The organism is Streptomyces sp. NPDC044704, from assembly GCF_056433525.1.
The window spans coordinates 308,354-419,044 of the sequence record NZ_JBWKGY010000005.1 but is presented as its reverse complement, the minus strand read 5'-3'; the positions used below and the strand labels follow the sequence as shown (position 1 = coordinate 419,044).

The following is a 110,691-nucleotide window of genomic DNA, read 5'->3' as shown; positions in this document are numbered from 1 at the left end:
GGGAGCAGCAGGAAGGGGAAGGCGAGGCCGCCGGCGAGGGCGCCCACGTAGTCGGCGGCGAACAGGTCGGCGACCGCGCCGCCCGCGTCCTGCCGGCGGATCCGCTGGATCAGCACCATCAGCAGCGGGATCTCGGCGCCGATGAGGACCCCGATCCCGAAGGAGAACGCGACGAGCGCGGGCCGGGACTCGCCGAACCAGGCGAAGCTCGCGTACAGGGCCATGGCGGAGAGCCCGCCGAGGAGGGCGAGCGCGGCCTCGATGGCGGCGAAGCCGAAGGCGGGCCGGCCGCGCAGCCGTTTCGCGAGGAGCGATCCGACGCCCATCGCGAAGACCATGACGGACAGCACGACGGAGGCCTGGGTGACGGAGTCGCCGATCAGGTAGGAGCCGAGGGCGAGCAGCTCCAGCTCGTACACGAGCCCGCAGGCGGCGCAGACGAACACGGTGGCCAGGACGAGGAGTCGGCCGGTCCGTGGCTGTACGGGCAGGGCGGCCGGGACGGTCTGCACGCCCCGCGGCTCCGGCGCCGGGAGCACCCCGCGGGGGGCGGAACGGTCGATCATGAAGCGAACCGTACGTCACCGCCCACCGACACCCTGTCACCCACATGGGTGCAAGTACCCCCCGGATCGGGCCAGTTGGCGTAACGGTGCGGCAATGCGGACCCGAACGCCCCCCGCCCCGCCCGCAGACGCGCGGCCTAGGTCGGGACGGCGGCGCCCATGCGTACGCCCACCCGGGTGCGGGTGGCGACGAGCTGGCCCTCCTGGGGGTAGGCGTGCCAGGTCCGCCAGCGGACCTGGCCCTCGTAGCGCTGGGCCAGCATGGCGGTGAAGGCGTGGGGGCTGCCGGGAAAGGTGCCCGCTAGCCCGTTCGGGTGGTCCGCGACGAGGGCGAGGAGCTCCTGGGCGCGGCCGGCGAAGGAGCCGCGCGAGAGGTTCTCGACGCGCGCGGCGAACTCGTACTCCCAGTCCCCGACGCGCTTGGCCACGCCGAGCGGAAGCGGGGTACTGCTTCCGGGCATGCACGCGACGGTCTCGGAACAGAGGACCTCACCCTCCTCCAGGAGCACCTGATGAGAGGCCCCGAGCAGGCGCAGCTCCACCTTCGCGTCCGCGAGCTGGAGGTTCAGTACGGCCAGGGCGGGCAGCCGGTCCCGTCCGAGGGCCCAGGCGAGATCGGCGGCACGCGTGTCGGTATAGGTGGTCTGGAGGGTCGTGAGCATGAGTCGGCTCCGCAAACGCGCGAGGGAGATGGGCCGGGGCCCGCCAGCGGTAGTCAACGGGTGGGGGGACACCGGCACGGGTCCACAGGAAGTCCAGGGAGGTCCGAGGACTGGTCTACTCAACCGAGGGAATCATGAAAGGCACGGCACTCACAGCGTTTTTACCCAACTTGACGGGGTTTACATCCCCCCGGGGGCTACTCGGTTCACGTGTTCAACAACATGCCGCCCGTACGCCGTAGTGCCGGGCCGAACAAGTAGACGCCCGAGGGAAGTTGTCCCCGCCGGGCGCCCTGTTCAACACTCCTCGCCCGGCCTTCCGGGAAGGTCAGCTGGATCCGCAGCCGCCTCCGCCACCGCAGGAGGACGAGGATCCGCCACACGAGGAGGACGAGGACCCGCAGGAGGACGGCGAGGACGGCGAGGACCCGCAGGTGACGGACGACGATCCGCAGGAGGACGTCGTGCCCGCGCCGCCCGCGGCCCACCAGCTCGCGGAGCCCGAGTCACCCGACCGGCCGCGTGAGGAGGACCGGGAGGAGTGCGGCCGGTACCCTGCGGCCCGCTTCTTCCGCGCGAGCGCGCCCCACGCGAAGGCGCAGGCCAGCACCACGAACGACAGCACCAGAACAAAGACCAGGACCATGGCCCCCGCCTCCTCTTCGACACCCCGGTTCCCCGGGGCGCGGGATCCCCTTCGTCCCGCGTGCTGGAGGGATGCCCCCGGGCCGCGCGCCCGAAAGCGCACTTGAGCAACTCCAGAGGTTGCCCGCAGGATGGCGCTCATGACCGGATCCGCGAGCAGCAGCCGCCCCTTCCTCAACCGCCGTCTGGCGGCCTTCGGCACCACGATCTTCGCGGAGATGTCGGCGCTGGCCGCCCGCACCGGGTCGATCAACCTGGGCCAGGGCTTCCCCGACACCGACGGCCCGGCCGAGATCGCCGAGGCGGCGGTGCGTGCGGTCCGCGACGGCCGGGGCAACCAGTACCCGCCCGGGCCGGGCGTCCCGGAGCTCCGTACGGCGATCGCGGAGCACCAGCGGCGCTTCTACGGGCTCGCGTACGACCCGGACACGGAGGTGCTCGTCACGGCGGGTGCGACGGAGGCCATCGCGGCGTCCCTGCTGGCCCTGCTGGAGCCGGGTGACGAGGTCATCGCCCTCGAACCGTTCTACGACTCGTACGCGGCCTGCATCGCGATGGCCGGGGCGGTCCGCGTCCCGCTCACCCTGCGCGCGCCGCTGTTCCGACCCGACCTGGACGCCCTGCGGGACGCGATCACCCCGCGCACCCGGCTGCTCCTGCTGAACACCCCGCACAATCCGACGGGCACGGTCCTCACCCGCGAGGAGCTGGCCGCGATCGCCGAGCTGGCCGTCGAGCGGGACCTCCTCGTCGTCACGGACGAGGTCTACGAGCACCTGGTCTTCGAGGGCGGCCACGTCCCGCTGGCCTCGCTGCCGGGGATGCGCGAGCGGACGGTGACCATCTCCTCGGCGGGGAAGACGTTCTCGTTCACCGGCTGGAAGGTCGGCTGGGTGACGGCGCCGCCGGCGCTGGTCTCGGCGGTGCGGTCGGCGAAGCAGTTCCTGACGTACGTGGCGTCGGGGCCGTTCCAGTACGCCGTCGCGGAGGCCCTGGCCCTGCCGGACGCCTACTACGACGCCTTCCGCACGGACCTCGCGGCCAAGCGCGACCTGCTCGCCGACGGCCTGGAGGCCGCCGGCCTGGAGGTCTTCCGCCCGCAGGGCACGTACTTCATCACCACGGACGTCTCCCCGCTGGGCGAGAAGGACGGCCTGGCCTTCTGCCGCGCCCTCCCGGACCGCTGCGGCGTGGTCGCCATCCCGAACCAGGTCTTCTACGACGACAAGGCCGCGGGCGCCACCCAGGTCCGCTGGGCCTTCTGCAAGCGCACGGAGGTCCTCCAGGACGCCGTGGAACGGCTGCGCCGGCTCTAGTGCCGTGACCGGAAAGGTCCACCGGGTCGCGACGCCCGGCACGGCTCTAGGGACACGGCGAAGGGCCCGGCCCCCGGGAAGCGGGGGCGGGCCCTTCGTCGTGCGCGGCCGCGGGGCGACCGGCGGGGCGACTAGTTGTCGCCCTCGTCCTTCTTGTCGTCGCCCTCGGCGGAGTCGACTTCCTTCTCCAGTCCGAGCTGCTCGATGAGCCACTTGTCGAACTCGATGGACGCGCGGACCCAGCTGACCGTGGAGGACACGAAGTGCTCCAGGCTGACGCCGGTGCCGATCAGCATCTGCGCCTCACCGATCAGACGGACGGAGCCGTCGTCGTGGGTGTGGCTGTAGACCTTCGGCCACAGGGTGCGGCGGTTCCAGTCGTCGATGGACTCCAGCAGCTGCGGCTTGTCCTCGATCGCGTGGGGGCGGTCGTAGAAGGTCCGCACGGAGAAGACCTGCTGCTCGTCCTCGCCGCGGAACATGAAGTACGTGCGGAAGTCCTCCCACGGCGCCGCGAGGTCACCCTCGTCGTCGACGACGTACTTGAGCTCCATCTGCTCCAGGAGCTGCTTGACCAGGTCCTGGTCGGGGACGACGGGGCCCGCCGGTCCTGTGGCCTGCGGATCGGGCTGCTGCCCTCCGAAGTTCGGAATCGAGGCCGGGTCGATGCTCACCGTGTACTTCCCTTCGTGCGGATACCGCCATCCTCCCCCATCGCGCCTACCCCGTGTCCACCCCTGCACGCGCGATCCGCTCCGGGCGGACAGGAGTAGGACCGGGGTAAGCGCCGACGGTCCTTACAGGGCCCGTCCGACCAGCAGGTCTTCCCCGGCCACGTCGACGCGTACGGTGTCCCCGTCCTTGACCTCGCCCGACAGGATCTCCTTGGCGAGCCGGTCACCGATCGCGGTCTGGATCAGGCGCCGCAGCGGCCGGGCCCCGTACGCGGGGTCGTTCCCCTTGTCCGCCAGCCAGGCCAGCGCCGCGGGGGTGATGTCGAGGGTGAGGCGGCGGTCGGCGAGCCGCTTGGCGAGCCGGCCGATCTGGAGCTCGGCGATGTGGGCCAGCTCGTCCCTGCTGAGCGCGGAGAAGACCACCAGGTCGTCGAGCCGGTTGAGGAACTCGGGCTTGAAGGAGGCGCGGACCACGTCCAGGACGCGTGCCTTCTTGTCCTCCGCCGAGGTCGCCGGGTCCGTCAGGAACTGGCTGCCCAGGTTGGAGGTGAGGATCAGGATGGTGTTGCGGAAGTCCACGGTGCGGCCCTGGCCGTCCGTGAGCCGGCCGTCGTCGAGGACCTGGAGCAGGACGTCGAAGACCTCGGGGTGGGCCTTCTCGACCTCGTCCAGCAGGACCACGCTGTAGGGGCGGCGGCGGACGGCCTCGGTGAGCTGACCGCCCTCCTCGTAGCCGACGTAGCCGGGCGGGGCGCCGACGAGGCGGGCCACGCTGTGCTTCTCGCCGTACTCGGACATGTCGATGCGGATCATGGCCCGCTCGTCGTCGAAGAGGAAGTCCGCGAGGGCCTTGGCCAGCTCCGTCTTGCCGACGCCGGTGGGGCCGAGGAAGAGGAACGAGCCGGTCGGGCGGTCCGGGTCGGCGATGCCGGCGCGGGTGCGGCGCACGGCGTCGGAGACGGCCCGCACGGCCTCGCCCTGGCCGATCAGGCGGCGGCCCAGCTCGTCCTCCATGCGGAGCAGCTTCTGGGTCTCGCCCTCCAGCAGGCGGCCGGCGGGGATGCCGGTCCAGGCGCCGACGACGTCGGCGATGTCGTCGGGGCCGACCTCGTCCTTGACCATGCTGTTCTTGGCCGCGCCGGACTTGGACGCCTCGGCCTCGGCCTCGGTGGCCTCCGCGAGCTCGCGCTCCAGCGTCGGGATCTCCCCGTAGAGCAGCTTGGAGGCGGAGTCGAAGTCGCCGTCGCGCTGGGCGCGCTCGGCCTGTCCGCGCAGGTCGTCGAGGCGTTCCTTGAGTTCGCCGACCCGGTTGAGGGACTGCTTCTCCTTCTCCCAGCGGGCGGTGAGGCCCCGCAGGTCCTCCTCCTTGTCCGCGAGGTCCTTGCGCAGGCGCTCCAGGCGTTCGCGGGAGGCGGGGTCGGACTCGTTCTTCAGGGCCAGTTCCTCCATGCGCAGCCGGTCCACGGAGCGCTGGAGCTCGTCGATCTCGACGGGCGAGGAGTCGATCTCCATGCGGAGCCGGGACGCGGCCTCGTCGACGAGGTCGATGGCCTTGTCGGGGAGGAAGCGCGAGGTGATGTACCGGTCGGAGAGGGTCGCGGCGGCGACGAGGGCGCTGTCGTTGATGACGACCTTGTGGTGGGCCTCGTAGCGCCCCTTGAGGCCGCGGAGGATCGCGATGGTGTCCTCGACGGTGGGCTCGGCGACCAGCACCTGCTGGAAGCGGCGCTCCAGCGCGGGGTCCTTCTCGATGCGCTCGCGGTACTCGTCGAGGGTGGTGGCGCCGACCATGCGCAGTTCGCCGCGGGCCAGCATGGGCTTGAGCATGTTGCCCGCGTCCATGGCGGAGTCCCCGCCGGCGCCCGCGCCGACGACCGTGTGCAGTTCGTCGATGAAGGTGATGATCTGGCCGTCGCTCGACTTGATCTCGGCGAGGACGGTCTTGAGGCGCTCCTCGAACTCGCCGCGGTACTTCGCGCCGGCCACCATCGCACCCAGGTCGAGGGAGACGAGGCGCTTGTTCTTCAGGGATTCGGGGACGTCGCCCTTGACGATGCGCTGGGCGAGGCCCTCGACGACGGCGGTCTTGCCGACGCCGGGCTCGCCGATGAGCACCGGGTTGTTCTTCGTGCGGCGCGACAGGACCTGGACGACGCGCCGGATCTCGTGGTCGCGGCCGATGACCGGGTCGAGCTTGCCCTCGCGGGCGGCTGCCGTGAAGTCCGTGCCGAACTTCTCCAGGGCCTTGTACTGACCCTCGGGGTCGGGGGTGGTCACCCGCCGTCCTCCTCGTGCGTTCTCGAAGGCGGACAGCAGCTTCTTCGCGGTCGCGCCCTGGGCGGAAAGGACCTCACCGGCCGGTCCGCCCTTGGCGGCGATGGCGATGAGGAGGTGTTCGGTGGAGAGGTACTCGTCGCCGAGCCGGCCGGCCTGGGCGTCGGCCTCGGCGAGTACGGCGAGCAGGTCGCGGCTGGGCTGCGGGGGCGCGACGGTGGAACCCGTGACGCTGGGCAGGGCGGCGAGGAGCCGTTCGGCGCCCGCTCGGACGGCGGCCTGGTCGGCGTCGGTCGCGGCGAGCAGGTCGGTGACGTTCTCGTTGTCCTCGCCGGCGAGCAGGGCCAGCAGCAGGTGGGCGGGGGTCAGGTCGACGTGGCCGTCCTTCACGGCCCTGCTGGTGGCTGCGTTCAGGGCGTCGCGGCTCTTGTTGGTCAGCTCGGCGTCCACTCTCGGCTTCTCCTCTCCGACGGGGTGCGTAACTCTGACAGCTACAGCGTCTGCAAAGTTGAGTCTATTCCACTCAAGGCAGAGCCGTGCACGCTTCCTGCGTACTCTTCGGCCCATGTCCCATGACGTACTCAACCCGACGCCCGAGTACCTCGCCTTCTGGCGGGAGCGGCACGTCTGCACCCTGACCACCCCGCGCCCCGACGGCACCCCGCACGTGGTGCCGGTGGGCGTGACGTACGACCCGGTGGCGGGGCTGGCCCGGGTGATCAGCAACAGGCACAGCAAGAAGGTCCGCAACATCCTGGCGTCGCCCGACGGCGCGGCGCGGGTGGCGGTGTGCCAGATGGAGGGGCGGCGCTGGGCCACCCTGGAGGGCCGGGCGGTGATCCGCACCGACGCGGCGTCGGTCGCCGAGGCCGTGGAGCGCTACGCGGAGCGCTACGGGCGGACGCCCTCGCCCAACCCCGACCGGGTGGTCATGGAGATCACCCTCGACCGGGCGATGGGCCGGGCCTGAGGTCCGGCACGACGGGGCCAGGGCCGCGGGGACCTGGGCCGGGACCGGAACACGGCCTGTTGATTGTCCGGTTCAACCACTGGACGCGGACATCACAACGGCGCCATCGTGGTCAGGTCCACGATGGCGCCGTTGTGTGGGGGAAGCACCTGAGCGATCTGCAACGACGGGGGGATCGCTTCAGGCACTGCGGGGGGTGGCGGCGGTGATGTCGGGTTCGAAGAGCTGGTGGTCGCGCTGATCGAGGTTGACGAAGACCATGCCGTACCGCACTTCGCAGCGGACCGGCTGCGGTGCGCCCCGGGGGCGGCGCAGGCAGCGGTAGGCGCGGACGTCCTCGTCCTCCTCGCGCACGACGACGATCGGCTGGCCGAACAGGGTGACCATCAACGAATCGCCGGCGTAGGGAATGGCGGTGGCGAGATCGATGAACTGCCACCCGGACCGGTACGCCGAGGCCATCTCGCGTCGGAAGTCTCGGTCGTCGGGGGTCATCAGAGCGCCTTCACGGGTGCGGTGTTCCAGCCGCTGTCGGGCTCTCCGGCCTGCCCGGCGGGCGCGGTGTTCCAACCGCTGTCCACCGGTGCGCTGTTCCAACCGCTGTCCGTCTTGCCCGTCGGACCCGTCGGCACGATGTTCCAGCCGCTGTCACTGGCCAGAGCGCTCCCCGCATCGCCATTGACGGCGCTGACTGCCCCAAAAACCGCAACAGCGGAGAAAACAACGGCAAGCGCCGAGCGAAGCATTCTCTTGTACATGGTCGGCTTCGTCCTCACTTGATGGAATCCTCTCCCCCGCACGTCAGACCATGGCTCATTCAGGCACGTTACGGCCACAGGGACGATGCATCATGTTCTTGCATGTTCAGGACCCTGGGGGGTGGAGATTTGCCCATAAACGACACAAACCCGACACATCCCCACCCCGTCACGTCCATGTGCGACGAGGGGGCACGACTTTACGCGGCGGCGCTCAGCGCCGGCCGGGTACCTCGCAGCGAGGTGGAAAACGTCCCCTGCCTGCTCGAATTCGCTCTGCTGCGACCCGACCCGGATGACGCGAACCAGCTCCGCGCGGTTCCCCCGGCGGTCGCCCTGGCGCAGCGTCTCCATCCTCTCGAACGGGAGATCCAGGACCGTCGGCGCAGTGCCGTGGACCTCACCGATGCATTCGAGCCGTTCCTGACCATCAGTGCGCAAAACCCCGCGAACACCCACGCCATCACGGTGCTGGAGGGGTTCGACCAGATCAACGCCGCACTCGACCTGGCCACCGCCGAGTGTCACACGGAAATGCTGACGGTCCAGCCCGGCGGCGCCCGCCCCTCCTTCGCCCTCAGCGAGGCCCTGGAACGGGACGCCCCGCTCATCGACCGCGGCGTGAGCATCCGGACCCTCTACCAGCACACCGCGCGCCACAGCCAGGGCACCCTCGCCTACGTCGACCGCATCTCCACGGGCAAGGTGGAGATCCGCACCCTCGAAGAACTCATCGAGCGGCTGATCGTGTTCGACCGCACCGTCGCCTTCATCCCCGTCAGCGACGACCGCCGCGTGGCCCTGGAGCTGCGCCACCCCGGGCTCGTCGACTACCTCATCAAGGTCTTCGAGCAGCTGTGGCGGCGCGCCGTACCGCTGAGCCAGGAGGTCACGTACACGCACATGCCCGACGGGATCTCGGGCGTGCAGCGCTCCATCGCCCAACTCCTCGTCGAGGGGCACGTGGACGAGGCGATCGCCCGCCGGCTGGGCATGAACGTACGGACCTGCCGCGCGCACATCGCGAAGCTGGCCACCGCCCTCGGCAGCGGCAGCCGCGCCCAGCTCGGCTTCCTCATCGCCCAGTCGGGCATCCTGCGCGACTCCTCGGGCCCGCCGCCGCTCCCGGAGCCCTGAGGGGCCCGTGAGGGGCCGTCAGGGGCCCTCCGGGCCCGCCGCCGGGGCCGGACACGGGAAGGCCCCGCCCGGAGCGTTCCGGGCGGGGCCTTCCCGCTTGTCGCGTGCCGCGCGGCGCCGTCAGTCGAGCGGGCGCTTGGGGCTGGGCCGCCAGACGACCAGGGCACTGCCCGGCTGCGGCGGCTGGTACGGGACCAGGTCGCGCCGGTACGAGGCGTGCACCTGGGCCTCGCGGGCCTGGAGGGCGGCGGCCGCCCCGTCCACGGCCGAGGACAGTTCGGCGACGCGCTGCTGGAGCGCGGCCACCTGGTTCTCCAGTTCGATGATCCGCTTGATCCCCGCGAGGTTGATGCCCTCGTCCTGGGACAGCGCCTGCACGGTGCGCAGGAGCTCGATGTCCCGGGCCGAATAGCGCCGGCCGCGGCCGGCCGTGCGGTCCGGGGAGACCAGGCCGAGGCGGTCGTACTGGCGGAGGGTCTGCGGATGCAGGCCCGAGAGCTGGGCGGCCACCGAGATCACGTAGACCGGGGTGTCGTCGGTCAGCTGGTAATGATTCCTGCGGCGGCCGTCCATCTCATGCTCCCTTCACGGACTCGAACAGCGCGGCGCGCGGGTCTTCGGCCCCCGTCGCGTCGCGGTACATCTCCAGGGCCTCGCGGGCCTTGTCGGACAGTTCGGCCGGGACCGTGACCTCCACCGTGACGAGCAGGTCGCCGCGGGTGCCGTCCTTGCGGACCGCGCCCTTGCCGCGGGCCCGCATCGTACGGCCGCCCGGGGTGCCCGGGGGGAGCTTCAGGGTGACCGCGGGGCCGTTCAGGGTCGGGACCTTGATCTCGGCGCCCAGCGCGGCCTCGGCGAAGGTCACCGGGACCGTCACCGTCAGGTTGTCGTCCTTGCGGCCGAACACCGGGTGGGTGTCGACGTGGACGACCACGTAGAGGTCGCCCGCCGGGCCGCCGCGCTCGCCCGGAGCTCCCTTGCCGCGCAGCCGGATCCGCTGGCCGTTGGACACGCCCGCCGGGATCCGGACCTGCATGGTCCGCGAGCTGCGGGCACGCCCGCTGCCCTTGCAGACGTCGCAGGGGGTCTCCGCGATCAGGCCGCGGCCCTTGCAGTCCGCGCAGGGGTCGGTCAGCGAGAAGCCGCCGCCGCTGCCCCGCGAGACCTGGCCGGTACCGACGCAGGTCGGGCACACCCGGGGGGTGCCGTTCTTGTCACCGGTACCGGAACAGGCCTTGCAGGGGGCCTGCGAGGACATCCGCAGGGGGACGGTCGCGCCGTCCACGGCCTCCGTGAAGGAGAGCGTGACCTCGGACTCGATGTCCTGGCCGCGGCGCGGCTGGGCGCGGGTTCCCGCGCCGGGGCCGGTGCCGCGGTTGAACAGACCGCCGAAGACGTCGCCCAGACCGCCGCCGAAGCCGCCGCCCGGACCGCCCTGCTGCTGTCCTCCGAAGAGGTCGCCGAGGTCGAAGTTGAACGAGCCGCCGCCCCCGCCCGGACCGGGGCGGAAGCCCCCGTTGCCGAACAGGGCGCGGGCCTCGTCGTACTCCTTGCGCTTCTTGGCGTCGCCGAGGATGTCGTTCGCCTCGGAGATCTCCTTGAAGCGCTCCTCGGCCGAGGCGTCGCCCTTGTTGGCGTCCGGGTGGAACTCGCGCGCGAGCTTCCGGTACGCCTTCTTGATCTCGGCCTCGGTCGCGTCCTTCGGGACACCGAGGACCTTGTAGTAGTCCTTCTCGACGAAGTCCTTCGTGCTCATCCCCGGTGGCCCTCCTCTCGGTTCCCTACATGGTGGACGTCAGCCCTTGTCGGGGGCATCCGTGTCCTTGTCGGACGGCGTGTCGCCGTCTGCGGACTCGGACTTGGCGGCGGGAGCCGCGCCCGGCTGGGGCTCGGCCACCGCGACCCGCGCGGGGCGGATCGTGCGCTCGCCGATCCGGTACCCCGGCTGCAGGATCGCCACGCAGGTCGTCTCGGTGACGTCCGGCGCGTACGAGTGCATCAGGGCCTCGTGGATCGTCGGGTCGAAGGGCTCGCCCTCCTTGCCGAACTGCTGCAGCCCCATCTTGGCGGCGGCGGTCTCCAGCGATTCGGCCACCGACTTGAAGCCGCCGACCAGTTCGCCATGCTCCCGCGCCCGGCCGATGTCGTCCAGGGTCGGGAGGAGTTCCGTCAGCAGGGACGCGACCGCGATCTCCTTGACGGCGATCCGGTCCCGCTCCACGCGGCGACGGTAGTTCTGGTACTCCGCCTGGAGCCGCTGGAGGTCCGCGGTGCGCTCGGAGAGCGCGGTACGGGCCTGGTCCAGCTGCGCCAGCAGAGCCACATCTGCTGCTGCGGAGTCCCCGGCCGGGGCCGCCTCCCCCTCCGGGGAGGAGTCGGCGGCCTTCGGCTCGGCGGCGTCGTCAGGCGTGCCGTCGGCGGGGACTTCGGGCTTCTCGTCGAAGCCCGGGGTCTCCTCCGACATCAGGCAGCGCCACCCTTCGGCTTCTCGTCGTCGACGATCTCCGCGTCGACGACGTCGTCGTCGGCCTTGGCCTGGCCCGCGTCACCCGCGGCGCCACCGGCCGCCTGGGCGGCCTGGGCGTCGGCGTAGATGGCCTGGCCGAGCTTCTGGCTGACCGCGGCGAGCTTCTCGGTCGCGGTGCGGATCTCGGCGGCGTCGTCACCCTTGAGCTTGTCCTTCAGCTCGGTGACGGCCGTCTCGACCTCGGTCTTGACGTCGGCCGGGACCTTCTCCGCGTTGTCCGCGAGGAACTTCTCGGTCTGGTAGACGAGCTGCTCGCCCTGGTTGCGGGACTCGGCCGCCTCCTTGCGGCGCAGGTCCTCGTCCGCGTACTGCTCCGCCTCCTGGCGCATGCGGTCGACCTCGTCCTTGCCGAGCGAAGAGCCGCCGGTGACGGTCATCTTCTGCTCCTTGCCCGTGCCGAGGTCCTTGGCCGTGACGTGCATGATGCCGTTCGCGTCGATGTCGAAGGAGACCTCGATCTGCGGGACGCCACGCGGGGCCGGCGGCAGGCCGGTCAGCTCGAACATGCCGAGCTTCTTGTTGTACGCCGCGATCTCGCGCTCGCCCTGGTAGACCTGGATCTGCACCGACGGCTGGTTGTCCTCGGCCGTCGTGAAGATCTCCGACCGCTTGGTCGGGATGGTCGTGTTGCGCTCGATGAGCTTGGTCATGATGCCGCCCTTGGTTTCGATACCGAGGGACAGCGGGGTCACGTCGAGGAGCAGGACGTCCTTGACCTCACCCTTGAGCACGCCCGCCTGGAGGGTCGCGCCGATGGCGACGACCTCGTCCGGGTTGACGCCCTTGTTGGCGTCCTGACCGCCGGTGAGCTCCTTGACGAGCTCGGCGACGGCCGGCATGCGGGTGGAGCCGCCGACCAGGACCACGTGGTCGATCTCGGACAGCTGGATGCCGGCGTCCTTGATGACGTTGTGGAACGGGGTCTTGCAGCGGTCCAGGAGGTCCGCGGTGAGCTGCTGGAACTGGGCGCGCGTGAGCTTCTCGTCCAGGTGCAGCGGGCCCTCGGCGGAGGCCGTGATGTACGGCAGGTTGATCGAGGTCTCCGTGGAGGAGGACAGCTCGATCTTCGCCTTCTCGGCGGCCTCGCGCAGGCGCTGGAGCGCCATCTTGTCCTTGGAGAGGTCGACGCCGTGACCGTTGGCGAACTGCTTCACCAGGTAGTCGACGACGCGCTGGTCCCAGTCGTCACCACCGAGGTGGTTGTCACCGTTGGTGGCCTTCACCTCGACGACGCCGTCGCCGATCTCAAGGAGCGAGACGTCGAAGGTGCCGCCACCGAGGTCGAAGACGAGGATGGTCTGGTCGTCCTTGTCGAGGCCGTAGGCCAGGGCGGCGGCGGTCGGCTCGTTGACGATGCGCAGGACGTTCAGACCCGCGATCTCACCGGCCTCCTTCGTCGCCTGACGCTCGGAGTCGTTGAAGTAGGCCGGGACGGTGATGACCGCGTCCGTGACCTTCTCACCCAGGTAGGCCTCGGCGTCGCGCTTCAGCTTCTGCAGGATGAAGGCGCTCATCTGCTGCGGGTTGAAGTCCTTGCCATCCAGGTTGATCTTCCAGTCAGTGCCCATGTGGCGCTTGACGGAGCGGATGGTCCGGTCCACGTTCGTGACCGCCTGGCGCTTGGCGACCTCGCCGACGAGGACCTCGCCGTTCTTGGCGAAGGCGACGACGGACGGCGTGGTCCTGGCGCCCTCGGCGTTGGTGATGACGGTGGGCTCGCCGCCTTCGAGAACGCTGACGACGGAGTTAGTGGTGCCCAGGTCGATGCCGACCGCACGTGCCATTTTGATTCCTCCAGCTGACTTGAGTGGAACAGGCTCAAGAATGCCCCACCTTCGCCCGTCCGTCAACAGAGCTGAGTCGAGGGGGCTCAACCTTTAGGCCTTCCTTACGCGCAACCCGCGCGGGGCGGGGGCCGAGCGGGGGAACCGCGCCGCGCGGCGCGCCGGGGGCGCGGGGGCCTTCCGGCACCGTGCTGGCATGCCCCTGCTGCTGACGCTCCCCGCCCGGTGGACCCTGCCCGCCAGGCCGCCCGCCAAGCGGGTGCTCGACCTCGCCGGAGCGCTGGTACTCCTGGGGGTGACGGCCCTCCCGCTGCTGCTGACCGCCGCCCTGCTGTACGCGGCCGGCCGCGCGGGCGTCCTCGTACGGACCCCGGCCGCCGGACTCGGCGGGCGGCCCTTCCGCACCTGGCGGCTGCGCACCGAGGGTGCGGGCCGGGTCGGCGCGGCGGTCCGGCGCTGCGCGCTGGACGGGCTGCCGCAGCTGCTGAACGTGGTGCGGGGGGAGATGTCCCTGGTCGGCCCCCGCCCGGAAGGCGGTACGGACCGCCCGGAGCGGCTTCTCGTGCGCCCCGGTATGACCGGTTTGTGGCAGGTCAGCGCACGCTCCGACCTCCCCTGGGAGGAGATGGCCCTGCTCGACCGGCACTATGTGGAGAGCCATTGGCTGGGGATGGATCTCGCGATCCTCGCTCAGACGCCCCGGGCGGCCTACCGACAGAGGCAAGCCTGAGCGACACAGATCACCGCACGCGCGCCTACATTGCGACGCGGGGAATGGGTAACCTCAAGCCTTGACTCAATAAGTTACCGCTTAGTAAGTCCCGCCCGAGGAGCCCTTCCATGCAACTCGCCGCGATCATCGTTTCGATGGTCATCACGGTGGTAGCCGTCGCGCTGTTCGGCCGAGCCATCGCACAGATCTACCACTTCGTGCGCCTCGGCCAGCCCGTGCCCGCGGGCACGCGCACCGGCGACCCCACGCAGCGCACCGTCACGCTGGTCAAGGAGTTCCTCGGCCACACCCGCATGAACCGCTGGGGCATCGTCGGCGTGGCGCACTGGTTCGTGGCCGTGGGCTTCTTCTCGCTGCTGCTGACCATCGTCAACGCCTTCGGCCAGCTGTTCCAGGCCGACTGGCTGATCCCGATCATCGGCGACTGGCTGCCGTACGAGATCTTCACCGAGTTCCTCGGACTGATGACCGTGCTCGGCATCCTGACCCTGATCGTGATCCGGCAGCTGAACCGGCCGGGCGGGGCGGGCCGCAAGTCCCGCTTCACGGGCTCCAAGACCGGCCAGGCGTACTTCGTCGAGTCCGTCATCCTGATCGTCGGCATCTGCATCATGACGCTGCGCGCGCTGGAGGGGGCCCAGCACGGCGTCGACGGCTGGGAGCCGGGCTTCTTCGCCTCGTACCCGCTGATCGCGGCCCTCGACGGGCTGAGCCTGAGCACGCTTCAGTACCTCACCTACTTCTTCGCGGCGCTCAAGATCGTCACCTCCTTCACGTGGATGATCACGGTCTCGCTGAACACCAACATGGGTGTGGCCTGGCACCGGTTCCTCGGTTTCCCGAACATCTGGTTCAAGCGGAACGCCGACGGCGCGGTCGCGCTGGGCGCGCTGCTCCCGATGACCAGCGGGGGCAAGGAGATCGACTTCGAGGACCCGGGCGAGGACGACTCCTTCGGTGTGTCCCAGGTCGAGCAGTTCTCCTGGAAGGGCATCCTCGACTTCTCCACCTGCACCGAGTGCGGCCGCTGCCAGTCCCAGTGCCCCGCCTGGAACACCGGCAAGCCGCTGTCCCCCAAGCTCCTGATCATGTCGCTGCGCGACCACGCCCACGCCAAGGCCCCCTACCTCCTCGCGGGCGGCGGCAAGGACATGGAAGGCAACGAGAAGGCCACCGCCGAACAGCTCAAGGACGTCCCCGCCGCAGCCCTGGCGGAAGCCGAACGCCCGCTGATCGGCACCGCCGAGGAGAACGGCGTCATCGACCCCGACGTCCTGTGGTCCTGCACCACCTGCGGCGCCTGCGTCGAACAGTGCCCCGTCGACATCGAGCACATCGACCACATCGTCGACATGCGCCGCTACCAGGTCATGATCGAGAGCGCCTTCCCCTCCGAGGCGGGCACCATGCTCAAGAACCTGGAGAAGAAGGGCAACCCCTGGGGCCTGGCCAAGAAGCAGCGCGTCGAGTGGACCAAGGAAGTCGACTTCGACGTCCCGATCATCGGCAAGGACGCGGAAGACCTCTCCGAGTTCGACTACCTGTACTGGGTCGGCTGCGCCGGCGCCCTCGAAGACCGCGCCAAGAAGACCACGAAGGCCTTCGCGGAACTCCTGAACATCGCCGGCGTCAAGTTCGCGATCATGGGCGGCGACGAGAAGTGCACCGGTGACTCCCCACGCCGCCTGGGCAACGAACCGCTGTTCCAGCAGCTCGGCCAGGAAAACGTCGCAATGCTGAACATGGCCTTCGGCGAGGACGACGACGACCCCGCGACGAAGAAGCCCAAGTCCGCCAAGCGGATCGTCTCGACCTGCCCGCACTGCTTCAACACCATCGCCAACGAATACCCCCAGCTGGGCGGCGAGTACGAGGTCATCCACCACACCCAGCTGCTCCAGCACCTCATCGACGAAGGCCGCCTCACCCCGGTCACCCCCGTCGACGGACTCGTCACCTACCACGACCCCTGCTACCTCGGCCGCCACAACAAGGTCTACACACCCCCGCGCGAGATCATGGCCTCGGTACCCGGCCTGCGGCAGCAGGAAATGCACCGCCACAAGGAACGCGGCTTCTGCTGCGGCGCCGGCGGCGCCCGCATGTGGATGGAAGAACGCATCGGCAAGCGCATCAACAACGAACGCGTCGACGAAGCCCTCTCCCTCAACCCGGACATCGTCTCCACCGCCTGCCCCTTCTGCCTCGTCATGCTCACCGACTCCGTCAACGGCAAGAAGAACGACGGCAAGGCCAAGGAAACCGTCCAGGTCGTCGACGTCGCCCAACTCCTCCTCGAATCGGTGAAGGCCCCCGAGCCGACGGAAGAGGAACTGGCGGAGGCGCTGGCCGCGCAGGAGGCGGAAGAGGCGGCTGCGGCTGCGGCCGCGAAGGCGGAGGCGGAGGCCGCCGCGAAGGCGGAGGCCGAGGCGAAGGCCGCTGCGGCTGCCGCTGCCGAGGCGGAAGCCAAGGCCACGGCGGATGCGGAAGCGGAAGCCGAGCCGGCCTCCGCAGCCGAGCCGGCCCGTGCCAAGACCGAGGCCAAGTCCGAAGCCGCCGCCGAGGCGAAGCCCGAAGCCGCCGCCAAGGCCGCGGCCGAGGACGCTGCCGAGACGGAAGCCAAGGACGACGAGGCCGCCCCCGAGGCGAAGCCCGTGGCCGAAGCCGAGGACGAGGACAAGGCCGCGGCCGCGGCGAAGCCCGTGGCTGAAGCCACCGAGGCGAAGCCCGCTGCTGCTGCCGCCCTCGGGTCGGAGACCAAGGACGTACCCGGGGTCGCAGCGAAGGCCAAGGACGAGGCCCCCGCCGAGGCGGAAGCCGAGGACAAGGCCGCCGCCGACGCGAAGCCCGTAGCCGAGGACGCCGCTGAGGCGAAGCCCGTGGCCGAGGCCCCCGCCGAGGCGGAAGCCGAGAGCAAGGCCGCCGCTCAGGCGAAGCCCGTAGCCGAGGACGCCGCTGAGGCGAAGCCCGTGGCCGAAGCCGCCGCCGAGGCGGAGGCCGAGGACAAGGCCGCCGAGGCGGAGACCGAGGGGGCTGCCGACGGCGAGGCTGAGGCCGAGGACGGGGACGAGGGCAGGGCCTCGGACTCGGACGCGGACAAGGACTCGGGCGGCGCGGAGGCCAAGGGCGTCAAGTAGCTTCGCCCCACCGCACGCAGGAACGGCCGGACCCCGTCAGGGGTCCGGCCGTTCCGTTGGTCAGGGGCGGGGCGGGGTCAGCCGCGGCCGCGACGCAGCATCGCGAAGCCCAGTCCGGCCGCGCCCACCGCGGCCATGCCGCCGCCGGCGGCCACCAGCGCCGGGGTGTCGCCGTGCCGCGCGACCCCCTCGGCTCCGGCGTTCACGCCGCCCTTGGGGACGATCCGCTCGTCGGACTCGGACTTCTTCCCGACCGGCTCGACCAGCGCGGCGGGCTTCGCCTTCCCCGTCGCCTTCTCCTTCTCCACCGTGTACTTCTCGATCAGCTTGCCGGTGGCGAAGTCGTAGACCCAGCTGTCGCCGCCGCGCTTCCCGTCGATGACGACGAACTTGACCCGCTTCCCGTCCTGGACGAGCTTGTACGTCCAGCCGTCGTTCATCGCGCTCGGGTGCTTCATGTCGATCGCGCCGAGGAAGTTCCCGTTCGGCATGAAGATCTCCACGCGCTTGCCGCGGTGGCCGTCGACGAGCTTCGCGATCCGCCCGTCCGGCATGGTCAGGCGCACCGAGTTCTCCTTCTTGACCTCGTGCTTCGGCTGCGGCTTCGGCTTCTCGGCCTTGTCGGCCGGCTTCCGTCCGCCCTCGACCCACGAGGTGACGGTGCCGTTGCCGTGCAGGGTGACGTGGAGGCCGTTGTGCGACGCGTTCGTCGACCGGCCGTTCTCGCTGACCAGCGTGCCCACCTTCGTGCCGCCGGCGAAGACGTCGGCCTCGAAGCGGCGGTCGCCGGACTTGTAGACCTTGGCGACGGAACCGTCGGCCAGCTTCACCGTGGTGACGTACACCCGCTCCTTCACCGGCGGGGTGACCGGAGGCGTCACCGGCGGGGTGACCGGAGGCGTCACCGGCGGGGTGACCGGAGGCGTCACCGGCGGCGTCACCGGCGGGGCCGTCGGGTCCACCGCCGGCTGCTCGATCCCGGGCAGCACCTCGGGCTCCGGAGCCGTCGGGGAGTCCGCGAAGGCGGACCCCACGGGCAGCGCCAGGACGGCGGCCGCCCCGGCGGAGACGGCGGCGGTACGAAGGGTGGTGCGGCGGGTGCTGCGCATGGTGCGGGCTCTTTCCTGCTCGTTCGTGACTCCGTGGCGACGACACCGACGAAGCTACGGGCCCGATATGTAGGCATTCCGTCGGCAACGTAACGAACCCCCGCAGACTGCCGCGCAGCCACGTAAACCACCCACCGGCCCCCCGTCCGGGCATCCCCTAGGGGATGTCACAGCTCAGCCGCAAAGGCCGCCTATTCGGGCGCCCCTGCCACCCTCGGCCCGCCGAGCAGGTACTTTCGATCACGTGGCTGGATTCAGGATCGGACGCGGCCGGGACAACAACCGCACCCCGCAACAACCCCCGCAACCCCCGCGGCAGCAGCCGTACGGTCAGCAGCAGCAAGCGCCGCAGGCACCGTACGGTCAGCAGCCCTACCCTCCTGCGGGTCCGCCCCCTCAGCAGCACTGGCCTCAGCAGCCTGCCGCCGGGGGCCACGGGGAGCCCGAGTACTTCGACCCGTACGGCCAGCAGCAGCCGCCGCAGGCCCCTTACGGAGGCCCGCACGAGCCCTCGTACGCGAACAACCCGGGCCACACCCAGGCCTTCTCCTTCGGCGAGGACCCGTACAGCCAGAGCCCGACCTACCAGGCGGGCGCGGCCGCGGCCGGCCCCGTCGGGCCCCGGCTGCACTGGAAGGAGCTCCTGCGCGGCATCGTCATGCGCCCGGGGCCGACCTTCCACCAGATGCGCGACTACGCCGTGTGGGGTCCGGCGCTGATCGTGACGTTCCTCTACGGGATGCTCGCGGTCTTCGGCTTCGACAAGGCCCGCGAGGACGCCATAAAGGCGACCCTCACCCAGGCGATCCCGATCGTCCTCAGCACCGGGCTGGCCTTCGTCATCTGCGGCCTCATCCTGGGCGCGGTCACGCACACGCTGGCCCGGCAGCTGGGCGGCGACGGCGCGTGGCAGCCGACGGTCGGGCTGTCGATGCTGGTCATGACCATCACGGACGCGCCGCGCCTGCTGTTCGCGGTGTTCCTGGGCGGCGACAACATGGTGGTCCAGGTGCTGGGCTGGATCACCTGGCTCGCGGCCGGCGCCCTCTTCACGTCGCTGATCAGCAAGTCGCACGACCTGCCGTGGCAGAAGGCGCTCGGCGCCTCCGCCATCCAGCTGATCGCCTTGCTGTCGATCATCAAGCTCGGCACGCTCTGACGTCACGACGAAGGGGCCCGCGGCGCGGTCGGCGCGGCGGGCCCCTTCGTCATGAACTGCGGCCCGTGAGACTGCGGGCTCGTGGAACGGCGGCTCAGGCGTCGAGGACCTGGCCCTCGCGCTTGACGACGGGCGGCTCGACCGACCACGGGAAGTTGATCCACTCGTCGGTCTTCTTCCACACGTACTCGCACTTCACGAGGGAGTGGGACTTCTCGTAGATGACGGCGGAGCGCACCTCGGCGACGTGGCCGAGGCAGAAGTCGTGGACGAGCTTGAGCGTCTTGCCGGTGTCGGCGACGTCGTCGGCGATCAGCACCTTCTTGTTGGTGAAGTCGATCGCCTCGGGCACGGGCGCCAGCATGACCGGCATCTCCAGCGTGGTGCCGACGCCGGTGTAGAACTCCACGTTCACGAGGTGGATGTTCTTGCAGTCGAGCGCGTACGCCAGCCCGCCGGCGACGAAGACCCCGCCGCGGGCGATGCTCAGGATGATGTCGGGCTCGTAGCCGTCATCGGCGATCGTCTGCGCCAGCTCGCGCACGGCGCGACCGAACCCCTCGTAGTCGAGGTTCTCGCGTACTCCGTCACTCATGCCTCGTGCCTCACCTGGGTGCGGTGGAAATTCTGGAAGGAGCGCGAGGCGGTCGGCCCGCGCTGCCCCTGGTACCTGGAGCCGTACCGCTCGCTGCCGTACGGGAACTCCGCGGGCGAGCTGAGGCGGAACAGGCACAGCTGCCCGATCTTCATCCCCGGCCAGAGCTTGATCGGCAGGGTGGCGAGGTTCGACAGCTCCAGGGTCACGTGACCCGAGAAGCCGGGGTCGATGAACCCGGCGGTCGAATGCGTCACCAGACCCAGGCGGCCCAGGCTGGACTTGCCCTCCAGGCGGGAGGCGATGTCCTCGGGGAGCGTGATGACCTCGTACGTCGAGGCGAGCACGAACTCGCCCGGGTGGAGGATGAACGCCTCGTCACCCTCCGGCTCGACCATGCGCGTCAGGTCGGGCTGCTCGACGGCGGGGTCGATGTGGGCGTAACGGTGGTTCTCGAAGACCCGGAAGAACCGGTCGAGACGCACATCGATGCTGGAGGGCTGCACCATCGACTCGTCGAAGGGGTCAATGCGAACCCGTCCGCTGTCGATCTCGGCCCGGATGTCTTTGTCGGAGAGAAGCACGTCCCGAGGATACGCAGAGCGCCCGGGCCACCCCCAATCGAGAGCCGGCCCGCGCGCCCCGCCCGGACTCCCCGGTCAGCGCTTGACGCCGCCCACGGGCACCGCATGCCTCAGCCGCGCGCACCGCGGGCACCTCAGCAGCCGCCCGGGCCCGATCCGGCCGGCACCGAGGTGCTGGAGCGGAAACGAGGCGGTACTGAAAACGTGCCCTTCGGCACAACGGACGACGGTGTGCTCCATCGAGTCCCTTTCCCCAACGAGCCGTACTGCGATGAATCGCCACATTAGGGGATGTTCGGGACCTGGCTCCAGCCGCCACTCCAGCCGCCGCCCGGTGCCCTACGTTACGCCCCAACTCCCGCCCCCACGCGCCCCCCTGCCCCCGTGACGCGACGCCCCCACGCGGGAGAATTCACCGCGGGTCGATCATGGGGTACAGTGAGCAACGGTACGGATCCAGGCAACTGGACCGCCTGTGCGGATGTAGTTTAATGGTAGAACATGAGCTTCCCAAGCTTATAGCGCGGGTTCGATTCCCGTCATCCGCTCCATAGCAAAGCCCCAGGTCAGCGACCTGGGGCTTTTGTTTTCTGCGGCCCGTCCCGCCCAGGGCCGGGGTACCGGGGTGCTTTGGCTTCGGGGCGCCTAGGATCGCGGGCATGGCCTTGAGCGTGAGTGACGTGGACCGGTTCGAGCGTGCCAGGCCGCGGCTGGAGGCCATTGCCTACCGGCTGCTCGGTTCGGCGAGCGAGGCCGAGGACGCCGTGCAGGAGACGTTCCTGCGCTGGCAGGCGGCCGATGTCGGGCGGATCGAGGTGCCCGAGGCCTGGCTGACGAAGGTCCTCACCAACTGGTGCCTCAACGCGCTCACTTCGGCACGCGCCCGGCGCGAGACCTACGTGGGCCGGTGGCTGCCCGAGCCGCTGCTCGCCGGGGACCCGATGCTCGGCCCGGCCGACACCGCCGAGCAGCGCGAGTCGGTGTCGTACGCCGTCCTCGTCCTGCTGGAGCGGCTGTCGCCGGGCGAGCGGGCGGTGTACGTACTGCGCGAGGCCTTCGACCACACGCACCGGGAGATCGCCGAGATCCTGGAGATCAGCGAGACCGCCAGCCAGCAGACCTACCACCGGGCCAAGAAGCACGTCGCCGACGGCAAGGCGCGCACGGAGATCGACGGGGCCGCCGCCCGGAAGATCGTCGAGGAGTTCCTGGCCGCGGCGACCACCGGCCGCACCGAACCCCTCGTGCGCCTGCTCACCCAGGACGCCGTCTCGGTCGGCGACGGCGGCGGAAAGGTCCTGGCCCGCGCGAAGGCGTTCGAGGGCGCGCTCGCGGTCGCCACCTTCCTGCGCGGCCTGTTCAAGCCGAGCGCGGCCAAGCGGGCCCACGTCGGCGGCGCGCCCGAGATCTACGCCACGACCGCGAACGGCGGGCCCGCCGTCGTGGCGGTCGTGGACGGCCGGGTCGTCGCGATCACCTGCCTGGAGGTCACCGCTGACGGCATCGCCGCGGTCCGCAGCCAGGTCAACCCCGACAAGCTCGTCCGCGCGACCGGGCAGTGGGCCGCCACGGACCACGGGGAGGGCCCGCTCCACACCCTCTGAGAGGGTGTGACGCAGGTCACGTTCCGATCCTGTCAGGGATCGGGGGGCTGTCCGGTTCAAGGGACGTCACCACGCCGGACAGCCTCACCTTCCTGACAGGAGCACGGACATGGAGCACCGCATCGTCGTCCTCGGAGCCGGATACACCGGTGCCGTCGCCGCCGGCCGCCTCGCCAAGCGGCTGCACCACGAGGACGTCACCATCACCCTCGTCAACCCCGAGCCCGACTTCGTCGAGCGCGTCCGGCTGCACCAGATCGCGGCCGGCCAGGACCTCAGGCCCCGCCCGTTCGGCGAGATGTTCGCGGGCACGGGTGTGGAGCTGAAGCTCGGAAAGGTCACCGCCGTGGACGTGGACCGCAAGACGGTGACGGTCACGGCCGCCGCCGCGCACGGCCCCGACCGGGAGCAACTGGAGTACGACACCCTGGTCTACGCCCTCGGCAGCGGCTGGGACGACGGGGGCGTCCCCGGTACCGCCGCCCACGCCCACGAGGTCTCCAGCCGCCCCGGCGCCCTCCGTCTCCGCGACCGCCTCGCCGCCCTGGACGCCGGCCGGCCCGTGGTCGTGGTCGGCGGCGGCCTGACCGGTGTGGAGGCCGCGACCGAGATCGCCGAGGCCCGCCCGGACCTCGACGTCGCCCTGGCCGCCCGCGGCGCCCTCGGCGACTGGCTCTCCGAGAAGGGCCGCGCCCACCTGCGGAAGGTGGTGGACGAGCTCGGCATCACCGTCCACGAACACACCGCGGTCGACGCCGTGGAAGCGGACGGCGTGACGACCGCCGACGGCCGGACCGTCCCCGCCGAGGTCACCGTCTGGACCACCGGCTTCGCCGTCCACCCGATCGCCCGGGCCACCGCCCTGGAGGTCACCGACCGCGGCCGGATCGTGGTCGACACCACGATGCGCTCGGTGTCCCACCCGGACGTGTACGCCGTGGGTGACGCCGCGATGGCGATCGGCCCGGGCGACAAGCCGCTGCGCATGTCCTGCGCCTCGGGCGTCCCCATGGCCTGGCAGGCCGCCGACGCCATCGCCGCCCGCCTCACCGGCGCCAAGGTCCCCCACACCTCCATCGAGTACTCCAAGCAGTGCGTCTCCCTCGGACGCAGGGACGGCCTGATCCAGACCGTCACCGCCGACGACCGGGCGGTCGACAAGGTCATGACGGGCCGTATGGCCGCCCGCTTCAAGGAACTGATCTGCAAGGGCGCGGTCTGGAGCGTCGCCCACCCCACCATGGGCCTGCCGTCCCGGCGCCGCCGTGTCGTACGGACGCAGACCCGCGGCCGCGCACGGACGCAGGCGGCGGCCTGATCTCACTTGCGCACGCGGGCGGACAGCACCAGGCCCAGATCCAGCACGCTCAGGCCGAACATCAGGATGCCCAGGGGCACATGGAGCGACGGCACGTGCGCGATGCCCAGGACCACCTGCACCGAAGCGAGGACGAGGAACCCGGAGGCGTACAGGACCGGGCGGGGCGAGCCGCCGCCCGGCCGCCACGCCAGGACCGCGGCGAGTACGTACAGCATCGACGCGCCGTACATCACTCGGGAGCCGACGTCGTGCAGCGTCGCGCCGACCGACGAGGACAGCAGGAGTCCGGCGGTCGCCGCCTGGAAGAAGATGGCCAAGGTCTGTACGGCTATCGCGCCCTGAAGGAACGTGAGCCGGCCCGGTACTGCCGTCGTCTGCGTGGCCATGGCGCGGCCCCCTCTTCTGCCTCGCGGCGGTGGATCGTCACTGTGTCGACCCTCCAACGACGTGGCCCCGCGAAATGTGAGGCGACGCGCAGGGCTCACAATCCGGTGCGGTGTCTCGTCGTAGTACCGAGAGCCGAAGCGGACCAAGAACCAGGGAGCGGCCGAGACCATGAGCACCCCACCCGAGGCAGGGCACGACCGGTTCGAGCCGGGGCTGAGCGCGGTCGTCGACGAGCGGCGCCAGCTGATCAACCTCGCCTACCGGCTGCTCGGTTCACTGGCCGAGGCCGAGGACGCCGTCCAGGAGACCTACACCCGCTGGTACGCGATGTCACGGCAACAGCAGCAGGCCATCGAATCGCCCGGCGCCTGGCTGACGACGGTGGCCAGCCGCATCTGCCTCGACGTGCTCGGCTCGGCGCGGGCCCGGCGCGAGCGCTACGTCGGCGCCTGGATACCCGAGCCGCTGCCCGACCGCACGGAGTGGATGGGCGGCCGGACGGGCACCGGCGGCGCCGAACCGGCCGACCCCGCCGACCGGATCACCCTGGACGAGTCGGTGAACATGGCCTTCCTCGTCGTACTGGAGTCGATGACGCCGGCCGAACGCGTGGCGTTCATCCTGCACGACGTCTTCCGCTACCCCTTCGCGGAGGTCGCCGAGATCGTCGGCCGGACTCCCGCGGCCTGCCGGCAACTGGCGTCCTCGGCCCGCCGGCGTCTGCACGCCGCGGAGGCCCCGGCGGCCCCGGCGGCCGGACAGGCCGGTGTGGTGCGGGCCTTCAAGGAGGCGTGGGAGGCCAAGGACATCGAGGCCCTCGTCGGTCTCCTCGACCCCGCAGCCACGATGACCGCCGACGGCGGCGGCATGGTCGGCACCGTCCTGCGCCCGGTCGAGGGCAGCGGGCGCATCGCCGAGTACCTGATCCACATCGCGGACAAGGCTCCCGGACTGACCCTCCTGGAACGGACGGTCAACGGCCGGCCGGGCCTGGTCGCCCAGCATTCCGGCGTCACGGTGACCGTGGCGGCGTTCAGCCTCGCCGAGGGCCGCGTCACCCGCATCTGGGCGGTCCGCAATCCGGAGAAGCTCCGGCCGTGGACGGAGAACGGGCGGGACGGACGGGACTGACCCACGCGCATGCGCATGCGCATGCGATTCCTCCACGGGTTCGCCCTGCTCGCCGCCGGCCTCCTCGCCGGGGCGTTCGGCTACGGCGCGGCCAACCCCGTCCCCGCCTTCAGGTCTCGACGCCGAGCTCCCTGACCCTCGCGGTCCTGACGCGCGGCCGGGCCCGGTCAGCAGGTCGAGGCGCCCGGAATGTTCCGGATGGGGCACGTATGGAATAGTTGAATGCTCCTACTTTGGGTGTGATGTCGGCATGAGGAACTCCCCGGGCCGCCGTGTACGCCGTACCGCCCTGCTGGCTCCGTGTGCGGCGCTCCTGGTCGTGGCGGGTGCGCTGCCCGCGGGGGCCGGGGCCGCCGTCGCGCCCGGGGCGGCGGTGAGTGCCCCCGCCTCCGTACGGGCGGCCCCGGAGCCCATCGATCCGGCCGCGCTTCAGGCCGCCGTCGCGGCCACGGCGAAGAAGCTGATGATCCCCGGAGCCGTGGTGCTGGTCCGCACCCCGCAGGGCACCTTCCGCGCGGTCGCCGGCACGAGCGAACTCGACACGAGCACGACGCCGAGCACCCGCGACCACTTCCGGATCGCCTCCAACACCAAGACCATGACCGCGGCGCTGATCAACCTGCTCGCCCAGGACGGCAAGCTCGCGCTGGGCGACCCGGTGTCCTCGTACGTCACCGGAGTGCCGAACGGCGAACACATCACCCTCACCGAGCTGTTGAAGATGCGTAGCGGGCTGTACAACTACACCGACGCGCCCGAGCTCTCGGCGGCCATGGACGCCGACCCCGCGAAGGCCTGGACGCCGCGGCAGATGCTGGACATGGCGTTCCGGCGGCCGCCGAACTTCGCCCCCGGCGCCTCGTACGAGTACAGCAACACCAACTACGCGCTGCTGGGCCTGGTCGCCGAGAAGGCCGGCGGCCGGCCCCTGGCCGAGCAGTTCCGGGACCGGCTGTTCGCCCCGCTCGGGCTGGCGGCGACCTCGCTTCCCGGCATGCACGACACCGCCCTGCCGAGCCCGTACGCGCACGGCTACATGTACGGCGGGACCGCGTACGCGCTGATCGACCAGCCCTACCCGGCCGGGATGCAGGCGGCGGCGCGGTCCGGAAGGCTCCGGCCCGTGGACTACACCCACCAGAACCCCTCCTACGCGCACGCGGCCGGCGGCGCCGTCTCCACCGCGGACGACCTGGCCACCTGGATCCGGGCCCTGGTGACGGGCAAGGTCCTGAACCCCGCCTCCCAGCGGCAGTGGCTGGACAGCCTCCAGGACGAGGACCCGGCCGCGCCGCCCGGCGGGCAGAAGTACGGGTACGGCATCTCGTACCAGCGCTTCGGACCGGACGCGGCGATGTACTACCACGGCGGTGAACTCCCCGGCTTCAACTCGTTCATCGGGCACGACCCGAAGAACGACGTCACCCTCGTGGTCTGGGCGAACCTGACCCTGACCCCCGACGGGCGGACCACGGCCAACGCCCTGCTGCCGACCGTCCTCAACCAGATCTACGGGCTCTCACTCCCCACTGCCGGCGCCACCGCCGAATAGCCGTGGGGCTTCGGGTGCGGCGAGGAGGATCTGGGTCGCCCCGGTGATGTTGTCGGCGCGGACGGCGCGGGCCATCGCCTCGCGGGCGGCGTCCGCCGTGGTGTGCGGGGGAACCACGAGCAGCGCGAAGTGGTCGTTGTCGCCGCGGGTGATGAGGACGGTGTCGTCGCCGACGGGGTCGGAGTCGAGGTGCACGACCCGTCCGTCGACGGTCAGGCGGGTGGGGATGCCCTGCCAGGCGGTGGCGTCCAGGGCGACCCGGGTGACGGGCCCGAGGTACCCGGTAAGTGCGCTGATCAGGGCGGGCAGTTCGGTCTCGACGTGCCTGGAACGCGGCCACCAGGCGCCGTCCAGGACGCCCTGGCGGGCGTGGGTGGTCTCCAGCCGGAGCAGCGCGGCGCCGGGCTCGACCGCGCGGTGGATCGCGTCGGGGAGGAGCCCCGGGGCCGGGGGAGGTACGGGGGCGGGGGAGGAAGCGGGGACGTCGGGTGCGGCCATGGTGTTCGCCCGTCTCGCGGAGCGGCGTGGTGCGGATGCGGTGGGGTGGGGTGCGGTGAAGGGGCGGTGCGGTGCCGTGCGGTGCGGTGCGGTGCGGCGGCAGCCCGTCCGCTGCGTTCCCGGGATGCCCCCGTCGTTTCACCGTACTCCGGCCGCCCCGGCCGCGGGGCCAGGGACCGCCGGAAAATAGCTGGTCAGGACCGGGGTCGCGGGCCGGGAAGCGGAGTACCGTGGAGGGACCGGGAGTATTTCGCACACCCGCTCCCACGCGGACGTCGTTTCCGGCGATCACTGCACCGGGCCGTTCACGGAACGGCCCGGGGACGGGTCCGCGACATGACCGCGATCCTCGACCGCACCGGCTCCCGCCCGGTGTCCCCCCTCGTCCGGGCGCGGCTCGCGCTCACGCCGAAGACCGCCCTCGCGGGGCAGCTGGACGGTGCCTGGTGGCCGTACTCCCGTGACCTCGAAACCGAGCTGCCCGCGTTGACCGCGGCCCTCGACGGGCCCTGGGGGCGCGTCACCCGCGTCACCGTCAACCCCGCCCGGTGGCCCGTCGTCCCGCGCAGGGTCCAGGTGGCGGGGCGCACCGTGCACGTCGGCTGGTTCACCGAGCAGGACCCCGACAAGCTGATCCTGCTCTCCTACACCGTCGGCCGCTGGGACCTGCTCGTCATCCCTCCCGAGACCGGACCGGCCGCCGCGGCACGCCTGCTGGCGGCCGCCTCGATCCCCGGCAGCGCCCTCACCGCCGGCGTGCTGATGGCCAACGAAGCCGTCATCGGGCGCGGCATCCGTGACTCGGGGCGCCGGGAAGCCACCTGGGAGGACGAAGGCGGGGCGTGCATGTCCCCCTTCGGGAACCCGATGGGCCGACGGGCACTCCCGCTGCCCGGGAACACCTGGAGGTGAGCACCGTGGAAACCCTCGTCCTCATCGCACTGATGATCATCGCGACCGGTGTCGGAATGCGCTGGATCCACCTGCTGAACGCCCAGCACGACGCCCGGATCGCGGCGTACCGCTTCAGCGAACCCCTGCCGAGGCCGCCCGGACTGCCCCGCTCCGACGACAGCTGACCCCCGCACACGAGAGGACGCGGCTGACCGGACCCCGCCCCCGGCGGGCGGGGGTGCACCCGATGGGCCCAACCGGAGTCGCGGGGCGCGCGGCGGCGCGTGCCCAATGGCAGGAGGCGGCTTTCCGCCCCTGTCGTTCCCGGGAGTGCCATGACCTTGCCGTCCGAGCCGTCGCCCGAGCCGTCGCCGAAGCCGTCGCCCGTGCCGTCCGGGCCCCCCGCGGCGGGCCCGTCGCGGGCGGGGCGCATCGTGAAGAGCACGCTCTCGGCGGTCCTGATCACCCTCGCGTGCCTGCTGGTCCCCCTGTCCCTGGTCACCGTATGGGTGCACGACATCGTGCTGGACACCCGCCGCTACGTGTCCACCGTCGCCCCCCTCGCCTCGGACCCGGCGGTCCAGGACGCCGCCGTCCACCGCATCACCGAGGCGGCCGACGTACGCGTGGACGGGGCCCAGATCACCGCGGACATCGCGAAGTGGCTGGAGTCCCAGGGTCTGCCCCCGCGGGTCGGTACGGCCGTCAAGGCACTCGGACCGCAGCTGGACTCCGCCGCCGACCAGGCCGTCTCGAAGATCGCGACCCGCTTCGTCGAGGGCGACCGGTTCGAGCGGGTGTGGACCGGGGCCAACCGCGCCGCCCACGGGGCCGTGGTGCACGCGCTCACCGGCCACGGCCGCGGCGCGGTCGAGGTCGAGGGCGGCACCGTCACCCTCGACGTCGGCACGGCCGTGGAGACGGTCAAGAAGGACCTCGTCGACGCCGGGCTCTCCCCCGCCGAGAAGATCCCCGCCGTGGACAAGCAGATGGTGCTCTTCCAGTCCGACAAGCTGGAGAAGATCAGGGGCGCGGTCCACCTCCTCGACGTCGTCGGCAACTGGCTGCCCGTCCTGACGGTCGCCCTCGCCGCCGCCGGGGTCCTGCTCGCCCGGCGCCGCCGCCGGGCCCTGGTGACCACCGCCCTGTGCGCGGCCGCCGCCTGCCTGCTGATCGGCATCGCCCTGGTCGTCGTACGCCGCTACTACCTCGACCACCTCCCCGCCCAGGTGCAGTCCCCGGCCGCGGCAGCGGCGATCTTCGACACGCTCGTCCGGTTCCTGCGGGTCGCCCTGCGGACCGCCCTGGTGCTCGGGGTCGTCGTCGCGCTCGGCGCCTACCTGACCGGACCCGGCCGGCTGGCGCGCGGCGTGCGCGGCCGGGCCGAGCGCACGGCCGACTCCACCGCGCGCTGGGGCGCCGCCCACGGGGTCCACGCCGGGCGGGCCGGGACCTGGGTGGAGGCGAACCGGCGGTGGGTGACCGCCACGGCGGTCGCCGTCCTCGCGGTCGTCTTCGCGCTGTGGAACCACCCGACGGTGCTCACGGTCCTGCTGTTCGTACTGATCCTGCTCGCCGTGCTCGCCGTACTCGCCCTGCTGGCGGCCTCCGGCCGGACCGACGGCCCGGACGGGAGGGCGGCCCGTGCCGGGCCCTGAACGGCGCCGGCCGGGCGCGCTGTTCCAGCGGCCGTCGCGCGGGGTCCGCGGCGACGCCGCCCGGCCGCTCCGCACCGTCCCCGGGGGCTCCGGTCGCGCGGGGCGCTCCGGCGGCTTCTCCTGAAGCCATGGAACGCGAGGCATCCGGGCCGCCCGACCCGTACCGGGACCTGCCCACCACCGCCCGGCAGCTGCGCCGCTCGCTCGTGGGACCCCTGCTGCGCTCCGCGGCCTCGGTCTCCCTGCTCACCTGGCTGTTCTACGTGGCCCCGCTGGACCGCGACACCGACCTCGGCGCCCTGCTGCTGCTGATCGTCGGCCTGAGCCTGTTCGGCGCACTGGTCGTCTGGCAGGTCTTCGCCATCACCCACGCGCGGCATCCGCGGCTGCGCGCCGTGGAGGCGCTGTCGACGGCCGTGCCGCTGTTCCTGCTGCTCTTCGCGGTGGCGTACTTCCTGCTGGCGCGGAACGAGCCGGGCTCCTTCTCGGAGCAGCTGAACCGGACCGACGCCCTGTACTTCACGGTCACCGTGTTCGCGACCGTGGGCTTCGGGGACATCGTGCCCGTCACCCAGACCGGCCGGGTCCTGACCACCGTGCAGATGATCGCCGACCTGATCGTGGTGGGACTGATCGCCAAGGCGCTCTTCGGGGCGGTCAGGATCGGGATGCGGCGCAAGGAGCGCGCCGCGTCGCGGGAGCCCACGGACGAGCCGTGAGCGACGGCTGCGGGCGCTCCGGCGGCGGGCGGCACCACCCGGGTGGACGATCGAGGGAGCGGAAAGGAAGTGATCCATGCCGGAGCCGCGGCCCCCGTCCGGACCCGCCCCTCACGAGCCCCCGCCGACCGGCGGGCAGCCGGAGGAAGCGGAGGTCCTGCGGCACATCCTCCGCAGCCCCGGATACCTGAAGGCGCTGGTCCTGTGCGCCCTCATCGGCATCCCGGTGTCCCTCGCCGCGTTCTGGTTCCTCGTCGCCCTGCACGAGCTGGAGCACACCCTGTGGGCGGACCTGCCCGAGGGTTTCGGCTGGTCCGCGCCGCCCTGGTGGTGGCCGCTGCCGCTGCTGCTCTTCGCCGGAGCCGCCGTCGGCCTGGTCGCCTCGCGCCTGCCCGGTGCGGGCGGGAACGTGCCCGGGGCCGGGCTGCACACGGAAGGCGCCTCCTCGGCCGCACTGCCCGGGATCCTGCTCGCGGCGGCGGCGTGCCTGCCGTTCGGCGCCGTCCTGGGGCCCGAGGCCCCGCTGATCGCCCTGGGCGGCGGCCTGGCCCTGCTGTTCCGGGACCTGTCGAAGGCACCGGCGACCCCGCAGAGCCTGGCCCTGCTGGGCGCGGCCGGGTCCGCGGCCGCCATGTCCGCGATCTTCGGCAACCCGCTGATCGCCGCGGTGCTGCTGATCGAGGTGGCGGGCGTGGGCGGACCGAGGCTGTTCGCGGTCATGCTGCCCGCCCTGCTGTCCAGCGGCGTCGGGTTCCTGGTGTTCACGGGGCTCGGGAGCTGGACGGGACTGGGCACCGGGAACCTGTCCCTGGAGCTGTACGCGCCGGCGCCCCGGCTGGACGTGCCGGACGTGTTCTGGGCGGTGGCCGTCGGGGCGGTCTTCGCCCTCGCCCTGCACCCCGTGGCGGCCGGCGCCCGGGCCGTCGCCGGCTACGTGGCGGGGCGGACCTTCGTACGGACCGTGCTGTGCGCCCTCGGCGCGGCGGCCTGCGCCGCCCTCTACGCCCTGGTCACCGGCCGTTCGCCCGCCGAGGCCGCGCTGTCCGGGCAGGCCGCCCTCGCCTCGCTGGCCGCCGATCCGCACGCCTGGGGCGTCGGCGCGCTGATCGCCGTCCTGGCCTTCAAGGGCGCCGCCTACACGCTCTGCCTCGGCAGTCTGCGCGGCGGCCCCGTCTTCCCCGCGCTGTTCCTCGGCGCCGCGGCGGGGCTGCTGCTGGCACCGCTGCCGGGCCTGGGCATCGCCGCCGGGATGGCGGCGGGGGCGGCTGCGGCCACGGCGACCATGCTGCGGCTGCCGGTGAGCAGTGTGGTGCTCGTGGTACTGCTGCTGGGCAGTCCGGCGATGATGCCCGTCGTGATCCTGGCGGCCGTGGTCGCCTTCGTGGTCACGGAGCTGCTGCCCGCGGGGCGGGAGACGTCCGCCGCGGTGCCCGCGCCGGCCGGAGGGACGTGACGGCGGGGCTGCGGGGGTGACGGCCTGCGGGGATGACGGTGGGGATGACGGTGGGGATGGCGGTGGGGATGCGGTGGGGAAAGGCCCCGCCCGGGGAGCCGGGCGGGGCCTTCACGCGCGGGGGACGGTCAGCACCGGAGCCCCTTCGAGGCGGCGGTCGTGGTCTCGTCGAGGGTCTGGATCTTCGGCTGGAGCTGGGTGAGGGCGTCCTTGCCGGTGGTGTCGCCCGGCATGGCCTCGTAGGACTTCTTGATGTCCTCGGCGGAGGCCTGCACCGCGGCGCGCTCGGCCTCCTTGAGGGCGGCGGTGTTCTCCTTGACGTTCTCCCAGTCCTGCTGGACGGCGTCGACGGCAGACTTGACCTGGTCCTTCGTCGCATTGGCGGGGTCCAGGGCCTTCAGCTTGGCGTTGTCGGCCTTCAGCGCGGCGAGGTTGGTGCAGAGCTCGGCCGCGGTCTGGGTGGCCTTGCTGGCCTCAGCGGCGGGCGAGTCACTGTCGTCCGAGGAGCACGCGCTGAGACCGAGCAGTGCGCTGACGCACAGCGCGGCGATCACCGGGAAACGCTTCATGGAGGGGCCTTCCTCAACGAGACAGGGCAGACGTACGGGACTTGTCAGTACATATGCCAATATCCGTATCGATCGACACGCGCCGCGCCCGGACACCCACCGTTCGGAGTCGCCCCGGATGCCGCGCGCCCCACGGGCGGTCCGCGGCGCCGCGCGAAACACTCACCCCGGGCGGCACCGATATCTGTCGCCGCCGCGTGAGAATTAAACACGACGCCCTGTGAACATTTCTCACGCATACGACCCGCCGGAATTATTCACCCCACCAAGCCGCTCCCACCGTGCTACTGTCGTTACCAGTTGCAGTTGTGGTTCCCAAAAAACTCCAAGTGCCTCCACCCGCTTCGTGCAGGTGGAAGCACTTCTGTATTTCCGGTGCTTTTTTCCGGACGGGGCAATCATCGCGGCGACGCGGAATCCGCACAGTGCGGATTCCGGGCACTGCCCCGAAGGAGATTTGACATGGCATCTGGCACCGTGAAGTGGTTCAACGCCGAAAAGGGTTTCGGTTTCATCGAGCAGGACGGTGGCGGCCCTGACGTGTTCGCCCACTACTCGAACATCGCCTCCCAGGGCTTCCGCGAGCTCCAGGAAGGCCAGAAGGTGAACTTCGACATCGCGCAGGGCCAGAAGGGCCCGACGGCCGAGAACATCGTTTCCGCCTGACGCACGCGCACAGGACGAGCCGGGTCCCGCACCTTGGGGTGCGGGCCCCGGCTCGTCCTTTTTCGGCACGGCACGCGGACCTGCGGCTCCGGATGAGAATTCCGTACGAGCCCCCGCGACCCGCCCGACCGCCGGCCCATTCGGCCCGCCCCCCATTTTCTTTTCCCACACGGCCCGTTCTCGCTATTCTCCGCGCGGTTTTCTCGCTGCGGGAATTCCTTGATACGCGCCACATCAAGGAAGGTTCCGCATGAACCGCACCCGTACGAATGAACGCTCTTCCCGCGCCCGCACCCGCACCGGAAACCCGGGCGGCTCCTGGTCCGCCCCCACCCGTTCGGCGGCCCCCGCCCGCAGCGGTGGTTACGGACGCCCGAGCGGCGGATACGGCCGACGGTCCAACTCCGTGCAGGGGGAGTTCGCCCTGCCCAAGACGATCACCCCCGCGCTGCCCCCCGTCGAGGCGTTCGCGGACCTCGACATGCCCGCCGAGCTGCTCGCGGCGCTCACCGTGCAGGGAATGTCGGTGCCGTTCCCGATCCAGGGCGCGACCCTCCCGAACACCCTCGCGGGCCGCGACGCGCTCGGCCGCGGACGCACCGGCTCCGGCAAGACGCTCGCCTTCGGCCTGGCCCTGCTCGCCCGTACCGCGGGCCGCCGCGCCGAGCCCAGGCAGCCGCTCGCGCTGGTCCTCGTACCCACCCGCGAGCTCGCGCAGCAGGTCACCGACGCGCTCACCCCGTACGCCCGCTCCATCAGGCTGCGGCTCGCGACCGTCGTCGGCGGCATGTCCATCGGCAAGCAGGCCGGGGCGCTGCGCGGCGGCGCCGAGGTCGTCGTCGCGACGCCCGGCCGGCTGAAGGACCTCATCGACCGGGGTGACTGCCGCCTCGACCAGGTGGACATCACCGTCCTCGACGAGGCCGACCAGATGGCCGACATGGGCTTCATGCCGCAGGTCACGGCCCTGCTCGACCAGGTACGCCCCGGCGGTCAGCGGATGCTGTTCTCCGCGACCCTGGACCGCAACGTCGACCTGCTGGTCCGCCGCTACCTGAACGACCCCGTCGTGCACTCCGTCGACCCGTCGGCGGGCGCCGTCACGACGATGGAGCACCACGTGCTGCACGTCCACGGCGCCGACAAGCAGGCCACGACGACCGAGATCGCCGCCCGCGAGGGCCGCGTGATCATGTTCCTGGACACCAAGCACGCGGTGGACCGGCTGACCCAGGACCTGCTGAACAGCGGCGTCCGGGCGGCCGCGCTGCACGGCGGCAAGTCGCAGCCCCAGCGGACCCGCACCCTGGCGCAGTTCAAGACCGGGCACGTCACCGTGCTGGTCGCCACCAACGTCGCCGCGCGCGGCATCCACGTCGACAACCTCGACCTGGTCGTCAACGTGGACCCGCCCACCGACCACAAGGACTACCTCCACCGCGGCGGCCGCACCGCCCGCGCCGGCGAGTCCGGCAGCGTCGTCACCCTCGTCACGCCCCAGCAGCGGCGCGCCATGACCCGCCTGATGTCGGACGCCGGGATCAGCCCCACGGTCACCCAGGTCCGCTCCGGCGAGGCCGAGCTGAACCGCATCACGGGCGCCCGGACCCCCTCCGGCGTCCCGGTGGTCATCACCGCCCCGCCGGCCGAGCGCACCCCGCGCAGCGCCACCTCCCGCGGCGGGCGCGGCCGCCCCTCGCAGGCACGGCGCCGTCCGGCCCGCGCGCAGTCGGGACAGTCCGGGCAGCCCGGGCAGTCCCCGCTGGGCGCCGCGGCCTGAGGCCGCGGAACGCCCCGGTTCCCGTCGTCGAAGTCCCGTCCGGCCCGTCCCCCTTCTCCACCTGTGAGGTCCCATGCGCTGCGTCATCGCCCGCTTCCCCTTCGACCTGACCAAGAGCGGCGTGCTGGAAACGATGAAGGGCGTCAAGCCCGAGCCGGTCACCGGTGAGTCCGTGATCATCGGCCGCCGGCAGTACCCGGTGATGCAGGTGGGTGAGGTCGTCACCCGCCAGGACCGCCGCGACTTCAGCGCCGGAGAGGTCGTACGGGCCATGGCCCAGCTCGGCTTCACCTGCCGCACCCTCCCCCGCGAGCCCGCGCCCGCACCCGCCCTCACCCCCCTCCAGCGGGCCGCGGCGGCGCTCGGAACACCGGTCTCCGTCTGATCCACCGGACCCGCCCGCAGGTGGGGACGCCGACGCCGCCCCGAGGGCGGGGCGACGGCGGAACCTGCGGATGGTGTTGAATTTCCTTCGGGGCCCCGGTGCCGTACGGCGCCGGGGCCCCGACACGTTCCCGGAGGAGGTGCGGATGACGGCGGACAACCCGCTCGGCGACCGACTGGAAGACGACGATTACCCCGCCTACACGATGGGGCGCGCGGCCGAGATGCTCGGGACCACTCCCGGCTTCCTCCGCGCGATCGGCGAGGCCCGGCTGATCACCCCGCTGCGCTCCGAGGGCGGGCACCGCCGCTATTCGCGGTACCAGCTGCGGATCGCGGCCCGCGCCCGGGAACTCGTCGACCAGGGCACTCCGGTCGAGGCCGCCTGCCGCATCGTCATCCTCGAGGACCAGCTCGAAGAGGCACAGCGCATCAACGCCGAGTACCGCCGCGCCGCGGGACGGCCGGACGACGACACCGGCTGAGCCCCCGCACCGTCCCCGCCCCCTGCTTCCGGCGGCCGTACGGGAAATCTCCGCGCCCCGCCCGCGGACCGCCGGTTACCGTCCTCGGGCGGACCGGGGCATCGGTCCGACGGAACGGGCGACGGATCACGACGGGGTGTGACGGATGGACGAGAACGACGCGCTGGCACGGCGTTTCGAGGAGCACCGCCCCCACCTGCGGGCGGTGGGCTACCGGATGCTGGGCTCGCTCGGCGACGCGGAGGACGCCGTCCAGGAGGCGTGGCTGCGGCTCAGCCGCTCCGACGCCGGCGCCGTCGACAACCTCGGCGGCTGGCTGACCACGGTGGTCGGACGGATCTGCCTGGACATGCTGCGCTCCCGCACCACCCGGCGGGAGGAGCCGCTGGAGGTCCGTGACCAGCCGGTTCGGCTGCCCGACCCGGTCGTCAGCGGGCCCGACCGGATCGACCCCGAGCAGGAAGTGCTGCTGGCCGACTCGGTCGGCATCGCCCTGATGGTCGTACTGGAGACCCTGGCCCCGGCCGAGCGGCTCGCCTTCGTCCTGCACGACATGTTCGCGGTGACCTTCGAGGAGATCGCGCCCGTCCTCGGCAGGACCCCCGCCGCGACCCGCCAGCTCGCCAGCCGCGCCCGCCGCCGCGTCCAGGGCGCGGCGCCCGCTCCCGACAGCGACCTGACCCGGCGCCGGGAGGTCGTCGACGCCTTCCTCGCCGCGTCGCGCGGCGGGGACTTCGAGGCCCTGGTCGCCGTACTCGACCCGGGGATCGTGGCCCGGTCCGACGGGGGCGCGCTGCTGCCCAGCCTGCTGCGGCGCGGCGCGGCCGACGTGGCGTCCCAGGCGATCGCCTTCGCCCGGTTCGCCGAATCCGCCTACCCGGCGCTGGTCAACGGCACGCCCGGCGTGGTCTCCATGGCGCAGGGCAAGCCGCTGTCGGTCATGGCGTTCACCATCCAGGGCGGCCGGATCACCGCGCTCGACATCCTCACCGACCCCGAGCGGCTGGCGCGGATCGACCTGGGCGCGGTCCTCCCGGGCTGAACCGGTCGGTGGTCCGGGGTCCGCTGGTCCGGGGTCCGCTGGTCCGTTCGTCCCCTGGTCCGTTGGTTCGTTGGTCCGTTGGTTCGTTGGTCCGTTGGTTCGTTGGTCCGTCCGTCCTTCGGTCAGCGGTCGGTGGTCCCCGGGTCCAGCTGGTCGGCGAACCGCCGCAGCGCCCTGGCGCCGAGGGGTTCCATCAGGGGCGCCAGCGCCCGGCCGGCCAGCCGGACCCCGGCCGTCCGGATCCCGGGCTGCCGGGCTGCCGGCAGGCGGAGGGCGCCGAAGAAGGCGAAGCGGGTTCCGTTGCCGTCCGGTACGGCGGCCATGCCCCCGAGGACGAAGCGGCTCTGCATGAGGCACCAGCCGGGGCGCAGGACGACGTCGAAGCGGGTCCGCAGGCCGAGGGGGCTGCGGGCGAGGGCTTCGAGACGGTCGCCGGCGGTGGCCGTCACGGTGAACTCGCCGATGTCGGTGACCAAGCGGGGCATCTGGTGTTCCAGGTCCCGGGCCAGTTCCCAGACCCGGTCGAAGGGGGCGGCGAGGCGGTCCTCGGCGTAGGCCGCGCCGGGGGTGGTGCGGGCGACCACCCGGAGCCTGCCGACGGCGTCGAGTTCGGCGACGGGCCAGGAGTCCTTCAACGTTCCCACGCCTTCCGGAAGTTGCGCCGGGCCCGGAAGAGGCGGGTCCGCACGGTGGGTTCGGGCACCCCGAGGAGTGCGCTGACGGAGTGTTCGTCCAGCCCTTCGAGGTCGCGCAGGACCAGGACGGCGCGGTGGTCCGGGGACAGCCGCTCCAGTACGTCGCGGACGTCGGCGGCGAGCTGCGGGTCGTCCCGGGCGGGGACCTGGTCGAGCGGGTCGGGGACGGTGCGGGCGCCCGCGCGCGCGATGCGCACGGCCTCCCGTACGGCGATCACCCGGACCCAGCCGAACAGGGCCGCCGGTTCCCGGAGCCGGCCGATGTTCCGGAAGATCACGATCAGGGCTTCCTGGGTGGCGTCCGCGCCGTCCTGGAGGGCGATGGGGCCGCACAGCCGCCCGACGTAGGGGGTGAGCAGGTCCAGCAGCTCCTGGACGGCCATGCGGTCGCCGCGCTGGGCGGAGCGTACGAGCGCGGCCGCATCGGGGCGGGCGGCCGCGCCGGCGCCGCCCGGGGCGGCGGGCGGTGGGCCGGACGGGGGGCCGGCGGGCCCGGTCCGCGGGATCCTCATGGCGGCTTCCTCCTTGACGGTGTGTCGGGGGGAAGAGTGCGCGGACCGGCCGGACATTCCCGTGACCCGCGTCACATCGCGGGAGGGGCCGGGGCGCCGGTCGCGGTCCGCGAGGCAGGGCGCGGTCAACGCGTCCCGGTCATCGGCGGGTTGAGGCGGGCGAAGCCCTCCTGGCGCTCGTACGGGAAGTACGGGTACGGCGCCGGCCGGTGGCTCGCGGCGTCGAGGCGGGCCGCCTGCTCGGGCGTCAGGGACCAGCCGACCGCGCCGATGTTCTGCCGGAGCTGCTCCTCGTTGCGCGCGCCGACGATGACGGAGGAGACGGTGGGGCGTTGCAGCAGCCAGTTGATGGCCACCTGGGGGACGGTCCGGCCGGTCTCCCGGGCCACCTCGTCGAGGACGTCGACGACGTCGTAGAGGTGCTCGTCGTCCACCGGCGGTCCGTAGTCGGCGGTGTCGTGCAGGCGGCTGCCCTCGGGCAGCGGGCGACCCCGGCGCAGTTTTCCGGTGAGGCGGCCCCAGCCCAGCGGGCTCCACACGACGGCGCCGACGCCCTGGTCGTGGCCGAGCGGCATCAGCTCCCACTCGTAGTCGCGGCCGACGAGCGAGTAGTAGACCTGGTGGGCCACGTAGCGGGGGAAGCCGTGCCGGTCGGCGGCGGAGAGGGACTTCATCAGCTGCCAGCCGGCGAAATTGGAGACGCCGACGTACCGGATCTTGCCGGCCCGGACGAGCTGGTCGAGGGCGGACAGCACTTCTTCGACGGGGGTGGCGGCGTCGAAGGCGTGCAGTTGGAAGAGGTCGATGTAGTCGGTGCCGAGGCGGCGCAGGGCGTCCTCGGTCGCCCTGATCAGGCGGGAGCGGGAGGTCCCGGCATCCATGGGACCGTCTCCCGTCGGCAGGCCGGCCTTGGTGGACAGGATCACCTGGTCGCGGCGTCCCCGGACCGCCTGGCCCAGCACTTCCTCGGAGGCCCCCTCCGAGTACACGTCGGCGGTGTCGAACATCGTGATGCCGGCTTCGATGCAGATGTCCACGAGGCGGCGCGCCTCCTGCGCGTCGGTGGTGCCCCAGGCGCCGAACAGCGGGCCGCTGCCACCGAAGGTGCCGGCCCCGAAGCTCAGGGCGGGGACCTTGAGACCGGACGTTCCGAGCTGCCTGTATTCCATGACGGATCCCTCCAGAAAGCAGTAATGGCACCGCAGACCCTTTAAGGTGATCCCAACGTAACAGGAGACCATCGCTAATGGAACCGGAGAACCGTTATGGCTTCGAGTGATGCCGCCGAGCCGGCCGAGTCGAGCGCGCCCGGGGGGAACACCGGGACCGGGGGAGACACCGAACCCGAACCTGCCGAGCCGGGGACCGTGCGACCCGGGGGCCGGACGGCCCGGGTCCGGGCGGCCGTGCTCCGGGCGGCCGGGGACACCCTGGCCGAGCAGGGCTTCCACGCTCTGGACCTGGCAGAGATCGCCCGCCGCGCGGACGTCGGCAAGACCACCGTCTACCGCCGCTGGGGCACGGTCGCCGGACTGGTCGCCGACCTGCTGACGGACATGGCCGAACAGTCGCTGCCCCGCACCGAGACGGGCTCCCTGCTCGACGACCTCACGGCCAACGCGGCCCTCGTCCGGCGCACGCTGACCGACCCCCGCCAGGGGCCCCTGTTCAAGGCGGTGATCGCGGCGGCCGCGAGCGACCCGAGGACGGCCGAGGCCCTGCACCGCTTCTACGAGGTCCGCGTCGCGGAATGGGCGCCCTGCGTACGGGAGGCCGTCGAGCGGGGCGAACTGCCGCCGGGCACCGACCCCTCCGAGGTCATCCGGGCCGTCTCCGCCCCGCTGTACTACCGCTTCCTCACCACCGCCGCCCCCCTCGACGAGGCCGCCGCCGACCGCGCGGCACTGGCGGCACTGGCGGCGGCCCGCGCGGGGGCGTACGCCTGACGGGGGCGGGGTCGGGGCGGGGGGTCCGGGCGGGGGCGGTGTTCCCCGCGCGGACGGGTGTCTCCGCGCGGGTCGGTCAGGTGCGGTCGACGAAGACGCTGGTCGACTTCACCCGGGCGGTGGCGCGCATGCCGACCGCGAGGCCCAGCTCCTCCACGGCCTCCCGGGTCAGCAGGGACACCACCCGGTGCGGGCCGGCCTGAATCTCCACCTGCGCGCTGACCGTCCCCAGCTTGATCCCGGTCACGATCCCCGGGAAGGCGTTGCGAGCCGACGTGTACGGGGCGTCCTCGCCCTCGGCGCCCTCCTGGGCCACCTCGACGCAGAACACCGCCAGGTCCGGCCCGTCGACGATGCGGCGGTTGCCCTCGCGACGGGTGGGGAAGCGGCCCGCGTCCGCCCAGCGGCGTGCGGTGTCGCTGCTCACGCCGAGCAGCCGGGCTGCCTGGCCGATCGTGTAGGACTCCATGGAGCGCAGCCTAGGGTGTCGGCCCGCCGCCACCGCCCCCGGCCGTGAACGCGGTGTCGGAGGCCGGTGTTTCACGTGAAACACCGGCCGTCCACCGCCGCCCGAGTACCGGGTGTTCGGGTGGTACGGAGATCCAGGGGCGGCCGCGCCGCCCCTGCGGGACCGACGAGGAGGCACACCGTGCACACGCCCCTGACCGCCATCGGGGCACCCGCCCCCTCCCAGCCGAAACCGTCCCCCACGGCGATCGCGGTGGTGGTGATCCTCGGCTCGTTCATGATCGTCCTTGACACCACCGTCCTGGGCGTCGCCCTCGGAGGGCTCTCCCGGCACTTCCAGGCCCCGCTCGCCACCCTCCAGTGGACGGCGACCGGTTACACGCTGGCCCTCTCGGCCGTCATCCCGGTCACCGCCTGGGCGTCGGGCCGGTTCGGCACCAAGCGGCTCTACATGCTCTCCATGGCCGTGTTCGGCGTCGGTTCGGCCCTGGCGGGCCTCGCCTGGTCCATCGAGACCCTGATCGCCTTCCGGGTCCTCCAGGGGCTGGGCGGCGGCATGCTGGTGCCGCTGGGGATGGCCATGGTGCTGAACGCCTCCGCCCCGGAGCACAAGGGCCGGATGATGGGCCTGCTGGGCCTTCCCGTACTGGTGGGACCGCTGGTCGGGCCGGTGCTCGGCGGCTGGCTGGTCGACGCGGCCTCGTGGCGCTGGATCTTCTTCATCAACGTGCCGGTCGGCATCCTCGCCCTGGTGCTCGCCGCGCGGACCTTACCCCGCGAGGCGGTCGGTGCGGCCGGCCGCCTCGACGTCCTCGGCCTGGTGCTGCTCTCCACCGGACTCGCGGCGCTGATCTACGGACTGGCCACCGGCGGCGAGCACGGCGACTTCTCCTCGGCCGGGGCGCTGGTGCCGGCCGTGGTGGGGGCGGCCCTGGTGCTGGGCTTCGTCTTACGGGCGCTGACGACCCGTGCCCCGCTGCTGGACCTGCGGCTGCTGAAGGTGCGGGCCTTCGCCAGCGGGATCGGCACCCTGGCCCTGTTCGCCGGCGCCTACTTCGGGGCGATGATGCTGGTGCCGATGTACTACCAGCTGGTCCGGGGCGAAAGCGCGACGGCGTCCGGGCTGCTGGGCGTGCCGCAGGTGATCGCCACGGGGGTCGCCCTCCAGGTCACGAGCCGGCTGACCGACCGGATCCCCGCCGGGCGCGTCGTCCCGGCCGGGATCGTGCTCGCGGTCCTCGGGTACGGGCTCTTCACCCTGCGGCTCGGCGCCGGCACTCCCTACTGGCAACTGGTCGGCGCGCTCACCGTGGCCGGGGCCGGGGCGGGCATGACGATGATGCCGACCGTCACCGGCGCCACCCGGGGCTTCGCCGCCGCCCAGGTACCGGCGGCCTCCACCCTGATCAACATCAACTCGCAGATCGCCGGTTCCGCCGGTACGGCGCTGCTGTCGGTCCTGCTCACCACGTCCGCGGCCGGGGCCGGGGGACTGGTCGAGGCCGGCGCCGCCTCGGCTCCCGCACTGGCCGCGGCCTTCCGGGAGACCTACGTCTGGGTGGTCGCCCTGATGGCGGCCTCCCTGGTTCCGGCCCTCTTCCAGCCCCGCCGCTGAAACGGACCGATCCGACGGCCTACCCACCCCGCCGTTGCTCCAGGAAGTCCCGCTGGTCGGCGAGGAGGCCGGGCGGGAACAGGGCCCGCGGGGCGAACAGGGCCGTCAGGGTCAGCCGCCAGGAGGAGCGCTCGACGGGGGTGCGGACGAGGGCGTGGGTGGCGGCGGGATAGCGGCGGACGGTGAGGGTGCCGGGGGCGAGCAGCTCCCGGTAGACGGCCTCGGTCTCGGCTCCGTCCACGTTGAGGTCGTCGGCGCCGGAGAGCAGCAGCACCGGTACCGGGGGCATCGCGCGCAGGTCCGCGCGGGCGTCGGCGGTGTGGTTGCGGCTGATGAACGTCCAGCGGGCGGCGCTCAGGTCCGGATCCGCGTCCGGGCCGGACCGGTACTCCGCGTACGTCGCCCCGCGCCGCAGCAGCTCCAGGGTGGTCTCCCGGGCGCGCAGGGCGGCCGCGGTGCGTTCGGGGCCGGCGCCCTCGGCACGCAGCTCGGACCGCAGGTGGTACTCGCCCTGGCGGTGCCAGTTGACGGCCGTGCCGACCGCGATGACGAAGGCCACGCCCGGCGCCGGGACCCGGGCCACCACCTTGGGCATCACCCATCCGGCCTGGCTGGCGCCCCACAGGCCGATCCGGTCCCCGTCGATCCCGGGGCGGGTCCGGGCCCAGGCGAGGGCGTCGGCCGTCTCGCGGGCGCGGTCGTCCATGGACTGGGAGAGCCAGTCGGCGGGCTTGTCGAGGGACAGCGAGGCGTACCCGGCACGGGCGAAGGCCTCCCAGTAGGGCCGGTAGAAGCCGTCGTGGGTGGCGTCCGCCTCCCCGTCGCCGTGCACGAACACGACGAGCGGGAAGGGGCCGGAGCCGGTGTCGGGGGTGGCCAGCACCCCCGGCAGCTCCCGGCCGCCGGCCGGGACCGTGACCCGCTGTTCGCGCAGGTCGTAGCTGTTCTGCCAGAGCACGACGCCCGTGAGGGCGGCGGCCACGAGGACGACGGCGGCCAGGGTGACGGTCAAGGCCTTGCGCATGGCCCCTCCTTCTCGGTCGGTCCCGGTCGGCTCACAGTATCTATCATTCAGAAAACGATCGTAGCGTCAATGAACGTATTACGCTTGTGCCCATGACGACGGAGAGCGGCCGCACCCGGGTGCGGCCAGGGGTGCCCGAGGGCGCCGAGGAGCGGGTGGCCGAGCTGTACTGGGAGGCCTTCGGCCGGAAACTGGGCGCCGCGCTGGGCCCGGCCGCGGCGGGGCGCCGGTTCATCGCCGCCCACCTGCACCGGGACCGAGCCCTGACCGCCCTGGCCGAGGACGGCCGCGTGCTCGGGGTGGCCGGCTACCAGCTCGCCGGACGGGGCCTCGTAGGCGGCGACGCGGCCGCCGTCAGGGCCCAGTACGGGCAGGTCAGGGGCCTGTACCGGGTGTTCCTGCTGGCGCTGCTGGAGCGCACCCCGGCCCGTGGCGAGCTCGTCATGGACGGCATCGCCGTGGATCCCGCGGCGCGCGGGCGGGGCATCGGCGGGCTGCTCCTCGACGGGATCGAGGAGGTGGCGGCCGAACGGGGCTGCCGACGGATCCGGCTGGACGTGATCGCCGAGAACCCCCGCGCCCGGGCCCTGTACGAGCGGCGCGGGTTCACGGCCGCGCGGGTGCGGCGCACGCCGTGGCTGCGGGACGTGCTGGGCTTCGGAGCCGTGACGACGATGCACAAGGCGGTGGCGGCCCGATGAGCGCGGGACGACCGGTGGAAACGACCGGGCCAGTGGAGGGGCCCGGTGCCGTGGCGGGGCCCGTGGTTCCGACGCGGCTCGTGGTGCACGCGCTGGTCCGCGAGGACGGTTCCGTGGACGCCGCAGAGCTGTACGAGGTCGCGGCCGCGCTCGGCATGACCGACCAGCAGGTGCGGCTGTGCGTGAAGCGGCTCGCGGCGGAGGGCCGCTTCACGCAGGAGGGCCGCGGCCGGCGGGCCGTACTGCGGCTCACGGGGGCGGCGGACGCGGCGGCGGCCGGTCTGCCACTGGTCCCCGAGGTGGACTTCGTCCGGCACGCCTACCGGCAGGACGGCGGGCTGGAGCCGTGGGACGGGGTCTGGCACCTGTACGCCTTCGCCGTCCCGGAATCGGCCCGGACCGCCCGGGACGCACTGCGGGACACCCTGACCGCGCTCGGCGCCGCCCCCGTGCAGGGCGGGCTGTACGTCACCCCGAACGACATCGGCGCGTACGTACGGGCCCGCGCGGCGGAACTGGGCGTCAGCGACGGGCTGACCTGCCTGAGCAGCCGGGACCTCACGGTGGGCGGAACCACCGATCCGGTGGCCCTGGCGGCCCGGCTGTGGCCGCTGGAGGAGATCGCGGGGCGGTACGCGGCCCTGCACGCCCTCGCCGCGGGCTCCCCGGGCCCCGGTCCCGCCGACGGCCCGGGGGCCCCTCTCGCCCACGCGGTGACCCTGGCGGCCGCCTTCGGGGAGGCCATGCTCCCGGACCCGCTCCTGCCGCCCGAGCTGCTGCCGGACCCGTGGCCGGGCGCTGTGGCGCGCGCGGCGGCGGCTACGGCCTGGGCCCGGCTCCGGTCGGCCGCGGACCCGGACGGCCCGCGCCTGTTCCGGCTCTATGCCGAGGCGGTCACGCCCCCGCCGTAGGTCGTGTCGCTGCTGGTCAGCCCGTTGTTTCACGTGAAACGGCATGCCGTGTCGAAAAAATATGCGGGTATCCAGCGGTTCAGGCGGGTATATCCCCCTGGACAGCGACCGCGCAGGACGACGGCCCCGCCCACGGGACCACACCGTCGGAGGAGAGCGCAGAGCGATGGACCGTACAGACCTCACCGACGTCGGAACGCACGAAGCCCGGGCCCTCTCGGTGGCCCTGTTCCAGCGGCTGGCCGCGCTCGACGAGGGCACGGCGGAGTACTCGTACGTCCGCAACACCCTCGTCGAGCTGAACCTGAGCCTGGTGAAGTACGCCGCCCGGCGCTTCCGGGGCCGGAGCGAGCCGATGGAGGACATCGTCCAGGTCGGCACGATCGGCCTGATCAAGGCCATCAACCGGTTCGACCCCGAGCGCGGGGTCGAGTTCACCACCTTCGCGATGCCGACCATCACCGGCGAGATCAAGAGGTTCTTCCGCGACACGAGCTGGGCCGTGAAGGTCCCCCGCCGGCTCCAGGAGCTGCGGATCGACTCCGCCAAGGTGCACGACGCGCTCGAACAGGACCTCGGGCGCGAGCCCACGGACGCGGAGATGGCCGAGCGGCTGCACGTCACGCCGGAGGAGTTCTCGGAGGGCCAGAAGGCGGCCCGCGCCTACTCCGCCCGCTCGCTGGACGCCCCGGCGCCCGAGGACACCGAACGCGACCCGGTCGCCGAGCGGGCCTCGCTCGGCGAGGAGGAGCCGGCGTACGACACGATCGAGTGCCTGGAGTCCCTCAAGCCGATGTTGGCCGGGCTGCCCGACCGGGAGCGGGCGCTGCTGGCGCTGCGGTTCGGGCAGGAACTGACCCAGTCCGAGATCGGGGACCGGCTGGGCCTGTCCCAGATGCACGTCTCCCGGCTGCTGAACCGCACCCTGACCCGCCTGCGCGGCGGCCTCCTCACGGACGCGTAGCCCGGCTCACATGCGCGTAGCCGGCGGAACGGACGCGTAGCGCGGTAGATGCGTGCCCGGCGCGTCAGCCGCCCGGACCGGGCTCGGGGGCCGGTCCCGGGGCGGTGACCTCCAGCCAGACCGTCTTGCCGGTCCGGCCGTCCGCCGAAGGTTCCCAGCCCCAGCCCTTCGCGAGCCGCGCCAGCAGGATCAGCCCGTGTCCTCCGGGACGCGACCGGACTTCCGCCGGCCGCGCGCGCGGCGGCTCGTCGCTGTCGTCGCTGACCTCGACCCGCAGCCGTCCGGGGCTGTGCCGGAGGACCAGTTCACGCGGCCCGCCCGCGTGCAGGCAGGCGTTCGTGACCGCCTCGGACACCAGCAGGAGGGCATCCTCCGTCTCCTCCGCACCGTCCGGCCACAGCCAGTCGTCGAGGGCCCTGCGAGTGAAGTCCCGGCACCGGGTCACGACCCCGGTCGTGGCGCCGCCCAGGACGAGCCTCCGCGTCTGCTCCGCCACCGGCTCTCCCGTCTCCGCCCTGCCCCTCGGCGCCGCACCTACCCGGCCCCGCCTCGGACAATCCCATGCTTTGCTCCACGAGAACACGCCGGGGCCGCCCGTCGTACCGGCCGAGCGCCGAAAATCAGTCCCGAATGGGCACAAAGAGGGCGTGGAGCAGGAAGATCCGCGGCGAAGGGGGCGCCGAACGGCACGAAGAACCCTTCGCTCCCTGGCGGTGAGCGAAGGGTCCCGTCGTGGACGTTCCACCGGTCTCCCCCGTGGAGCGGCTGCCGTGAAAGTAGGCCGCCGTCCGCCGCCGGGGCGAGGCCCGGGCCCGCGATCCGTCAAGTCAGCGCCCCGCCCCGAAGCTCCGGCCACGCCGGACCGGAGGCACCCCGGGGTCCACATCCTGGACAACTACCCTCGGTACATGAACGCAGAAGCCGCTGCCCTCGCCTCAGTGAAAGACGCCGACCGGAAGCACGTCTTCCATTCCTGGTCGGCGCAGGAGCTCATCGACCCGCTCGCCGTGGCCGGGGCGGAGGGCTCGTACTTCTGGGACTACCAGGGCAACCGTTACCTCGACTTCTCCAGTGCGCTCGTCTACACCAACATCGGCTACCAGCACCCCAAGGTCGCCGCCGCCATCGCGGAGCAGGCCGCCAAGCTCTGTACCGTCGCCCCCGGTCTCGCCGTGGACGTCCGTTCCGAGGCGGCCCGGCTGATCGCCGAGCGCACCCCCGGCGACCTCGACAAGATCTTCTTCACGAACGCGGGCGCCGAGGCCGTGGAGAACGCCGTACGGATGGCCCGGCTGCACACCGGCCGGCCCAAGGTCATGTCCGCCTACCGGTCGTACCACGGCGCCACGTCCACCGCGATCAACCTGACCGGTGACGCGCGCCGCTTCGGCAACGACAGCGCGACCGCCGGTGTCGTCCACTTCTGGGGACCGTTCCTGTACCGCTCGCCGTTCCACGCGGCGAACGAGGCCGAGGAGTCCGCGCGCGCCCTGCGCCACCTGGAGGACACCATCGTCTTCGAGGGCCCGCAGTCCATCGCCGCGATCATCCTGGAGACCGTCGGCGGCGCCCCCGGCGTGCTCGTCCCGCCTCCCGGCTACCTCGCGGGCGTGCGCGAGCTGTGCGACCGCTACGGGATCGTGTTCATCCTGGACGAGATCATGGTCGGTTTCGGGCGCACCGGTAAGTGGTTCGCCGCCGAGCACTGGGACGTCACCCCCGACCTCCTCTGCTTCGCCAAGGGCATCACCAGCGGGTACGTGCCGCTCGGCGGTGTCGCCATCTCCGCCGCCATCGCCGAGACCTTCGCCCGCCGGCCCTACCCGGGCGGTCTGACGTACTCCGGTCACGTCCTGGCCTGCGCCGCCGCCGTCGCGACGGTCAACACGATGGCGGAGGAGGGCATCGTCGAGCAGTCCGCCCGCACCGGCTCGGAACTGCTCGGTCCGGGCCTGCGGGCGCTCGCCGAGCGGCACCCGTCGGTCGGCGAGGTGCGCGGCATGGGCACCTTCTGGGCCCTGGAACTCGTCCGCGACCGGGAGACCCGCGAGCCGCTGGTCCCGTACAACGCCTCCGGCGGCGACAACGCGCCGATGGCGGAGTTCGGGGCGGCCTGCAAGAAGGGCGGCCTGTGGCCGCTGACCGCCGGGAACCGGATCCACGTCGCCCCGCCCTGCAACATCTCCGCCCAGGACGTGGCGAAGGGCCTCGGAATCCTTGACGAGGCCCTCAGCGTCGCCGACGCACACATGGTCTGACCTGCGGGTTTGTGGGGTCGCCCAATCCGTGGGTGCCGGTGTTCGGATGATTCGCGCGGTGGTTAACCCGCCGTACACATGCTGCAATCCGTGCAGGAACCGCAGCGAACGACACCTGCGGGCCCAAGCACCTACGGACCGGGATGCACGTCAGTCCCGGGGCGGCCCCACGGGGCCGAACGGCGGGGAGCGGGACGTCCTTCAACGGGCGGGCGCTGGACGCCGGGCGTACGGGATCCAGACAACCGGACTCCGTGTTCCCGAGACCCGAAGGAAGACAGCATGAGCAAGCACGTCCTGGCGCAGAACCAGTACGGCAAGGCCGAGAACCGCATCGTCAAGGTCACCCGCAAGGGCAACGACGGTTCCTGGCACGAGATCCGCGACCTCAACGTCTCGGTCGCGCTCCGTGGTGAGTTCCGCGACGTCCACCTGACCGGCGACAACGCCAACTGCCTGCCGACCGACACCACCAAGAACACGGTGTACGCCTTCGGCAAGGAGCACGGCATCGCCTCCCCCGAGGCCTTCGGCATCCTGCTCGCCAAGCACTTCGTCTCCTCCCAGCAGCCGATCCGCGAGGCGCAGATCCGCATCGAGGAGTACGTCTGGGACCGCATCCCGGTCCCGACGCGCAAGGAGCAGCACTCCTTCGTCCGCAAGGGCCAGGAGGTGCGCACCGCGCAGATCACCTACAGCGAGACCACGGGTCTCCAGGTCATCTCGGGTCTGAAGGACCTGACGGTGATGAACTCGACGAACTCCGAGTTCCACGGCTACATCAAGGACAAGTACACGACCCTCCAGGAGGCGTACGACCGCATCCTGGCGACCAAGGTCACCTCGCGCTGGGCGCATTCGGCGCTGGCCGCCGACGACCCGCAGTACGACTGGGACCAGTCGTACAAGAAGGTCCGCAAGCACATGCTGGAAGCCTTCGCCGAGACGTACTCCTACTCGCTCCAGCAGACCCTGAACCAGATGGCCGAGCGGGTGCTCGACAACTGCCCGAAGGTCAACGAGGTCCGGCTGAACCTCCCCAACAAGCACCACTTCCTCGTCGACCTGGAGCCCTTCGGCCTCAAGAACGACAACGAGGTCTACTTCGCGGCGGACCGGATGTACGGCCTGATCGAGGGCACCATCCACCGTGACGGCGTGCAGCCGGTGATCGCCACGTCCGACTGGATCGTCGCCTAGGCCCCCTTCGGTCGCCACGGCCCGGACCGCGTCGCGGGGTCCGGGCCGTGGCGCTGCCCGGGCTACTCCGGGTCCCGGTCCCGGCCCACCAGGAGGTTCCAGCGGCCGGCGCGCCCGCTGAGGGTGGTGACGGTGTCCGGCCGGACGTCGAGGCGCCAGAACGCGGCGGCCGGCAGCTCCAGCGCCGCGACCACGGCCGCCCGTACGACGGCCTGCGCGACCACGGCGTGGTGCCGGCCGGGTTCCAGGGCGGCCAGGTGGGCCCCGGTGCGGGCGATCAGGGCGGCCACGGACTCCCCACCGCCCGGAGGCGCGTACTCCGGGTCGGTGAGCCAGCTCCGGACGGCCTGCGGGTCCTCGGCGGCGACCTCCTCCAGGGTCCGCCCGGCCCACGCGCCCGTGGCGGGCCCGGCCAGGCCCTCGTGTCCCGGGCAGGGATCCCCGTGTCCGAACCGGCCCTGACGGGCGTCCGGGCCGAGCGGCGGGGTGGTCAGGTGCACGCGTACGGAGGGCATGGGGGGAGCGTAGGGCGCTCCGACCAGCGCGCGAGAGGGCGCGTGCGCGCCGTGGCGTTCCGGCCACCCGCGCGGTACGTTCTCGACGACATGACGAAGGTATGACGGAAGCACCGGTGAAACTCCGGCACGGTCGCGCCACTGTGAATCCCCTCGCACGATGGAGGGGAGAAGTCAGACCCGCCACCTTCGGTTCGAGCACCACTGACCGGGACGCGTGTTCCCCCTGGAGGTTCTGCCATGGCTCACTCCGCCGTACCCACGACGGCTCCCGCCGCGATCACCCCGATCTCCCTCTCCGCACTGGCCCCCTGGGCCGTCTTCGCGGGCGTGCTGACCCTCGTACTGCTCTACTTCGTCGGCGTCGAGCAGGGCGCCACCGCCCTCTTCGAGGGCGAGACCATCCACGAGTGGCTGCACGACGGCCGCCACCTGCTCGGCTTCCCCTGCCACTGATCACCTCCCGCTGATCAGCCGTCCCCACCCGCGCAAGGGAACCCACGTGAACCCCATCTCCCCCCGCGTCCTGCTCGTCCGGGGCATGCTCGCCGGTCTGCTCGCCGGCGTCGCCGCGTTCCTCGTCGCCTACCTCCTCGGCGAGTCCAAGGTGGACGCGGCGATCGCCATCGAAGAGGCCGGCGCCGCCGTGGGCCACGACCACGGCGACGAACCGCCGGTCAGCCGGGCCCTCCAGGCCACGGCCGGTCTCGGCACCGGCGTCCTGCTGTTCGCCGTCGCGCTCGGCGGCATCGCCGCGCTCGTCTTCTGCTACGCCCTGGGCCGCATCGGGCGCTTCGGCACCCGGGCCACGGCCACCCTCGTCACCGGCGCCCTCTTCGTCGTCGTCACCCTGGTGCCGTTCTTCAAATACCCCGCCAACCCGCCGGCCGTGGGAGACCCCGACACCGCCGCCCGGCGCACCGCCCTCTACCTCCTGATGATCGCCCTGAGCGCGCTGCTGGCGGCGGGCGCGCTGATCCTGGGCCGGCGCCTGGCGCCCGGTCTCGGCAACTGGAACGCCTCGGTCGTCGCCGGGCTCGCGTTCATCGCGGCAGTCGGCCTCTCGTACGCCCTGCTGCCCGGGATCAACGAGATCCCCGAGGGCTTCCCGGCCGCGCTGATCTGGGACTTCAGGCTGGCCTCGCTGGCCATCCAGACCACCCTGTGGGCGACTTTCGGCCTGGCCTTCGCGTTTCTAGCCGAACGCGCTATTGCCCCGACCGCCGCACCCAAGGAGGCTGTACAGCCGACGAGTTGAGCGAGTCACGCGTGACACCCGTGGTGCGGACGATGCGCGCGTGCCGAGGGTGCTGAGGGTGGGAGCCGGGACATGCATACCGCGATCTGGGAATGGCGGGGCTGGACCGGCGCCACCCCGTTCTGGCTGAACTCCTTACTCCTGCTCCTGGCCCCCTTCACCGCCGCCACCCTGCTCGCCCAGATCGGCGTCATCACCGCCCTGGCCGCGCTCGGCGGCCTCGCCCGCCAGCTCTGGTTCGGTGACCACGGCCATCCCGCGATGCACCTCGCCGCCGCGCTCATGGGGGCGGCGGCGGTGGTCTTCGTCGTGGTGTGAGCTATTCGAAGGAGTCGTCACCGCCGCCGAAGCGCTGGTTCAGAAGTCCGGTCCGGCTTCCAGGGCCCGGACCCGGTCCCTACCCGACCTCCCGGGCCGTCCCCGGGAAGGCACCCCTCCCGTCGGGTGAGAATGGGGGTTTCGAGTGAAACGCGGGGGCTGGTGTGACGTCTGGGCAGGACATACCCGAGGAGTATCTGACCGGGTACGTACGGATCCTCGAAGGCGTCACGGGCACCGGCCGCCTCCCGGGGCGGGACGAACTCGACGCCCGCCGGGAGCTCGGCGAGAAGGCGGCCGAAGCAGGCTTCGGCCTGCGGGGCCTGGTCGGCGCCCACCTCGCCGCCACCCGGACGGCGCTCGGCGGCCGGGTCACCCCGGACCACGTGATGGCGGCGGTGGAGCAGAGCGTCGACGCCTTCGCCGAGGGGTACGAGCGGGCCCTCGTCCTGGCGGTCCGCCAGGAGGAAGCCGTCCGCCGGGAGTTCATCGACGACCTGCTGCTCGGACGCGGCGACCCCGGCCGCCTCGGCGAGCGCGCGGCACGCTTCGGACTGCACCCGGCGCACGAGCACGCGGTCGCCGTCGCCCGCGGCCCCGAGGCGTACGAGGACACCGGGCCCGCGATCCGGCAGATGGAACTGGCCCTGACCGAACGGTTCGGGAACACGGCCTTCCTCCTCGCCACCAAGGACGGCCGGCTGATCCTCGTGACACCGGGCGACCGGAACGACGTGCTCGCCCACTTCGCCCAGCAGGCCCGCGCGACCGCCTCCGCGGGCGGCCTCGTCGGCATCGGCCGGCCCCACCCGGGCACGGGCGGGGTCGTGACCTCGTACGAGGAGGCCCTCGGCGCGCTCGACCTCGCGGACCGGCTCGGCCTCGAAGGGCCCGTGCTGCACTCCGCCGACCTGCTGGTCTTCCCCGTACTGGCCCGGGACCGGGCGGCGATGGCCGATCTGGTGGTCAGCGTGCTGGGCCCGCTCCGGGCCGGCCGGGGCGGGGCCGGACCGCTGCTGGACACGCTCACCGCCTACTTCGACTCGGGGTGCGTATCGGCGGAGGCCGCCCGCCGACTGGGCCTGAGCGTAAGGGCCCTGACGTACCGGCTGGAGCGGATCCACCGGCTGACGGGGGCCGACCCCGGGGACCCGGTGGACCGGTACACCCTCCAGACGGCGGCGATCGGGGCACGGCTGCTGGACTGGCCTGCCCGCCCGCTGTAGCGGCCGGTAGCGCCGCTGCCGCCTGTCTGCCGACGGGGGTGTCTTCGTCCCCCGGTCGGGGGCTTCTCGGGCTCCGGCGGGGAGTCCTCCGGTGTGTCGGGGCACAAAGCGGGGCATGAGCGGTGCGCGATTCGCACGAGCGGTGCCGGCGAGGGTCCTGACAGTGGCCTGCGTCGTACTGCTGTGCCTGTTCGGCGCCGGTCCCGCGGCGGCGACGGTGGCCGAGTCCCGCCCCGCCTCCACCGCCCCGGCCGAACCCACCGAGGGGCAGTCGGATCCGGCCTCGGACCCCGAGTCCCGAGCCGCCCTGCGGGCGCAGTCCCGCGCGCTGCCGGCGGTACGGCAGCTGCCCCCCGAGGTGTTTCACGTGAAACACACGGGCGGGAGGTCCCGGGTCACCTCGTACGGGACGACCGGACCGGCCACCTCGCTGAGGGCGGTTCGGAGTGTGGTCCTGCGCTGCTGAGCTGGCCGAGCAGCAGCGCGCACCCCCACACTCCCCTCGAACCACCGTGAGGTTCCGCCATGCCCATCGACCCCTACGCCGCCCTGAACGCCATGCTCCGCGCCGAGGCCGCCCGCTTCACCCCGCCCGCGCGGCAGCCGGAACGGCCCGCACCGCAGGCCGTGAGCGCCGAGGCCCAAGCCCAGGCCAAGTCCGAGAGCGAACACCAGCAGCCCGTGGCGACGCCCGATACGGCCGCGTAACCCCGGCCGGCGCGGCCGGTCCGGCGCCCGCCGGAAGCAACGCGGGCGCCGGACCGACGGACCGGGAGAAGCCTGGCGCCCGGGGGCTCAGGGGCCCGGGCGGAGCGGCCGCCGGATCAGGGCTCGCGCGTGTAGTAGCGGTAGAAGGCGACGAGTCCCACGCCGATGCCGACGAAGAGCCCCACCGCGGTGGCACGCAGCACGGATTCGTTGGTCAGGCTGTGCAGATAGCCCGCGGCGATGCCGAGGAAGGCGCCGTACGCGGCGGCGTGCACCTCCCGCTTGAGCCGGGGGCCCACCCGGGCGAGGGCGAACATGATCGCGGCGAAGATGACGCCGCACAGGATCCCGTAGAAGACGTTGCCCGCGTCGACCGGGCCCATCTGGCGCTTGATGAAGGCCGCCCACACCCCGTACACGAGGCCGGCCAGCAGGGGACGGAGCAGGGCGCTCTTGCTGACGTGGTGGGCGTCGGCCGACCTCGCCGGGCGGTGCCGCCGGGAGACGGTAGGTGCCGCATGTGCCATGGCGGGGCTCCTCTCTTCCATCCTCCAGAGCACACCCGCCACCCCCGACCGGCAAGTGGATCACCCGGCCGGACCAGGGGAAACCCGCGACGGCCGGAGCACGCCACCCACTCGCAGCAACAACGGTGGCGCCGCCCCGCGCCCCGCCTTTCCCTGGTGACGTGCGCACCTTCCTCTCGGCGGCCCTCATCGTCCTCGTGACCCTGCTCGTCCCCGCGAGCGCCGTCGCGTACTGGGCCGACCACGAGCTGAGCGACGCCGGCCGCTACACGGCGGCCATGTCCCCCCTCGCCGAGGACCCCGCCGTCCAGGAGGTCGTCGTCACCCAGGCCGGACGCGCCCTCGCCGGACAGATCGACGCCGGCCCCTTCCAGGGCGGAGTGGACGCCCTGATCGCGGAGGCCCTGCGCTCCTTCGCCGGAACCACCGCCTACCGGACCGCCTGGGACGCCGCGAACCGCGCCGCCCACGCCGCCTTCCTCAACGCCCTCACCACCGGCCACGGCGACGCCCTCACCATCGACCTCGCCCCCGTGATCGCGCAGGTCAAGAGCGAACTGGTCGGGGACGAGGTGCCCTTCGCCGACCGCATCCCCGAGACCCACCTGTCCGTGAAGGTCATGGAGTACGACAACCTCGCCGCGCTCCGGAAGGGCTTCCACATGCTCCAGATCGCCGGTGTCTGGCTCCCCCTGCTGACGCTGGTGCTCGCCGCGGCGGCCATCGCCGTCGCCGTCCGGCGCCGGCACGCCGTCCTCGCCACCGGCATCGGGGTCGCCGTCGGAGCCGTGCTGCTGTGGATCGCGGTGAGCCTCTGCCGCCGCCTCGCCCTCGACGACCTGCCCGCCGACGTCGACCGGCCCGCCGCCGCCGCGGTCTACGACGCCCTCACCGCGTACCTGCGGACCGCCGCCTGGATCCTGCTCGCCGTCGGCCTCGCCGCGGCACTCGGCGCATGGCTGACGGGTCGGCTACGCCGCACCCCATAAGCTCGGAACGTACCCATCCTCCGCAGAACTCCCCAGAAGAACCGATTCGCGAGCGGCGACACGGAAGCGGAATGACCACCGAACGACGCACCGAGCACATACCGTCCGGGCGGCCCCGGCCGAATCCGCTGACACCCCCCGCCTGGCTGCTCGCCGGCCTGCGGCCGACCACCGCCCCCGTCCCCTGGGCCGCCGTCCTGCGCGCCGGGGTCGCCCTCTCCGTCCCGCTGGCCGTCGGCTTCGCCCTGGACGAACCCGAATACGGCGCGCTCGTCTCCATGGGAGCCCTGTCCGGGGTGATCGGCGACACCGCCGACGCCTACCGGATGCGCGTCCTCAACATCGCCGTCCCGCAGCTCTTCGGCGCCGTCGGAGTGGCCCTCGGCACCCTCGTCTTCGGACGCGGCTGGCTGGCCGTCGGCGTCCTCACCCTGATCGCCCTCGTCTCCGGCATGATCTCCTCGATCGGCACGGTCGCCTCCGTGTCCGGACTGCTGCTCCTGCTCAACGCCGTCGTCGGCGCCGGGCTGCCCCTGCCGCAACCCTGGTGGACGGCGCCTCTGCTGCTCGCCGCCGGCGGGCTGTTCGTCCTGGCCCTGACCCTGCTGGGCTGGCCCCTGCGCGGCCGCCGGCCGGAACGGACCGCCGTCGCGTCCGCCTACCGGGCCCTGGCCGACAGCCTGGAGGCCGCGGGCGGATCCGCGTACGAGGACCGCCGCCGAGACCTCACCCTCGCCCTGAACCACGCGTACGACCTGGTGCTGGGCCGCCGCGCGCGCGTCCACGGACGCAGCCCCTCCCTGGTGCGGATGCTCGCGCAGCTGAACGTGCTCATCCCGCTCGTCGAGGCCGCCCCCGCCGCCCACCTGCGCGGGCGGGCGCTGCCGCCCGAGGTCCCGGCGGCCGTACGGGAACTGGCCGCGGCCGTCGAGGAGGGCCGCACCGGAACCCCCGTGCTCGACCTCCCGTCCCCGCACAGCCAGTCCGAACGGGCCATCGACTCCGCGCTGCGGCACGCGGCGGCCATCGTGCACGTCACCGACCCCGACATGCGCAACGTCGACGACCGGCTCGGCCGGCCCGCCGCCCTGCGCGTGCGGGCCCGGCGGGCCGTGCGCGACATGATGCTGTCCTCCGCCTCCTGGCGGTACGGGCTCCGGCTCGCCCTGTGCATCGGCCTCGCCCAGTCGCTGGTGTCCGTCGTCGAGGTCGAACGCTCCTACTGGGTCGCCCTGACCGTCACTTTCGTCCTCAAGCCGGACTTCGGCTCCGTGTTCTCCCGCGCCCTGCTGCGCGCGCTCGGCACCGCGGCCGGGCTGGTGCTCGCCGCCGCGGTGCTCTCCGAGGTGCCGCGGGGGTGGTGGGACGTACCGGTGATGTTCGTGCTCGCCGCGCTGATCCCGTGGTTCTCCGCGAAGGGGTACGCCTTCCAGACCGCCGCGATCACCCCCGTGATCCTGCTGCTGTCCGACCTGCTCAACCACCAGGGCTTCGACCTCATCCGGCCCCGGCTGCTCGACAGCCTGATCGGCTGTGCCATCACTCTGGTCGCCGGCTACCTGCTGTGGCCCGAGAGCTGGCGCACCCGGCTCGGAGACCGGCTCGCGGACTCCGTCGACGACGCGGCGCGGTACCTGGAACGGGCGTTCGCGCCCGTCGCCGACGAGGCGGCCGCGCGGGCCGCCCGGCAGGCCCGGCTCCATGCCCGGCGCCGGATCTACCGGGAGCTGTCCGGGGTGCGGAGCGAGTTCCAGCGGGCGTTGACCGAGCCGCCGCCCACGGGGGCGCGGGCGGCGGCGTGGTGGCCGTTGGTGGTCGCCGTGGAGCGGATCGTCGACGCGACGACGGCCGCTCGGGTCCGGGTCAACCACGGGGCGGAGCCGCCTGCCGCGGAGGACGTCGAGAGCCTGACCCGGGAGCTGCGCTCCCTCTCCGAGGGCGTCCGCGGCAGTGTGACCCCGATCCGCGTGGACGTCCCCCCGGGGCCGCCCCCCTCCAGCGTCCTCTCCCCGGTCCACCACGAAATAGCCGCAGCCCGAGCCATCGCCCACCCGTCCCCGTAACGCCCCGGCCCGCCGGGGCTGCGGGCGGGGCCGTTCCCGTGGTGGGGGGCTGCGGGTGGGGCCGGGGTCGGGGCCGGTGGGGGGCTGCGGTGGGCCGGGGTCGGGGCCGGGGTGGGGGGTCGTCCGGGGCGGGCATGATTTATGGCGCCTGTTCCGGGTCCCTTTTGCCGGGCGGGACAGGGCGCCAACAAATCACGTTTGAGCCCCGGCCGACCCCCCACCCCGTCCCCGCCCCCGGCCCGGGACCGTTCCCTGGCCCGTAGCCTCCTCAGCCCCACTGCCCAGGCCTGGCCGGCCTAACGGGGCCTCGCGGTGCTGATCCTGGCCATATCCAGCCTCGGCGGCGTTTGAGGCGCGGGGGCTGGGGCGGAGCCCCAGGGGCCTGGCCCCGTTCGGTCACTCCGGTTCTGGCTGTGTTTGGCGCGCCGTGTGCAGGGCGGAGCCCCGGCATCCCGGACCGCTTCAGACCCGCCGGCGTTTGAGGCGTGGGGGTTTGGGGCGGAGGCCCCGGGGGCTTTGCTGTCGCGTCGGCGTTGAGGCGGGAACGGGGGAAGGGTGGGTGGGGGAACGCCCCGCGCAGCGGCAGGCCGTGGGGCGGGGGTAGGCAGCCGGTCGGCGTCGCTGTGGTTCCGGGAGCGGGGAGGGGGTCCGCGCGGTGGGAGGGGTCACTCCAACGGGTCACCGCTCGGGCCCGGGGGCGGACGTGGGGGGAGCATCGGGGCATGAGGCCCTCCCCTCCGCGGCGCCGCCCCCACGGCTCCCGCCTCCCGGCCGTCGCCGTGTTCCTCGCGGTCACCGCCGGGTGCGCCGACGTGGAGGGCCTCCAGGACGCGGGCGACCTCGGCACCGTCCACTCCCCCCAGAGCCTGTGGCGGGACATCCGCCCCGAGCCCCCCGCCCCGGGCCAGTCGCCGGGTACGGCCGCGGTCGTGCCGGGCCTGCCCAAGGTCACCACCGGCAGCATGCGCGGCGTGAACGCGGTGGACGTCGTACGCGCCGACGTCACCGCCGCCACCGCCCAGGACGGCGGGACGGGCCGCCTGGTCGACCCGCGGGCGGTACAGCGGGTCGCGCTGTGCACGGAGGCCCCGGACGGCGGCCCGGACTGCCCCGTGCGGCCCCCGGTCCTGCACGACATGACCGGCAACGGCAAGGAGGAGCTGATCACCGCCCTCGACATCGACGGCCGGCTCAGCGAGCTGCGCGTCTACACCGTGGGGGCGGACGGCGACATCACCCGGATCCTGTCCCGCCGCGGGGTCCTGGAGGGGGTGGAGGTGGCCGCCGAGCACCTCGCGGTACGGGAGCCGACTTCGAACCCGGACTACATCTCCGTCTCCGACTACGTGTGGGACCCGGACGCCGGGATCATGAACCTGTCGCAGCTCACCCTCGACGAGTGCGCCGGTCTCACGGACACCCCCCTCGGCGAGGACCGGTCACGATGCGCGCGCTGAGCAGTCTGCGCTGGAAGATCGCGCTGACGACCACCCTGGTGTGCTGCGCGGTCGCCGCCGTGCTGGGGGTGCTGGTGCACAACGTGGTCGCCCGGCAGATCTCCGGGGAGGTCCGCAAGGACGTGTACCGGGACCTCGACCACGCCCTCGGCCACTACGAGTACGGCACCGCGCACGGTGACATCGCGGTCGCCCTCGATCCGCCCGCCCTGCCCGTACCGCTGCGCGATCTCGTCGCGCGCGGGCAGACCGGCAGCATGGTCGGCGAACTGCGGGGCGAGCCGGTCATGTGGGGCGCGGGGCCCGCCGACAAGAAGGCCCTCGCGGTCTGGATCCCGTACGAGGGCACCCGCGACCGGCTCCGCGACATCGACGCCGCGATCCTCGCGTCCTCGGCCCTCGCCGCCGGCGTGGTGGCCCTGGCCGGTCTGTTCCTGGCCGACCGGATCAGCCGCAGGCTGGCGACGGCGGCGGCCGTGGCCCGCCGGATCAGCGCCGGTGACCTGGACGCCCGGGTGGGTCTCCCCGTCCGCGGGGACGACTCCCGCCACCGCGACGAGGTGCGGGACGTGGCCCAGGCCCTGGACCTGATGGCCGGCTCGCTCCAGGACCGGCTGGAGGCCGAGAAGAGGTTCACGGCCGACGTCGCGCACGAACTGCGCACCCCGCTGACCGGTTCGCTGGCCGCCGCCGCCCTGCTCCCGGAGGGCCGCCCGAAGGAGATGATCAACGACCGGCTCAAGGCCCTGCACCTGCTCACGGAGGACCTGCTGGAGATCTCCCGGCTGGACTCCGGGGTGGAGCGGGCGGAACTGTCCCGGGTGGAGCTGGGCCGGGCTGTCGAACGGGCCGTCGCCGGGACCGGTCTGGCCGCCTCGGTCGAGGTGGTGCGGGACTCGGTGGTGCTCACCGACCGGCGACGGCTGGACCGGATCGTGGCCAACCTGCTGGTCAACGCCCACAAGCACGGGCGGCCGCCGGTCGAGGTGACGGTCGAGGGGCCGGTGGTGGTGATCCGCGACCACGGCTCCGGCTACCCGGACGAGCTGATCGAGCAGGGTCCGCAACGCTTCCGCACCGGGGACCCCGGACGGGGCCGGGGCCACGGGCTGGGGCTGACGATCGCCGTCGGCCAGGCAGCGGTGCTGGAGGTCTCGCTGACCTTCTCCAACGCCCCCGACGGAGGTGCCGTGAGCACGCTCCGGCTGCCGGTGGGGCGTCTGGCGGAGGGGAGTTGAACGCGGCGGGGTCGTGTTTCACGTGAAACACGACCCCGCTCACGGATCAACTCGGGCCGTCAGACGCCGATGTTGCGGCCGTCCTTGCGCCACACGGACACCACGGCGGGCCGGACGATCTTGCCCGGTCCGTCGGGCCACACCGACTGCGGCTTCTCGACGGACGCGCCGTCGATCTCGCCCGGGTGCTGGACCGCCACGAGGACCCGCTTGTCCTGGATGAGCGGGCCGCAGGTCTCGGCGCCGCGCGGGACGGTCAGGAACTGCTTCAGCTCACCACGGCGGTCACCGGCGGTCGCGACGCCGAACAGGCCGTCGTGGGAGCCGAGCTGGTTGCCGTCCGTGGAGATCCACAGGTTGCCGTGCGGGTCGAAGGCCACGTTGTCCGGGCAGGAGATCGGGCTGACCTTGTCCTTCGGGAAACCGGCGAAGTAGGTGGCCGGGTCGTTCGGGTCGCCCGCGACCAGGAACAGCCGCCAGGCGAAGCCGTCGCCCGCCGGGTCGTCGAAGTTCTCGGCGAGCTCCAGGATCTGGCCGTGCTTGTTCGCGTTGCGCGGGTTGGGCTCGGTGGCGCCTTCCTTGCCGGGCTTGCCGCGGTCGGTGTTGTTGGTCAGCGCGACGTACACGCGGCCGGTGCGCGGAGACGGCTCGACGTCCTCGGGGCGGTCCATCTTGGTCGCGCCGACCTTGTCCGCGGCCTGGCGCGTGAAGACGTAGACCTCTTCCGCCGTCATGCCCTCGACGTGCGAGACGTTGCCGGTGGCGAGCTTGATCCAGACGCCGGAACCGTCGAACTCGCCGTCGGCGGGCAGCTTGCCCGAGCCGTCGAACTGGTCGGCCGGGGAGTCACCGGTGAGCTTGGCGACGTAGAGGGTGCCCTCGTCGAGCAGCGTGAGGTTGTGCTCCTTGGCCGCGCGCGAGTTGCCCTTCTTCATCTGCTTCGACGAGACGAACTTGTAGAAGTAGTCGAAGCGCTCGTCGTCGCCCATGTAGACGACCGGACGGCCGTCCTCGGTCAGGCGGGGCTGTGCGGCCTCGTGCTTGAAGCGGCCGAGCGCGGTGCGCTTGCGCGGCACGGAGTTGGGGTCGTACGGGTCCAGCTCGACGACCCAGCCGAAGCGGTGGGACTCGTTGGGCTCCTGGGCCACGTCGAAGCGCTTGTCGAACCGCTCCCACTTGCGCTCGGTGGCACCGGCGGTCACGCCGTAGCGCTTCAGGCGGGCGGACTGTGTGGGGTCGGTGACCAGGCCGGCGTTGCCGAAGTACTGGTTGAAGTTCTCCTCGCCGTGGAGGGTGGTGCCCCACGGGGTGGTGCCGCCGGCACAGTTGTTGAGGGTGCCGAGGACCTTCTTGCCGGTCGGGTCGGCGGAGGTCTTGAGCAGGGCGCCGCCGGCGGCCGGGCCGGTCATCCGGAACTCGCTGGTGGCCGTCAGGCGGCGGTTCAGCTGGTGGCGGGAGACCGCGGTCAGCTTGCCGCTGCGGTGGTCCTCCTGGACGACTACCACGGACAGGCCGTGCGCGGCCCAGGCGATCTCGACCTGCTCGCGGGTCGGGTTCGCCGGGTCGTAGCCCTTGAACATGAGGATCTCGTCGGTGTACTCGTGGTTGGCCACGAGGAGCTGCTGGCGCTCGTAGTCGCCGCCGAGCGGGAGCAGGCTCAGGAAGTCGTTGTTGTAGCCGAACTGTCCGGCCTGGGCGGCGGCGGTCTGCCGGTCGGCGTTGAACGCCGGGGCGCCCTTGACGATCGGCTCGCCCCAGCGGATGACGACGTTCTGCTCGTAGCCCGTGGGGACGGTGACCTTGTCGTTGGTGTTCGGCGCGACCGACGCGAACCGCAGGCCGCGGGCGGCCTCGCCGCCGCCGTGCTGGGCCTCGGCCGACGGGGTGGCGTTGGCGGTCTGGCCGCCGCCCGCCCCGAGGGTGACGGCCGTGCCGGCGGCGGTCGCGACCGTGACGACGGCGGCGGAGCGGAGCATCGAGCGACGGGAGTAGGCACGGGCTATGACATCGCCCGCGTACTCGTTGTCACTGGTGTTGGGCACCTCGTGGAAGCAGGCGTAGCCACAGCGGTAGCGGCAGGTGAGAGCGGAACGGCCGCTCCCATGCGGGTTGCCGATGAGCGGCAGGAGCTTGCGCACGAGGTGTCCTCCGGAAGGTGCACGGTGCCGACAGCGTGTCGGAACGAATCCAGCCGTGACGCTAGGCCCGGGTTGCGCCGATGCGGCGGCGCGGGGATGAACGCTGAATGAACCCGGCACGGCGGAGGGGGAGTTCGTCCGGGCGCGCGCTTGCCTGGACAGCCGGGCGCCACGAAAGGCGACCCTGCCGAAGATCCAGCCGAGCGGCCGATAACCTTACGTGTCCACTCTGGGCAGGGATCAACCGCGCAGCACGGACAAATGACGCACGCACTCATGCGAAAGGCCTGGCCCATGGGTATTCGGAGCTTGTTGCGCAAGGTGTTCGGACGGTCTGCGGAACCGGTTCCGGAAACGTCGGACGCCACTTCGGCGGCCGTTCCTAGCCAAACTGAACGCACCCCCCTGGACGTGGCCGCCGAACTGGTGGCGGCGTCCTTCGACAATCCGACCGTTCCGCCGCAGCCCGCGCCGCGGGACCGCGAGCCGGGAACCCTCCTGACCGCCCCCGCGCCCGCCGCGGACCCGACGGTCCCGGAGGCACGCCGTCCCGTCACCCCCCAGGGCGGCGACCACTCCCCCCGCGACCCGGAGGCGCAGCCGCCGGCCGCGGACGGAACCGCGACCCCCGAGCCCGAGCCGCAGGCCGCCACCGTGGCCGCAGCCGAGCCGGAGGCCGTGACCCCGGAGCCCGAAGCCGAGACCGTCGCGGCCGAAGCCGAAGCCGAAACCGCCGTGGCCGAGGTCCAGCCCGAGGCCGTCGTGGCCGAGCCCGAAGCCAAGCCCGACGCCGAAGCCGCCGTGGCCGAGCCTGAGGCCGAAGCCGCCGTGGCCGAGCCTGAGGCCGAGACCGTCGTGGCCGAGCACGTGGCCGAGACCGTCGTGGCCGAGCCCGAGGTCCAGCCCGAGGCCGTTGTCGCGCTCCCGGAGGCCGAGGCCGAAGTGGCCGCTCCGGACCCGGCCGACGAGACCACCGCCCCGGAGGTCGGGGCGCCCGCCGAGGCGGCTCCGGCCGCCGACGCCGAACCGGCCCCGGCGGCAGCCGAAGCGGAGCCGGAGGCCGAGCCCGTACCGGCGGCCGCCGACGCCACCGACGCCGAAGTCGAGGCCGAGCCCGCGCTCGTGGCCGCCGATGCCACCACCGAACCGGAAGCCGAGCCGGCCGCCGAGCCGGTCGCCGCGGAAGCGGAGCCCGTGCTCGTGGCAGCGGCAGCCGCAGCCGCCCAGCCGGTCACCGCAGCACCCGAACCCGAAGCGGAAGCGGAAGCCGCCGCCGGGGACGCGGCTCCGGCCGAGGCCGAAGGCGAGGCCGTCGGGCCGGCCGTCGCGGCGGCAGCCGTACGGCGGCGGGCGCCCGGCGTGAACGCGGCGTACAAGGCCGCCGGCCAGGTGCTGCGCGGCAAGGAGCGGGCCGGGGCGCGGGCCAAGGTGTACCTCGTACTGGACCGCTCCGGTTCGATGCGCGGGTTCTACAAGGACGGCAGTGCCCAGCACCTCGCCGACCACGCCCTCGCGCTGGCCGCGCACCTCGACGAGGAGGCCACCGTCCACACGGTGTTCTTCTCCACGGAGGTGGACGGCACCGCCGAGCTGACCCTGGACGCGCACGACGCGGCCTGGGTCGAGGCCCGGCACTCCGAGCTCGGCCGGATGGGCCGCACCAGCTACCACGTGGCCGTCGAGGCGGTCCTGGAGCGGTACCAGAAGGACGGCGGCTCGGGCCCGGCCCTGGTCGTCTTCCAGACGGACGGCGCGCCCGACAACCGCCAGCCCGCCCGGCAGGCGATCGCCGACGCGGCGACCACCGCCCCGGACGTCCACTGGCAGTTCGTCGCGTTCGGCGACCACGACGCGAAGGCCTTCGACTTCCTGCGCAAGCTGGACGCCGAGAACGCCGGGTTCTTCCACGCCGGTCCCGCACCGGCCGAGCTGTCCTCGGCCGCGCTCCTCAAGGGCGTGCTCGACCGCTTCTGACGGCGGCACCGCGCAAAGGGCGGCGCCCCCTCCACCAGGAGGGGGCGCCGCCTTCGTGCGTGACGGGGTCAGCCGCGCGGGGAGCCCGCGTCCGGCACGACCGCGTCGGAGATCGGCCGCTCCGAGGCCTTGGTCTCGACCGGCTTGCGCAGGGCGATGTTCAGCTCGCGCAGGCGGGACTCCTCCAGCACCGTCGGCGCGCCCATCATCAGGTCCTGGGCGTTGCCGTTCAGCGGGAAGGCGATGGTCTCGCGGATGTTCGGCTCGTCGGCCAGCAGCATGACGATGCGGTCCACGCCCGGGGCGATGCCGCCGTGCGGCGGGGCGCCGAGGCGGAACGCGCGCAGCATGCCCGCGAACTCGCGCTCGACGGTCTCGGCCTCGTAACCGGCGATCTCGAAGGCCTTCAGCATGACCTCGGGCTCGTGGTTGCGGATGGCGCCGGAGGACAGCTCGATGCCGTTGCAGACGATGTCGTACTGCCAGGCCAGGATGTCGAGCGGGTCCTTCTCCTCCAGGTCCTTCATGCCGCCCTGCGGCATGGAGAACGGGTTGTGGGAGAAGTCGATCTTGCCGGTCTCCTCGTCCTTCTCGTACATCGGGAAGTCGACGATCCAGCAGAAGCGGAAGACGTTTTCCTCGAACTGGCCCGCGCGCTTGGCCGCCTCGACACGGACGCCCGACATGATCTTGGAGACCTCGTCGAACTCGCCCGCGCCGAAGAACACCGCGTGGCCGGCCGCGAGGCCCAGACGCTCGGTGAGGACCTTGACGTTCTCCTCGGTGAGGAACTTGGCGATCGGGCCGGTCAGGGCGCCGTCCTCGCCGACGCGGACCCAGGCCAGGCCCTTCGCGCCCAGCGAGATCGCGTACTCGCCGAGCCCGTCGAAGAACTTGCGCGGCTGGGCGGCGGTGTCCGGGACGGCCAGGGCGCGCACGTGCTTGCCGGCGAACGCCTTGAACTCCGAGGCCTCGAACACGTCGGTGATGTCGACGAGCTCCAGCTTGGCGCGCAGGTCGGGCTTGTCGTTGCCGTACTTCAGCATCGACTCGCGGAACGGGATCCGCGGGAACGGCGAGGTGACCTCGCGGCCGTTGCCGAACTCGGTGAAGAGCTCGGTCATCAGGCGCTCGATGGGCTGGAAGACGTCCTCCTGCTCGACGAACGACATCTCGACGTCGAGCTGGTAGAACTCGCCCGGCGAACGGTCGGCGCGGGCGTCCTCGTCGCGGAAGCAGGGCGCGATCTGGAAGTACCGGTCGAAGCCGGAGATCATCAGCAGCTGCTTGAACTGCTGCGGCGCCTGCGGCAGCGCGTAGAACTTGCCCGGGTTCAGGCGGGACGGGACGACGAAGTCACGGGCGCCCTCGGGGGAGGTCGCGGTGAGGATCGGGGTCGCCATCTCGTTGAAGCCGAGGGCCACCATCTTCGAGCGGATCGACGCGATGACGGCCGAGCGCAGCATGATGTTGCGGTGCATGCGCTCGCGGCGCAGGTCGAGGAAGCGGTACTCCAGGCGCCGCTCCTCGTTCACCCCGTCATCGGTGTTGATCGTGAAGGGCAGCGGGGCGGAGGCGCCGAGCACCTCGACCTCGGTGACCTCGACCTCGACCTCACCGGTGGGGAGCTCGGGGTTCACGTTGTCGGCGCCGCGGGAGACGACCTTGCCGTCGATCCGGACGACGGTCTCCTTGGTGACGCTGCTGAGCGCCTCGTTCGCCGCGGTGCCGGGGCGGGCGACGAGCTGCGTGATGCCGTAGTGGTCACGCAGATCGATGAAGAGGATGCCGCCCAGGTCTCGACGATTGTGCAGCCAGCCGCTCAGCCGGACGTCGGAGGCGACGTCGGAAGCACGGAGCTCGCCGCACGTGTGGGACCTGTACCGATGCATCAGTCATCCAGTTCTACGCGATACCAGGGTGGATTCAACCGTCCCAAGGTTACCGTCCGGGCGGGGGACCGCGCGGGCGCGCCCGGAGAGGGTCCGGCCAGGGCGCTGAAGAGGCACGTCCGTGGGATGACCTGTAAAGATGGCCGGGTGCGCACCGAGGACGTCCTGGCAGCCATCGCGACGGGTCTGTGGCGATGGGACAACGCCTCCGGGACGGTCGCCCTGGACGGCGAGGCCGCCCGGCTGCTCGGGCTGCCCGCGGAGCCGGTGGTCCTGCCCGAGGTCGCCGTGCGGTCGCGGTTCCACCCGGTGGACTGGAACGAGGTCAACGGCATCGTCAACCTCGCGGTCGCCGAGGGCACCCTCGCGGAGGCCCGCCTGCGGATCATGGACGAGGACGGGCGGGTTCTGCGCACCGTGCGCAGCCGCTCGAAGCCGATGGAGAACCGCACGCCCGAGGGCCGCATCGACTACGAGCTGATCGGCACCATCCAGGAGATCGCCGAGCCGCAGCCCGGGACCACCGCCGTGCACACCCCGATCACCGGCGACTGGCGGCGTTCCCGGGAGGCCTTCCTGCTGGACGCCGGGCGGGCGCTGGCCGAGGCGCGCTCCACGTCGGAGGTGCTGCGGGTGGCGGCCTCCCTGTCCATGCCGGGCTTCAGCCCGGACGGGCTCGCCGTCTTCGGGCTGGAGGGCGACCGGCTGTCGATCATCGGGCACCACGGGCACGGTCCCGGGGCCGAGGCCCCCTTCTCGGACATGGGGACGGAGACGGACTATCCGGCCGCGGAGGTCGTCCGTACCGGGCGGGCGATCTACCTCCCGACCCCCGAGGACTACAAGCGGCGCTTTCCGGCCACCTGGCCGCTCGCCCAGCGGTTCGGCAGGATCTCCTGGGCCTTCCTGCCGCTGATCGTGGCCGGCCGCACGATGGGGGCCTGGATGGCCGCCTTCAAGCATCCGGTGTCCTTCTCGCCCGACGAGCGGTCCGTGCTGACGACGGTGGCCCGGATGCTGGCCCAGGCCCTCCAGCGGGCCGGCGTGGCCGAATCCGAGCGGGAGCTCACGACCGGGCTCCAGCGGTCGATGATGCCGCAGCTCGGCCCGGAGATCCCCGGGATGGCGATCGCGGCGCGCTACGTCCCGACCGGCGGCGGGCTCCAGGTCGGTGGCGACTGGTACGACATGATCCCGCTGCCGTCGGGCCGGTTCGCGCTGGTCATCGGTGACGTGCAGGGGCACGACGTACGGGCCGCCGGGCTGATGGGCCAGCTCCGGATCGCCGTACGGGCCTACGCCTCCGAGGGCCACCGGCCGGACGCCGTGCTGTCGCGGGCCTCCCGCTTCCTGGTCGGGCTGTGTTCCACGCAGGAGACGGAGGAGGAGTCGGGTCAGGACGCCGGCCCGCGGTTCGCGACCTGCCTGTACGTGGAGTGCGACCCGGAGACCGGGACGCTGGAGGTGGCCCGCGCCGGGCATCCCGATCCGGCGATCCGGATGGCGGACGGCACGGTCCTGATGCGGCCGACGGCGGGCGGGCTGCCGCTCGGGATCGTCCCGGACACCGACTATCCGACGACCCGGTTCACCCTGGAGCCGGGCGAGACGATGATGCTGTGCACCGACGGGCTCATCGAGACCGGCGGGCACGACCTGGACACGGGCTGGGCGCGGCTGCGGGCGGTCCTGGAGACCGAGCCCCCGGAGGACCCGGGCGGCGACTCCGCCGGGGCGGCGCACCTGGAGCGGATGGCGGACCTGCTGGTCCAGGCCGTGCACGGGCCTTCCTCGCACCACACCACGGGGCCGCTGGCCGACCGTCGCGAGGACGACATAGCCGTGGTGCTGCTGTGCCGCGAGGGCCCGGGCCTCGGCTGCGGGACCCCGTCGCCGCATCCGGCGCGGCCGGCCCGGCGCACGATGCTGACCGTGGCCCAGGCGGAGCCGGAGCGGATCGCGGGGGCGCGCCGGCAGGTCCGGGAGCTGCTGCACGACTGGGCGGACGCGGACCAGGTGGACTCGGCGGTGCTGATGGTCTCCGAGATGGTGACGAACGTACTGATGCACACCGACGGGGACGCGCTGCTGGTCGCGGAGGCGGTGGGCGAGCTGGGCGCGCGGCGGCTGCGCGTGGAGGTGGCCGACGGGAGCGACGAGCTGCCCCACAAGCGGCAGCCCGGCGAGATGGCGTCGAGCGGGCGCGGGGTGCTGCTCACGGAGATGCTGGCCGACACCTGGGGCGTCGATCCGCGGGGCGAGGGCAAGTCGATCTGGTTCGAGTTGTACGAACGGTCCAAGCCGGACCGGGACATCACGGCCGAAACCGGGCAGGATCAGCACGACCGGGACGATCAGGATCCCGGCGATCCGGCCGAGGACCCGGCCGAGGACCCGGCAGCCTGACGGCGAGGGGTTCCCCGGATCCCCTTCGGGCCCCCACGGAAAGGCGGACCGGCGATGCCGACCCCCCTGCTGCCCGAACCGGTGCGCCGGCTCGCCGCCTGGTCGGCGGTCGTCCTGCTGGTCACGGGGGTCCTCGCCGTCGGGGTGTGGCTGTGCATGGTCTTCCAGAGCGCCGTCACGCCCGTCCTGCTCGCGCTCCTGGTGACGGCGCTGCTCGGGCCGCTGTACCGGCGGCTGGTCCGGATGAAGGTCAGCCGGTCCCTGGCGGCGGCACTGACCTGCCTGGCCGTGGTCGCGGTGATCGGCGGGACGGCGTACGTCCTGGTCCTCGCGCTCGTCCGGACGGGTGATCAGATCGTCGAGTCGCTGCGGCGGGCGGGCGCGGGTCTCGCGGAGCACTTCGGCACGCTCGGCACCTCCCTCCAGGACCTGGCGGCGAACTCGAAGGAGCTGCTCGCGAAGTTCGGCGGGACCGCCGCCTCCGGACTGGTCACCGGGCTCGGCGTGGTCGTCGAGCTGCTCGCGACCGCGCTGCTCGCCCTGCTGCTGGTCTTCTTCTTCCTCCGCGACTCCCACCGGGCGGCCGGGACCCTGCGCTCGCTCGTACCCGCCGGCGCGGGCGACATGATCGAGGCCATGGGGCGGCGGGCCTTCGAGGCCGTGGAGGGCTTCATGCGCGGGACCACCTTCGTGGCCCTGATCGACGCCGTCGTGATCACCGCGGGGTTGCTGGTGCTGCGCGTCCCGGGGGCGGCCGGCCTGGGCGCGCTGGTGTTCGTGACGGCCTACATCCCCTACCTGGGGGCCTTCCTGTCCGGCGCGGTGGCGGTCCTCGTCGCCTTCGCCGAGCGGGGCTGGGTGATCGCGCTGTGGGTGCTGGGCGTGGTGTTCGCCGTGCAGATGCTGGAGGGCAACGTCCTCCAGCCCGTGATCCAGAGCCGGACCGTGCACGTCCACCCCGTGGTGGTCCTGCTGGCGATCACGGCCGGGGCGAGCGTCGCGGGGATCCTCGGCATGCTCCTCGCCGTCCCGCTGACCGCCGCCGTCTTCGGCGTGGTCTCGGAACTGCGCGAGCACTACGCGGCGGACGGGACCCGCCGGCCGGCCGGCGGCCCCTGACCGTCCACCGGCGACGGGCCTCGCTCGCGCGGGGCCCGTACCGCTCCGGGTACCCGTACGGCTCCGGGTACCCGCACTCCCGTTACTTCGTGCGCTCCGTCGTCGGGATCCGGCCGAGCCGGCCCGCCTGGAAGTCGTCGAAGGCCTGCTGGAGTTCGTGCCTGCTGTTCATGACGAACGGCCCGTAGTGCGCCATCGGCTCCCGGATGGGGCGGCCGCCGAGCAGCACGACCTCCAGGTCGGGGGCGTTGGAGTCCTGGGACTCGTCCGCCCGGACGGTGAGGGAGCCGCCCTCGCCGAAGACGGCCGTCTGGCCCTTCTGGACCGGACGCCGTTCCTGGCCGACCGAGCCGCGCCCGGCCAGGACGTAGACGAGGGCGTTGAAGTCCTCGCGCCACGGAAGGGTGATCTGCGCGCCCGGGGTGACGGTCGCGTGGATCATCGTGATCGGGGTGTGGGTGATGCCCGGGCCCTGGTGTCCGTCCAGTTCACCGGCGATGACGCGGAGCAGGGAGCCGCCGTCCGGGGTGGTCAGCAGCTGGACCTGGCCGCCGCCGATGTCCTGGTAGCGCGGGGGCATCATCTTGTCGGAGGCCGGGAGGTTCACCCACAGCTGGAGGCCGTGGAAGAGGCCGCCCGACACGACGAGGGACTCCGGCGGGGCCTCGATGTGCAGGAGGCCCGATCCGGCGGTCATCCACTGGGTGTCGCCGCCGTTGATGACTCCGCCGCCGCCGTTGCTGTCCTGGTGGACGAAGGTTCCGTCGATCAGGTAGGTGACGGTCTCGAAGCCGCGGTGCGGGTGCCAGGGGGTGCCCTTGGGCTCGCCCGGCGCGTACTCCACCTCGCCCATCTGGTCCATCATGATGAACGGGTCGAGGTACTCGTAGTTGATCCCGGCGAACGCGCGGCGCACCGGGAACCCCTCGCCCTCGAATCCACCCGGGGCCGTGCTCACGGCCAGCACCTTGCGGGGGGCCGCCGTCTGCGGCTCGGCCACGCGCGGAAGGGCCAACGGGTTCTCAACAGTCACTGCGGGCATGGTCAGGACCTCCTTCTGCGTCGAGTTTAGTTGAAACTCGAACTTTCTGCCACACCCGCCCTCAACGGAAAGGACCCCGGGTCAATTCCCCCGGGGCCCCAACCATTGCGTCCGAACGCGCGTCCTACCGGACGTGATGGACTTCTTCAGCTTCGACGACGTCACGGGCGACGAGGAACAGGAAGAGACCCGCAGGCGGGGACCCCTGTGGCGGCACGCCCTGTGGGTGGTGGGCGTCACCGCGCTCGCGCTGGGCTTCGGCTGGGCCGCGGCGTCCTTCCGCCTGGGTCCGGAGGAGTACGGCCTGCCGCCCGCGGGCCCGGGCTCCCCGTGGGGCCTGCTCGCCGTGTGCGCCGCGGCCGGAGTGGTCACCACCGCCGTCCTGCGGACCGCGGCCGCGCTCGTCCCCGTGTACGGGCCCGGCCGGGTCGGCTTCGTCCTCGTGTTCTTCGGAACCCGGCTGGCGCTCGGCTTCCGCCCGGAGCCGCCGGTGCTGGCCGCGGGAGCCGCCGCCGCGGTGGCGGCCGCCCTCGCCTGGTGCGCCGTCGCCGCGGTGACCCACCGCCGCGCCGCCCGCGCGACGGCCTGAGGAGGCGGGGGCCGCCGGGCCCCGCGGGGCGGCCGCCGGGACCCCCGTACCCGGCGCCGCACTCCCGCAGCACCGATGTTCGCCCCCGCACGGGGGCACCGCGAACCTTTCGGGCCTGCCCGAAGGGTCGCCGGGGTCGCCGGAGCCGGGGCCGCCGGGACCGGGAGCCGCGCGGGCTCAGCCGCCGCTGCGCAGGAGGTCCGCGCCGAGCCCGGTGACCGAGTGGAGGACCGCCCTGCCGTCCCGTTCCGTGGTGATCAGCCCGGCAGCCCGCAGGGTGCGGGTGTGCTCGGAGACCGAGGGCAGGCTGATCGCGAGGTCCCGGGCCACTTCGCTCGTCGTACGCCGCTCCACCAGCGACTGCAGCACGGCCGCCCGGGTCCGCCCCAGCAGCGCGTCCAGCGCACCCTCCGCCGGCCCGGGCCCCACCAACGGCAGCGGGGTCATCGCCGGGTACACCAGGACGTACGAGCCGTCCGGCCGGCCGGCGAGCAGCGGCCGGCCCGTCCAGAACGGCGAGGGCATCAGCATCAGCCCGCGCCCGCCGAGGCGCACCTCGTAGTCGGGCGGCAGGTCCACCTCGAAGACCGTTCCGGACCAGCCGGCGCGGGGGTGGGTGCCGGCGAGGCAGGCCTTGATGCCGTGGGTGGCGAGCAGCCGGGTGCGCCAGGCGACGTCGGCGCGGAACGACTGCCGGATCCGGGGCCACTGCGGGGCGATGACCGTCTCGTGCGCGGCCCGGAGGGCCCCGTCGAGCGCGTCCCAGGCCTCACGGTCGCGGTCCCACAGCGCGCGCAGCCAGGAGGCGGGGCCGGGGGCCCGTGCGGCGGCCCGCCCCAGCTGGGCGGCGGTGAGCAGCGGCCCGGCTTCCCGTACGGCCGCCAGGCCCTCGTCCAGGGTCCGCGCGTACGGTTCGACGAACTCCGGGTTGTCCCCGTCGGGGCGCAGCAGGTCCAGCAGGGGCCGCGCCCTCCCGGGCAGCTCCCGGGAGACCCGCAGGCGCCAGCGGCCGAAGACCGCCTGCTCGTCGGTGCGCTGCCAGGCGGCCAGCGCCGACGCCAGCTCCACCAGCGGGAGCGGCTCGGCGGCGAAGGTGACGTTGAACAGGTCCTCGGCCGTGAAGTGCACCCTCAGCATCCGCCCGCCACCGGCCCGGTGCTCAGCCGTACATGCGGCGCATCGCGAAGTCGACCATCTGCTCGACCGCCTTGGCGTCGAACACCATCCGGTGGTCGCCCTCCATGTCGAGGACGAACCCGTAGCCGGTCGGCAGCAGGTCGATCACCTCGGCGCCGGTGATGACGAAGTACTTGGACTCCTTGCCGGCGTACCGGCGGAGCTCCTTGAGCGTGGTGAACATCGGGATCACCGGCTGCTGCGTGTTGTGCAGGGCCAGGAACCCGGGGGTTTCCCCGCGGGGGCAGTAGACCTTCGACGTGGCGAAGATCTGCTGGAAGTCCTCGGCGGACAGCGACCCGGTGGTGAAGGCGCGGACCGCGTCGGCGAGCGACGGCGGCGAGGGCTCGGGGTACAGCGGCGGCTGCTGCGCGTAGCCCTGCTGGGGCGGGGGCTGCTGCGCGTAGCCCTGCTGCTGGGCGCCCGGAGTCTGGTCGTAGCCGTACATGCGGCCCACCCTACCGAGCGCCCGCACCCGTACCGGCCGGTACCGGCCACCGCGCCCCGGCGGCCTCCTGACCGGGGCTCAGCCGGCCGGCGGCACGGCCGGCGGCGGGTCCCGTACCGGTCCTGCGCGTCGAGGGCGCCGTTGGCGTCCCGCTCGGCCCGGCGCCCGCCGCCCGGGGGGTCCGGGCGGCGGGCGGGGCCCGGGCGGGCTCCGGGCGGACGACCTGCCGCGGGCCTGGACTTCCAGCGGCGCTCCGGTTCTCCTGGCTTGATGCTGGTCACAGTCGCCGGTCAAAGGGTTGCTCTTATTACCGACGGGTAGCATCATGTTGTTACCGAGTGGTATGCACGAGGAACCCGTCTCACCGAGCCTTAACGGAGCCGTCGCCATGGGGCACTACAAGTCGAATCTCCGCGACATCGAGTTCAACCTCTTCGAGGTGCTCGGCCGCGACAAGCTGTACGGCACCGGCCCGTTCGGCGAGATGGACACCGACACCGCGCGGACCATCCTCAGCGAGATGACCAAGCTCTCCGAGAACGAGCTGGCCGCCTCCTTCGAGGACGCCGACCGCAACCCGCCGGTCTTCGACCCGACCACGAACACCGCGCCCGTCCCGGCGTCCTTCAAGAAGAGCTACAAGGCCTTCATGGACTCCGAGTACTGGCGCCTGGGCCTGCCCGAGGAGATCGGCGGCACCACCTCGCCCCGCTCCCTCATCTGGGCGTTCGCGGAGACGATCCTCGGCGCGAACCCGGCCGTCTGGATGTACTCCTCCGGCCCGGCGTTCGCCGGCATCCTCTTCGAAGAGGGCAACGAGGCCCAGAAGAAGGTCGCCGAGATCGCGGTCGAGAAGCGCTGGGGCTCCACCATGGTCCTGACCGAGCCGGACGCCGGTTCGGACGTCGGCGCCGGCCGCACCAAGGCCGTCGAGCAGGCCGACGGCTCCTGGCACATCGAGGGCGTGAAGCGCTTCATCACCTCCGGTGAGCACGACATGGAGGAGAACATCCTCCACTACGTCCTCGCCCGCCCCGAGGGCCACGGCCCCGGCACCAAGGGCCTGTCCCTCTTCCTCGTCCCGAAGTTCCACTTCGACTGGGAGACCGGCGAGCTGGGCGAGCGCAACGGCGTCTACGCCACCAACGTCGAGCACAAGATGGGCCTCAAGGCCTCCAACACGTGCGAGATGACCTTCGGCGACCAGCACCCCGCCAAGGGCTGGCTGATCGGCGACAAGCACGACGGCATCCGCCAGATGTTCATGATCATCGAGTTCGCCCGGATGATGGTCGGCACGAAGGCCATCGCCACCCTCTCCACCGGCTACCTCAACGCGCTGGAGTACGCCAAGGAGCGCGTGCAGGGCCCGGACCTGGCCAACTTCATGGACAAGACCGCGCCCAAGGTCACCATCACGCACCACCCCGACGTGCGCCGCTCGCTCATGACGCAGAAGGCCTACGCCGAGGGCATGCGCGCCCTCGTGCTGTACACGGCCTCCGTCCAGGACGAGATCCAGGTCAAGCAGGCCGCCGGCGAGGACGCCTCCGCCGAGATCGGCCTCAACGACCTGCTCCTGCCGATCGTCAAGGGCTACGGCTCCGAGAAGTCCTACGAGCAGCTCGCCCAGTCGCTGCAGACCTTCGGTGGTTCCGGTTACCTCCAGGAATACCCGATCGAGCAGTACATCCGCGACGCCAAGATCGACACCCTCTACGAGGGCACCACGGCCATCCAGGGCCAGGACTTCTTCTTCCGGAAGATCGTCCGCGACCAGGGCGCCTCCCTGAACGTCCTCTCCGAGACGATCAAGAAGTTCCTCGCCGAGGCCGTCGGCGGCGACGACCTGGCCCCCGCCCGCGACGCCCTCGCCAAGGCCGCCGTGGACCTGGAGGCCATCGTCGGCCAGATGATCGTCGACCTCACCGCCACCGGCGAAGACGTCAAGAACATCTACAAGGTCGGCCAGAACACGACCCGCCTGCTGATGGCCTCCGGCGACGTCGTCGTCGGATACCTGCTGCTCAAGGGCGCGGCCGTGGCCTCCGAGAAGCTCGCGACCGCCTCCGCGAAGGACGTCCCCTTCTACCAGGGCAAGATCGCCGCCGCGAAGTTCTTCGCCTCCCAGGTGCTGCCGGGCGTCTCCGTCCAGCGCCAGCTGGCCGAGGTCGTCGACAACTCCCTCATGGACCTCGACGAGGCCGCCTTCTAAGGCACCGCGCCCCGCCGAAACCCTCGTACGCGGTGTACGTACGGACCGTGGCCGGACCCTCCCCAGGGGGGTCCGGCCACTGTTGTCGGCGGTTCGTGGGACGCTCGTAGGCATGAGTCCACAGGAGCAGCACGGCAGCAGGGGGTACTCCGTCCCGACCGGACGGCCGTACGCCCTCAAAGAGCTCCAGGCGAACGTGGGCGCCCTCGGCGACCGGGTCAAGGAGCTCTACGACGGCGCCCACCCCGCGGAGTACGACCCCGTGGCCGACGCCCTCTACGTCGCCTTCCAGACGGCCGCCGGCCTCGCCCCCGCCAAGAGCTACACCGGGTGCGCCGAACACCCCAACGGCGCGCTCGACCCCGAGGCACCCGAAGGCTGGGGCCGCTGCCTCATCTGCAACGACCGGCGCCGCCTCGGCCGCCGCCTCCAGGGCGCCCGCCCCAGCGGACCCGCCGCCGGCGAACAGCGCCGCCTGGGCTACCCCGTGCCCGACCCCCCGTACAGCCTCGACGTCCTGCGCCACTACCTGCGCACCATCGACGAGCAGCGCTTCCACCTCACCCTCGGCTCCGCCGACCAGGACTTCGTGCGCATCGCGGACGACCTCCACCGCGCGTTCATCGTGGCCCGGGAACTGTCCCGGCCGCGCAACGCGTCGGGGTGCTCCGAACACCCCGGCGCGCCGATCGACCCCGATGCTCCTCCCGGCGAGGCCTGTATCTTCTGCGCCGGACGCAAAAGACGCGCGCAGCGCCCCGCGCAGACCCCCGAGATGCTCCCGCGCATCCGCCGGGGCGAGCGCAGGCAGCTGCAGCGCAGATTCGAGCGTCCGCCGGGCTGATCGCGAAGGGACTGCGGGCCACACACGCCGCGCTCCTCGACCTTTCCGCTATCCGCCGCAGTCCGGCCATGGCGAACACGACCGTCGTTAAGGTGAACCACATGACCTCTCCCGCCCGCTTCGACCGCGGACACACCGACGATCTGATGACCTTCCTGACGGCCAGTCCGTCGCCGTACCACGCCGTGGCCAACGCGGCCGAGCGGCTGGAGAAGGCGGGCTTCAGGCAGTTGTCGGAATCGGATGCCTGGGATTCGGGCACGGGAGGCAGGTTCGTACTCCGCGGGGGTGCCCTCATCGCCTGGTACGTCCCCGAGGGCGCGGCGGCGCACACCCCCTTCCGGATCGTCGGCGCGCACACCGACTCCCCCAACCTGCGGGTCAAGCCGGTACCGGACACCGGATCCCAGGGCTGGCGGCAGGTCGCGGTCGAGATCTACGGCGGCACCCTGCTCAACACCTGGCTGGACCGGGACCTCGGCCTGGCGGGCCGGCTGACGCTGCGCGACGGCACCGAACGCCTCGTCAACATCGACCGCGCCCTGCTGCGCGTGCCCCAACTCGCCGTCCACCTCGACCGGTCGGTGAACACCGACGGCCTCAAGCTGGACAAGCAGCGGCACATGCAGCCGATCTGGGGTCTGGGCGACGCCCGCGAGGGCGACCTGATCGCCTTCCTGGAGGAGGAAGAGGGCCTGCCCCAGGGCTCGGTGGCCGGCTGGGACCTGATGGTCCATTCGATCGAGCCGCCCGCCTACCTGGGCCGTGACCGCGAACTCCTCGCCGGGCCGCGGATGGACAACCTGCTGTCGGTGCACGCGGGCGTCGCCGCCCTGGCCGCCGTCTCCTCCGCCGACCGGCTCGACCACATTCCGGTGCTGGCCGCCTTCGACCACGAGGAGAACGGCTCCCAGTCGGACACCGGCGCGGACGGCCCGCTCCTCGGCAACGTGCTGGAACGTTCAGTCTTCGCACGCGGCGGCTCCTACGAGGACCGCGCCCGGTCCTTCGCGGGCACCATCTGCCTGTCCTCGGACACCGGCCACGCCGTCCACCCCAACTACGCGGAGCGGCACGACCCTTCGCACCACCCCCGCGCCAACGGCGGCCCGATCCTCAAGGTCAACGTCAACCAGCGGTACGCGACGGACGGCAGCGGCCGCGCGGTGTTCGCCGGCGCCTGCGAGCGGGCCGGCGTGCCGTGGCAGACGTTCGTCTCCAACAACTCGATGCCGTGCGGCACGACGATCGGCCCGATCACGGCCGCCCGCCACGGCATCCAGACCGTGGACATCGGCGTGGCCATCCTCTCCATGCACAGCGCCCGCGAACTCTGCGGCGCGGACGACCCGTACCTCCTCGCGAACGCCCTCCTGGCCTTCCTGGAGGGCTGACGTACCGGCCGGCCGACAGGAAAGGGCCCCGCACCGGCGTACGGCCGGTGCGGGGCCCTTCCTCGTCTCACGGCACTAGCGGTCGTCCAGGCCCGCGAGGACCAGCGGGAGGCGGGTCGCGCCCTCCGGGGTGAGGCGGACCGGGACCCCCCAGTCCTGCTGGTGGACGTGACAGGCCGGGTACTCGTTGGCCGGGTCGTCGTCGCAGGACGCGGCCATCGCCGAGACGTGCAGGACGCCCTCGGAGACCTCCGGGTTCAGCACCAGGTCCCGGGACAGGTCCGTGCCCTGGCCCTCGCCCTCCGCGAGGAGTTCCGGCGGGGTCGAGGAGACCAGCAGCCGGGTGGAGGGGCCGTAGCGGGTGTCCAGCTTCTGGCCGGCCGGAGCCTGGAACACCACGTCGAGGCGCAGCGTGCCGGCGGCGACCTCGGTGGCGGCCCGCTGGGTGCGGTGGGCGACCGCGTCGACCCGTACGGCCTCCTCGGGGAGCCGCAGCCGGGTCAGCCGGTGCCGGGCGGACTCCACGACCACGATGTCCTCGCCGACGAGCACGGCGTCGCTGGGTTCGCGCAGATCGGTGGCCAGCGTCGAGACCTGCCCGGTGGCGGGGTCGTAGCGGCGCAGCGCGTGGTTGTAGGTGTCGCTGACCGCGACGGAGCCGTCCGGCAGGGCGGTCACGCCGAGCGGGTGCTGGAGCAGGGCCTGGGCGGCGTCGCCGTCCCGGTGGCCGAAGTCGAACAGGCCGCTGCCGACGGCGGAGACGATCGCGTACCCGTCCGGGCCCGCTTCGACGTAGCGCAGGGCGCTGGTCTCGGAGTCGGCGATCCACAGCCGGTCCCCGGCGGCCGCGAGCCCGGACGGCTGGGCGAACCAGGCCTCGGCGGCCGGTCCGTCGACGAGGCCCTCGTTGGTCGTCCCTGCCGCCACCTCGACGGCCCCGGCCTCGGGGTCCCAGGTCCACAGCTGGTGCACGCCGGCCATGGCGATCCACACCTTGCCCTGCCACCAGGCCACGTCCCAGGGGGAGGAGAGGTCGACCTCCAGGGCCGGCCCCGAGGTCGGCGAGCCCTGCCACCACTGGCGGCCGGTGCCGGCGACGGTTTCGACGGACCCGGAGACCGGGTCGAAGACGCGCAGCGCGTGGTTGACGGTGTCGGCGACGACGACCCGGCCGTCGGGCAGCAGCGCCAGCCCCTGCGGCTCGCTGAAGCTCTCGGCGGTGAACCCGCGCGAGCCGCTGCCGACGCGGCGCACCACGCTCTCCCCGTCCGGGGCGAGCTCCACCAGCTGGTGCCGGGTGGAGTCCGACACCAGGAGGTTCCCCGAGGGCAGCAGGAGGGCCTTGCCGGGGAAGCGCAGGTCGGTCGCGACCGGCTCGGGCGCCACGTAGGGCCCGTCACCGCGCCGCAGGGTCCCCTTGGCCTCGTGCTCGGCCTCCAGCTCCGCGACGAGCCGCTCGATGGCGTGCGCGTGGCCCTCGCCGGCGTGCTGGGCGACGATGTAGCCCTCGGGGTCGATGACGACGAGCGTGGGCCAGGCCCGCACGGCGTACTGCTTCCAGGTGGCGAGCTCGGGGTCGTCCAGCACCGGGTGGTGGACCCCGTACCGCTCGACGGCGTCGACGACGGCCGCGTGCTCGGCCTCGTGGACGAACTTCGGCGAGTGCACGCCGACGATCACCACGGTGTCGCGGTGCTTCTCCTCCAGCTCGCGCAGCTCGTCGAGGACGTGCAGGCAGTTGATGCAGCAGAAGGTCCAGAAGTCGAGGATCAGGATGCGTCCCCGGAAGTCGGCGAGGGTGAGTTCCTTGCCCCCGGTGTTCAGCCAGCCGCCCTTGCCGGTGAGCTCGGGGGCACGGACACGGGCACGTCGGGGCGCGGGCGCGGGGGTGGGCGCCGGGGCAGCATCGTTCATGCTTCAAGCTTGCCATCCGGGCGTGAACCGCCCGTCACGGCCGTGCGACGAGGTGCGCGCATCCCGGCCACACGGACGGTGACGGGATGGTTGCGAACGCAATGCGGAAGGAACATGCGTGCTAGGTTGCCGCGCGTGTCGACCACAGATCTCATAGCCGGGCCCGGGGCGCGGGGTACCGAAACGGAAAGCGCGGCGGCCGGGGTGCGGGGCGGGCGGCCGGTGGCGCTGCCCTCGCTGACCGGGCTCCGCTGGACCGCCGCCCTGATGGTGTTCTTCTACCACGTGCACATCGTCGAGTACTTCGGCGGACGCGCGAACGACCTGGTCACCTTCGCCTTCGGCGTCGGCAGCACCGGGGTCTCGTTCTTCTTCGTGCTGTCCGGTTTCGTGCTCGCCTGGTCGACCACGGCGGCGCCCGTGGGCCGCGGGATCGTGCGGTTCTGGCGGCGCCGGTTCGCCCGCGTGTACCCGCTGCACCTGGTCACCGTGGGGCTCGCGCTGGCGCTGGCCGTGTTCCTGGCGCCGGGCACGATGCCGCAGGCGGGGCCGCTCGCGGCGAACCTGCTGCTCGTCCAGTCCTGGGTGCCGGAGGTGCCGTACTTCCAGGGCCTGAACCCCGTCAGCTGGTCCCTGGCCTGCGAGGCGTTCTTCTACTTCCTCTTCCCGCTGCTGATCTGGCCGCTGCGGCGCCTCGGCTGGCGCTCCGCCGCGGCCCTCGCCGCGCTCAGCCTGGCCGTGGTGGTGGCGGTCCCCACGGTGATGGAGCTGACCGACGTCCCCGACGGCACCATCTGGCGGGACTTCTTCTTCCCGCTCCTGCGGCTCCCCGAGTTCCTCCTCGGCATCGCCCTGGCCGAGCTGGTGCGCTCCGGCCGCTGGCGCGGCCCGGGCCTGACGGTGTCCCTCGCGCTGACCATGGGCGGCTACTTCCTCAGCTACCAGGCCGACTACGGCTACCGCACCACCGCCTGCACCATCGTCGGCTTCGCCGCGCTGATCGCGGCCGCCGCGCAGGCCGACCTGCGGGGCGAGCCCTCGCCCTGGCGGGGCCGGATCAGCGTGAAGCTCGGCGAGGTCTCGTTCGCCTTCTACATGGTCCACATCCTGGTGATCAGGGCGGGCGAGTACCTCTTCGGCGGACACCCGAAGCTGCCGATGTGGTCGGGAGGGCTGCTGGTCCTGGGCGCGGCCTTCTCCGTGTCCCTGGCCCTCGCGTGGGCCCTGCACACCTGGATCGAGGTCCCCGGGCGCCGGCTGCTGCTGCGGCCCTGGCGGCGCGGTTCTACGGAGCGTCCGGAGCCGACTCCAGGAACGACCGCAGCGAGCTGACGAGGGCCGTCACGAACGCCTCCCGGACCGGCTCCGGGAGCAGGTCCAGGGACAGGTACGGGTTCAGGTCCTCCAGCTCGACCAGGAGCAGCTCGCCGGAGGGCGCCCGGCAGGCGTCCACGCGCTGGATGCCGTGCGCGAGGGTGTTCCAGGCGATGAAGCGGCGCGCGAAGGCCAGGTCGTCGGCGGTCGGCGCGTAGGGCTCCAGTTCCCAGCGGCGTGCCGGGTCGGGGGCGTACAGGGCGTACTGGAAGGCGTCGTCGACGAAGTAGAAGGACACCTCGTACGCGAAGTCGATCCGCGGCTGGACCAGGACCTCGCCGGCCGGGCCGGCCGGGTCGGCGGTGAAGGTGAGGCCGATGGAGTCGGCGCCCTGCTTGGGCTTGACCGCGTACAGGGGCACCTCGGGCAGCAGGTGCAGGTCGGCCGGGTCGTCGATCGTGGGGATCACGGGGTATCCGGCGGTCGTGAGGTCGATCAGGTACTGCTTGCCGGCCATGTCGCCGCGGCCGTGGAGCGGGTTGTAGACGCGGGTGCCGGTGGCGAGCGCGGCCGTGCGGAAGGCGTCGTAGGCCTGCTGGTAGTGCAGGACCGGGCCGCTGTTGCGGACGACGACGGCGTCGAAGCCGCCCATCAGGGCCGCCGCGTCCAGCGGGTGGCACAGGGCGAGGGGGAAGTGCTCGCGGAGCCGGGAGGTGAGGAATATGTCCTCGTCGCCGTAGCGGCGGCCGCGCGCCGGGTACGCCAGGTCGGTCACGTAGAGGAGAGGCATGACGGCAACCTATCGCGGGCAGCGATCACCGCATGAAATACCTCGTTCGGGACAAACTGCTGGCCATCGGGGACGACTACTGGATCGAGGACGAGGACGGCCGGCACGCCTTCCTCGTCGACGGGAAGGCGCTGCGCCTGCGTGACACGCTAGAGCTCAAGGATCCGGACGGGCGGATCCTGATCACCCTGCGGGAGAAGGCGTTCTCCCTCCGCGACGCGATGACGCTGGAGCGCGACGAGCGGCGGCTCGCGGTCATCCGCCGCAAGCGGCTCTCGCTGCTGCGCGACCACTACCGGGTGACCCTGGTCGAGGGCACGGAACTCGACGTCAGCGGCCGGATCCGGGAGCGCGAGTTCAAGATCGAGTACGCGGGGGAGCTGCTCGCGCTGGTCTCGCGCCAGTGGTACCGGATCCGCGAGACCTACGCCGTCGACGTGATCCGGGAGGACGCGGACGCGGCGCTGCTGATCGCGGTCGCCGTGTGCGTGATCCGGATGTCGGAGAAGGAGTCCGAGAAGGAGGGGGAGGGGGAGGGGGAGGCCGCCGGTGGCGCCGCCTGACGCCGTCGGCGGCCGCGCCTACGGGGCCCCGTCGGCCCCTTCTTCCTCTTCTTCGGGCCCGTCGCCCGCGCCTTCGTCGTGGTGGGCGCGGGCCGCGAGCTGGCCCTGCGCGAAGGGGTCGGCGCCCGGGGCGTACGGGCCGCCGTGGGCCTCCAGGTGCTCGGTGATGCGCTGCCACTCCGCCACGACGGCCGGGTCGGCGCCCGCCCCGCGGGCCGCCTCCAGGGACTCGACGGCCTCGTGGTGCGCCATGCCGGTGGCTTCCGCGCGCACCCGGTCCCGCGCCGTCCGCTCGCCGGGGGCGGGGTCGTGCGGTACGTGCGCCGCCTCGACGGCCTTCTCCTGCGCCCGCTCGTCGGCCGTGCTCACCGCTCGCCCCCCGGGGTCCGGACGCCCAGCGCCCGGTCCTTCAGCGCCGGGAACTGCTCGCGGGTCTCGGCGACCTTCGCCGGGTCGAGGTCCACCGTGAGGACGGCCTCGCCCGGCCCCGCCTCGGCCAGCACCTCGCCCCACGGGTCGACGACCAGGCTGTGCCCGGACTGCTCGACGCCCGCGTGCGTGCCCGCCAGCGCGCAGGCGAGGACGTACGACTGGTCCTCCACGGCCCGCGCCCGGTTCAGCAGGGTCCAGTGGGACCGGCGGCGGGCCGGCCAGCCCGCGGCGACGACCATCGTCGTCGCGCCGGCGTCGACCAGGCCCCGGAACAGCTCCGGGAACCGCAGGTCGTAGCAGGTGGCGATGCCGAGGGTCTGCTCCGGCAGGGTCACCGTGGTCAGGGAGGTGCCAGCCGACATCAGGACGGCCTCGCCCTGGTCGAAGCCGAAGCGGTGGATCTTGCGGTAGGTCGCGGCGAGCTCGCCCGTCGGGGAGAGGGTCAGGGCGGTGTTGTAGAGGGAGCCGTCGCCCGCGCGCTCCACGACCGAACCGGCGTGCAGCCAGACGCCGGCGTCCCGCGCCGCCTTGGACATGGCCTCGTAGGTGGGGCCGTCCAGCGGTTCCGCCTCGGTCTCGAACTGCTCGTAGGCGAAGGCGCCCACGGTCCACAGTTCGGGCAGCACGACGAGATCGGAACCCGCCTGTTCCCGTACGAGTTCGGCCACCCGGGACCGCCGGGAAGCCACCGACTCCCCCTCATTCACCGCGATTTGGATCAGCGAGGCGCGCACAGTACCACCGTCCTGGCTTGTCAGCCGTCGACTCAGGCCTACGATCGTCACACGAAAGCACTGCCGGGGTGCTCACCGGCGGCGTAGTTTTGGGCACAGTCCACAACGCGCCACTGAACGCGCCACTGAACAGCACGCGAGGGGTCCCGTTGACCGTCCATCCCAGCCTTCAGCCCTATGCCGACGCGTGGACGCATTCCATCGAGGCGATATCCGAGCTGGTCCTCCCGCTGCCCGAGGCCGACTGGAACCGGGCGACGCCCTGCCCCGGCTGGTCCGTCCGTGACGTGGTGTCACACATCATCGGGATCGAGTGCGAGCAGCTCGGCGATCCCCGGCCGATCCACACCCTGCCGCGCGATCTGCGGCACGTGGTGGACGAGTTCACCCGGTACATGGAAGTGCAGGTTGACGTCCGCCGGCACCACACCGCTCCCGAGATGACCTCGGAGCTGGAGTACACGGTCATCCGGCGGGCGCGCCAGCTGCGGAACGAGAAGCGGGATCCGGCCACGATGGTGCGCGGGCCGCTGGGCGACCAGGTGACGCTGGAGCACGCGCTGCGGCTGCGCGCCTTCGACGTGTGGATCCACGAGCAGGACCTGCGGGCCGCGCTGGGCGTGCCGGGGAACTGGGACTCCCCGGGCGCGTACGTGGCCCGGGACATCCTGCTGTCCGGGCTGCCGAAGGTGGTCGCGAAGGGGGCGGGCGCGCCCGCGAACTCGGCGGTGGTCGTGGACGTGCACGGGCCCCTGGAGTTCATGCGGACCGTACGGGTGGACGCGGCGGGCCGGGGCACGCTGGACAAGTCCCCCTCGCTCGGCCCGGCGGTGACGCTCACCCTGGACTGGGAGACGTACGTACGCCTCGCCGCGGGCCGGGTGCGGCCTCGCACGGTCGCCGACCGGGTGAAGGCGGAGGGCGACCAGGAGCTGGCGCAGGCCATCCTGGCGGCGTTCTCCGTGACCCCGTAGGGCCCCCGACGCGCGACGGCGTCGGGCCCGCGCGTCGGGCCCCGCGCGTCAGACCCCGGCGGCGGCCGGGGGTGGGGCCGGATCCCCGGCGGGGACCGCGGTCGGTGCGGCCGGTGCGGCCGGTACGGAAGCCGTCGCGCGGGAGCGTTCCCGGGCGAGCGCGCGCCCGCGCAGCCGCAGGATCTGGGTGGTGCCCAGGAGCTGTAGGGCGAAGACCGAGGAGAAGGCGATCCGGTAGTCGTCCCCGGTGGCGTCGAGCAGGACGCCCACCGCGAGCAGGGTGGTCATCGAGGCGAGGAAGCCGCCCATGTTGGTGATGCCGGAGGCGGTGCCCTGCCGTTCGGCGGGGTTGGCGGGCCGCGCGAAGTCGAAGCCGATCATCGAGGCCGGTCCGCAGGTCCCGAGGACCACGCAGAGGGTGACGAGGAGCCACATCGGCGCCCGGTCCCCCGGGTGGACGAGGACGGCGGCCCACAGCACGGCGGTGACGGCGACGGTGGTGAGGGCCAGCGGGATCCGGGCGGCCTGGCGGCGGCCGACGACCTGCCCGTAGACCAGCCCGAAGCCCATGTTCGAGGCCACGATCAGGGTCAGCAGCCCGCCCGCGGCGGTCCGCGTCAGCCCCTGCGCCTCGACGAGGAAGGGCATCCCCCACAGCAGCAGGAACACCATCGCGGGGAACTGGGTGGTGAAGTGCACCCACAGCCCGAGCTTCGTACCGGGTTCCCGCCAGGAGTCGGCGATCTGACGGCGTACGAACCCTCCGGAGGCCCCGCGCGCGACGGGCGCGGTCCCGTACCCCTCGGGGTGGTCCTTCAGGAACAGGACGAGCGGCACCAGCACCACCAGCCCGGCGACGGCGCTGCCCGCGAAGGCCGGCACCCAGCCGACGCCGTGCAGGACGGGTGCCAGGACCAGGGTGGACACGAGGTTGCCGGCCATGCCCACCAGCCCGGCCAGCTGGGCCATCAGCGGCCCGCGCCGGGCCGGGAACCAGCGGGTGCCGAGCCGCAGCACGGAGATGAAGGTCATCGCGTCACCGCAGCCCAGCAGGGCGCGGGCGGCCAGCGCCATGCCGTACGAGGGCGAGAGGGCGAAGCCGATCTGCCCGGCGGTGAAGAGCACGGCGCCCAGCGTGAGCACCTTCTTGGTGCCGAGGCGGTCCACCATCAGGCCGACGGGTATCTGCATGCCCGCGTAGACCAGGAGCTGGAGCAGGGAGAAGGTGGCCAGCGCGGAGGCGTTGACCTGGAAGCGGTCGGCGGCGTCGAGTCCGGCGACGCCCAGGCTGGTCCGGAAGATGACGGCGACGAAGTACACGGCGACGCCGATCGACCAGACGGCGACGGCCCGCCGCCCGCCGGGCGGGTCCAAGGGCGCGGAGCCCGCGGCGGCGCTCATCGGCCCGCCCCCCGCACCAGCGCCTCGACCCGGCCGACGTGCCCGCGCACCGCGGCGGCGGCCGCCTCCACGTCCCCGGCGCGCAGCGCGTCGAGGATCTCGGCGTGCTCGGCGAGGGTGCGCTCCACCCGGTCGGGGTGCGCGTGCAGCAGTGCCACGCCCATCCGCAGCTGCCGGTCGCGGAGCTGGTCGTAGAGGCGGGACAGGATCTGGTTGCCGGCGTGGCGCACGATCTCGGCGTGGAAGCAGCGGTCGGCGGTCATCATCGCGGCGATGTCGCCGTCGGCGGCGTGCCGCCGCTGCTCCGCGAGCAGGGCGGCGAGCCGCTCCAGCAGGGCGGGCGGGGCGGGCACGGCCCTGCGCACGGTGAACTCCTCGACCAGCAGCCGCGTTTCGATGACGTCGGCGATCTCCTGCGCGGAGACCGGCAGCACCAGCGCGCCCTTCTTCGGGTACAGCTTCAGCAGGCCCTCGGTCTCCAGCCGCAGCAGCGCCTCGCGCACCGGGGTGCGGGACACCCCGACGGCCTCGGCGACCTCGCCCTCGGTGAGCAGGACCCCGCCCTCGTAGCGGCGTTCCAGCACCCCCTGCTTGACGTGCCGGTACACGCGGTCGGCGGCGGTCACGGCGGGGAAGAGGGGCGAGGCGGCGGTCGGCATGGGCACAGCTTAGATACAACAGGGGTGCAAGCCGGGCACCGTCCGGGATGTGGACGGCGCCGGCCGCCGTGTGCATCGAAGGATGTACCGCGCGTTCGTCCACCGGCAGGACGTACGCCGCCCCGCACGCCGGGACGCTGGAGCCATGGCCGAAACACTGCTCGCCCCCGCGCCGCCCCGGACCGCCCGGCTGCCCCTCCTCGACGTCCTGCGCGGCGCCGCCATCCTCGGCACGCTCATGACCAACGTCTGGATCTTCTCCTCGCCCGGATCCGAGTGGGGCGTCCTCCAGGGCGGCCTCGGCTCCGGCGACCTGCTCGCGGACCCGTCCCCGGCCCACGTCGCCGCGACCGTGTTCCGGGCCCTCGCCGACGGCAAGTTCCTGTCCTTGCTGACCGTCCTGTTCGGGGTGGGCCTGGCCATCCAGTACGACTCCGCCGCCCGCCGCGGCGACCCCTGGCCCGGCCGCTACTGGCGCCGCGCCGCCTTCCTCTTCGTGGAGGGCACCGTCCACTTCCTGCTGGTCTTCGCCTGGGACGTGCTGATGGGGTACGCGGTCACCGCCCTCCTCGTCGCCTGGCTGCTGGCCCGCTCCGAGAAGGTCCGGCGCCGGGCCATGTGGACGGCCGGCGCCCTGCACCTGGTCCTGCTCTCGCTGCTGACCCTCGCCCTGGCCGCCGAGTCCGGTTCCTCCGGCACCGGGCCCACCGGCCCGGACCCGGACGCCGTCGCCCTGTACGCCGACGGGAGCTACCCCGCCCAGGTCCTCTTCCGGCTGGAGAACGCGGCCGCCCTGCGCATCGAGCCCGTCTTCTCCTTCGGGCTGCTGGTGTTCCTCTTCCTGTTCGGTGTCCGGCTCCACCGCGCCGGCGCCTTCACCGCCACCGCCGCCGGCCGCCGCATCCGGGCCCGGATGGCCGCCTGGGGCCTCGGCCTGGGCCTGCCGCTGACCGCCGCGGCCACCCTCGCCGGCGACGAGCTCTTCGCCCTGAACCGCTACGGCATCGCCCCGCTCGTCGCCGTCGGCTACATCGGCCTCATCGGCATCGCCCTCGACCGGCTGTGGCTGCCGGATCCGCTGGTCACCGCCCTCGGCTCGGTCGGCCGGACCGCCCTGTCCTGCTACGTCGCCCAGAACGCGCTGTGCGTACTGCTCTGCTACGGCTTCGGGCTGGGCCTGGCCACCCGCTTCGCCGGCACCGGGCCCTGGTGGGTGATGGGCCTGTGGGCGGCCGTGAGCCTGGTCCTGGCCGCCGGGTCGTGGCTGTGGCTGCGCCGCTTCGCCCGGGGTCCGCTGGAGACCGTGCAGCACCGGGTGCTCAGCGCCCGCCGGTGACGGTGACCTCCAAGAGGAACTCGTCGTACGGGGCCTCCTCCGGGTACGGGGGCCGGACCTGGGCGAAGCGGATCCGGGCCCGGCCCCCGCGCCCGCCGGCCCGGACCAGGTACGCCCGCTCCACCACCGCGCCGGGCACCGGCTCCGGCCGCGCCGGGCCGTCGGCCTCCGACACGGCGACCGCGTCCTCGTCGCCCGTCACCCGCCAGGTCCACACGTACCCGCGCGCCCCGCGGCCGGTCAGCCGCAGCGTGTACGACTCCCCGGGGCCGAGCACGATCGCGCGCACCTCCACGGCACACTCCTCCCACGGCGCCCGGGCCCGGGGGCGCCGGGACCCCGGGGTGCTCAGGCCGGGCCGATGACCTGCCCCTCGTGCCAGCCCGAACCGTCCCGCCAGTAGTGCTGGAGCAGGCGGTCGGTCCGCAGCACGACGACTTCCAGGTTGAACCCGAAACTGCCCTGGAGCATCCCGGTGACGGCCAGCACGTCGTGCCCGAAGACCGCGCCCCGGGCCCAGCCCGCACCCGACGCGTTGCCCCGCCACCAGTGCTCCACCCGCCCGTCGGCCCGGGCCGCGCACAGCTCGTAGTTCCCGGCGGTGTCCTCGTCCGCGGCCCCGTGCTGGGCCTCGACCAGGCAGGGCGCGGAGGTGATGCCGCCGCCGAAGACCTCGCCCGGACGCCAGGTGAAACCGTTCGGGTCGTCCCGCCACCACAGCTGCATCCGGCCGTCGGCGCGGGCGGCCACGAGGTCCAGGCGGCGGGCGCGGGTCTGGACCAGGGCGGGCCCGTAGTGGGCGATGCCGGAGGCGAAACGGCCGCCGTCGTTCCACGTCCAGGGGGCGCCGTTGATCCGCCACCAGTGGTTCAGCCGGCCGTCGGCGGTCCGGACGACCACCTCGAAGTTCCCCGGCTTGCCGTAGTCGCTCTGGATGAACGCCGGGGTCGAGCCGACGGCCGCGTCGCCCGGGCCGAAGGCACCGCCGTCGCGCCAGACCCGGACGGCCTGCTCGAAGTACCAGTGGCGCAGCCGGCCGCCGGTGGTGACGTGGAGGGACTCCATGTTCCGGTTGTAGGTGGTGCCGGTGAAGGCGGGCTGGCCCGAGGCGTCGTGCGCGTAGGTCTCCGCCCGGGACCAGGCGAAGGGCGCGTCGCCGTCGCGCCACCAGTGCCGCAGCCGGCCCCCGCCCGCGGTGGCGGACATCTCGAAGTTGCGGTGGGCGCGGCCGTTGCCGCTCTCGTAGACGCTGCCCGCGTGCAGACGGCGCTTGCTCCAGGGGTCGATGTTCGTGCCGCGCAGGCCGTACTTGGCCCAGTGGTCGACGTTCGCCTCGCCGTACGCGATCCGGCCGTAGCCGCCGACGTGGTGGCCCGTCCCCCAGGAGTTGCGGAACAGCCAGCAGCCCGCCGCGTCGTCGTAGCCCACGACCAGCACGCAGTGGCCGCCCGCCCGCCGGTCGCTGGTGCGGTGGTAGACCCCGGCGCCGAGCCCGAAGAAGTCGTCGTACACGTCGAAGCAGGCGGTGAGCGGCCCGACCGCGTCCAGCCAGGCCTTCTGCTGCTCGACGTCACCGAGCCGCACGTAGTCGGTGATCCGCACGGTCCGCCCCGACCGGTCCCAGCTCGGCGTGTACTCGGCCCGCCAGGCGTCCCGCCGCTCGGCGGGCAGCCCCGGGGGCGGGGTGCCGTACGGCCAGCAGTCCGGGTCCGCGAGGCCCCCGTTCGTCTTGATCCAGTCCAGGGCGGTCTCCGGGTCGCCGCCCTGTCCGCAGGCCGTCTTCAGCCCGTCGTGGACGTCCCCCTCGGACCGCTCGGCCCACACCCCGTGCTCGATCCGGGCCATCGACTCCACGAGGGCGGTCGCCCCGAACACCCAGGAGGACGCGCACGGGTTCTGGTCCTTGACCCGGGTGAGCCACGGCACGCCCCAGCGGACGCGCCAGTCCACGGCGACGGGCCGCCCGGCGCCCGCGCCCGCCCGCGCCCCCGGCAGCAGTTCGTGCGCGGCCCTGCGCCGGGTGAGGTCCGGATTGCCGCTCGCGTGCCCGACGAGGGCCCGCAGGTCGACGGGGCCCGCCTCGGCCGCGGGCGTCAGCTTCGCCCCCGGCTCCAGACCGAGCGAGGGCCTCGGCACGGGGTCGCCGTCCGCGAGGTGCTCGCTGACGGACCACCTCGCCCCGTACGCCACGAGCTGCGCCCGCAACTCCCCCGCGGTCTGGACGGACTCCTGCGGCATGACGGCCCCCCGGCTGCAACCGTGTCGATGCGAGACCCCTGAACGTCTCCCCGGCGCGGAACCCCGTCAAGGGGGTCCGTACGGTCGCTCGGTGGCACGGGGGTCGTACGGTGCCCCCATGGACACCGCACGGGCACAACGGCAGTTGGCGATGATCGCGGAGGTGCGCGCGCTCGGGGTGGAGGTCTGGCTGCGGGGCGGCTGGGCCATGGACTTCTGGCTCGGCCGGATCACCCGGGACCACGAGGACGTCGACTGGTTCGCCTGGTCCCGCGACGCCGGCCGGCTGACCGGGGCGCTCGTCGCCCGCGGGTACCGGGTCCTGCGCGCGGACGGCCAACAGCTGGACCTCGTGCGCGACGGCGAGGAGCAGAGCTTCGCCCTGCTCGACCGGGACGCCCGGGGCCGGGTGGTGGTGGCCGGCGGCCCGTGGGCGGGGACGCCGTGGCCCGCCGGGATGCTGGCGGAGGCGGAGCCGGGACGGCTGGGCTCCCTGGAGTGCCGGGTCGTCTCCCCGGCCGCGCAGATCGAGATCAAGCGGATGACGCCGGTGTGGATCCCGGGCCGCCCCCGACGGCCGAAGGACGCCGAGGACGTGGCCCGCCTGGAGGCGGCACTGGCCGGCCGGGGGTAGAGGGCCGGGGCAGAGGCCGGGGGTCCAGGTCGTGCGACCGTCCTACGGGGTCATCGCCCGGCCGCCGATCCCGGGGGCACCGGCCAGTTGGGTCTGCCACCAGGCGGCCACCTCGGCGGGGGTCATCGCCGGCCAGGGCGGGGTCCGTTCGACCTGGGCGCGGCCCAGCCGGCGGGCCAGCGCGACCAGTTCCCGCCCGGCCGCGCCCCGGGCCTCGCGGTAGTCGCGCAGCAGCCCGTCCCAGGAGTCGGCCCGCCGCCAGGCCGCGGCGAAGGCGGCGGCGTCCTGGAGGGCCTTGGCGGCGCCGCTCGTGTTGTGCGGGCGGACGACGGTGGCCGCGTCACCGGCCAGCAGCAGCCGCCCGCCGGCGTTCCGCGCGGTCTCCAGGTCGTAGATGGGCTGCACGAACGTGTCGGCCGGGTCGGTCAGGGCGAGCACCCGCCCCCAGTAGGCGGGGAACTCCCGCTCCAGCAACGCGCGCAGGTGGGCGGAGAGTTCCGGGGTCAGCGCGCCCGGCGGGAAGCTCGTCGGGTCGTCGAGGCGCAGCCGCCCGTCCTGGGGCGGCGCGGCGTACAGCACCCAGTTGACCCGGGGTCCGTCCGGGCCGGGGATCCGGTAGATCACGCAGCTCCCGCCGGGGAAGCAGACGGTGGTCACCGCTTCGGGGAAGGGGTCGGCGTCGCCGGCCGCCGCCTGCCGGGCGGCGTCGAGGTTGCCCCGCCAGCACACGTACCCGGCGTAGTGCGGCCGTGCTCCGGGGCAGAGCGCCTCGCGCACCACGGAGCGGTACCCGTCGGCGCCGACGGCCAGGTCGTACCGTTCGACGGCGCCGCCCGCGAGCCGCAGGACGGCTCCGTCGCCGCCCCCGGTCACGCCGGTCACCGTCGCGCCCTGCCGGTACACCACCGATTCCGGGGTCGCCGCGCGCAGCCCGCGCCACAGCAGGCCCCAGTGGTACGAGTGGAAGGGGAAGGGCTGCTCCCAGACGAGCCGCCCGCCGTCCCCGGCCCCGCGCCCGGCCCCGGTCTCGGCCCCGGGGTCCCGGACCACCCACCGGCGCCGCTCCAGCCGGTGCGCGGTGATCCCCGCGGGCAGCGTCCCGGCGGCGGTCAGCTCGGCGGCCCGCTCGTCGTGGACGCACAGCCCGAGGCCCCGGTCGGCGAGCCGGCCGCGCGTGCGTTCCAGTACGACGACCTCGTCCGCGCCCGCGCGGGCCGCCGCCGCCGCGAACGCGCAGCCCGCGATGCTCCCGCCGACGACCGCCACCGTTCCGCCCCGCATGCCCGTCTCCCGCCGCCGCGCCGCCCCGGTGCGTGTCCCCGGGCCGGACACCCTACTGAGCGGACCGCCCCGCCGCAGCGGCCGCGCGGATCTGCCGGAGCGTGGGGTTGACCATGGCCGGACCCGCTCCGACCACGACCGTGGGGACGGTTTCGTTGCCGTCGCCGACGCTGCGGACGAAGGCCGCGGCGTCGGGATCGCGCCAGATGTTGACCGGCCGGTACCGGGTGCCGGTCAGCCTGAGCTTGACCCGGAGCTTGATGCAGAAGACGCATCCGGGGCGCCAGTACACGGTGGGGGGACCATCGGCTGATGTCATGGCCGCACCATGCCACGACCGGGCCCCGGGGTGTCCGGGACGTCCGTATAGGGTCCCGGTATGGATGGCTGGACGGCGCCGAGCGCGATCGAGAGAGAGCTGTACGGGGCGAAGACGCGCGGGGACTGGCCCGGGTACCTCGACGCCCTCGCCCGCGCCGAACTGTTCCTCCCGCAGTCCCGCGCGCAGGTCGACGCCGATCCGCGGACGGCCCGTTTCCACCCCTCCCCCCGGGACGGCAGCCTCGCCGTCTACACCCGGGGCATGCTGCCCGCGCCCGACCCCGGGACCGTCTTCCTGCGCCAGAGCCTCGCCTGGTTCGCGAACGCCTGGGACGAGCGTGACCCGGCGTACCTCGCCGTGAACCCGGGCACGCCCGCCGAGGCGTACCTGAGCACCACGCCGGCCGACCGGGCCCGCTGGCGCGCGCACTGGGACGCCGCGCCCGCCTGGGGCCTGGCCCCCGGCGCCGTACACGCCCTGCACACGGGCGGGCCGCTGCACGGGCCCGTCGCGCACGGCCTGGCCGTCGGGGCCCATCTGGCGGTCTCCAACGGGGAGTTCTGGAACGCCCTCGCCTACCACGGCAAGGGCTACACCCGTGAGCGCGAGCGCCTGCGCAAGGCGTGGGGGATCACGGACGCCGCCGGCTGGTTCGAGGTACTGCGGCGCATGCAGGCCGCCGAAGTCGTCAGCCCCGTCTGGGAGTTCGCCCTTCGGGTGCGCCGGATGCTCGCCTCCGACTTCGCCGGCCCCGTCGACGTGGAGCACTGGCGGCACGCCGCCGAGTACGGCCTGCGCCGCAGCGCCGAGCAGGCCACCGAACCGAAGCTCACCCCGGAGGGGGTGACGGTCGCCGAGCCGCGGCCCGCCGCCGAGCTCGCGGGGGAGATAGCCGGGGTGCGGCGGCTCATCGGCCGGATCACCCGCTACGAGCAGCGTTTCCGCGCCGACGGGCTGCTCCCCGAGGACGGCTGGGTGCGTTCCGTCGAGGGCTGGGACCTCGGCCGGGCCTCGCAGATGGCCCGCTGGGGCCTCGCGGCCCGCTACTGCACCCTGAAGGACACCGAGCGCGCCGTCGTCAGGGCGGGCGAGGCGGCCGTCGGCACGTACCGGTCGTGGGAGGAACTGTCCGCCGGGTACGCGCTCGGGCGGTGCCTGCACTTCGACGAGGAGGAGTTCGGCGAGTGGTACGCGTCCTCCCTCGCCACCCATCTGACGCTCACCACCGAACCCGCCAGCCCGTGGCTCAACATCCCCTGGCGGTAACGGACTTGGCTTAGTCTTCGGGCGCCTGCGCGAAGCCCTCCGGGGCCCCGGGCGCGCCGACTACCCTCGGGCGCATGACGATCACGCTGAACGACACCGTGCGACAGCTCCTCGACTCCCCGCACCCCGCGGTCCTGTCGACGATCAACCCGGACGGCAGCCCGCAGAGTTCGGTGGTCTGGGTGACCCGGGACGGCGACGACGTCCTCGTCTCCACCGAGCGGGGGCGCCGCAAGGAACGGAACATCGTGCGTGACGGCCGGGTCGGCCTGACCGTGTTCGACCTCGCCAACCCCTACCTGTACGCCGAGATCCGCGGCACCGCCACCGTCACCGAGGACGCCGGCCGGGCGGTGGCCGTCCGCATCGCCGAGGAGTACCTGGGCCCGGGCGCCGGCAAGGAGTACGCCGAAGCGCCCGCCGGGGACGTCCGGGTGATCGTGCGCATCACCCCGTCCAAGGTCGCCGGCAACGCGAGCTAGACCCGGTGGACCTTTCCGGTCACGGCACTGGTCACGGCAGGTGGGCCCGTACCGCCGACCAGGCGTCGACGGCCTCCGCCAGGGGGTCGTCGGCCGCCAGGTGGGGGCGTACGAGGACCATCCAGGCGATCAGGCTCTTGATGCGGCGCAGGTGCAGGATCCGGGGCGGCGGGAGGTCGCGCCAGCCGGCGGCCCGGGCCCGGGCCTCCTGCGGGGTGAGGTCGATCAGCTCCAGCAGTTCCCGGCACAGGCCCGCTGGATCGCCGCCGCGTCCGGGGCCGAACCGGCGGATCAGGTAGCTGCGGACGGCGGCCAGCTCGGAGCCGCGCGCGAGGTCGGGCGCCTCCTCGGCCTCGGCGCAGCGGTACGTGGCGGCGAGCGCGACCCGGCCCCAGCGCAGGCGGACCCCGTCGGGGAGGTCCTCGTCCCGCATCCGTACCGCGGCCAGGACGCGCAGGGTCCGCGGGTGCGGTTCCTCCAGCAGGGGCGGTCCGGTGGCCAGCCAGGCCTCCAGTTCCTCCAGGGCGTGCCCGTCGGGCGGTACCGAGGTGAGGACCTGCCCGCGGGCGAGCAGCGCGACCATGGGGCCCGTGAGGTGGACGCGGACCACGCGGCCGCCGCCGGCGGAGGGCACGGCCAGCCCGGCGGCCTCTATGCGGCGCAGCCCGAGCCTCGACGCCCCGGCGGCGTACACCTGCCCGGGCCGGGCGGCGCCGCCGAGGCACCGTACGAGGCACACCCCGCCGGTGACGTCGGCCCGTTCGACGGAGTACACCTGGAGCTCGGTGATGGGCACGCGGACCCCCCTTTCCCGGGCGGGAGGCTACCGCGCCGGGGCCGCGGATTCACCCGCCCCGGGCGCACCCGCCCCGGATTCACGCACCCCGCGGGCTCACGTCCCGGCGGGCCGCTCCAGGACCAGACGGATCTCGGTGACCTCGTAGCCGGCCCGGTCGAAGGCGGCGGCCATCGGGGCGTTCACGGTGTCGGTGGTGGCGGTGATCCGTTCGGCGCCGGCGGCGGCGTGGAAGCGGGTGATCTCCGCGAGGATCTCGTCGATGAGGCCCTGGCCGCGCTGCTCGGGGACGACGCCGAGGTAGCCGACGTTGCGGTGGTAGGGGGTCGCGGAGGGGATGGCCATGCCCGCGCGGGTGCCGTCGGGGAGGTCGGCCAGGCGCCACCAGGAACGGTCTCCGGGGCAGTCGAGGTAGAAGGCGAAGTCGTCCCGGGCGAACTGCTCCTCGGTCATCGTGGCCAGCTCCTGCTGGGTGTTGAGGTCGAGGCTGCCCCGGGAGAGCCGGGCGAACGCGTCGAGGAACTCCTCGTCGGTGCCCTCGCGGAAGACGAGGCGCCCGGTGGGTTCGGCGGTCCCGGCGGCCGGGGTCCACTCGTAGCGCAGCCGCTCGACCTCCTGCGTCAGACCGGCCCGGGACGCGGCCTCCTGCCGCCAGGCCACGCCGGCGGCCAGCGCGGGGTCGGAGCGCCAGCCGCGCGGCAGGGACATGTTGTAGACCGGGGACTTGCCGAAGGCGGCGTGCCCGGCGGCCAGCAGGGCGGCGGCGAGCGCGGCCGGGTCGGCGACGTCCTCCCGTACCTGGAGGCAGTCGAGGGCGACGGGCCGCTCGCTGTCGGCGCGCCCCCACCACAGGGCGCGGGCGAGGATCCGGCCGTCCTCGTCCTCGGCGAACCAGATCCATTCGGGACGGATCCGGTGCGCGGCCAGCTCCTCGCGGACGCGGTCGGTGGTCAGGGCGGCGACGGGCCCGTCGGCCGGGTAGCCGAGGGCGCGGTCGAGGTCTGCGGGGTCTGCGGTGGCAGCGCGGAAGTTCATCCCGGAGATGATCACACCGGGTGGTGTGCCCCGCCAGGGGTTATCCGCGGGATCCGTCAGGTGGCGCGTGCCGAGGGCCGGCCCCCGGGTGGGGGGCCGGCCCTCGGCTGAGCGGTGCGCGCTACGACCAGGTGACGAGCCGGCGGGGGTGCTCCAGGACCGCCGCGATGTCGGCCAGGAAGCGGGAGCCGAGCTCGCCGTCGATGAGGCGGTGGTCGAACGACAGCGCCAGGGTGGTGACCTGGCGGGCCTTCACCTTGCCCTTGTGGACCCACGGCTGGAGCTTGATCGCGCCGACCGCGAGGATCGCGGACTCGCCGGGGTTGATGATGGGCGTACCGGTGTCGACGCCGAAGACGCCGACGTTGGTGATGGTGATGGTCCCCTGCTGCATGTCGCCGGGGGAGGTCTTGCCGTCGCGGGCCGTGGCGACCAGGGACGACAGGGCCTCGGAGAGCTCGGGCAGCGTCTTGGCGTGGGCGTCCTTGATGTTCGGGACGATCAGGCCGCGCGGGGTCGCCGCGGCGATCCCGAGGTTGACGTAGTGCTTGAGCACGATCTCCTGGGCCGCCTCGTCCCAGGACGCGTTGACGTCCGGGTTGCGGCGGATCGCCACGAGGACGGCCTTGGCGATGAGGAGCAGCGGGTTGATCCGCAGTCCGGCCAGGTCGGGATCGGCCTTGAGCTCGGTGACCAGCTTCATCGTCCGGGTCACGTCGAGGGTGATGAACTCGGTGACGTGCGGCGCGGTGAACGCCGAGCCGACCATCGCCTGGGCGGTGACCTTGCGGACGCCCTTGACCGGGATCCGGGTCTCCCGGGCCGACGCGTCCACGGCGACGGCCGGAGCCGGGACGGCCGCGGGGGCCGGCACGGCGGCGGGCGCGGGGGCGGCGGCGGGCGCCACCGCCTGCGGGGTGATCGCCGCGGCGGCCGCGGCGTGCACGTCCTCGCGGGTCACGACGCCACCCTCGCCCGTGGGGACCACGGTGGCCAGGTCGATGCCGAGGTCCTTGGCGAGCTTGCGCACGGGCGGCTTGGCCAGCGGGCGCTCGCCCGTCGGCTGCGCCGGTACCGCGACGGCGGCGGCCGGGGCCGCGCTGCCGTTCTGGACGGCCACGGCCGGGGCGGTGCCGTTCTGCGCGGGCGCACCGTCGGCGGCCTTGCGCGGCCGGCGCTTCGTCGAGGCGGTGGAGACCCCGTACCCGACCAGGACGGGCTGGCGGGCCTCCGGGGCGGGCTCGTCGGCCGCGGCGGCCTCCGAGCCCGTCGCGACGGCGGGGGCCTCGGCGACCGGGGCATCGGCCGGGGCGCCGGCACCGGCCGCGGTCTGCACCGAGATGATGACCTGGCCGACGTCGACCGTGGTCCCCTCCTCGAAGAGGAGCGCGTGCACGACCCCGTCGAAGGGGATCGGCAGCTCCACGGCCGCCTTCGCCGTCTCGACCTCGCACACGACCTGTCCGTCGGTGACGGTGTCACCCGGCTGGACGTACCACTTGAGGATCTCGGCCTCGGTGAGGCCCTCGCCCACGTCGGGCATCTTGAATTCGCGGATCGTCATGAACGTGGCTCCTCAGTACGCCAGCGAGCGGTCGACGGCGTCGAGCACCCTGTCCAGGCCGGGCAGGTACTCGTCCTCCAGGCGGGCCGGCGGGTACGGGGCGTGGAAGCCGCCGACGCGCAGCACCGGCGCCTCCAGGTGGTAGAAGCACCGCTCCGTGATGCGGGCGGCGATCTCGGAACCCATGCCCAGGAAGACCGGGGCCTCGTGGACGACCACGAGCCGGCGGGTGCGCTCCACGGAGGCCTGGAGCCCGTCGAAGTCCACGGGGGACATCGAGCGCAGGTCCACGACCTCGACGGACTTGCCCTCCTCGGCGGCCGCGGCGGCGGCCTCCAGACAGACCTTCACCATCGGCCCGTAGGCCGCCAGGGTGATGTCGGTGCCGGAGCGGGCGACGCGCGCCTTGTGGAGCTCGCCGGGGATGGCCTCGACATCGACCTCGCCCTTGTCCCAGTAGCGCCGCTTCGGCTCGAAGAAGATCACCGGGTCGTCGCTGAGGATCGCCTGCTGGAGCATCCAGTAGGCGTCGGAGGCGTTCGACGGCGAGACCACCTTGAGGCCCGGGACGTGCGCGAAGAGCGCCTCCGGGGACTCGCTGTGGTGCTCGACCGCGCCGATGCCGCCCGCGTACGGGATGCGGATGACGACCGGCATCTTGATCTTGCCGAGCGCGCGGGCGTGCATCTTCGCGAGCTGCGTGACGATCTGGTCGTAGGCGGGGAAGACGAACCCGTCGAACTGGATCTCCACGACCGGCCGGTACCCGCGCAGGGCCAGGCCGATGGCGGTGCCGACGATGCCCGACTCGGCGAGCGGGGTGTCGATGACCCGCTCCTCGCCGAAGTCCTTCTGGAGCCCGTCGGTGATGCGGAAGACGCCGCCCAGCTTGCCGACGTCCTCGCCCATGATCAGGACCTTGGGGTCCGTGTCCAGGGCCTTGCGCAGCGACTCGTTGAGCGCCTTCGCGATCGACATCTTCTCGATGGCCATGGTGGTCACTCCCCACCCTCGAAGGACGCGAGGTAGGCGGCGAACTGCGCGCGCTCCTCGTCGACGAGCGCGTGCCCGTCCGCGTAGACGTTCTCGAAGATCGCCATCGTGTCGGGGTCGGGCATGGCCCGTACGACCTCGCGCACGCGCTTGCCCAGGACCTCGCTCTCCGCCTCCAGCTCCGCGAAGAACGCCTCGTCGGCGCCCCCGGAGGCCAGCAGGTGGGCCTTCAGGCGCAGGATCGGGTCCTTCGCCTCCCAGGCCGCGGTCTCCTCGTCGCGCCGGTACTTCGTCGGATCGTCCGACGTCGTGTGCGCGCCCATGCGGTACGTGAACGCCTCGACCAGGGTCGGGCCCTCGCCGCGGCGCGCCCGCTCCAGCGCCCAGCGGGTGACCGCGAGGCAAGCCAGGACGTCGTTGCCGTCGACGCGGACGCCGGGGAAGCCGAAGCCCTGGGCGCGCTGGTAGAGCGGTACGCGCATCTGGCGCTCGGTGGGCTCGGAGATGGCCCACTGGTTGTTCTGGCAGAAGAACACGACCGGGGAGTTGTAGACCGCCGAGAAGGTGAAGGCCTCGGCCACGTCGCCCTGGCTGGACGCGCCGTCGCCGAAGTAGGCGATGACCGCGGAGTCCGCGCCGTCCTTGGCCACGCCCATGGCGTAGCCGGTCGCGTGGAGCGTCTGCGAGCCGATGACGATCGTGTACAGGTGGAAGTTGTTGACCGTCGGGTCCCAGCCGCCGTGGTTCACACCGCGGAACATGCCGAGCAGGTTGGTCGGGTCGACGCCGCGGCACCAGGCCACGCCGTGCTCGCGGTAGGTCGGGAAGACGTAGTCGTCGTCGCGCAGTGCCCGTCCGGAGCCGATCTGCGCCGCCTCCTGGCCCAGCAGCGAGGCCCACAGGCCCAGCTCGCCCTGACGCTGGAGGGCGGTCGCCTCCCCGTCGAAGCGGCGGGTGAGGACCATGTCGCGGTAGAGCCCGCGCAGGTCCTCGGTGGTGATGTCCGCGACGAAGGGCGCGAACTCGGCGAGGTCGGGATTGTCCGCGACCTCGACCCGTTCTCCCTCGGGCGTCAGCAGTTGTACGAGCTGAGGCTCGGCGTCGTGCGGCTGTGCGGTGGCAGCGGCGGTCTTGCGGGCGCTCGCCGCGCCGGCCGCCCGCTTGGTGCCGCTGCTGCGTCGCGGCTTGCGCGCGGCAGTGCTCTCCACGGTCACGTGTGCTCCTCCGTCGGTCCGGCACCCGGGTTCTCCGGGGTCCAGTGCGGCTCACCTGCATCTGTACCCGCGCACGGGGTGGGTGCGCGTCGAGTACGGGATTCAGGCGTGACAGGTGCCCCGGCGAGTGCCCTGCGCAATGCACGTTACCCAGTGCGCCGTATAACCGCGAAACCCCGTTTGACCTGCGATTTTGCTTGGATATCCAAGTAAATCGGCGAGGGCGCGAACAACCACTGGTCACAGCCTTGCAGGGGGCCGGAACAACGGCACGTTATCCCGGGTAACTCCGGCAGGGAAGGGGTGAGTGTGTGAAACTGACTTCGTGCGCGAAGACGGAAAAATCAAGGTATTCCTCCTGGACGACCACGAAGTGGTACGTCGGGGTGTTCATGAGCTGTTGTCGGTCGAAGACGACATCGAGATCGTGGGCGAGGCCGGTACCGCCGCGGACGCGCTGGTGCGCATCCCGGCGACCCGTCCCGACGTCGCGGTCCTCGACGTGCGGCTCCCGGACGGCAGCGGCGTCGAGGTGTGCCGGGAGGTGCGCTCGCAGAACGAGGACATCAAGTGCCTGATGCTGACCTCGTTCGCCGACGACGAGGCGCTGTTCGACGCGATCATGGCGGGTGCCTCGGGTTACGTCCTCAAGGCCATCCGCGGCAACGAGCTCCTGAGCGCCGTACGGGACGTGGCCGCCGGCAAGTCGCTGCTGGACCCCGTCGCGACCGCGCGGGTGCTGGAGCGGCTGCGCGACGGCAAGAACGGCAAGGGTGACGACCGGCTCTCCAACCTCACCGAGCAGGAGCGGAAGATCCTCGACCTGATCGGCGAGGGCCTGACGAACCGGGTCATCGGCGAGCGGCTGCACCTGGCCGAGAAGACGATCAAGAACTACGTCTCCAGCCTGCTGTCGAAGCTGGGCATGGAGCGGCGCTCCCAGGCCGCCGCGTACGTGGCCCGCCTCCAGGCCGAGAAGCGCTGACGCGGCCGGCGCGGCGGCCGTCACGCTGAGTGGCGGCGCACGGCCGTGGCCGCCCGTCCCGGTGGGCGTCGGGTGTCCGCCGGGCTGCCCGGGGCGCGCCGGGACCATTCGGGACCAACGTCCCCGATCATCGGGGCGGGCTCCTCTTTCCCGACCGCTCGTCGGTGCCGGAGAGTGGTCGCATGTCCCCTGAGGAACTCCACGCCATCGAACTGCTGCGCCGCGTGCCCTACGGCCGGGTCGCCACCAGCATGCGCGCGCTGCCCTTCCTCGCCCTCGCCCGCCACATCGTGGTGGAAGGCAAGGTCGTGCTGCGGATGCACGCCGGTTTCGGCTACCACCAGGCCTGCAACGGCAGTGTCGTCTCGTACGGGGCCGACAACTTCAATTCCCCCGACGCCGCGCTCTGGTCGGTGCAGTTCACGGGCACCGCGGAGATCGTCGAACCGACGACCGCGGAACTGGAACTTTTCGGTCCGGGGCCGCATTTCGTGGACGGAGCGGTGTTCGACCCGGTCTACATGCGCGTCGAACCCCAGCTCGTCACCGTGCACACCCTCGGGAATCCGAACCGGCGGGAACGGCAATACCAACACGCACTGTGATCATCGGACGAGTCGTCCGGATACGCGGAAGGGCCCGGCGGAAGGAATTCCGCCGGGCCCTTTCCGGTACGCCTGGACGTGCTACCCGTTGGGCCCCGGGTCGCCGCTGCCCCCGTCGGGGGGCGACGGCTTCGTGGTCGGCGGATCCTGCGTCGGAGGCTTCGACACCGGCGACTCCACCGGAGTGGACTTCGACGGCGCCGGGCTCGACGGCGGGTTGGTGCTCGGCGTCGGGCTGGTGCTCGGAGTGAACTTGCTCCGGCTCGGCGTCGGCACGTACGTCTCGTCGTGGGTGCGCGAGGTCTCCGGCGCCGACGGGCTCGACGGGGTCTCGGGGTCCGTGCCGCCCTGGCTGCTCTGCGAGGCGCCCGGCGAGCTCTGGTTGACGCCCGGCGACTTGTCCTTGTTGTTGCCGTTCTCGTTGAAGGTCTTCACCGCGTACGCCACACCGCCGGCGATCGCGAGCACCGCGAGCAGGGCGAACAGCATCATCTTCCAGCGGCCGCCGCCCGGGCGGTCGTCGTAGCCACCGTGGCCGTTCTGCCCGCCGCCCTGGCCGCCGTGACCGCCGCCGCCCGGGAAGGCCGAGCCGTCGTCCGGGTTGAGCGGGGGCACCATCGGCCGCTGGAACTGCGAGGTCGTGGCGTGCGAGGGGAACTGGTTCGGGTGCTGGCCGCCGTTGCCGGCCGGCTGCATCGCCGTGGTGGCCGCGCCGGGCTGGCCGTGCGGGAGCGCCATCGTGACCGGGCCGGTGTTCCAGGTACCGGTGTTCGCGCCCTGCTCCTGGAGCATCTGGAGGGCGTACTGGACGAGCCCGCGCATCTCCTCGGCGCTCTGGAACCGGTCGTCCGGGTCCTTGGCGAGCGACCGCATGACGAGGCCGTCGAGTTCCTGCGGGATCGTGTGGCCCTCGGGCAGCTGCGAGGGCGGCACCGGGGCGTCCTGCACGTGCTGGTAGACCACCGAGAGCGGGGTCTCGCCGGTGAAGGGGGGCCGCAGCGCGAGGAGTTCGTAGAGCAGACAGCCCGTCGCGTACAGGTCGCTGCGGTGGTCCACGGCCTTGCCGAGGGCCTGTTCGGGCGACAGGTACTGCGGGGTGCCCATGACCATGCCGGTCTGCGTCATCGTCGACTGCACGCCGTGCAGGGCGCGGGCGATGCCGAAGTCCATCACCTTCACCGCACCGGTGTTGGTGATGATGACGTTCGCGGGCTTGATGTCTCGGTGCACGATGCCGTGCTGGTGCGAGTACGCGAGGGCTTCCAGCACGCCCGAGACGATGATCAGTGCCTGCTCGGGGCCCGGGGCCTCGGCGCTGATCAGCAGGTCGCGGATGGTGCGGCCCTCGACGAGCTCCATCACGATGTAGGGGACGACGTTCGGTCCGACCCGGTCCTCGCCCGAGTCGTACACGGCGACCACGGCGTGGTGGTTGAGGCCGGCGACCGACTGGGCCTCGCGCGTGAAGCGGGCCTTGGACACCGGGTCCTCGGCGAGGTCCGCACGCAGCAGCTTGACGGCGACGGTGCGGCCGAGGCGCACGTCCTCGGCGGCGAACACCTCCGCCATGCCGCCGCGGCCCAGGCGGTGGGTCAGCCGGTAACGGCCGTCCCCGACCAGGCCGCCCGCGCCCCAGTGCTCGGGACCGTCAGCCATCCCGGCGCCGTTTCCCTCGGGTTCGGGTGCCATCAGTCCTCGCCGTCGTCTCTCTCGTCCGCTCTAGCGGTAGGTCCTCATCGGGTCCTCATCGGGTGCTCCGATGAACGCTACAGCCTCGGAACCGGTCACCGTTCGGACGAAGGCACCCCGTGGCACCGTGGTCACGGAACGGGCACCTGGCTTGACGTGTGCTTGCCCTCCGGCAGACTGGGCGCCACATGCGCTCAGCCAGACGCGTAGGGACACAGCCCGAGGGGAAGCAACAGTCATGAGCCAGGACGGCACACAGGGCCGGTACGCAGGCGGCTCTCTGGCCGGTGGCCGTTACCAGCTAAGGGATTTGCTGGGTGAGGGCGGCATGGCGTCGGTCTACCTCGCGTACGACTCCGCCCTCGACCGGCAGGTTGCGATCAAGACCCTGCACAGCGAACTGGGGCGCGAGGCGTCCTTCCGCGAGCGGTTCCGCCGCGAGGCGCAGGCTGTTGCGAAACTGTCGCACACCAATATCGTCTCGGTCTTCGACACGGGCGAGGGCGAGGTCGTCTTCGGCGGTCCCGCCGGCGGCGACAGCACCGTGATGCCCTACATCGTCATGGAATACGTGGAAGGTCAGCCTCTGGGCTCCGTCCTGGAGTCGGACATCCGCCAGTACGGCGCGATGCCGGCGGACAAGGCGCTGAAGGTGACGGCCGACGTGCTGGCCGCGCTGGAGACCAGCCACGAGATGGGCCTGGTCCACCGCGACATCAAGCCCGGCAACGTGATGATGACCAAGCGCGGCGTGGTCAAGGTGATGGACTTCGGCATCGCCCGGGCCATGCAGTCGGGGGTCACCTCGATGACGCAGACCGGCATGGTCGTCGGCACCCCCCAGTACCTCTCCCCGGAGCAGGCGCTGGGGCGCGGCGTGGACGCCCGTTCCGACCTGTATTCGGTCGGCATCATGCTGTTCCAGCTGCTGACCGGACGCATCCCGTTCGAGGCGGACTCGCCGCTGGCGATCGCGTACGCGCACGTCCAGGAGGAGCCGGTCGCTCCGTCAACGATCAACCGGTCCGTCACTCCCGCGATGGACGCGCTGGTCGCGCGGGCGCTGAAGAAGAACCCGAACGAGCGCTACCCCACGGCCGCCGCGATGCGCGACGACCTGATGCGGGTGCTGTCGGCCGGTCAGACGGGCGCCCCCGTCATCGTGCCCGGCGCCGTCACCGGCGGCAGCGGGGCGGGCGTGGGCTCGGCCGTGTTCCCGCCCGTGGACTCCGGCTTCCAGTCGCCGCCGCCGCACGCGCTCCAGCAGCCCTACCAGAACCCGCAGACACCGGCGCCGTCCCCGTACGCGCCGACGCCCGCGCCGCAGCACCAGGGCGGTTACGCGTACCCGCAGCAGGGCGTGCACACCCCGCCGCCCGCGCAGCAGTACGCGCCGCAGACCCCGGCGCCGTTCACCATCTCGCCGTCGAACACCGGCGGATCGGGTTCCGGTCCGGCGGGCGGCTCCGGCGGCGGCAAGCGGAACACGCCCGTCATCGTGGGCGCGATCGTGGTGGCCCTGCTGGCCGTCGGCGGTCTCATCGCGGCGATCTCGATGAACGGCAAGGACGAGGACCCGCAGGCCGGGCCGAGCACCCCGAGCGCGTCGGCGTCCGGATCGGCCGCGGCGGGCCACAAGGGGCCTGACCTCTCGCGGACGATCGACGCCGAGAAGTGCAAGAAGGCCAGCAAGTCCTACAAGGACGCGAACAAGGTCATGGCGCCGGACCTGCGGTACAAGAACCTCCGCTCGGTCAAGGAGTGCCTCCAGGCCGCCGGCTGGCGCTACGAGATCGAGATGCGGGACGAGGCCGTCTACGGCCAGGACACCGTGCTGGAGCAGCTGCCCGCGGCCGGTACGGACGTCGCCAAGGACGACACGGAGTTCACGCTGATCGTCTCCACCGGCAACCCGCAGTAGGGGCCGCCCCGGTTCCCCGGGGGCCCCGCACGACACACCCGGCATCCCGGGCCACCCCTATGGGCGGCCCGGGATGCCGCTTTTGCCCCATTATGTAAATCTGAGCACGTCGTGTCGGTCGCTTCCGCTTCGGTCGTGCCGGTCGCTACCGCTCCGGTCGTGGCCGTCGCTTCCGCTTCGGTCGTGCCGGTCGCTTCCGTCGTGTCGGTCACTTCCGCTTCATCGGTCACCCGGAACGGGAGGGGCTCCCCGTGATCCACCGCCTCCGCGCACCGCACCGGGCGGCCGGAGCCGCGCTCGCAGCCGCGCTGTTGCTGGTGGCGGCGCCGGCGAGCGCCACCCCCGCCCGCGCCCCCGGCGCCGCCGCGCCCGCGGGTGCCGCGCACGTGGCCGACGTACCGGACGAGGCGTACGAGGAACTCGCCGGCAGCGCAGCGGGCGTCGGCCGGGAGCGCCCCGGGCGGCCCGCCGCCGAGCCGGCCTCCGTCGAGCTGGCCCCGGTGTCGCGGCCGGTGCGGCCCGGCCGGCCCGCTCACCCCGACCACCCCGACCACGCCGACCAGCCCGACCAGCCCCGCCGTCCCGCGCGTCCGGCGCACCCCGCGCGGCCGCCCGCGGAGCCGGCCGTTCCGGCCGTGCCGCCGGTGCCGCCGGAGGGCGTCGCCCCGGAGCCGCTGCCGCACGTCGAACCGGACCCGCCCGCCTCGGTCAACGCGCTCGGCACCGGGCCGAACGAGCGGGCCGCCGACCTGGCCGCCCACCTGGTGCCGCTCGGCACCGGACTGGCCCTCATGGGGCTGGGCCTCGGCTACATGGGCGTGCGGCTGCGGCGCGGCCGCTGAGGACCCCGCGGGGCTTCGGGCCGTCCCGGCCCGTCCGGTCCCGTCCGGGGCAGGCTTGCGAGCGACGGCATACTCGGTATACATACTGAGTATGTCGATTCGCCACGGCCTTCTCGCCCTGCTGGAACGGGGCCCCCGGTACGGCTCACAGCTGCGCACCGAATTCGAGTCCCGCACCGGTTCCACCTGGCCGCTCAACGTCGGGCAGGTGTACACCACCCTCGCCCGCCTGGAGCGCGACGGCCTCGTCGCCCCCGGCGGCGAGGACCCGGCCGGGCACACCCTCTACGTCATCACCGACACCGGACGCGCCGAACTGCACCAGTGGTACGAGCGCCCCGTCGACCGCACCAACCCGCCCCGTGACGAGCTGTCCATCAAGCTCGCCATGGCCGTCGGCGCCCCCGGCGTCGACATCCGCGCCGTCATCCAGTCCCAGCGGCACGCCACGGTCCAGGCCATGCAGGACTACACCCGGCTCAAGGCACAGGCCCTCGCCGCCATCGAGAGCGGCCGGGCGGACGAACGCGACGACCTGGCCTGGCTGCTGGTCCTGGAACAGCTGATCTTCCAGACCGAGGCCGAGGCCCGCTGGCTCGACCACTCCGAGGCACGGCTCGTACGGATCTCCCAGCAGGCCGCCCGGGCACCCTCCGAGCCCGCCCCGCCCGGGCCCACCGCCACCGGATCCGTCACCGAGCCCGCCGCCGGCACCACCGCCGGCCGGCCCCGTACCGCCCGCACGCGGCGGGGCTGAACCACCGCTCCCAGGGGGAACCCCTCATGCCCGACCAGCACCGCACACAGCCCGTACTCCAGCTCGACCAGCTCGTCCGCACGCACGGCAGCGGCCCCACCGAGGTGCACGCCCTGCGCGGGATCGACCTCAGCGTCCACCCCGGCGAACTCGTCGCCGTGATGGGCCCGTCCGGCTCCGGCAAGTCCACGCTGCTCACCCTCGCGGGCGGCCTCGACACCCCGACCAGCGGCCGGGTCGTCGTCGAGGGCGTCGACATCACCACCGCGAGCCGCAAGCAGCTCGCCGCGCTGCGCCGCCGCAGCATCGGCTACGTCTTCCAGGACTACAACCTCATACCGGCGCTCACCGCCGCCGAGAACGTCGCCCTGCCCCTCGAACTCGACGGCGTCTCCGCCCGCAAGGGCCGCACCGCCGCCCTCGCCGCGCTGGAGGAGATGGGCCTCGGCCAGCTCGCCCACCGCTTCCCCGACGAGATGTCGGGCGGCCAGCAGCAGCGCGTGGCCATCGCCCGCGCCCTGGTCGGCGACCGCCGACTGGTCCTCGCCGACGAGCCCACCGGTGCCCTCGACTCCGAGACCGGCGAGTCCGTACTCGCCCTGCTGCGCACCCGCTGCGACGCGGGCGCGGCCGGGATCCTGGTCACGCACGAACCCCGTTTCGCCGCCTGGGCGGACCGGGTCGTCTTCCTGCGCGACGGCACCGTCGTCGACGAGACCCTGCGCAGCGGGGCCGATTCGCTGCTCTCCGGGCGGGCGGCCGGCCTGTGACCTCCCCGCTCCGCTCCTGGTACCACCCCTGGGCCGCGGCCCTGCGCATCGCCCGCCGGGACGCCTGGCGCGCCAAGGGCCGCAGCGCCCTCGTCCTGTCGATGATCGCCCTGCCGATCGTCGGCGTGAGCGCCGCCGACCTCGCCTTCCGCAGCGGCGAACTCACCCCCGAACAGACGCTGAGCCGTTCCATCGGCGCCGCCGACGCCCGGATCACCGAAGCCGGCGTCGACGGACCCGTCTACCAGCACCCCGACGGCAGGAACCACGCCCCCGTCGGCGGCTACGACGCCTACCGGCCGGCCGCCGACGGGAAGGAACGCCCGTCGCTGAAGTCCCTGATCCCCGCCGGGGTCAAGGCCGTCCCCGACACCACGGCCCACGCCAAGGTGCACACCGCGCACGGCCTGCTCGCGACCGAACTGCGCGAGCTCGACGTGCACGACCCGCTGGCCAAGGGCATCATCGCCCTCGACCGCGGCCGGCTGCCCGAGAAACCGGGCGAGATCATCGCCACCACCAGCTTCCTGGAGGCCTCGGGTCTGTACGTCGGCTCCTCGGCCACCCCGCGCGGCTCGCAGGCCTCGTACAAGATCGTGGGAGCTTACGAGCTGCCCTCGCACCTGAAGAACCCCGAGCTGCTCGCCCTGCCCGGCCAGCTGCTCGCCCCGCTCGACAAGGCCCTCCAGGCCTCCGGAACGACCGGGATCCGGGCCGAGGACGCCTTCCTCCTGTCGATCGGCGCGGGCTCGGGCTCGGGCTCCGGCTCGGGCTCGGCTGGTTTCACGTGGAACATGGTCAAGGAGGCCAACACCAAGGGCGTCCTCGTGCTGTCCCGCGCGGTGACCCTGAACCCGCCCGCCGACTCCGAGGTGCCGCTGTTCAAGCAGCAGCCGAAGGAGCAGTTCGACATCAACGGTGGCGGCGGGGCCACCGAGAAGGCCGTCCTCGCCACCGTCGTCGGCCTCACCATGCTGGAGATCTGCCTGCTCGCCGGACCCGCCTTCGCGGTCGGCGCCCGGCGCTCCCGACGCCAGCTGGGCCTGCTCGGCGCCAACGGCGGCGACCGGCGGCACATCCGGGCCGTCGTCCTCTCCGGCGGCCTGGTGATCGGCGCCGCGGCCGCCGTCATCGGCACCGCCGTCGGCGTGGCCCTCACCATCGCGCTGCGGCCCGTCCTGGAGGAACAGCTCGGCGCCCGCTTCGGCGGCCTCTCGTTCCGCCCGCTGGAACTCCTCGGCATCGCCCTGCTCGCCGTCGTGACCGGCCTGCTGGCCGCGATCGTCCCCGCCGTGACCGCGTCCCGGCAGACCGTCCTGGCCTCGCTCACCGGCCGCCGCGGCGTACGCCGCGCGAACCGGATCCTGCCCGTCGTCGGTCTGGTCGCCGTCGCCGCGGGCGCCACGATCGCCCTGTACGGAGCTCGCTTCCAGAGCAGCTCCACCGTCGTCGCAGGCGGCAGCGCCCTCGCCGAGCTGGGCATCGTCGCCCTCACCCCGGTCCTCGTCGGCCTCTTCGGCCGGGTCGGGCGCTGGCTGCCGCTGTCGCCGCGGCTCGCGCTGCGCGACGCCGTCCGCAACCGGGGCCGTACGGCGCCGGCCGTGGCCGCCGTACTGGCCGCCGTCGCCGGAACCGTCGCCGTCTCCACCTACCAGCACAGCCGAGACGTTCAGGCACGCCAGGAGTACACCGCTCAGCTCCCGGCCAACGCCGGGTCCCTGTTCAGCGACAACAGCGGCTACAAGGACGTTCCGGCCCTGCGGGAGAGCCTCTCGAAGAACCTGCCCGTGGCCGTACGGGCCGACGTGGACCGGATGGTCGTCGGCAACGCCGGCTGCGAGTCGTACTCCTCTGATCCGAAGTGCGGGCAGGTCGAGCTCATCGTCCCGAAGGAGCAGCGCTGCCCGCTCTACGAGGCCCCGAACGGACCCGCCTCCTTCACCCCGGAAAAGGCCCGTGAGCTGCGGCAGGACCCCCGCTGCGCGTTCCGCGAGTTCTCGCCCGCCGTCGACGTGTTCGTCGCGGACGAGAAGCTGCTGAGCGTGCTGGCGGTCACCGACCCCGGTTCCACCGCGGCCCTGAAGGCGGGTCAGCCCGTCTCCTTCGACCGCCGCGACGTGAAGGACGGGAAGGTCACCCTGCGGATCGTCACCGACCACGACGCCGCCGACCGGGCCCGCCGCGACAACGCCGAACTGCCCGGCCAGGACAAGGTGTTCGCCACCCACCAGGCGCCCGCCTCGGCGGAGTCGTGGGGCGTACGGCTGGTCCTGCCGCCCTCCGCCGTCAAGGCCGCCGGCATCGCCACGGCCCCGGCCGGCGCGTTCTTCAGCCTCGACGGAAAGGCCGGCAGCGAGCAGCGGCAGCGCTTCGACGGAGAGCTCGACCGGATGGGCGCCGACGCCAGCCTGATGATCGAGGAGGGGTACCAGGACGAAAGCACCCTGGGCGTGCTCGTCCTCACCGTCTTCGCGGGCCTGGTCACCATCGGCGCGGCCGGCATCGCGACCGGCCTGGCCCAGGCCGACGCCGAGGCCGACCTGAAGACCCTCGCGGCCGTCGGCGCTCCGCCGCGGGTCCGTCGCACGCTCAGCGGCCTCCAGTGCGCGGTGGTCGCCCTGATGGGCGTGGTCCTGGGCTCCGCGGCCGGCATCCTGCCCGCCGTCGGACTGCGGATCACCCAGGAGCAGGAGCAGGAGCGGCTGCTCCGCACGCACATCGAGATGGGGTACCAGGCGCTCACCGACACCGCGGTCCACGTGCCGATCGCCGTGCCGTGGTCCACGCTCGCCGGGCTCCTCGTCGTCGTCCCGCTCGGGGCCGGTCTGCTGGCCGCGCTCGTCACCAAGTCGAGCGGAGCGCTGGCGCGGCGCGAAGCCGGGTGATGTCACTGCCCCCGCACAGGGTGGATCACGCCCTTGCGGGGGCACACCGTGTGAGTACGCAGGTGTGCGAGAGAATGTCGGCATGGAGATGCCGAGGAGTGAACGGTCGCAGGACAGCCCCCCGCACGTCCTGATCGTGGGACAGGACGGGACGGCGGTCGGCGGCGCCGATGACGAGTCGCGCGAGGTTCCGGTGACGGAGATGGTCGAACAGCCCGCCAAGGTCATGCGGATCGGCAGCATGATCAAGCAACTTCTGGAAGAAGTCCGCGCCGCCCCTCTGGACGAGGCCAGCCGGGTCCGTCTGAAGGACATCCACGCGGCGTCGGTGAAGGAACTCGAAGACGGCCTCGCTCCGGAGCTGGTCGAGGAACTGGAGCGCCTCTCACTGCCGTTCACCGAGGAGGCCATCCCCTCCGAGGCGGAACTGCGGATCGCGCAGGCGCAGTTGGTGGGCTGGCTGGAGGGTCTCTTCCACGGGATCCAGACGGCCCTGTTCGCGCAGCAGATGGCGGCGCGAGCCCAACTGGAGCAGATGCGCCGGGCCCTGCCGCCGGGCGGATCGCACGAGGACGACGAAGACGGCCCGCACGGCGCGGTCCGCTCCGGCCCCTACCTCTAGGCCGCCCCGCCTGGCACCGTCGTCGGAACGCCCGCTTACGTCAGGTAAGCGGGCGCCCCTCCGCCTAACGATGCACAGCACCGGCCGCCACAGCCCACCACCTCCGGGCGCCCCCCTTGCGGCACGGCGCCCGGGCGGGCACCCGTCCCTCCAACCCAGCCGCCATCCGAAGCATGAGCCCGGGCACGACCCTTGAGGCGCGGGGCTCGGGCGGCGCCCGACCCCACCAGCCCCGCCGGCGTCCGAAGCATGAGCCCAGGCACGACCCGGCGCGTTGAGGCACGGGGCTCAGACCGCACCCGGCCCCGCCAGCCCGGCCACCGTGCGCAGCACGGGGTTGGGGCAGCGCCCCAACCCTCCGCCCGGCCGCAGTGCGCAGCACGGGCCGGACGGCACACAGCCGCCCCAGCCCACGGGCGCTTGCGAAGCGAGCCGCGCAACACCCCGCACACCACCCCTCTCCGGAATCTGAGACGCGTGCCCGGGTGGTACCCCCAACCCACCCCGACACCCCTTGCGGCACGGGCCCGGGCAGATACCGGGAGCAGCACCCCGCCGCCCCTTGGGGCGCGGGACCGGGCGCGGAGCGGCACCGCCGGCCCCGTCGGCGTTTGAGGCGCGGGGCCGGGCAGGGGCCCGGGAACGGGGGGAGGGTGGGGCGGGGGCTCCGCGCGGCGGTCCACTGGGCCCCGCGCCCGGCAGGGTAAGGGCGTCGTAAGGGGGAGCCGACGGCCCCCACATGGGCCCCGCATACTCGGGACATGAGCTACGACGCGATCGTCCTGGCCGGCGGCGCCGCCCGGCGCCTCGGCGGGGCCGACAAGCCCGCCCTGCGGGTCGGCGGCCGCGCCCTGCTGGACCGGGTCCTCGACGCGTGCGCCGACGCCGGGACCACCGTCGTGGTCGGCGGCCGCCGGGCAACGGCCCGCCCGGTGCGCTGGGTCCGCGAGGACCCGCCCGGCGGCGGCCCCCTGGCCGCGCTGGACGCCGGGCTGCGGGCGACGACGGCCCCGCTGGTCCTCGTACTCTCCGCCGATCTGCCCTTCCTGGACCGGGACACCGTCCGCGCA

105 protein-coding genes, 1 tRNA gene and 1 pseudogene (2 of these 107 only partly in view) are annotated in these 110,691 nt (G+C 72.7%); 61 read left to right on the top strand and 46 right to left on the bottom strand.

Going from position 1 to position 110,691, the window contains the following annotated elements; all coding sequences use genetic code 11:
• The 3 genes from AC07B0_RS15815 to AC07B0_RS15805 all read right to left on the bottom strand — a co-directional run.
• Window positions 1-566, bottom strand: the beginning of a protein-coding gene (locus AC07B0_RS15815; protein ID WP_356881855.1) for a polyamine aminopropyltransferase. The gene continues 1,075 nt to the left of window position 1, outside the view; the window shows 566 of its 1,641 coding nt (coding positions 1-566); its start codon is at window positions 564-566; the stop codon falls past the left edge of the window.
• Window positions 567-703: 137 nt separating this feature from the next.
• Window positions 704-1,228: a DUF2617 family protein gene (locus tag AC07B0_RS15810; RefSeq protein ID WP_356881857.1), complete on the bottom strand. Its 525-nt coding sequence runs from the start codon at window positions 1,226-1,228 to the stop codon at window positions 704-706.
• 206 nt (window positions 1,229-1,434) lie between these two features.
• Window positions 1,435-1,716 (bottom strand): hypothetical protein, encoded by a 282-nt coding sequence (locus AC07B0_RS15805; RefSeq protein ID WP_478898403.1) that lies wholly within the window; start codon window positions 1,714-1,716, stop codon window positions 1,435-1,437.
• 297 nt (window positions 1,717-2,013) lie between these two features.
• On the opposite strand from AC07B0_RS15805, the gene AC07B0_RS15800 reads away from it, so the two are divergent.
• The gene (locus tag AC07B0_RS15800; RefSeq protein WP_356881861.1) at window positions 2,014-3,189 is read left to right on the top strand and encodes a pyridoxal phosphate-dependent aminotransferase; all 1,176 of its coding nucleotides are present in this window, start codon (window positions 2,014-2,016) and stop codon (window positions 3,187-3,189) included.
• Between the two features lie 131 nt (window positions 3,190-3,320).
• Here AC07B0_RS15800 and AC07B0_RS15795 read toward each other — a convergent pair whose 3' ends face one another.
• Both AC07B0_RS15795 and clpB read right to left on the bottom strand, forming a co-directional pair.
• Window positions 3,321-3,863, bottom strand: a complete 543-nt coding sequence (locus tag AC07B0_RS15795) for a type III secretion system chaperone family protein (RefSeq protein ID WP_356881863.1) — start codon at window positions 3,861-3,863, stop codon at window positions 3,321-3,323.
• A 123-nt stretch (window positions 3,864-3,986) separates the two neighbouring features.
• Window positions 3,987-6,587 (bottom strand): ATP-dependent chaperone ClpB, encoded by a 2,601-nt coding sequence (clpB, locus tag AC07B0_RS15790; RefSeq protein WP_356881865.1) that lies wholly within the window; start codon window positions 6,585-6,587, stop codon window positions 3,987-3,989.
• Between the two features lie 115 nt (window positions 6,588-6,702).
• Between clpB and AC07B0_RS15785 the strand changes: the two genes are divergently transcribed.
• A complete protein-coding gene (locus AC07B0_RS15785) occupies window positions 6,703-7,107 on the top strand; it encodes a pyridoxamine 5'-phosphate oxidase family protein (protein ID WP_356881867.1) in 405 nt (134 codons plus the stop codon).
• A 180-nt stretch (window positions 7,108-7,287) separates the two neighbouring features.
• On the opposite strand, the gene AC07B0_RS15780 is transcribed toward AC07B0_RS15785, so the two are convergent.
• Together AC07B0_RS15780 and AC07B0_RS15775 are read right to left on the bottom strand one after the other, a co-directional pair.
• Window positions 7,288-7,602: a Rieske (2Fe-2S) protein gene (locus tag AC07B0_RS15780; protein WP_267088552.1), complete on the bottom strand. Its 315-nt coding sequence runs from the start codon at window positions 7,600-7,602 to the stop codon at window positions 7,288-7,290.
• A complete protein-coding gene (locus tag AC07B0_RS15775) occupies window positions 7,602-7,883 on the bottom strand; it encodes a hypothetical protein (RefSeq protein ID WP_467295760.1) in 282 nt (93 codons plus the stop codon). The genes AC07B0_RS15780 and AC07B0_RS15775 overlap by 1 nt, the downstream gene beginning before the upstream one ends.
• A gap of 84 nt (window positions 7,884-7,967) precedes the next feature.
• Between AC07B0_RS15775 and AC07B0_RS15770 the strand changes: the two genes are divergently transcribed.
• Window positions 7,968-9,002, top strand: a complete 1,035-nt coding sequence (locus AC07B0_RS15770; protein ID WP_356881871.1) for a helix-turn-helix transcriptional regulator — start codon at window positions 7,968-7,970, stop codon at window positions 9,000-9,002.
• A gap of 120 nt (window positions 9,003-9,122) precedes the next feature.
• Here the strand turns inward: AC07B0_RS15770 and AC07B0_RS15765 are convergent, their stop codons facing one another.
• From AC07B0_RS15765 to dnaK, 4 genes are read right to left on the bottom strand one after another with little or no spacing between them, the layout of a single operon-like run.
• On the bottom strand, window positions 9,123-9,575 hold the full coding sequence (locus tag AC07B0_RS15765) for a heat shock protein transcriptional repressor HspR (protein WP_356881873.1): 453 nt from the start codon (window positions 9,573-9,575) through the stop codon (window positions 9,123-9,125).
• 1 nt (window position 9,576) lies between these two features.
• Entirely contained in the window at window positions 9,577-10,758 is a 1,182-nt protein-coding gene (dnaJ, locus tag AC07B0_RS15760) for a molecular chaperone DnaJ (RefSeq protein WP_356881875.1), read from the bottom strand.
• Window positions 10,759-10,797: 39 nt separating this feature from the next.
• Entirely contained in the window at window positions 10,798-11,466 is a 669-nt protein-coding gene (gene grpE, locus AC07B0_RS15755; protein ID WP_356881877.1) for a nucleotide exchange factor GrpE, read from the bottom strand.
• On the bottom strand, window positions 11,466-13,313 hold the full coding sequence (gene dnaK / locus AC07B0_RS15750; RefSeq protein WP_356881880.1) for a molecular chaperone DnaK: 1,848 nt from the start codon (window positions 13,311-13,313) through the stop codon (window positions 11,466-11,468). Before dnaK ends, grpE begins: the two co-directional genes overlap by 1 nt.
• Window positions 13,314-13,509: 196 nt before the next feature.
• Between dnaK and AC07B0_RS15745 the strand changes: the two genes are divergently transcribed.
• Window positions 13,510-14,043 carry a sugar transferase gene (locus tag AC07B0_RS15745; protein WP_478898400.1) on the top strand — a complete coding sequence of 178 codons (534 nt, stop codon included), beginning with the start codon at window positions 13,510-13,512 and terminating at the stop codon, window positions 14,041-14,043.
• A 110-nt stretch (window positions 14,044-14,153) separates the two neighbouring features.
• A pseudogene (locus AC07B0_RS15740) lies at window positions 14,154-16,412 on the top strand ((Fe-S)-binding protein); the annotation flags it as partial.
• A gap of 848 nt (window positions 16,413-17,260) precedes the next feature.
• On the opposite strand, the gene AC07B0_RS15735 reads toward AC07B0_RS15740, so the two are convergent.
• Complete coding sequence (locus tag AC07B0_RS15735; protein WP_478898398.1) at window positions 17,261-18,292, bottom strand: hypothetical protein; 1,032 nt, start codon at window positions 18,290-18,292, stop codon at window positions 17,261-17,263.
• A gap of 244 nt (window positions 18,293-18,536) precedes the next feature.
• Between AC07B0_RS15735 and AC07B0_RS15730 the strand changes: the two genes are divergently transcribed.
• On the top strand, window positions 18,537-19,451 hold the full coding sequence (locus AC07B0_RS15730) for a Yip1 family protein (RefSeq protein ID WP_356873567.1): 915 nt from the start codon (window positions 18,537-18,539) through the stop codon (window positions 19,449-19,451).
• Between the two features lie 94 nt (window positions 19,452-19,545).
• On the opposite strand, the gene AC07B0_RS15725 is transcribed toward AC07B0_RS15730, so the two are convergent.
• Together AC07B0_RS15725 and dcd are read right to left on the bottom strand one after the other, a co-directional pair.
• Entirely contained in the window at window positions 19,546-20,046 is a 501-nt protein-coding gene (locus tag AC07B0_RS15725; RefSeq protein ID WP_356873565.1) for a phosphoribosyltransferase, read from the bottom strand.
• Window positions 20,043-20,630 (bottom strand): dCTP deaminase, encoded by a 588-nt coding sequence (gene dcd, locus AC07B0_RS15720; RefSeq protein WP_356873563.1) that lies wholly within the window; start codon window positions 20,628-20,630, stop codon window positions 20,043-20,045. Before dcd ends, AC07B0_RS15725 begins: the two co-directional genes overlap by 4 nt.
• 477 nt (window positions 20,631-21,107) lie before the next feature.
• Between dcd and AC07B0_RS15715 the strand changes: the two genes are divergently transcribed.
• From AC07B0_RS15715 to AC07B0_RS15705, 3 genes are all read left to right on the top strand, one after another.
• Window positions 21,108-21,181, top strand: a tRNA-Gly gene (locus AC07B0_RS15715).
• A gap of 108 nt (window positions 21,182-21,289) precedes the next feature.
• Complete coding sequence (sigJ, locus tag AC07B0_RS15710) at window positions 21,290-22,234, top strand: RNA polymerase sigma factor SigJ (protein WP_469377307.1); 945 nt, start codon at window positions 21,290-21,292, stop codon at window positions 22,232-22,234.
• Window positions 22,235-22,343: 109 nt separating this feature from the next.
• Window positions 22,344-23,552, top strand: a complete 1,209-nt coding sequence (locus tag AC07B0_RS15705; protein WP_469377305.1) for an NAD(P)/FAD-dependent oxidoreductase — start codon at window positions 22,344-22,346, stop codon at window positions 23,550-23,552.
• A 2-nt stretch (window positions 23,553-23,554) separates the two neighbouring features.
• Here the strand turns inward: AC07B0_RS15705 and AC07B0_RS15700 are convergent, their stop codons facing one another.
• Window positions 23,555-23,941, bottom strand: a complete 387-nt coding sequence (locus tag AC07B0_RS15700; RefSeq protein ID WP_356873521.1) for a hypothetical protein — start codon at window positions 23,939-23,941, stop codon at window positions 23,555-23,557.
• A gap of 169 nt (window positions 23,942-24,110) precedes the next feature.
• On the opposite strand from AC07B0_RS15700, the gene sigJ (AC07B0_RS15695) reads away from it, so the two are divergent.
• On the top strand, window positions 24,111-25,073 hold the full coding sequence (gene sigJ, locus AC07B0_RS15695; protein WP_469377303.1) for an RNA polymerase sigma factor SigJ: 963 nt from the start codon (window positions 24,111-24,113) through the stop codon (window positions 25,071-25,073).
• A 250-nt stretch (window positions 25,074-25,323) separates the two neighbouring features.
• Window positions 25,324-26,625: a serine hydrolase domain-containing protein gene (locus tag AC07B0_RS15690; RefSeq protein WP_478898395.1), complete on the top strand. Its 1,302-nt coding sequence runs from the start codon at window positions 25,324-25,326 to the stop codon at window positions 26,623-26,625.
• On the opposite strand, the gene AC07B0_RS15685 is transcribed toward AC07B0_RS15690, so the two are convergent.
• The gene (locus AC07B0_RS15685; RefSeq protein WP_478898393.1) at window positions 26,593-27,123 is read right to left on the bottom strand and encodes a DUF5994 family protein; all 531 of its coding nucleotides are present in this window, start codon (window positions 27,121-27,123) and stop codon (window positions 26,593-26,595) included. The two genes, AC07B0_RS15690 and AC07B0_RS15685, sit on opposite strands and share 33 nt — an antisense overlap.
• A 336-nt stretch (window positions 27,124-27,459) precedes the next feature.
• Between AC07B0_RS15685 and AC07B0_RS15680 the strand changes: the two genes are divergently transcribed.
• The 5 genes from AC07B0_RS15680 (at window position 27,460) to AC07B0_RS15660 (ending at window position 31,847) form a co-directional block, all read left to right on the top strand.
• Window positions 27,460-28,035 carry a DUF5994 family protein gene (locus AC07B0_RS15680; protein ID WP_478898391.1) on the top strand — a complete coding sequence of 192 codons (576 nt, stop codon included), beginning with the start codon at window positions 27,460-27,462 and terminating at the stop codon, window positions 28,033-28,035.
• Window positions 28,032-28,202, top strand: a complete 171-nt coding sequence (locus tag AC07B0_RS15675) for a hypothetical protein (RefSeq protein ID WP_356873512.1) — start codon at window positions 28,032-28,034, stop codon at window positions 28,200-28,202. The genes AC07B0_RS15680 and AC07B0_RS15675 overlap by 4 nt, the downstream gene beginning before the upstream one ends.
• Window positions 28,203-28,451: 249 nt before the next feature.
• Window positions 28,452-29,675, top strand: a complete 1,224-nt coding sequence (locus AC07B0_RS15670) for a hypothetical protein (protein ID WP_478898389.1) — start codon at window positions 28,452-28,454, stop codon at window positions 29,673-29,675.
• Between the two features lie 128 nt (window positions 29,676-29,803).
• Entirely contained in the window at window positions 29,804-30,394 is a 591-nt protein-coding gene (locus AC07B0_RS15665) for a potassium channel family protein (RefSeq protein WP_469377294.1), read from the top strand.
• Between the two features lie 76 nt (window positions 30,395-30,470).
• Window positions 30,471-31,847 carry a chloride channel protein gene (locus AC07B0_RS15660; RefSeq protein ID WP_478898387.1) on the top strand — a complete coding sequence of 459 codons (1,377 nt, stop codon included), beginning with the start codon at window positions 30,471-30,473 and terminating at the stop codon, window positions 31,845-31,847.
• Between the two features lie 128 nt (window positions 31,848-31,975).
• Here the strand turns inward: AC07B0_RS15660 and AC07B0_RS15655 are convergent, their stop codons facing one another.
• Window positions 31,976-32,416 carry a type IV pili methyl-accepting chemotaxis transducer N-terminal domain-containing protein gene (locus AC07B0_RS15655; protein ID WP_356873504.1) on the bottom strand — a complete coding sequence of 147 codons (441 nt, stop codon included), beginning with the start codon at window positions 32,414-32,416 and terminating at the stop codon, window positions 31,976-31,978.
• 462 nt (window positions 32,417-32,878) lie between these two features.
• On the opposite strand from AC07B0_RS15655, the gene AC07B0_RS15650 reads away from it, so the two are divergent.
• From AC07B0_RS15650 to AC07B0_RS15630, 5 genes are all read left to right on the top strand, one after another.
• Window positions 32,879-33,082 carry a cold-shock protein gene (locus tag AC07B0_RS15650; protein ID WP_030206327.1) on the top strand — a complete coding sequence of 68 codons (204 nt, stop codon included), beginning with the start codon at window positions 32,879-32,881 and terminating at the stop codon, window positions 33,080-33,082.
• A 250-nt stretch (window positions 33,083-33,332) separates the two neighbouring features.
• Window positions 33,333-34,862 carry a DEAD/DEAH box helicase gene (locus AC07B0_RS15645; protein WP_478898385.1) on the top strand — a complete coding sequence of 510 codons (1,530 nt, stop codon included), beginning with the start codon at window positions 33,333-33,335 and terminating at the stop codon, window positions 34,860-34,862.
• 73 nt (window positions 34,863-34,935) lie between these two features.
• A complete protein-coding gene (locus AC07B0_RS15640; protein WP_356873500.1) occupies window positions 34,936-35,247 on the top strand; it encodes an SCO5918 family protein in 312 nt (103 codons plus the stop codon).
• A 145-nt stretch (window positions 35,248-35,392) separates the two neighbouring features.
• Entirely contained in the window at window positions 35,393-35,731 is a 339-nt protein-coding gene (locus AC07B0_RS15635; RefSeq protein ID WP_281207462.1) for a MerR family transcriptional regulator, read from the top strand.
• Between the two features lie 145 nt (window positions 35,732-35,876).
• On the top strand, window positions 35,877-36,773 hold the full coding sequence (locus tag AC07B0_RS15630; protein WP_467298084.1) for a sigma-70 family RNA polymerase sigma factor: 897 nt from the start codon (window positions 35,877-35,879) through the stop codon (window positions 36,771-36,773).
• 122 nt (window positions 36,774-36,895) lie between these two features.
• On the opposite strand, the gene AC07B0_RS15625 is transcribed toward AC07B0_RS15630, so the two are convergent.
• The 3 genes from AC07B0_RS15625 to AC07B0_RS15615 all read right to left on the bottom strand — a co-directional run bounded on the left by AC07B0_RS15625 (window position 36,896) and on the right by AC07B0_RS15615 (window position 39,149).
• A complete protein-coding gene (locus AC07B0_RS15625; protein ID WP_478898382.1) occupies window positions 36,896-37,417 on the bottom strand; it encodes a hypothetical protein in 522 nt (173 codons plus the stop codon).
• On the bottom strand, window positions 37,405-37,980 hold the full coding sequence (locus tag AC07B0_RS15620; protein WP_478898380.1) for an RNA polymerase sigma factor: 576 nt from the start codon (window positions 37,978-37,980) through the stop codon (window positions 37,405-37,407). Before AC07B0_RS15620 ends, AC07B0_RS15625 begins: the two co-directional genes overlap by 13 nt.
• 125 nt (window positions 37,981-38,105) lie before the next feature.
• Window positions 38,106-39,149: an aldo/keto reductase gene (locus tag AC07B0_RS15615; protein ID WP_478898378.1), complete on the bottom strand. Its 1,044-nt coding sequence runs from the start codon at window positions 39,147-39,149 to the stop codon at window positions 38,106-38,108.
• A gap of 96 nt (window positions 39,150-39,245) precedes the next feature.
• On the opposite strand from AC07B0_RS15615, the gene AC07B0_RS15610 reads away from it, so the two are divergent.
• The gene (locus AC07B0_RS15610; RefSeq protein WP_478898376.1) at window positions 39,246-39,926 is read left to right on the top strand and encodes a TetR/AcrR family transcriptional regulator; all 681 of its coding nucleotides are present in this window, start codon (window positions 39,246-39,248) and stop codon (window positions 39,924-39,926) included.
• 76 nt (window positions 39,927-40,002) lie between these two features.
• On the opposite strand, the gene AC07B0_RS15605 is transcribed toward AC07B0_RS15610, so the two are convergent.
• Window positions 40,003-40,395, bottom strand: coding sequence for a TOBE domain-containing protein (locus tag AC07B0_RS15605; protein WP_356873486.1), 393 nt, complete (start codon window positions 40,393-40,395; stop codon window positions 40,003-40,005).
• 180 nt (window positions 40,396-40,575) lie between these two features.
• On the opposite strand from AC07B0_RS15605, the gene AC07B0_RS15600 reads away from it, so the two are divergent.
• On the top strand, window positions 40,576-42,009 hold the full coding sequence (locus AC07B0_RS15600; RefSeq protein WP_478898374.1) for a DHA2 family efflux MFS transporter permease subunit: 1,434 nt from the start codon (window positions 40,576-40,578) through the stop codon (window positions 42,007-42,009).
• Between the two features lie 19 nt (window positions 42,010-42,028).
• Here AC07B0_RS15600 and AC07B0_RS15595 read toward each other — a convergent pair whose 3' ends face one another.
• Window positions 42,029-43,033 (bottom strand): alpha/beta hydrolase family protein, encoded by a 1,005-nt coding sequence (locus AC07B0_RS15595; protein ID WP_478898372.1) that lies wholly within the window; start codon window positions 43,031-43,033, stop codon window positions 42,029-42,031.
• A 92-nt stretch (window positions 43,034-43,125) separates the two neighbouring features.
• On the opposite strand from AC07B0_RS15595, the gene AC07B0_RS15590 reads away from it, so the two are divergent.
• The 3 genes from AC07B0_RS15590 to AC07B0_RS15580 all read left to right on the top strand — a co-directional run bounded on the left by AC07B0_RS15590 (window position 43,126) and on the right by AC07B0_RS15580 (window position 45,609).
• Window positions 43,126-43,734: a GNAT family N-acetyltransferase gene (locus AC07B0_RS15590; protein WP_478898370.1), complete on the top strand. Its 609-nt coding sequence runs from the start codon at window positions 43,126-43,128 to the stop codon at window positions 43,732-43,734.
• Between the two features lie 62 nt (window positions 43,735-43,796).
• Complete coding sequence (locus AC07B0_RS15585) at window positions 43,797-44,645, top strand: PaaX family transcriptional regulator C-terminal domain-containing protein (protein ID WP_356873478.1); 849 nt, start codon at window positions 43,797-43,799, stop codon at window positions 44,643-44,645.
• Between the two features lie 166 nt (window positions 44,646-44,811).
• On the top strand, window positions 44,812-45,609 hold the full coding sequence (locus tag AC07B0_RS15580) for a SigB/SigF/SigG family RNA polymerase sigma factor (RefSeq protein ID WP_467298066.1): 798 nt from the start codon (window positions 44,812-44,814) through the stop codon (window positions 45,607-45,609).
• Window positions 45,610-45,673: 64 nt separating this feature from the next.
• Here the strand turns inward: AC07B0_RS15580 and AC07B0_RS15575 are convergent, their stop codons facing one another.
• The gene (locus tag AC07B0_RS15575) at window positions 45,674-46,105 is read right to left on the bottom strand and encodes an ATP-binding protein (protein WP_478898368.1); all 432 of its coding nucleotides are present in this window, start codon (window positions 46,103-46,105) and stop codon (window positions 45,674-45,676) included.
• A gap of 412 nt (window positions 46,106-46,517) precedes the next feature.
• On the opposite strand from AC07B0_RS15575, the gene AC07B0_RS15570 reads away from it, so the two are divergent.
• Window positions 46,518-47,867 (top strand): aminotransferase class III-fold pyridoxal phosphate-dependent enzyme, encoded by a 1,350-nt coding sequence (locus tag AC07B0_RS15570; protein WP_478898366.1) that lies wholly within the window; start codon window positions 46,518-46,520, stop codon window positions 47,865-47,867.
• A 282-nt stretch (window positions 47,868-48,149) separates the two neighbouring features.
• Window positions 48,150-49,067, top strand: a complete 918-nt coding sequence (gene pucL / locus AC07B0_RS15565; RefSeq protein WP_356873470.1) for a factor-independent urate hydroxylase — start codon at window positions 48,150-48,152, stop codon at window positions 49,065-49,067.
• Window positions 49,068-49,129: 62 nt separating this feature from the next.
• On the opposite strand, the gene AC07B0_RS15560 is transcribed toward pucL, so the two are convergent.
• The gene (locus AC07B0_RS15560; RefSeq protein WP_469377276.1) at window positions 49,130-49,582 is read right to left on the bottom strand and encodes a histidine phosphatase family protein; all 453 of its coding nucleotides are present in this window, start codon (window positions 49,580-49,582) and stop codon (window positions 49,130-49,132) included.
• A 240-nt stretch (window positions 49,583-49,822) separates the two neighbouring features.
• Here AC07B0_RS15560 and AC07B0_RS15555 point away from each other — a divergent pair, with 240 nt between their 5' ends.
• The 6 genes from AC07B0_RS15555 (at window position 49,823) to AC07B0_RS15530 (ending at window position 53,092) form a co-directional block, all read left to right on the top strand.
• Window positions 49,823-50,038: a CbtB domain-containing protein gene (locus AC07B0_RS15555; RefSeq protein ID WP_356873467.1), complete on the top strand. Its 216-nt coding sequence runs from the start codon at window positions 49,823-49,825 to the stop codon at window positions 50,036-50,038.
• A 46-nt stretch (window positions 50,039-50,084) separates the two neighbouring features.
• Window positions 50,085-50,840, top strand: a complete 756-nt coding sequence (locus AC07B0_RS15550; RefSeq protein ID WP_469377274.1) for a CbtA family protein — start codon at window positions 50,085-50,087, stop codon at window positions 50,838-50,840.
• A 72-nt stretch (window positions 50,841-50,912) separates the two neighbouring features.
• The gene (locus AC07B0_RS15545) at window positions 50,913-51,158 is read left to right on the top strand and encodes a hypothetical protein (RefSeq protein WP_467298058.1); all 246 of its coding nucleotides are present in this window, start codon (window positions 50,913-50,915) and stop codon (window positions 51,156-51,158) included.
• Between the two features lie 164 nt (window positions 51,159-51,322).
• Window positions 51,323-52,384 carry a PucR family transcriptional regulator gene (locus tag AC07B0_RS15540; protein ID WP_469377272.1) on the top strand — a complete coding sequence of 354 codons (1,062 nt, stop codon included), beginning with the start codon at window positions 51,323-51,325 and terminating at the stop codon, window positions 52,382-52,384.
• 115 nt (window positions 52,385-52,499) lie between these two features.
• A complete protein-coding gene (locus AC07B0_RS15535) occupies window positions 52,500-52,850 on the top strand; it encodes a hypothetical protein (RefSeq protein WP_356873459.1) in 351 nt (116 codons plus the stop codon).
• A gap of 59 nt (window positions 52,851-52,909) precedes the next feature.
• Window positions 52,910-53,092 (top strand): hypothetical protein, encoded by a 183-nt coding sequence (locus AC07B0_RS15530; RefSeq protein WP_356873457.1) that lies wholly within the window; start codon window positions 52,910-52,912, stop codon window positions 53,090-53,092.
• A 116-nt stretch (window positions 53,093-53,208) separates the two neighbouring features.
• On the opposite strand, the gene AC07B0_RS15525 is transcribed toward AC07B0_RS15530, so the two are convergent.
• Window positions 53,209-53,619, bottom strand: a complete 411-nt coding sequence (locus AC07B0_RS15525) for a hypothetical protein (protein WP_356873455.1) — start codon at window positions 53,617-53,619, stop codon at window positions 53,209-53,211.
• Window positions 53,620-53,780: 161 nt separating this feature from the next.
• Between AC07B0_RS15525 and AC07B0_RS15520 the strand changes: the two genes are divergently transcribed.
• The 4 genes from AC07B0_RS15520 (at window position 53,781) to AC07B0_RS15505 (ending at window position 59,366) form a co-directional block, all read left to right on the top strand.
• Window positions 53,781-54,608, top strand: coding sequence for a hypothetical protein (locus AC07B0_RS15520; RefSeq protein WP_356873453.1), 828 nt, complete (start codon window positions 53,781-53,783; stop codon window positions 54,606-54,608).
• A gap of 71 nt (window positions 54,609-54,679) precedes the next feature.
• Complete coding sequence (locus AC07B0_RS15515; RefSeq protein WP_469377269.1) at window positions 54,680-56,671, top strand: FUSC family protein; 1,992 nt, start codon at window positions 54,680-54,682, stop codon at window positions 56,669-56,671.
• A gap of 722 nt (window positions 56,672-57,393) precedes the next feature.
• Window positions 57,394-58,128 carry a hypothetical protein gene (locus AC07B0_RS15510; protein WP_478864099.1) on the top strand — a complete coding sequence of 245 codons (735 nt, stop codon included), beginning with the start codon at window positions 57,394-57,396 and terminating at the stop codon, window positions 58,126-58,128.
• On the top strand, window positions 58,116-59,366 hold the full coding sequence (locus tag AC07B0_RS15505; protein WP_356873447.1) for a HAMP domain-containing sensor histidine kinase: 1,251 nt from the start codon (window positions 58,116-58,118) through the stop codon (window positions 59,364-59,366). The genes AC07B0_RS15510 and AC07B0_RS15505 overlap by 13 nt, the downstream gene beginning before the upstream one ends.
• Window positions 59,367-59,425: 59 nt before the next feature.
• Here AC07B0_RS15505 and AC07B0_RS15500 read toward each other — a convergent pair whose 3' ends face one another.
• Window positions 59,426-61,504, bottom strand: a complete 2,079-nt coding sequence (locus AC07B0_RS15500; protein ID WP_478898363.1) for a PhoX family protein — start codon at window positions 61,502-61,504, stop codon at window positions 59,426-59,428.
• A 411-nt stretch (window positions 61,505-61,915) separates the two neighbouring features.
• On the opposite strand from AC07B0_RS15500, the gene AC07B0_RS15495 reads away from it, so the two are divergent.
• On the top strand, window positions 61,916-63,478 hold the full coding sequence (locus tag AC07B0_RS15495) for a VWA domain-containing protein (protein ID WP_478898361.1): 1,563 nt from the start codon (window positions 61,916-61,918) through the stop codon (window positions 63,476-63,478).
• A 68-nt stretch (window positions 63,479-63,546) separates the two neighbouring features.
• Here the strand turns inward: AC07B0_RS15495 and aspS are convergent, their stop codons facing one another.
• Entirely contained in the window at window positions 63,547-65,370 is a 1,824-nt protein-coding gene (gene aspS / locus AC07B0_RS15490; protein ID WP_356873441.1) for an aspartate--tRNA ligase, read from the bottom strand.
• Window positions 65,371-65,517: 147 nt separating this feature from the next.
• On the opposite strand from aspS, the gene AC07B0_RS15485 reads away from it, so the two are divergent.
• Window positions 65,518-67,776, top strand: a complete 2,259-nt coding sequence (locus tag AC07B0_RS15485) for a SpoIIE family protein phosphatase (protein ID WP_478898359.1) — start codon at window positions 65,518-65,520, stop codon at window positions 67,774-67,776.
• A gap of 54 nt (window positions 67,777-67,830) precedes the next feature.
• Window positions 67,831-68,895, top strand: a complete 1,065-nt coding sequence (locus AC07B0_RS15480; protein WP_478898355.1) for an AI-2E family transporter — start codon at window positions 67,831-67,833, stop codon at window positions 68,893-68,895.
• 82 nt (window positions 68,896-68,977) lie between these two features.
• On the opposite strand, the gene AC07B0_RS15475 is transcribed toward AC07B0_RS15480, so the two are convergent.
• On the bottom strand, window positions 68,978-69,937 hold the full coding sequence (locus AC07B0_RS15475) for a pirin family protein (protein ID WP_356873435.1): 960 nt from the start codon (window positions 69,935-69,937) through the stop codon (window positions 68,978-68,980).
• 136 nt (window positions 69,938-70,073) lie between these two features.
• Here AC07B0_RS15475 and AC07B0_RS15470 point away from each other — a divergent pair, with 136 nt between their 5' ends.
• On the top strand, window positions 70,074-70,526 hold the full coding sequence (locus AC07B0_RS15470) for a hypothetical protein (protein WP_478864153.1): 453 nt from the start codon (window positions 70,074-70,076) through the stop codon (window positions 70,524-70,526).
• A 177-nt stretch (window positions 70,527-70,703) separates the two neighbouring features.
• Here the strand turns inward: AC07B0_RS15470 and AC07B0_RS15465 are convergent, their stop codons facing one another.
• Together AC07B0_RS15465 and AC07B0_RS15460 are read right to left on the bottom strand one after the other, a co-directional pair.
• Window positions 70,704-71,663, bottom strand: coding sequence for an ArsR/SmtB family transcription factor (locus tag AC07B0_RS15465; protein ID WP_478898353.1), 960 nt, complete (start codon window positions 71,661-71,663; stop codon window positions 70,704-70,706).
• Window positions 71,664-71,685: 22 nt separating this feature from the next.
• Window positions 71,686-72,150, bottom strand: a complete 465-nt coding sequence (locus AC07B0_RS15460) for an SseB family protein (RefSeq protein WP_356873431.1) — start codon at window positions 72,148-72,150, stop codon at window positions 71,686-71,688.
• Between the two features lie 388 nt (window positions 72,151-72,538).
• Here AC07B0_RS15460 and AC07B0_RS15455 point away from each other — a divergent pair, with 388 nt between their 5' ends.
• The 3 genes from AC07B0_RS15455 to AC07B0_RS15445 all read left to right on the top strand — a co-directional run bounded on the left by AC07B0_RS15455 (window position 72,539) and on the right by AC07B0_RS15445 (window position 76,603).
• Window positions 72,539-74,365, top strand: coding sequence for an acyl-CoA dehydrogenase (locus AC07B0_RS15455; RefSeq protein WP_356873587.1), 1,827 nt, complete (start codon window positions 72,539-72,541; stop codon window positions 74,363-74,365).
• Between the two features lie 112 nt (window positions 74,366-74,477).
• Entirely contained in the window at window positions 74,478-75,209 is a 732-nt protein-coding gene (locus tag AC07B0_RS15450; protein ID WP_356873429.1) for a hypothetical protein, read from the top strand.
• Window positions 75,210-75,310: 101 nt separating this feature from the next.
• Complete coding sequence (locus AC07B0_RS15445) at window positions 75,311-76,603, top strand: M18 family aminopeptidase (RefSeq protein WP_356873427.1); 1,293 nt, start codon at window positions 75,311-75,313, stop codon at window positions 76,601-76,603.
• Between the two features lie 75 nt (window positions 76,604-76,678).
• Here AC07B0_RS15445 and AC07B0_RS15440 read toward each other — a convergent pair whose 3' ends face one another.
• Entirely contained in the window at window positions 76,679-78,517 is a 1,839-nt protein-coding gene (locus AC07B0_RS15440; RefSeq protein WP_356873425.1) for an NHL domain-containing thioredoxin family protein, read from the bottom strand.
• A 135-nt stretch (window positions 78,518-78,652) separates the two neighbouring features.
• Here AC07B0_RS15440 and AC07B0_RS15435 point away from each other — a divergent pair, with 135 nt between their 5' ends.
• A complete protein-coding gene (locus AC07B0_RS15435; RefSeq protein WP_478898350.1) occupies window positions 78,653-79,849 on the top strand; it encodes an acyltransferase family protein in 1,197 nt (398 codons plus the stop codon).
• On the opposite strand, the gene AC07B0_RS15430 is transcribed toward AC07B0_RS15435, so the two are convergent.
• Entirely contained in the window at window positions 79,803-80,621 is an 819-nt protein-coding gene (locus AC07B0_RS15430) for an ATP-grasp domain-containing protein (protein WP_478898348.1), read from the bottom strand. The two genes, AC07B0_RS15435 and AC07B0_RS15430, sit on opposite strands and share 47 nt — an antisense overlap.
• Window positions 80,622-80,653: 32 nt before the next feature.
• On the opposite strand from AC07B0_RS15430, the gene AC07B0_RS15425 reads away from it, so the two are divergent.
• Window positions 80,654-81,184 carry an LURP-one-related/scramblase family protein gene (locus AC07B0_RS15425; RefSeq protein WP_478864091.1) on the top strand — a complete coding sequence of 177 codons (531 nt, stop codon included), beginning with the start codon at window positions 80,654-80,656 and terminating at the stop codon, window positions 81,182-81,184.
• A gap of 18 nt (window positions 81,185-81,202) precedes the next feature.
• Here the strand turns inward: AC07B0_RS15425 and AC07B0_RS15420 are convergent, their stop codons facing one another.
• Both AC07B0_RS15420 and AC07B0_RS15415 read right to left on the bottom strand, forming a co-directional pair.
• Window positions 81,203-81,553, bottom strand: coding sequence for a hypothetical protein (locus AC07B0_RS15420; protein ID WP_478898346.1), 351 nt, complete (start codon window positions 81,551-81,553; stop codon window positions 81,203-81,205).
• Window positions 81,550-82,350 (bottom strand): carbon-nitrogen family hydrolase, encoded by an 801-nt coding sequence (locus tag AC07B0_RS15415; RefSeq protein ID WP_356873415.1) that lies wholly within the window; start codon window positions 82,348-82,350, stop codon window positions 81,550-81,552. The genes AC07B0_RS15420 and AC07B0_RS15415 overlap by 4 nt, the downstream gene beginning before the upstream one ends.
• 149 nt (window positions 82,351-82,499) lie before the next feature.
• On the opposite strand from AC07B0_RS15415, the gene AC07B0_RS15410 reads away from it, so the two are divergent.
• Window positions 82,500-83,324: a maleylpyruvate isomerase family mycothiol-dependent enzyme gene (locus tag AC07B0_RS15410; protein WP_356873413.1), complete on the top strand. Its 825-nt coding sequence runs from the start codon at window positions 82,500-82,502 to the stop codon at window positions 83,322-83,324.
• A 48-nt stretch (window positions 83,325-83,372) separates the two neighbouring features.
• Here the strand turns inward: AC07B0_RS15410 and AC07B0_RS15405 are convergent, their stop codons facing one another.
• Window positions 83,373-84,725, bottom strand: a complete 1,353-nt coding sequence (locus AC07B0_RS15405) for an MFS transporter (RefSeq protein ID WP_478898344.1) — start codon at window positions 84,723-84,725, stop codon at window positions 83,373-83,375.
• On the bottom strand, window positions 84,722-85,384 hold the full coding sequence (locus tag AC07B0_RS15400; RefSeq protein WP_478898342.1) for a GntR family transcriptional regulator: 663 nt from the start codon (window positions 85,382-85,384) through the stop codon (window positions 84,722-84,724). Before AC07B0_RS15400 ends, AC07B0_RS15405 begins: the two co-directional genes overlap by 4 nt.
• A gap of 145 nt (window positions 85,385-85,529) precedes the next feature.
• Here AC07B0_RS15400 and AC07B0_RS15395 point away from each other — a divergent pair, with 145 nt between their 5' ends.
• Window positions 85,530-86,720: a DUF418 domain-containing protein gene (locus AC07B0_RS15395; RefSeq protein WP_356873407.1), complete on the top strand. Its 1,191-nt coding sequence runs from the start codon at window positions 85,530-85,532 to the stop codon at window positions 86,718-86,720.
• Here the strand turns inward: AC07B0_RS15395 and AC07B0_RS15390 are convergent.
• Together AC07B0_RS15390 and AC07B0_RS15385 are read right to left on the bottom strand one after the other, a co-directional pair.
• Window positions 86,704-87,015, bottom strand: coding sequence for a protease inhibitor I42 family protein (locus tag AC07B0_RS15390; RefSeq protein WP_356873405.1), 312 nt, complete (start codon window positions 87,013-87,015; stop codon window positions 86,704-86,706). The genes AC07B0_RS15395 and AC07B0_RS15390 overlap by 17 nt on opposite strands.
• Window positions 87,016-87,068: 53 nt before the next feature.
• Window positions 87,069-88,958 carry a C1 family peptidase gene (locus AC07B0_RS15385; RefSeq protein WP_356873403.1) on the bottom strand — a complete coding sequence of 630 codons (1,890 nt, stop codon included), beginning with the start codon at window positions 88,956-88,958 and terminating at the stop codon, window positions 87,069-87,071.
• Between the two features lie 118 nt (window positions 88,959-89,076).
• On the opposite strand from AC07B0_RS15385, the gene AC07B0_RS15380 reads away from it, so the two are divergent.
• Window positions 89,077-89,592, top strand: coding sequence for a nucleotidyltransferase domain-containing protein (locus tag AC07B0_RS15380; protein WP_478898340.1), 516 nt, complete (start codon window positions 89,077-89,079; stop codon window positions 89,590-89,592).
• 42 nt (window positions 89,593-89,634) lie between these two features.
• On the opposite strand, the gene AC07B0_RS15375 is transcribed toward AC07B0_RS15380, so the two are convergent.
• Both AC07B0_RS15375 and AC07B0_RS15370 read right to left on the bottom strand, forming a co-directional pair.
• Window positions 89,635-90,873: an FAD binding domain-containing protein gene (locus AC07B0_RS15375; RefSeq protein ID WP_478898338.1), complete on the bottom strand. Its 1,239-nt coding sequence runs from the start codon at window positions 90,871-90,873 to the stop codon at window positions 89,635-89,637.
• Between the two features lie 52 nt (window positions 90,874-90,925).
• Complete coding sequence (locus AC07B0_RS15370; protein WP_478898337.1) at window positions 90,926-91,192, bottom strand: glutaredoxin domain-containing protein; 267 nt, start codon at window positions 91,190-91,192, stop codon at window positions 90,926-90,928.
• A 60-nt stretch (window positions 91,193-91,252) separates the two neighbouring features.
• Between AC07B0_RS15370 and AC07B0_RS15365 the strand changes: the two genes are divergently transcribed.
• Both AC07B0_RS15365 and AC07B0_RS15360 read left to right on the top strand, forming a co-directional pair.
• Entirely contained in the window at window positions 91,253-92,461 is a 1,209-nt protein-coding gene (locus tag AC07B0_RS15365) for a DUF1266 domain-containing protein (RefSeq protein ID WP_478898335.1), read from the top strand.
• A gap of 74 nt (window positions 92,462-92,535) precedes the next feature.
• Window positions 92,536-92,943 carry a PPOX class F420-dependent oxidoreductase gene (locus tag AC07B0_RS15360; RefSeq protein WP_356873394.1) on the top strand — a complete coding sequence of 136 codons (408 nt, stop codon included), beginning with the start codon at window positions 92,536-92,538 and terminating at the stop codon, window positions 92,941-92,943.
• A gap of 31 nt (window positions 92,944-92,974) precedes the next feature.
• On the opposite strand, the gene AC07B0_RS15355 is transcribed toward AC07B0_RS15360, so the two are convergent.
• The 5 genes from AC07B0_RS15355 to pdhA form a co-directional block, all read right to left on the bottom strand.
• On the bottom strand, window positions 92,975-93,739 hold the full coding sequence (locus AC07B0_RS15355; RefSeq protein WP_356873392.1) for a hypothetical protein: 765 nt from the start codon (window positions 93,737-93,739) through the stop codon (window positions 92,975-92,977).
• A 96-nt stretch (window positions 93,740-93,835) separates the two neighbouring features.
• Window positions 93,836-94,774, bottom strand: coding sequence for a GNAT family N-acetyltransferase (locus AC07B0_RS15350; protein ID WP_478898332.1), 939 nt, complete (start codon window positions 94,772-94,774; stop codon window positions 93,836-93,838).
• Window positions 94,775-94,895: 121 nt separating this feature from the next.
• Window positions 94,896-96,338 (bottom strand): dihydrolipoamide acetyltransferase family protein, encoded by a 1,443-nt coding sequence (locus AC07B0_RS15345; protein WP_478898331.1) that lies wholly within the window; start codon window positions 96,336-96,338, stop codon window positions 94,896-94,898.
• 12 nt (window positions 96,339-96,350) lie between these two features.
• Window positions 96,351-97,331, bottom strand: coding sequence for an alpha-ketoacid dehydrogenase subunit beta (locus AC07B0_RS15340; RefSeq protein ID WP_356873386.1), 981 nt, complete (start codon window positions 97,329-97,331; stop codon window positions 96,351-96,353).
• 5 nt (window positions 97,332-97,336) lie between these two features.
• Window positions 97,337-98,545: a pyruvate dehydrogenase (acetyl-transferring) E1 component subunit alpha gene (gene pdhA / locus AC07B0_RS15335; RefSeq protein WP_356873384.1), complete on the bottom strand. Its 1,209-nt coding sequence runs from the start codon at window positions 98,543-98,545 to the stop codon at window positions 97,337-97,339.
• A 325-nt stretch (window positions 98,546-98,870) separates the two neighbouring features.
• Between pdhA and AC07B0_RS15330 the strand changes: the two genes are divergently transcribed.
• Both AC07B0_RS15330 and AC07B0_RS15325 read left to right on the top strand, forming a co-directional pair.
• A complete protein-coding gene (locus AC07B0_RS15330) occupies window positions 98,871-99,530 on the top strand; it encodes a response regulator (protein ID WP_030225053.1) in 660 nt (219 codons plus the stop codon).
• 182 nt (window positions 99,531-99,712) lie between these two features.
• Window positions 99,713-100,135 (top strand): pyridoxamine 5'-phosphate oxidase family protein, encoded by a 423-nt coding sequence (locus AC07B0_RS15325; protein WP_356873382.1) that lies wholly within the window; start codon window positions 99,713-99,715, stop codon window positions 100,133-100,135.
• Window positions 100,136-100,216: 81 nt separating this feature from the next.
• On the opposite strand, the gene AC07B0_RS15320 is transcribed toward AC07B0_RS15325, so the two are convergent.
• Window positions 100,217-101,824: a protein kinase domain-containing protein gene (locus tag AC07B0_RS15320; protein WP_356873380.1), complete on the bottom strand. Its 1,608-nt coding sequence runs from the start codon at window positions 101,822-101,824 to the stop codon at window positions 100,217-100,219.
• A 238-nt stretch (window positions 101,825-102,062) separates the two neighbouring features.
• Between AC07B0_RS15320 and AC07B0_RS15315 the strand changes: the two genes are divergently transcribed.
• The 7 genes from AC07B0_RS15315 to AC07B0_RS15285 all read left to right on the top strand — a co-directional run.
• Window positions 102,063-103,745 (top strand): protein kinase domain-containing protein, encoded by a 1,683-nt coding sequence (locus tag AC07B0_RS15315; RefSeq protein WP_356873378.1) that lies wholly within the window; start codon window positions 102,063-102,065, stop codon window positions 103,743-103,745.
• 251 nt (window positions 103,746-103,996) lie between these two features.
• Window positions 103,997-104,587 carry a hypothetical protein gene (locus AC07B0_RS15310; protein WP_478898329.1) on the top strand — a complete coding sequence of 197 codons (591 nt, stop codon included), beginning with the start codon at window positions 103,997-103,999 and terminating at the stop codon, window positions 104,585-104,587.
• Between the two features lie 91 nt (window positions 104,588-104,678).
• A complete protein-coding gene (locus AC07B0_RS15305) occupies window positions 104,679-105,344 on the top strand; it encodes a PadR family transcriptional regulator (protein WP_356873374.1) in 666 nt (221 codons plus the stop codon).
• A 26-nt stretch (window positions 105,345-105,370) separates the two neighbouring features.
• The gene (locus AC07B0_RS15300) at window positions 105,371-106,114 is read left to right on the top strand and encodes an ABC transporter ATP-binding protein (protein ID WP_467297994.1); all 744 of its coding nucleotides are present in this window, start codon (window positions 105,371-105,373) and stop codon (window positions 106,112-106,114) included.
• A 101-nt stretch (window positions 106,115-106,215) separates the two neighbouring features.
• Window positions 106,216-108,999, top strand: a complete 2,784-nt coding sequence (locus AC07B0_RS15295; RefSeq protein ID WP_478898508.1) for an FtsX-like permease family protein — start codon at window positions 106,216-106,218, stop codon at window positions 108,997-108,999.
• An 82-nt stretch (window positions 109,000-109,081) separates the two neighbouring features.
• Entirely contained in the window at window positions 109,082-109,621 is a 540-nt protein-coding gene (locus tag AC07B0_RS15290) for a bacterial proteasome activator family protein (protein WP_356873370.1), read from the top strand.
• 761 nt (window positions 109,622-110,382) lie between these two features.
• Window positions 110,383-110,691, top strand: the beginning of a protein-coding gene (locus AC07B0_RS15285) for an NTP transferase domain-containing protein (RefSeq protein WP_469377226.1). The gene runs 576 nt beyond the window's last position; only the first 309 of its 885 coding nucleotides appear in the window; the start codon lies at window positions 110,383-110,385; its stop codon lies beyond the right edge, outside the window.

Bases quoted from the DNA above. Each gene is read 5' to 3' on its own strand.
- AC07B0_RS15810 (WP_356881857.1), bottom strand. From the start codon at position 1,228: ATGCTCACGACCCTCCAGACCACCTATACCGACACGCGTGCCGCCGAT.
- AC07B0_RS15800 (WP_356881861.1), top strand. From the start codon at position 2,014: ATGACCGGATCCGCGAGCAGCAGCCGCCCCTTCCTCAACCGCCGTCTG.
- AC07B0_RS15785 (WP_356881867.1), top strand. From the start codon at position 6,703: ATGTCCCATGACGTACTCAACCCGACGCCCGAGTACCTCGCCTTCTGG.
- AC07B0_RS15780 (WP_267088552.1), bottom strand. From the start codon at position 7,602: ATGACCCCCGACGACCGAGACTTCCGACGCGAGATGGCCTCGGCGTAC.
- AC07B0_RS15770 (WP_356881871.1), top strand. From the start codon at position 7,968: ATGTTCAGGACCCTGGGGGGTGGAGATTTGCCCATAAACGACACAAAC.
- AC07B0_RS15765 (WP_356881873.1), bottom strand. From the start codon at position 9,575: ATGGACGGCCGCCGCAGGAATCATTACCAGCTGACCGACGACACCCCG.
- dnaJ (WP_356881875.1), bottom strand. From the start codon at position 10,758: ATGAGCACGAAGGACTTCGTCGAGAAGGACTACTACAAGGTCCTCGGT.
- grpE (WP_356881877.1), bottom strand. From the start codon at position 11,466: ATGTCGGAGGAGACCCCGGGCTTCGACGAGAAGCCCGAAGTCCCCGCC.
- dnaK (WP_356881880.1), bottom strand. From the start codon at position 13,313: ATGGCACGTGCGGTCGGCATCGACCTGGGCACCACTAACTCCGTCGTC.
- AC07B0_RS15745 (WP_478898400.1), top strand. From the start codon at position 13,510: ATGCCCCTGCTGCTGACGCTCCCCGCCCGGTGGACCCTGCCCGCCAGG.
- AC07B0_RS15735 (WP_478898398.1), bottom strand. From the start codon at position 18,292: ATGCGCAGCACCCGCCGCACCACCCTTCGTACCGCCGCCGTCTCCGCC.
- AC07B0_RS15725 (WP_356873565.1), bottom strand. From the start codon at position 20,046: ATGAGTGACGGAGTACGCGAGAACCTCGACTACGAGGGGTTCGGTCGC.
- sigJ (WP_469377307.1), top strand. From the start codon at position 21,290: ATGGCCTTGAGCGTGAGTGACGTGGACCGGTTCGAGCGTGCCAGGCCG.
- AC07B0_RS15705 (WP_469377305.1), top strand. From the start codon at position 22,344: ATGGAGCACCGCATCGTCGTCCTCGGAGCCGGATACACCGGTGCCGTC.
- AC07B0_RS15700 (WP_356873521.1), bottom strand. From the start codon at position 23,941: ATGGCCACGCAGACGACGGCAGTACCGGGCCGGCTCACGTTCCTTCAG.
- sigJ (WP_469377303.1), top strand. From the start codon at position 24,111: ATGAGCACCCCACCCGAGGCAGGGCACGACCGGTTCGAGCCGGGGCTG.
- AC07B0_RS15690 (WP_478898395.1), top strand. From the start codon at position 25,324: ATGAGGAACTCCCCGGGCCGCCGTGTACGCCGTACCGCCCTGCTGGCT.
- AC07B0_RS15685 (WP_478898393.1), bottom strand. From the start codon at position 27,123: ATGGCCGCACCCGACGTCCCCGCTTCCTCCCCCGCCCCCGTACCTCCC.
- AC07B0_RS15680 (WP_478898391.1), top strand. From the start codon at position 27,460: ATGACCGCGATCCTCGACCGCACCGGCTCCCGCCCGGTGTCCCCCCTC.
- AC07B0_RS15665 (WP_469377294.1), top strand. From the start codon at position 29,804: ATGGAACGCGAGGCATCCGGGCCGCCCGACCCGTACCGGGACCTGCCC.
- AC07B0_RS15660 (WP_478898387.1), top strand. From the start codon at position 30,471: ATGCCGGAGCCGCGGCCCCCGTCCGGACCCGCCCCTCACGAGCCCCCG.
- AC07B0_RS15655 (WP_356873504.1), bottom strand. From the start codon at position 32,416: ATGAAGCGTTTCCCGGTGATCGCCGCGCTGTGCGTCAGCGCACTGCTC.
- AC07B0_RS15650 (WP_030206327.1), top strand. From the start codon at position 32,879: ATGGCATCTGGCACCGTGAAGTGGTTCAACGCCGAAAAGGGTTTCGGT.
- AC07B0_RS15645 (WP_478898385.1), top strand. From the start codon at position 33,333: ATGAACCGCACCCGTACGAATGAACGCTCTTCCCGCGCCCGCACCCGC.
- AC07B0_RS15640 (WP_356873500.1), top strand. From the start codon at position 34,936: ATGCGCTGCGTCATCGCCCGCTTCCCCTTCGACCTGACCAAGAGCGGC.
- AC07B0_RS15635 (WP_281207462.1), top strand. From the start codon at position 35,393: ATGACGGCGGACAACCCGCTCGGCGACCGACTGGAAGACGACGATTAC.
- AC07B0_RS15630 (WP_467298084.1), top strand. From the start codon at position 35,877: ATGGACGAGAACGACGCGCTGGCACGGCGTTTCGAGGAGCACCGCCCC.
- AC07B0_RS15620 (WP_478898380.1), bottom strand. From the start codon at position 37,980: ATGAGGATCCCGCGGACCGGGCCCGCCGGCCCCCCGTCCGGCCCACCG.
- AC07B0_RS15615 (WP_478898378.1), bottom strand. From the start codon at position 39,149: ATGGAATACAGGCAGCTCGGAACGTCCGGTCTCAAGGTCCCCGCCCTG.
- AC07B0_RS15610 (WP_478898376.1), top strand. From the start codon at position 39,246: ATGGCTTCGAGTGATGCCGCCGAGCCGGCCGAGTCGAGCGCGCCCGGG.
- AC07B0_RS15605 (WP_356873486.1), bottom strand. From the start codon at position 40,395: ATGGAGTCCTACACGATCGGCCAGGCAGCCCGGCTGCTCGGCGTGAGC.
- AC07B0_RS15595 (WP_478898372.1), bottom strand. From the start codon at position 43,033: ATGCGCAAGGCCTTGACCGTCACCCTGGCCGCCGTCGTCCTCGTGGCC.
- AC07B0_RS15590 (WP_478898370.1), top strand. From the start codon at position 43,126: ATGACGACGGAGAGCGGCCGCACCCGGGTGCGGCCAGGGGTGCCCGAG.
- AC07B0_RS15580 (WP_467298066.1), top strand. From the start codon at position 44,812: ATGGACCGTACAGACCTCACCGACGTCGGAACGCACGAAGCCCGGGCC.
- AC07B0_RS15570 (WP_478898366.1), top strand. From the start codon at position 46,518: ATGAACGCAGAAGCCGCTGCCCTCGCCTCAGTGAAAGACGCCGACCGG.
- pucL (WP_356873470.1), top strand. From the start codon at position 48,150: ATGAGCAAGCACGTCCTGGCGCAGAACCAGTACGGCAAGGCCGAGAAC.
- AC07B0_RS15560 (WP_469377276.1), bottom strand. From the start codon at position 49,582: ATGCCCTCCGTACGCGTGCACCTGACCACCCCGCCGCTCGGCCCGGAC.
- AC07B0_RS15555 (WP_356873467.1), top strand. From the start codon at position 49,823: ATGGCTCACTCCGCCGTACCCACGACGGCTCCCGCCGCGATCACCCCG.
- AC07B0_RS15545 (WP_467298058.1), top strand. From the start codon at position 50,913: ATGCATACCGCGATCTGGGAATGGCGGGGCTGGACCGGCGCCACCCCG.
- AC07B0_RS15535 (WP_356873459.1), top strand. From the start codon at position 52,500: ATGAGCGGTGCGCGATTCGCACGAGCGGTGCCGGCGAGGGTCCTGACA.
- AC07B0_RS15530 (WP_356873457.1), top strand. From the start codon at position 52,910: ATGCCCATCGACCCCTACGCCGCCCTGAACGCCATGCTCCGCGCCGAG.
- AC07B0_RS15525 (WP_356873455.1), bottom strand. From the start codon at position 53,619: ATGGCACATGCGGCACCTACCGTCTCCCGGCGGCACCGCCCGGCGAGG.
- AC07B0_RS15515 (WP_469377269.1), top strand. From the start codon at position 54,680: ATGACCACCGAACGACGCACCGAGCACATACCGTCCGGGCGGCCCCGG.
- AC07B0_RS15510 (WP_478864099.1), top strand. From the start codon at position 57,394: ATGAGGCCCTCCCCTCCGCGGCGCCGCCCCCACGGCTCCCGCCTCCCG.
- AC07B0_RS15505 (WP_356873447.1), top strand. From the start codon at position 58,116: ATGCGCGCGCTGAGCAGTCTGCGCTGGAAGATCGCGCTGACGACCACC.
- aspS (WP_356873441.1), bottom strand. From the start codon at position 65,370: ATGCATCGGTACAGGTCCCACACGTGCGGCGAGCTCCGTGCTTCCGAC.
- AC07B0_RS15480 (WP_478898355.1), top strand. From the start codon at position 67,831: ATGCCGACCCCCCTGCTGCCCGAACCGGTGCGCCGGCTCGCCGCCTGG.
- AC07B0_RS15475 (WP_356873435.1), bottom strand. From the start codon at position 69,937: ATGCCCGCAGTGACTGTTGAGAACCCGTTGGCCCTTCCGCGCGTGGCC.
- AC07B0_RS15470 (WP_478864153.1), top strand. From the start codon at position 70,074: ATGGACTTCTTCAGCTTCGACGACGTCACGGGCGACGAGGAACAGGAA.
- AC07B0_RS15465 (WP_478898353.1), bottom strand. From the start codon at position 71,663: ATGCTGAGGGTGCACTTCACGGCCGAGGACCTGTTCAACGTCACCTTC.
- AC07B0_RS15460 (WP_356873431.1), bottom strand. From the start codon at position 72,150: ATGTACGGCTACGACCAGACTCCGGGCGCCCAGCAGCAGGGCTACGCG.
- AC07B0_RS15455 (WP_356873587.1), top strand. From the start codon at position 72,539: ATGGGGCACTACAAGTCGAATCTCCGCGACATCGAGTTCAACCTCTTC.
- AC07B0_RS15450 (WP_356873429.1), top strand. From the start codon at position 74,478: ATGAGTCCACAGGAGCAGCACGGCAGCAGGGGGTACTCCGTCCCGACC.
- AC07B0_RS15445 (WP_356873427.1), top strand. From the start codon at position 75,311: ATGACCTCTCCCGCCCGCTTCGACCGCGGACACACCGACGATCTGATG.
- AC07B0_RS15440 (WP_356873425.1), bottom strand. From the start codon at position 78,517: ATGAACGATGCTGCCCCGGCGCCCACCCCCGCGCCCGCGCCCCGACGT.
- AC07B0_RS15430 (WP_478898348.1), bottom strand. From the start codon at position 80,621: ATGCCTCTCCTCTACGTGACCGACCTGGCGTACCCGGCGCGCGGCCGC.
- AC07B0_RS15425 (WP_478864091.1), top strand. From the start codon at position 80,654: ATGAAATACCTCGTTCGGGACAAACTGCTGGCCATCGGGGACGACTAC.
- AC07B0_RS15405 (WP_478898344.1), bottom strand. From the start codon at position 84,725: ATGAGCGCCGCCGCGGGCTCCGCGCCCTTGGACCCGCCCGGCGGGCGG.
- AC07B0_RS15400 (WP_478898342.1), bottom strand. From the start codon at position 85,384: ATGCCGACCGCCGCCTCGCCCCTCTTCCCCGCCGTGACCGCCGCCGAC.
- AC07B0_RS15395 (WP_356873407.1), top strand. From the start codon at position 85,530: ATGGCCGAAACACTGCTCGCCCCCGCGCCGCCCCGGACCGCCCGGCTG.
- AC07B0_RS15385 (WP_356873403.1), bottom strand. From the start codon at position 88,958: ATGCCGCAGGAGTCCGTCCAGACCGCGGGGGAGTTGCGGGCGCAGCTC.
- AC07B0_RS15380 (WP_478898340.1), top strand. From the start codon at position 89,077: ATGGACACCGCACGGGCACAACGGCAGTTGGCGATGATCGCGGAGGTG.
- AC07B0_RS15375 (WP_478898338.1), bottom strand. From the start codon at position 90,873: ATGCGGGGCGGAACGGTGGCGGTCGTCGGCGGGAGCATCGCGGGCTGC.
- AC07B0_RS15370 (WP_478898337.1), bottom strand. From the start codon at position 91,192: ATGACATCAGCCGATGGTCCCCCCACCGTGTACTGGCGCCCCGGATGC.
- AC07B0_RS15365 (WP_478898335.1), top strand. From the start codon at position 91,253: ATGGATGGCTGGACGGCGCCGAGCGCGATCGAGAGAGAGCTGTACGGG.
- AC07B0_RS15360 (WP_356873394.1), top strand. From the start codon at position 92,536: ATGACGATCACGCTGAACGACACCGTGCGACAGCTCCTCGACTCCCCG.
- AC07B0_RS15350 (WP_478898332.1), bottom strand. From the start codon at position 94,774: ATGAACTTCCGCGCTGCCACCGCAGACCCCGCAGACCTCGACCGCGCC.
- AC07B0_RS15345 (WP_478898331.1), bottom strand. From the start codon at position 96,338: ATGACGATCCGCGAATTCAAGATGCCCGACGTGGGCGAGGGCCTCACC.
- AC07B0_RS15340 (WP_356873386.1), bottom strand. From the start codon at position 97,331: ATGGCCATCGAGAAGATGTCGATCGCGAAGGCGCTCAACGAGTCGCTG.
- AC07B0_RS15325 (WP_356873382.1), top strand. From the start codon at position 99,713: ATGTCCCCTGAGGAACTCCACGCCATCGAACTGCTGCGCCGCGTGCCC.
- AC07B0_RS15320 (WP_356873380.1), bottom strand. From the start codon at position 101,824: ATGGCACCCGAACCCGAGGGAAACGGCGCCGGGATGGCTGACGGTCCC.
- AC07B0_RS15315 (WP_356873378.1), top strand. From the start codon at position 102,063: ATGAGCCAGGACGGCACACAGGGCCGGTACGCAGGCGGCTCTCTGGCC.
- AC07B0_RS15305 (WP_356873374.1), top strand. From the start codon at position 104,679: ATGTCGATTCGCCACGGCCTTCTCGCCCTGCTGGAACGGGGCCCCCGG.
- AC07B0_RS15300 (WP_467297994.1), top strand. From the start codon at position 105,371: ATGCCCGACCAGCACCGCACACAGCCCGTACTCCAGCTCGACCAGCTC.
- AC07B0_RS15295 (WP_478898508.1), top strand. From the start codon at position 106,216: ATGATCGCCCTGCCGATCGTCGGCGTGAGCGCCGCCGACCTCGCCTTC.
- AC07B0_RS15290 (WP_356873370.1), top strand. From the start codon at position 109,082: ATGGAGATGCCGAGGAGTGAACGGTCGCAGGACAGCCCCCCGCACGTC.